Annotated in this window: 87 protein-coding genes and 2 tRNA genes (1 of these 89 cut by a window edge); 17 read left to right on the top strand and 72 right to left on the bottom strand. The window is 70.4% G+C overall.

Annotated features, from left to right (window positions below; all coding sequences use genetic code 11):
* Window positions 1-281: 281 nt before the first annotated feature.
* The 18 genes from AC59HU_RS13425 to infC form a co-directional block, all read right to left on the bottom strand.
* A complete protein-coding gene (locus AC59HU_RS13425; RefSeq protein WP_497223923.1) occupies window positions 282-890 on the bottom strand; it encodes a DNA-3-methyladenine glycosylase in 609 nt (202 codons plus the stop codon).
* Between the two features lie 49 nt (window positions 891-939).
* A complete protein-coding gene (locus AC59HU_RS13420) occupies window positions 940-1,152 on the bottom strand; it encodes a hypothetical protein (protein ID WP_497223922.1) in 213 nt (70 codons plus the stop codon).
* Window positions 1,149-2,612 carry an argininosuccinate lyase gene (argH, locus tag AC59HU_RS13415; RefSeq protein WP_497223921.1) on the bottom strand — a complete coding sequence of 488 codons (1,464 nt, stop codon included), beginning with the start codon at window positions 2,610-2,612 and terminating at the stop codon, window positions 1,149-1,151. Before argH ends, AC59HU_RS13420 begins: the two co-directional genes overlap by 4 nt.
* Entirely contained in the window at window positions 2,612-3,571 is a 960-nt protein-coding gene (argF, locus tag AC59HU_RS13410) for an ornithine carbamoyltransferase (RefSeq protein WP_497223920.1), read from the bottom strand. The genes argH and argF overlap by 1 nt, the downstream gene beginning before the upstream one ends.
* A gap of 29 nt (window positions 3,572-3,600) precedes the next feature.
* Entirely contained in the window at window positions 3,601-4,797 is a 1,197-nt protein-coding gene (locus tag AC59HU_RS13405; RefSeq protein ID WP_497223919.1) for an acetylornithine transaminase, read from the bottom strand.
* A 35-nt stretch (window positions 4,798-4,832) separates the two neighbouring features.
* Window positions 4,833-5,810 carry an acetylglutamate kinase gene (gene argB / locus AC59HU_RS13400; protein WP_497223918.1) on the bottom strand — a complete coding sequence of 326 codons (978 nt, stop codon included), beginning with the start codon at window positions 5,808-5,810 and terminating at the stop codon, window positions 4,833-4,835.
* The gene (gene argJ / locus AC59HU_RS13395) at window positions 5,810-6,970 is read right to left on the bottom strand and encodes a bifunctional glutamate N-acetyltransferase/amino-acid acetyltransferase ArgJ (RefSeq protein ID WP_497223917.1); all 1,161 of its coding nucleotides are present in this window, start codon (window positions 6,968-6,970) and stop codon (window positions 5,810-5,812) included. The genes argB and argJ overlap by 1 nt, the downstream gene beginning before the upstream one ends.
* Window positions 6,967-8,010 (bottom strand): N-acetyl-gamma-glutamyl-phosphate reductase, encoded by a 1,044-nt coding sequence (argC, locus tag AC59HU_RS13390; protein ID WP_497223916.1) that lies wholly within the window; start codon window positions 8,008-8,010, stop codon window positions 6,967-6,969. Before argC ends, argJ begins: the two co-directional genes overlap by 4 nt.
* A 27-nt stretch (window positions 8,011-8,037) precedes the next feature.
* Window positions 8,038-10,569 carry a phenylalanine--tRNA ligase subunit beta gene (gene pheT, locus AC59HU_RS13385; RefSeq protein WP_497223915.1) on the bottom strand — a complete coding sequence of 844 codons (2,532 nt, stop codon included), beginning with the start codon at window positions 10,567-10,569 and terminating at the stop codon, window positions 8,038-8,040.
* Window positions 10,570-10,571: 2 nt separating this feature from the next.
* Window positions 10,572-11,612: a phenylalanine--tRNA ligase subunit alpha gene (gene pheS / locus AC59HU_RS13380; RefSeq protein ID WP_497223914.1), complete on the bottom strand. Its 1,041-nt coding sequence runs from the start codon at window positions 11,610-11,612 to the stop codon at window positions 10,572-10,574.
* Between the two features lie 37 nt (window positions 11,613-11,649).
* Window positions 11,650-12,501, bottom strand: coding sequence for an amino acid ABC transporter permease (locus AC59HU_RS13375; protein ID WP_497223913.1), 852 nt, complete (start codon window positions 12,499-12,501; stop codon window positions 11,650-11,652).
* Window positions 12,498-13,145, bottom strand: coding sequence for an amino acid ABC transporter permease (locus AC59HU_RS13370; RefSeq protein WP_497223912.1), 648 nt, complete (start codon window positions 13,143-13,145; stop codon window positions 12,498-12,500). The genes AC59HU_RS13375 and AC59HU_RS13370 overlap by 4 nt, the downstream gene beginning before the upstream one ends.
* Before the next feature lie 127 nt (window positions 13,146-13,272).
* Window positions 13,273-14,136: a glutamate ABC transporter substrate-binding protein gene (locus AC59HU_RS13365; protein WP_497223911.1), complete on the bottom strand. Its 864-nt coding sequence runs from the start codon at window positions 14,134-14,136 to the stop codon at window positions 13,273-13,275.
* A gap of 58 nt (window positions 14,137-14,194) precedes the next feature.
* On the bottom strand, window positions 14,195-14,980 hold the full coding sequence (locus tag AC59HU_RS13360; RefSeq protein ID WP_497223910.1) for an amino acid ABC transporter ATP-binding protein: 786 nt from the start codon (window positions 14,978-14,980) through the stop codon (window positions 14,195-14,197).
* Window positions 14,981-15,056: 76 nt separating this feature from the next.
* A complete protein-coding gene (locus tag AC59HU_RS13355) occupies window positions 15,057-15,857 on the bottom strand; it encodes a TrmH family RNA methyltransferase (protein ID WP_497223909.1) in 801 nt (266 codons plus the stop codon).
* A 53-nt stretch (window positions 15,858-15,910) separates the two neighbouring features.
* A complete protein-coding gene (gene rplT, locus AC59HU_RS13350) occupies window positions 15,911-16,297 on the bottom strand; it encodes a 50S ribosomal protein L20 (RefSeq protein ID WP_066042945.1) in 387 nt (128 codons plus the stop codon).
* Window positions 16,298-16,342: 45 nt separating this feature from the next.
* Entirely contained in the window at window positions 16,343-16,537 is a 195-nt protein-coding gene (gene rpmI / locus AC59HU_RS13345) for a 50S ribosomal protein L35 (protein ID WP_066042944.1), read from the bottom strand.
* A 28-nt stretch (window positions 16,538-16,565) separates the two neighbouring features.
* Window positions 16,566-17,228, bottom strand: coding sequence for a translation initiation factor IF-3 (infC, locus tag AC59HU_RS13340; RefSeq protein WP_497223938.1), 663 nt, complete (start codon window positions 17,226-17,228; stop codon window positions 16,566-16,568).
* A 268-nt stretch (window positions 17,229-17,496) separates the two neighbouring features.
* Between infC and AC59HU_RS13335 the strand changes: the two genes are divergently transcribed.
* Window positions 17,497-17,871, top strand: a complete 375-nt coding sequence (locus tag AC59HU_RS13335; RefSeq protein WP_497223908.1) for a DUF1844 domain-containing protein — start codon at window positions 17,497-17,499, stop codon at window positions 17,869-17,871.
* A 32-nt stretch (window positions 17,872-17,903) separates the two neighbouring features.
* On the opposite strand, the gene AC59HU_RS13330 is transcribed toward AC59HU_RS13335, so the two are convergent.
* From AC59HU_RS13330 to AC59HU_RS13305, 6 genes are all read right to left on the bottom strand, one after another.
* Window positions 17,904-18,827, bottom strand: coding sequence for an SseB family protein (locus AC59HU_RS13330; protein ID WP_497223907.1), 924 nt, complete (start codon window positions 18,825-18,827; stop codon window positions 17,904-17,906).
* Window positions 18,769-19,515: a bifunctional 1-(5-phosphoribosyl)-5-((5-phosphoribosylamino)methylideneamino)imidazole-4-carboxamide isomerase/phosphoribosylanthranilate isomerase PriA gene (gene priA, locus AC59HU_RS13325; RefSeq protein WP_497223906.1), complete on the bottom strand. Its 747-nt coding sequence runs from the start codon at window positions 19,513-19,515 to the stop codon at window positions 18,769-18,771. The genes AC59HU_RS13330 and priA overlap by 59 nt, the downstream gene beginning before the upstream one ends.
* 137 nt (window positions 19,516-19,652) lie before the next feature.
* Window positions 19,653-20,294 (bottom strand): imidazole glycerol phosphate synthase subunit HisH, encoded by a 642-nt coding sequence (hisH, locus tag AC59HU_RS13320; RefSeq protein ID WP_497223905.1) that lies wholly within the window; start codon window positions 20,292-20,294, stop codon window positions 19,653-19,655.
* Window positions 20,291-20,896 (bottom strand): imidazoleglycerol-phosphate dehydratase HisB, encoded by a 606-nt coding sequence (gene hisB / locus AC59HU_RS13315; protein ID WP_497223904.1) that lies wholly within the window; start codon window positions 20,894-20,896, stop codon window positions 20,291-20,293. Before hisB ends, hisH begins: the two co-directional genes overlap by 4 nt.
* A gap of 56 nt (window positions 20,897-20,952) precedes the next feature.
* Window positions 20,953-22,044 carry a histidinol-phosphate transaminase gene (locus AC59HU_RS13310; RefSeq protein ID WP_497223903.1) on the bottom strand — a complete coding sequence of 364 codons (1,092 nt, stop codon included), beginning with the start codon at window positions 22,042-22,044 and terminating at the stop codon, window positions 20,953-20,955.
* 150 nt (window positions 22,045-22,194) lie between these two features.
* Window positions 22,195-22,584, bottom strand: coding sequence for a LysM peptidoglycan-binding domain-containing protein (locus tag AC59HU_RS13305; protein ID WP_497223902.1), 390 nt, complete (start codon window positions 22,582-22,584; stop codon window positions 22,195-22,197).
* 243 nt (window positions 22,585-22,827) lie between these two features.
* On the opposite strand from AC59HU_RS13305, the gene lexA reads away from it, so the two are divergent.
* Window positions 22,828-23,502, top strand: a complete 675-nt coding sequence (gene lexA / locus AC59HU_RS13300; protein WP_497223901.1) for a transcriptional repressor LexA — start codon at window positions 22,828-22,830, stop codon at window positions 23,500-23,502.
* Between the two features lie 79 nt (window positions 23,503-23,581).
* Here the strand turns inward: lexA and hflX are convergent, their stop codons facing one another.
* The gene (hflX, locus tag AC59HU_RS13295; RefSeq protein WP_497223900.1) at window positions 23,582-25,132 is read right to left on the bottom strand and encodes a GTPase HflX; all 1,551 of its coding nucleotides are present in this window, start codon (window positions 25,130-25,132) and stop codon (window positions 23,582-23,584) included.
* A gap of 41 nt (window positions 25,133-25,173) precedes the next feature.
* Between hflX and AC59HU_RS13290 the strand changes: the two genes are divergently transcribed.
* A complete protein-coding gene (locus tag AC59HU_RS13290; protein WP_497223899.1) occupies window positions 25,174-25,833 on the top strand; it encodes a class I SAM-dependent methyltransferase in 660 nt (219 codons plus the stop codon).
* On the opposite strand, the gene dapF is transcribed toward AC59HU_RS13290, so the two are convergent.
* From dapF to hrcA, 20 genes are all read right to left on the bottom strand, one after another.
* Window positions 25,806-26,687, bottom strand: a complete 882-nt coding sequence (dapF, locus tag AC59HU_RS13285; RefSeq protein WP_497223898.1) for a diaminopimelate epimerase — start codon at window positions 26,685-26,687, stop codon at window positions 25,806-25,808. The two genes, AC59HU_RS13290 and dapF, sit on opposite strands and share 28 nt — an antisense overlap.
* 105 nt (window positions 26,688-26,792) lie before the next feature.
* Window positions 26,793-27,689 carry a tRNA (adenosine(37)-N6)-dimethylallyltransferase MiaA gene (gene miaA, locus AC59HU_RS13280; protein WP_497223937.1) on the bottom strand — a complete coding sequence of 299 codons (897 nt, stop codon included), beginning with the start codon at window positions 27,687-27,689 and terminating at the stop codon, window positions 26,793-26,795.
* Window positions 27,690-27,765: 76 nt separating this feature from the next.
* Window positions 27,766-29,400 carry a tRNA (N6-isopentenyl adenosine(37)-C2)-methylthiotransferase MiaB gene (gene miaB / locus AC59HU_RS13275; protein WP_497223897.1) on the bottom strand — a complete coding sequence of 545 codons (1,635 nt, stop codon included), beginning with the start codon at window positions 29,398-29,400 and terminating at the stop codon, window positions 27,766-27,768.
* A 138-nt stretch (window positions 29,401-29,538) separates the two neighbouring features.
* Complete coding sequence (locus AC59HU_RS13270) at window positions 29,539-30,192, bottom strand: regulatory protein RecX (RefSeq protein WP_497223896.1); 654 nt, start codon at window positions 30,190-30,192, stop codon at window positions 29,539-29,541.
* A gap of 6 nt (window positions 30,193-30,198) precedes the next feature.
* Window positions 30,199-31,281, bottom strand: a complete 1,083-nt coding sequence (recA, locus tag AC59HU_RS13265) for a recombinase RecA (RefSeq protein ID WP_497223895.1) — start codon at window positions 31,279-31,281, stop codon at window positions 30,199-30,201.
* Between the two features lie 306 nt (window positions 31,282-31,587).
* The gene (locus tag AC59HU_RS13260; protein ID WP_497223894.1) at window positions 31,588-31,815 is read right to left on the bottom strand and encodes a DUF3046 domain-containing protein; all 228 of its coding nucleotides are present in this window, start codon (window positions 31,813-31,815) and stop codon (window positions 31,588-31,590) included.
* Between the two features lie 2 nt (window positions 31,816-31,817).
* A complete protein-coding gene (locus AC59HU_RS13255; protein WP_066042928.1) occupies window positions 31,818-32,126 on the bottom strand; it encodes a helix-turn-helix domain-containing protein in 309 nt (102 codons plus the stop codon).
* A 156-nt stretch (window positions 32,127-32,282) separates the two neighbouring features.
* Entirely contained in the window at window positions 32,283-32,789 is a 507-nt protein-coding gene (locus AC59HU_RS13250; RefSeq protein WP_497223893.1) for a CinA family protein, read from the bottom strand.
* Complete coding sequence (gene pgsA, locus AC59HU_RS13245) at window positions 32,786-33,391, bottom strand: CDP-diacylglycerol--glycerol-3-phosphate 3-phosphatidyltransferase (protein WP_497223892.1); 606 nt, start codon at window positions 33,389-33,391, stop codon at window positions 32,786-32,788. The genes AC59HU_RS13250 and pgsA overlap by 4 nt, the downstream gene beginning before the upstream one ends.
* A 3-nt stretch (window positions 33,392-33,394) precedes the next feature.
* Entirely contained in the window at window positions 33,395-36,289 is a 2,895-nt protein-coding gene (locus AC59HU_RS13240; protein ID WP_497223891.1) for an FtsK/SpoIIIE family DNA translocase, read from the bottom strand.
* 394 nt (window positions 36,290-36,683) lie between these two features.
* Window positions 36,684-38,360: a ribonuclease J gene (locus AC59HU_RS13235; protein WP_497223890.1), complete on the bottom strand. Its 1,677-nt coding sequence runs from the start codon at window positions 38,358-38,360 to the stop codon at window positions 36,684-36,686.
* Window positions 38,361-38,462: 102 nt separating this feature from the next.
* A complete protein-coding gene (gene dapA / locus AC59HU_RS13230; protein WP_497223889.1) occupies window positions 38,463-39,440 on the bottom strand; it encodes a 4-hydroxy-tetrahydrodipicolinate synthase in 978 nt (325 codons plus the stop codon).
* Between the two features lie 88 nt (window positions 39,441-39,528).
* Entirely contained in the window at window positions 39,529-40,440 is a 912-nt protein-coding gene (gene era, locus AC59HU_RS13225) for a GTPase Era (protein ID WP_497223888.1), read from the bottom strand.
* Window positions 40,437-41,756, bottom strand: a complete 1,320-nt coding sequence (locus AC59HU_RS13220; RefSeq protein ID WP_497223887.1) for a hemolysin family protein — start codon at window positions 41,754-41,756, stop codon at window positions 40,437-40,439. Before AC59HU_RS13220 ends, era begins: the two co-directional genes overlap by 4 nt.
* Entirely contained in the window at window positions 41,753-42,217 is a 465-nt protein-coding gene (ybeY, locus tag AC59HU_RS13215; RefSeq protein ID WP_497223886.1) for an rRNA maturation RNase YbeY, read from the bottom strand. Before ybeY ends, AC59HU_RS13220 begins: the two co-directional genes overlap by 4 nt.
* A gap of 10 nt (window positions 42,218-42,227) precedes the next feature.
* Window positions 42,228-43,220, bottom strand: coding sequence for a PhoH family protein (locus tag AC59HU_RS13210; protein ID WP_497223936.1), 993 nt, complete (start codon window positions 43,218-43,220; stop codon window positions 42,228-42,230).
* Window positions 43,221-43,343: 123 nt separating this feature from the next.
* Entirely contained in the window at window positions 43,344-43,688 is a 345-nt protein-coding gene (locus tag AC59HU_RS13205) for an HIT domain-containing protein (protein WP_497223885.1), read from the bottom strand.
* 66 nt (window positions 43,689-43,754) lie between these two features.
* Window positions 43,755-44,507, bottom strand: a complete 753-nt coding sequence (locus tag AC59HU_RS13200) for a 16S rRNA (uracil(1498)-N(3))-methyltransferase (RefSeq protein ID WP_497223884.1) — start codon at window positions 44,505-44,507, stop codon at window positions 43,755-43,757.
* 8 nt (window positions 44,508-44,515) lie between these two features.
* Complete coding sequence (gene dnaJ, locus AC59HU_RS13195) at window positions 44,516-45,628, bottom strand: molecular chaperone DnaJ (protein ID WP_497223883.1); 1,113 nt, start codon at window positions 45,626-45,628, stop codon at window positions 44,516-44,518.
* A gap of 87 nt (window positions 45,629-45,715) precedes the next feature.
* Entirely contained in the window at window positions 45,716-46,750 is a 1,035-nt protein-coding gene (hrcA, locus tag AC59HU_RS13190) for a heat-inducible transcriptional repressor HrcA (RefSeq protein ID WP_497223882.1), read from the bottom strand.
* A 182-nt stretch (window positions 46,751-46,932) separates the two neighbouring features.
* On the opposite strand from hrcA, the gene AC59HU_RS13185 reads away from it, so the two are divergent.
* Window positions 46,933-47,490: a DUF4870 domain-containing protein gene (locus AC59HU_RS13185; protein ID WP_497223881.1), complete on the top strand. Its 558-nt coding sequence runs from the start codon at window positions 46,933-46,935 to the stop codon at window positions 47,488-47,490.
* 62 nt (window positions 47,491-47,552) lie between these two features.
* Here AC59HU_RS13185 and hemW read toward each other — a convergent pair whose 3' ends face one another.
* Genes hemW through lepA form a run of 3 tightly spaced genes read right to left on the bottom strand, consistent with a single transcriptional unit; the run spans window position 47,553 to window position 51,295 of the window.
* A complete protein-coding gene (gene hemW / locus AC59HU_RS13180; RefSeq protein WP_497223880.1) occupies window positions 47,553-48,773 on the bottom strand; it encodes a radical SAM family heme chaperone HemW in 1,221 nt (406 codons plus the stop codon).
* A gap of 6 nt (window positions 48,774-48,779) precedes the next feature.
* The gene (locus tag AC59HU_RS13175; RefSeq protein ID WP_497223879.1) at window positions 48,780-49,442 is read right to left on the bottom strand and encodes a DUF1990 domain-containing protein; all 663 of its coding nucleotides are present in this window, start codon (window positions 49,440-49,442) and stop codon (window positions 48,780-48,782) included.
* A gap of 2 nt (window positions 49,443-49,444) precedes the next feature.
* Entirely contained in the window at window positions 49,445-51,295 is a 1,851-nt protein-coding gene (gene lepA / locus AC59HU_RS13170) for a translation elongation factor 4 (RefSeq protein WP_497223878.1), read from the bottom strand.
* Between the two features lie 79 nt (window positions 51,296-51,374).
* Here lepA and AC59HU_RS13165 point away from each other — a divergent pair, with 79 nt between their 5' ends.
* Complete coding sequence (locus AC59HU_RS13165; RefSeq protein ID WP_497223877.1) at window positions 51,375-52,265, top strand: NAD-dependent epimerase/dehydratase family protein; 891 nt, start codon at window positions 51,375-51,377, stop codon at window positions 52,263-52,265.
* A 23-nt stretch (window positions 52,266-52,288) separates the two neighbouring features.
* Here the strand turns inward: AC59HU_RS13165 and AC59HU_RS13160 are convergent, their stop codons facing one another.
* Window positions 52,289-53,299 carry a ketopantoate reductase family protein gene (locus tag AC59HU_RS13160; protein ID WP_497223876.1) on the bottom strand — a complete coding sequence of 337 codons (1,011 nt, stop codon included), beginning with the start codon at window positions 53,297-53,299 and terminating at the stop codon, window positions 52,289-52,291.
* Window positions 53,296-55,191, bottom strand: coding sequence for an aminotransferase class I/II-fold pyridoxal phosphate-dependent enzyme (locus AC59HU_RS13155; protein ID WP_497223875.1), 1,896 nt, complete (start codon window positions 55,189-55,191; stop codon window positions 53,296-53,298). Before AC59HU_RS13155 ends, AC59HU_RS13160 begins: the two co-directional genes overlap by 4 nt.
* A gap of 189 nt (window positions 55,192-55,380) precedes the next feature.
* Between AC59HU_RS13155 and rpsT the strand changes: the two genes are divergently transcribed.
* The gene (gene rpsT / locus AC59HU_RS13150; RefSeq protein WP_497223874.1) at window positions 55,381-55,641 is read left to right on the top strand and encodes a 30S ribosomal protein S20; all 261 of its coding nucleotides are present in this window, start codon (window positions 55,381-55,383) and stop codon (window positions 55,639-55,641) included.
* Window positions 55,642-55,792: 151 nt separating this feature from the next.
* Here rpsT and holA read toward each other — a convergent pair whose 3' ends face one another.
* The 4 genes from holA to leuS all read right to left on the bottom strand — a co-directional run bounded on the left by holA (window position 55,793) and on the right by leuS (window position 63,167).
* Complete coding sequence (gene holA, locus AC59HU_RS13145; RefSeq protein ID WP_497223873.1) at window positions 55,793-56,827, bottom strand: DNA polymerase III subunit delta; 1,035 nt, start codon at window positions 56,825-56,827, stop codon at window positions 55,793-55,795.
* A 119-nt stretch (window positions 56,828-56,946) separates the two neighbouring features.
* Window positions 56,947-59,310 carry a ComEC/Rec2 family competence protein gene (locus tag AC59HU_RS13140; protein WP_497223935.1) on the bottom strand — a complete coding sequence of 788 codons (2,364 nt, stop codon included), beginning with the start codon at window positions 59,308-59,310 and terminating at the stop codon, window positions 56,947-56,949.
* A gap of 164 nt (window positions 59,311-59,474) precedes the next feature.
* Window positions 59,475-60,341, bottom strand: a complete 867-nt coding sequence (locus AC59HU_RS13135; RefSeq protein WP_497223872.1) for a ComEA family DNA-binding protein — start codon at window positions 60,339-60,341, stop codon at window positions 59,475-59,477.
* Window positions 60,342-60,581: 240 nt separating this feature from the next.
* The gene (gene leuS, locus AC59HU_RS13130; protein ID WP_497223871.1) at window positions 60,582-63,167 is read right to left on the bottom strand and encodes a leucine--tRNA ligase; all 2,586 of its coding nucleotides are present in this window, start codon (window positions 63,165-63,167) and stop codon (window positions 60,582-60,584) included.
* A gap of 171 nt (window positions 63,168-63,338) precedes the next feature.
* Here leuS and AC59HU_RS13125 point away from each other — a divergent pair, with 171 nt between their 5' ends.
* Complete coding sequence (locus AC59HU_RS13125; protein ID WP_497223870.1) at window positions 63,339-64,133, top strand: aminotransferase class IV; 795 nt, start codon at window positions 63,339-63,341, stop codon at window positions 64,131-64,133.
* A gap of 59 nt (window positions 64,134-64,192) precedes the next feature.
* Here the strand turns inward: AC59HU_RS13125 and cydC are convergent, their stop codons facing one another.
* The 9 genes from cydC to AC59HU_RS13080 form a co-directional block, all read right to left on the bottom strand.
* On the bottom strand, window positions 64,193-65,905 hold the full coding sequence (cydC, locus tag AC59HU_RS13120) for a thiol reductant ABC exporter subunit CydC (RefSeq protein WP_497223869.1): 1,713 nt from the start codon (window positions 65,903-65,905) through the stop codon (window positions 64,193-64,195).
* Window positions 65,902-67,707, bottom strand: a complete 1,806-nt coding sequence (gene cydD / locus AC59HU_RS13115) for a thiol reductant ABC exporter subunit CydD (protein WP_497223868.1) — start codon at window positions 67,705-67,707, stop codon at window positions 65,902-65,904. Before cydD ends, cydC begins: the two co-directional genes overlap by 4 nt.
* A gap of 4 nt (window positions 67,708-67,711) precedes the next feature.
* Window positions 67,712-68,719 carry a cytochrome d ubiquinol oxidase subunit II gene (cydB, locus tag AC59HU_RS13110; protein WP_497223867.1) on the bottom strand — a complete coding sequence of 336 codons (1,008 nt, stop codon included), beginning with the start codon at window positions 68,717-68,719 and terminating at the stop codon, window positions 67,712-67,714.
* A 9-nt stretch (window positions 68,720-68,728) separates the two neighbouring features.
* Window positions 68,729-70,141, bottom strand: a complete 1,413-nt coding sequence (locus tag AC59HU_RS13105; protein ID WP_497223866.1) for a cytochrome ubiquinol oxidase subunit I — start codon at window positions 70,139-70,141, stop codon at window positions 68,729-68,731.
* A gap of 176 nt (window positions 70,142-70,317) precedes the next feature.
* A complete protein-coding gene (locus AC59HU_RS13100) occupies window positions 70,318-71,247 on the bottom strand; it encodes an ABC transporter substrate-binding protein (RefSeq protein ID WP_497223865.1) in 930 nt (309 codons plus the stop codon).
* A gap of 4 nt (window positions 71,248-71,251) precedes the next feature.
* Complete coding sequence (locus tag AC59HU_RS13095) at window positions 71,252-71,989, bottom strand: ABC transporter permease (protein ID WP_497223864.1); 738 nt, start codon at window positions 71,987-71,989, stop codon at window positions 71,252-71,254.
* Window positions 71,986-72,678 carry an ABC transporter permease gene (locus tag AC59HU_RS13090; RefSeq protein ID WP_497223863.1) on the bottom strand — a complete coding sequence of 231 codons (693 nt, stop codon included), beginning with the start codon at window positions 72,676-72,678 and terminating at the stop codon, window positions 71,986-71,988. Before AC59HU_RS13090 ends, AC59HU_RS13095 begins: the two co-directional genes overlap by 4 nt.
* Window positions 72,675-73,487: an ABC transporter ATP-binding protein gene (locus AC59HU_RS13085; protein WP_497223862.1), complete on the bottom strand. Its 813-nt coding sequence runs from the start codon at window positions 73,485-73,487 to the stop codon at window positions 72,675-72,677. Before AC59HU_RS13085 ends, AC59HU_RS13090 begins: the two co-directional genes overlap by 4 nt.
* A 94-nt stretch (window positions 73,488-73,581) precedes the next feature.
* Window positions 73,582-74,211 carry a TetR/AcrR family transcriptional regulator gene (locus AC59HU_RS13080; protein WP_497223861.1) on the bottom strand — a complete coding sequence of 210 codons (630 nt, stop codon included), beginning with the start codon at window positions 74,209-74,211 and terminating at the stop codon, window positions 73,582-73,584.
* Between the two features lie 107 nt (window positions 74,212-74,318).
* On the opposite strand from AC59HU_RS13080, the gene AC59HU_RS13075 reads away from it, so the two are divergent.
* Window positions 74,319-75,419, top strand: coding sequence for an App1 family protein phosphatidate phosphatase (locus AC59HU_RS13075; protein WP_497223860.1), 1,101 nt, complete (start codon window positions 74,319-74,321; stop codon window positions 75,417-75,419).
* Between the two features lie 47 nt (window positions 75,420-75,466).
* Here AC59HU_RS13075 and AC59HU_RS13070 read toward each other — a convergent pair whose 3' ends face one another.
* Window positions 75,467-76,909 (bottom strand): helix-turn-helix domain-containing protein, encoded by a 1,443-nt coding sequence (locus tag AC59HU_RS13070; protein WP_497223859.1) that lies wholly within the window; start codon window positions 76,907-76,909, stop codon window positions 75,467-75,469.
* A gap of 112 nt (window positions 76,910-77,021) precedes the next feature.
* Here AC59HU_RS13070 and AC59HU_RS13065 point away from each other — a divergent pair, with 112 nt between their 5' ends.
* The 4 genes from AC59HU_RS13065 (at window position 77,022) to AC59HU_RS13050 (ending at window position 82,438) form a co-directional block, all read left to right on the top strand.
* Window positions 77,022-78,857 carry a phosphoenolpyruvate carboxykinase (GTP) gene (locus tag AC59HU_RS13065; RefSeq protein WP_497223858.1) on the top strand — a complete coding sequence of 612 codons (1,836 nt, stop codon included), beginning with the start codon at window positions 77,022-77,024 and terminating at the stop codon, window positions 78,855-78,857.
* 262 nt (window positions 78,858-79,119) lie between these two features.
* Window positions 79,120-81,738 carry a valine--tRNA ligase gene (gene valS / locus AC59HU_RS13060; protein WP_497223857.1) on the top strand — a complete coding sequence of 873 codons (2,619 nt, stop codon included), beginning with the start codon at window positions 79,120-79,122 and terminating at the stop codon, window positions 81,736-81,738.
* Window positions 81,735-82,202: a GNAT family N-acetyltransferase gene (locus tag AC59HU_RS13055; RefSeq protein ID WP_497223856.1), complete on the top strand. Its 468-nt coding sequence runs from the start codon at window positions 81,735-81,737 to the stop codon at window positions 82,200-82,202. Before valS ends, AC59HU_RS13055 begins: the two co-directional genes overlap by 4 nt.
* On the top strand, window positions 82,199-82,438 hold the full coding sequence (locus AC59HU_RS13050) for a hypothetical protein (protein WP_497223855.1): 240 nt from the start codon (window positions 82,199-82,201) through the stop codon (window positions 82,436-82,438). The genes AC59HU_RS13055 and AC59HU_RS13050 overlap by 4 nt, the downstream gene beginning before the upstream one ends.
* A gap of 131 nt (window positions 82,439-82,569) precedes the next feature.
* Here the strand turns inward: AC59HU_RS13050 and AC59HU_RS13045 are convergent, their stop codons facing one another.
* Window positions 82,570-83,217 (bottom strand): GntR family transcriptional regulator, encoded by a 648-nt coding sequence (locus AC59HU_RS13045; protein WP_497223854.1) that lies wholly within the window; start codon window positions 83,215-83,217, stop codon window positions 82,570-82,572.
* A gap of 72 nt (window positions 83,218-83,289) precedes the next feature.
* Between AC59HU_RS13045 and AC59HU_RS13040 the strand changes: the two genes are divergently transcribed.
* Window positions 83,290-84,297 (top strand): 1-aminocyclopropane-1-carboxylate deaminase, encoded by a 1,008-nt coding sequence (locus AC59HU_RS13040; protein WP_497223853.1) that lies wholly within the window; start codon window positions 83,290-83,292, stop codon window positions 84,295-84,297.
* A 116-nt stretch (window positions 84,298-84,413) separates the two neighbouring features.
* Here the strand turns inward: AC59HU_RS13040 and pnuC are convergent, their stop codons facing one another.
* The 6 genes from pnuC to AC59HU_RS13010 all read right to left on the bottom strand — a co-directional run bounded on the left by pnuC (window position 84,414) and on the right by AC59HU_RS13010 (window position 90,215).
* On the bottom strand, window positions 84,414-85,094 hold the full coding sequence (gene pnuC / locus AC59HU_RS13035) for a nicotinamide riboside transporter PnuC (RefSeq protein WP_497223852.1): 681 nt from the start codon (window positions 85,092-85,094) through the stop codon (window positions 84,414-84,416).
* A 647-nt stretch (window positions 85,095-85,741) separates the two neighbouring features.
* Window positions 85,742-87,019: an ATP-dependent Clp protease ATP-binding subunit ClpX gene (clpX, locus tag AC59HU_RS13030; RefSeq protein ID WP_497223851.1), complete on the bottom strand. Its 1,278-nt coding sequence runs from the start codon at window positions 87,017-87,019 to the stop codon at window positions 85,742-85,744.
* Window positions 87,020-87,274: 255 nt separating this feature from the next.
* Window positions 87,275-87,940: an ATP-dependent Clp protease proteolytic subunit gene (locus tag AC59HU_RS13025; RefSeq protein WP_497223850.1), complete on the bottom strand. Its 666-nt coding sequence runs from the start codon at window positions 87,938-87,940 to the stop codon at window positions 87,275-87,277.
* A gap of 32 nt (window positions 87,941-87,972) precedes the next feature.
* Window positions 87,973-88,566, bottom strand: a complete 594-nt coding sequence (locus AC59HU_RS13020; protein WP_497223849.1) for an ATP-dependent Clp protease proteolytic subunit — start codon at window positions 88,564-88,566, stop codon at window positions 87,973-87,975.
* Between the two features lie 177 nt (window positions 88,567-88,743).
* Complete coding sequence (gene tig / locus AC59HU_RS13015; RefSeq protein WP_497223848.1) at window positions 88,744-90,099, bottom strand: trigger factor; 1,356 nt, start codon at window positions 90,097-90,099, stop codon at window positions 88,744-88,746.
* A gap of 41 nt (window positions 90,100-90,140) precedes the next feature.
* Window positions 90,141-90,215, bottom strand: a tRNA-Pro gene (locus tag AC59HU_RS13010).
* A 106-nt stretch (window positions 90,216-90,321) separates the two neighbouring features.
* Between AC59HU_RS13010 and AC59HU_RS13005 the strand changes: the two genes are divergently transcribed.
* Window positions 90,322-90,392 (top strand) — tRNA-Gly (locus AC59HU_RS13005).
* Window positions 90,393-90,489: 97 nt separating this feature from the next.
* Window positions 90,490-91,350, top strand: coding sequence for an LLM class F420-dependent oxidoreductase (locus AC59HU_RS13000; RefSeq protein WP_497223847.1), 861 nt, complete (start codon window positions 90,490-90,492; stop codon window positions 91,348-91,350).
* Window positions 91,351-91,406: 56 nt separating this feature from the next.
* Here AC59HU_RS13000 and AC59HU_RS12995 read toward each other — a convergent pair whose 3' ends face one another.
* Entirely contained in the window at window positions 91,407-92,534 is a 1,128-nt protein-coding gene (locus tag AC59HU_RS12995; protein WP_497223846.1) for a DUF4190 domain-containing protein, read from the bottom strand.
* A gap of 572 nt (window positions 92,535-93,106) precedes the next feature.
* Between AC59HU_RS12995 and AC59HU_RS12990 the strand changes: the two genes are divergently transcribed.
* Window positions 93,107-93,436 (top strand): hypothetical protein, encoded by a 330-nt coding sequence (locus tag AC59HU_RS12990; protein ID WP_497223845.1) that lies wholly within the window; start codon window positions 93,107-93,109, stop codon window positions 93,434-93,436.
* Window positions 93,437-93,438: 2 nt separating this feature from the next.
* Window positions 93,439-93,730 carry the start of a nitroreductase family protein gene (locus AC59HU_RS12985; RefSeq protein ID WP_497223844.1) on the top strand. 503 nt of this gene lie beyond the right edge of the window, so the window shows 292 of its 795 coding nt (coding positions 1-292); it begins with the start codon at window positions 93,439-93,441; the stop codon falls past the right edge of the window.

Here is a 93,730-nt window from a genome sequence, read left to right as displayed (position 1 = left end):
GTATTTGGCATTTGACATTGTGCACGCTGTTGAGTTCTCAAGGATCGGATACACCAGAACCAGACCGTTAGGCCGCCATCCTGGGCAACTTCTCTACCCTAGCATCACTGTCGAGCTGGTCGGAACGACCAAGTCAAATGATGTGTGATGCTGTGGGATTGTGTCTCCAACTTGAGGCCGGCAAGCTCTTCCGCTTTTCCGCACCTGTGGGGTGACGAGGGATTACATTACGCGGGACCCGGGGGCCTCGCAAATGGCCGTGCAGCCCGGGCGTGTCGCGCTCATCCGCGGAGCTTCGGGTGCTTCTTGTAGGGCGAGACGGTGGGCTCCCCCGCCAGGAAGAACCGCCACGCGAAGGGCTCCCGGCCCCCGTCTCCGCTCACCCCGGTGCGGAGACTCGTTCCCACGACGTCACGGGTCGGATCTCCCGACGCGGGGAGCTCGAGCGAGAACGGCGGGGCGTCCAGCGCCGCGCCGTCATCGGTCATCGCGATCCCGAGCGCCCGGACCAGACGGGCCGGTCCTTGTGCGAGGTCGCGATCCGACTTCGAGGTGGGGCGCCGGCTGCGCGCGAGCTCGAGGCCGTCGACGACCTCCCCCGCCCGGAGCAGCACGGCGGAGGCCTCCCCGGGAGGCGAGCAGACCACGTTGGCGCACACGTGCATCCCGTAGGTGAAGTACGTGTAGAGCCGGCCGGGTTCGCCGAACATCACGGCGTTGCGGTTCGTGCGACCGCGGAAGGCGTGGGACCCCGGGTCGATGCCGACACCCAGGTACGCCTCGACCTCGGTGAGGCGGACGGCGACCCGGCCCTCCGGGGAGTCGCGGGCGATCACCGAGCCGAGCAGCAGCGGCGCCGCTTCGACCGCCGAGACGGACAGATCGATCACGGCTGCGGGTTCACGAGCGCGGGTTCACGGGTTCGGGTCGCGGGCCGGGTCAGAACAGCCGCACCCCGAGCGCGAGGCTCACGACGACACCGGCGGCGAGCACCACGGCGGCGGCCGCGATCAGCAACCACACCGTGCGGCTCGACAGCGGACGCCGCCAGAACCCGGGGTCGACCGGTTCGTCACCCGAGGGACGGACGCCCGACGGCTTCGGGGACTTCGGGGACTTCGGAGCCTTCGCCGGCTCGACGGGTTCGGTCATGCTGCTCCTCCGGGAAGGGCCGAGGTCTCCGAGACGAGAGCGCGGACGCGCTCGGTCAGGTGGGCGAGCTGCTCACGGACGCGGACGCCGGCGGTGCCGCCGGAGCCATCCCGGCTCGCCACGGATCCCTCGATCGTGAGCACCGTCCGCACCTCCGGCGTCAGGTGCGGGGAGATCGTGGCGAACTGCTCGTCCGTCAGCTCGTCCAGATCGAGATCGTGGTCCTCGGCGAACTTCACCAGGGAACCCGTGATCTCGTGGGCGTCGCGGAAGGTCACATGCTGCTTGACCAGCCACTCGGCGACGTCGGTGGCCAGCGAGAAGCCCTGCGGGGCGAGCTCGGCCATCCGCTCGGTGTGGAAGGTGAGGGTGGCGACCATGCCGGTGAAGGCGGGCAGCAGCACCTCGAGGGTCTTGATCGAGTCGAAGACCGGCTCCTTGTCCTCCTGCAGATCGCGGTTGTAGGCCAGGGGCAGGCCCTTCAGGGTGGCCAGCAACCCGGCGAGATTGCCGATCAGCCGGCCCGCCTTCCCGCGAGCGAGCTCGGCGATGTCGGGATTCTTCTTCTGCGGCATGATCGACGAGCCGGTCGAGTAGGAGTCCGAGAGGGTGACGAACCCGAACTCCTTCGTGTTCCAGATGATGATCTCCTCGGCGAACCGGGAGAGGTCGATGCCGATCTGGGCCGTGATGTAGGCGAACTCGGCGACGACGTCGCGCGAGGAGGTGCCGTCGATCGAGTTCTCGACCCCGCGGGCGAAACCGAGGTCGTGCGCGACGAACTCGGCATCCAGCCCCAGGGTGTTGCCGGCGAGCGCACCCGACCCGTAGGGCGAGGCGTCGGCCCGCGCATCCCAGTCGCGGAGGCGCTCGATGTCCCGCACCAGAGGCCAGGAGTGCGCCAGGAGCTGATGGGCCAGAAGCACCGGCTGGGCGTGCTGCAGGTGCGTGCGCCCGGGCAGGATCGCGTCGAAGTGCGCGTCGGCCTGCGAGGCGATGGCGTCGATCAGGTCGACGAGCAGCCGCGTCAGCGTGGCGGCGTGGTCACGGAGCAGCATCCGCACCAGGGTCGCGATCTGGTCGTTGCGGCTCCGGCCGGCGCGCAGCTTCCCGCCGAGCTCGGGGCCGGAGAACTCGATCAGGCCGCGTTCGAGGGCGGAATGCACATCCTCATCCGACGGCTGAGGCGAGAACTCGCCCGAGTCGACGGCCTCGGCGAGCGCGTCGAGCGCCTCGAGCATGCCGTCGAGCTCGGCCGCCGTGAGGTAGCCGGCGCGGGCGAGGGCCCGGGCGTGGGTTCTTGAGCCCGCGATGTCGTACTGCGCGAGCTGCCAGTCGAAGTGCGTCGAGCGGCTGAGTTCGGCGAGCTCGGGTGCCGGCCCGCCGGAGAAGCGGCCACCCCAGAGCGCTCCGGCCTCCGCGGCCCGGTTCGAGACCTCGCCCGGCTGGTCGCCGCTCATCAGAAGCCCGCCTTCCGCGCCGGGGCCTTGGCCTCGGCGTTCTGCTCGAAGAGCCAGACCAGCAGCGCCTTCTGGGCGTGGAGTCGGTTCTCCGCCTCGTCCCAGATCACGCTCTGCGGCCCATCGATCACCTCGGCGCTGACCTCGTAGCCGCGGTCGGCGGGGAGGCAGTGCAGGAAGAGCGCATCCGGCTTCGCCCGCGCCATCATGGCCTCGTCGACCTGGAAGCCGGCGAAGGACTCGATGCGGGCGGCCTTCTCGTCCTCCTTGCCCATCGAGACCCAGGTGTCGGTGACGATGACGTCGGCGCCGGTCGCGGCCTCGGCGGGATCCTCGAGAACGACCACCGATCCCCCGGTCTCGGCCGCGCGGGCCTCGGCGTCGGCCACGACCGACGGGTTCGGCGCGTAGCCGGCGGGGCTGGCGATGCGCACGTTCATTCCCGCGGTCGCGCCGGCGAGCAGGTACGACTGCGCCATGTTGCTCGCGCCGTCGCCGAGGAAGGCGACGGTGAGCCCGGCGAGCGCACCGCGATGCTCGCGGATGGTGAGGAAGTCGGCGAGCAGCTGGCAGGGGTGGAAGTCGTCCGAGAGCGCGTTGACCACCGGCACCGTGGTGCCCGCCGCCATCTCCTCGAGCCCCGACTGCGCGTAGGTGCGCCAGACGATCGCGGCGACCTGGCGTTCGAGCACGCGCGCGGTGTCGGATGCGGTCTCCTTGCCGCCGAGCTGGCTCGACGCCGTCGAGATGATCAGCGGCACCCCGCCCAGATCGGCGATCCCGACCGCGAACGAGACCCGCGTGCGGGTGGAGGACTTGTCGAAGATGACCGCCACCGTCTGCGGGCCCTCGAGCGGACGCGCCTGGAAGCGGTCGCTCTTCAGACGCTCGGCCAGGTCGAGGATCTCGGCCTGCTCGGCAGGGGTGATGTCGTCGTCGCGGAGGAAGTGCCGGGTCATGAATCGCCTCGGGTCGGGAACGGAAAGGATCAGGATACTGCGGCGAAGGCCGCGCGGATGCGGTTGCCGAACTCGCGCACCTCGTCGTCGCCGATGATCAGGGGCGGCGCGATGCGCAGGCTCGAGTCGTTCGGGGCGTTGATGATGAGGCCCTGCTCGAGTGCCGCATCCGCGATCCGGGCCGCGACCGGCTCGGTCAGACCGACACCGACCAGGAGACCCTGGCCGCGGACCTCGGAGATCAGCGTGGTGTCGATCTCCCGGAGCATGGTGCGCAGCTGCTCCCCGCGGAGCCGTGCGTTCTCGATCAGCCCGGCCCGCTCGATCTCGCCGAGCACCGCGTTCGCGGTGGCCGTCGCGAGCGGGTTCCCGCCGAAGGTGCTGCCGTGCATCCCGCGCTGGAAGAGGTCGGAGGCCCAGCCGAAGGTGACCAGCGAGCCGATCGGGAACCCGCCGGCCATCCCCTTGGCGACGGTCACCGCATCCGGGACGATGCCGGCGTTCTGGTAGGCGAACCAGGCACCGGTGCGCCCGACGCCGGTCTGGATCTCGTCGAGCACGAGCAGCACGCCGTGCTGCTCGGTGAGCTCGCGGGCACGGGCGAGGAAGCCGGCCGGCAGGTCGAGCACACCGGCCTCGCCCTTGATCGGCTCGACGAACAGGGCGGCCACGGTGTCGTCGATCGCCGCCTCGAGCGCCTCGATCGTGGAGTCGATGTGGTGCACGCCACCGGGCATCGGCTCGAAGGGCTCGCGCATCGCGGGCTTGCCGGTGAGGGCGAGCGCGCCCATCGTGCGGCCGTGGAAGGAGTTGGTGAGCGCGAGGATCTTCGTGCGGGTCGACGAGGTGTTCAGCCGCGCGAGCTTGAACGCGGCCTCGTTGGCCTCGGCGCCGGAGTTGCAGAAGTAGGCGCGGCCGCCGTCGCCGGCGCCCGTGATCCGGGTGAGCCGCTCGGCCAGCTCGAGCTGGGGCGGCGTGGAGAAGTAGTTCGAGACGTGGGCGAGGGTCGCCGCCTGGCGCGAGACGGCCTCGACGAACACCGGATGCGCGTGACCGAGCGAATTGACCGCGATGCCGGCGAGGAAGTCGAGGTACTCCCGGCCCTCGTCGTCCCAGACGCGAGCGCCCTCGCCGCGCACCAGGCAGCGCAGGGGCATCCCCATCGTGCGCATCAGCGACCGGTCGAAGCGACCGGGCCACGGGCTGTCCGTTCCGATGCTGGACATCGGGTTCCTCCGTTTCGGGTCCCGGCGGGGCCGGGTCAGCGGGCCGGGGCCGGCACCACCTCGGTGCCGACACCGCCCTGGGTGAAGACTTCGAGCAGGATCGAGTGCGGTTCCCGCCCGTCGATGATCGCGGCCTTGGCCACTCCCCCGTCGACGGCCTCCAGGCACGCCGCCATCTTCGGGATCATCCCGGACTCCAGGCTCGGCAGCAGGTCGCGGAGCTCCTCGCTGCCGATCACCGAGACCAGGGAGTCGCGGTTCGGCCAGTCGCTGTAGAGGCCCGCGACGTCGGTCAGGATGACGAGCTTCGCCGCGTTCAGGGCGACCGCGAGAGCGGCGGCCGCGGCATCCGCGTTGACGTTGAGCACCTGGCCCGGCTCGTCGATGTCCGGCGCGATCGAGGAGACGACGGGGATGCGGCCGGCCTCCAGCTGGGCGAGCACGCCCTCGGGGTTCACGCCCACGACGTCGCCGACCTGGCCCAGGTCGACGGTCTCGCCGTCGATCTCGATCGTGCGCTTCCGGCCCTCGAACAACCCCGCGTCCTCACCCGACAGGGCGGCGGCGAGCGGGCCGTGCTCGTTGATGTGGCTGACGATGTCGCGGCTGATCTGCCCGGTGAGCACCATGCGCACCACATCCATCGCCTCGGGGCTGGTGACGCGGTAGCCGCCACGGAACTCGCTCGGGATGCCGAGACGATCGAGCATCTGCGAGATCTGCGGGCCGCCGCCGTGCACCACCACGGGGCGGATGCCGGCGTAGCGCAGGTAGACGATGTCTTCGGCGAAGGTGCGCTGCAGATCGGGATCGACCATCGCGTTGCCGCCGAACTTGATCACCATGATCTGGCCGTGGAAGCGCTTGAGCCAGGGCAGCGAGTCGATCAGGGTCTGCGCCTTGACGGGCGCCAGGGCGGCCTCGGCCGCCGAAGCCGCCGAAGCGGCCGCGGCGTCGTGCGCGCTGCTCTCGCCGTCGTTCCGGGAATGGGCGTTCTGGATCGGCTCGCTCATCAGCTGGCGTAGGCGCTGTTCTCGTGCACGTAGTCGTGCGTGAGGTCGTTGGTGAGGATCGTCGCCGCGGCGGCGCCCTCCTTGAGGTCGATCAGGATGGTCGTGGCGCGCGGTGTGAGGTCGACCCGCTCCCGCGGCTCCCCCGGCTCGCCGCTCCGGCAGACCATGACCCCGTTCATCGAGACGTCGACGGCGTACGGGTCGAAGGGGGCGTCGGTGGTGCCGATCGCCGCGAGCACCCGGCCCCAGTTCGGGTCGTTGCCGAAGATCGCGGCCTTCAGCAGGTTGCTGCGCGAGACGGCGCGGCCGACGACCACCGCGTCCTCCTCGCTCCGCGCGTTGACGACCTCGATCGCGATGTCGTGGCTCGCGCCCTCGGCATCGCCCTGCAGCTGCAGACACAGGTCGGCGCACAGGGCGGTCAACGCCTCGGCGAACTCCGCCTCGTCGGCCACGACGCCCGAGGCGCCGGAGGCCATCAGGGTGACCGTGTCGTTGGTCGACATGCAGCCGTCCGAGTCGACACGGTCGAAGGTCACCCGGGTCGCCGCGCGCAGCGTGCGGTCGAGCACCTCGGGCGGGAGGTCGGCGTCGGTCGTGATGACGACCAGCATCGTCGCGAGCCCGGGCGCGAGCATCCCGGCCCCCTTGGCCATGCCGCCGATCGACCAGCCGGCCGCCGACTCGGCGACGGCCTCCTTCGGGTGCGAGTCGGTCGTCATGATGGCGAGCGCCGCATCCGCCCCGCCGTCGGCGGAGAGCGCGGAGACGGTGACCGGTACGTGGTCGAGGATGGCGTCGCGGAAGGTCTGGTCGCCCACCCCGATCAGGCCCGTGGAGCAGACGAGCACGTCGCCCGCCGAGACCCCGAGCGACTCCGCGACCGCCTCGGCGGTGGCGTGCGTGGTCTGGAAGCCGAACGACCCGGTGAAGCAGTTGGCGCCGCCGGAGTTCAGGATGACCGCGGCGACCTGGCCGTCCCGGACGACCTGCTCGGACCAGATCACCGGGTTGGCCTTCGCCCGGTTCGAAGTGAAGACGGCCGCCGCATTGGAGCGCGGGCCGTCGTTCACCACGAGCGCGAGGTCGCGCGCGCCGGTCGACTTGAGGCCGGCCGCGACCCCCGCGGCGCGGAATCCGGCGGGACGGGTGATGCTCACGGTGCGACTCCGTTCACGGGCAGGCCGAGTGCCTCGGGCAGCCCCAGGGCGATGTTGGTCGACTGGATGGCGGCGCCCGCCGTTCCCTTCACCAGGTTGTCGAGGGCGGTGACGGTGACGACACGGTCGGCGGCCTCGTCGACCGTGAGCCCGATCAGCGCGGTGTTAGCCCCGAGGGTGTCGCTCGTGCTCGGGAACACACCCTCGGGCAGCAGCTGCACGAAGGGCTCGTCGGCGTAGGCGAGGCTCCAGGCCGACCGCACATCGGCCGCGCTGACCCCCGGCTGCAACCGGGCGGTCGAGGTGGCCAGGATGCCCCGGGCCATCGGCACGAGCACGGGCGTGAACGAGACGGTCACCGACTCACCGGGCCCGCTGAGGTTCTGGATGATCTCCGGGACGTGCCGGTGGGTGCCGCCGATGCCGTAGGCGTGCGCCGAGCCCAGGAGCTCGCTGGCGAGCAGGTCGGTGCGGAGCGTCTTGCCCGCGCCCGAGGGGCCGACCGCCAGCACCGCGGAGAGATCGGCCGGCTGCACCACACCGGCCCGGAGGCCGGGGGCGAGCGCGAGGCTCACCGCCGTGACGTTGCAGCCCGGGACGGCGATGCGGTTGACGCCGGCCAGGTGCTCCCGCTGCTTCTCACCGGAGGGCAGCACGAGCTCGGGCAGGCCGTAGGGCCACGACCCGTGATACTCGGACTTGTAGAACGTCTCCCAGGCCTCAGCGCTGGTGAGCCGGTGGTCGGCGCCGCAGTCGACGACGAGGCTGGCGTCGCCGAGCTCTTCAGCCAATGCGCCCGAGTGCCCGTGGGGCAGGGCGAGGAAGACGACGTCGTGGCCCTTCAGCACCTCGGCGGTGGTCTCCTGCAGCATCAGACCGACGTAGGAACGCAGGTGCGGGTGCAGCGCGACGAGCGGCTGACCGGCGTTCTTGTTCGCCGTCACCGTGCGCACCTCGAACTCCGGATGCGCGCTCAGCAGACGGAGCAGCTCGCCGCCCGCGTATCCGCTGGCTCCGGCGATCGCGACTGAGTAGACCATGGATCCAATCTAGCCCGTGGCTCCGGGCTACTCCCGCACGGTGGCCGAGAACAGCTCCCCGGCCCGGGCGGCGCCGGCGAGCTTGGCGTCGCTGGCCTCCGCGGCGGTGAGGGTGCGGTCGGGGGCGCGGAAGCGGAGCGCGAAGGTCAGCGACTTCGACTCCCCGGGTAGACCCGGCCCGCGGTAGTCGTCGACCAGCCGGATGCTCTCCAGCAGCTCACCGGCACCGGCCACCACGGCGGCCTCGACGTCTCCGGCGGCGACCGAGCGGTCGACGACGAGCGAGAGGTCCTGGGTCGCAGCCGGGAATCCGCTGATCGGAGCGACGTCGATCGTCGTCCCGGCCGCCGCGATCAGCGCATCCAGGTCGAGCTCGGCGACGGCGACCACGCGGGGCAGATCGAGTTCGTGCGTGAGCGCGGGGAGGAGCTCGCCGGCGAAGCCGACGCTCCGCTCGCCGTCGGGCGTGCGGATGAAGAGCTCGGCGGTGCGGCCCGGGTGCAGCGAGACGTGCCGGCCCGTGGCGACGCGCAGCTTCACGGCCAGCGCGGTCTCGAGCAGCTGCACCGTGTCGAGCACGTCGGCGACACCGGCCGGAACCGCGGGCTGGCCGGGCTGCTTGTCGATCGCGTTCCCGAGCACGAGCACCCCGACGTGCCGGGGCTGCGGCGGGATGCCCGCGTGCAGCTCGAGCAGCGCCTCGGGGCTCGGCAGGGCGGCGCCGAGCGGCAGGGAGTCCTGACCGTAGGCGCGACCCGGCTCCGGGAGGAAGACGGAACCGATCTCGAACAGCGCCAGGTCGGTGAGCCCGCGCGAGAGGTTGCGGCGCGCGATGTCGATCAGGCCGGGCACGAGCGAGGTGCGCAGCAGCGCGGCCTGCGAGTCGAGCGGGTTCGCCACGCGGATCGCGGGGACCTCCTCGCCCGTGGCGCTGCCGAAGGCCGCGTTCTGCTTCTCGGTGAGGAAGGGGTACGCGAGCACCTCGGTGAGGCCGCCCGCCGCGAGCACGTCGGCGGTGCGCCGGCGCGTCAGCTGCGAGACCGTGAGGCCGCGCCCGGGAGGAGCCACAGGCAGGATGCTCGGGATGCGGTCGTAGCCGACGATGCGGGCGACCTCCTCGGCGAGCGAGGCCTTGTCGGTCAGGTCGGGGCGCCACGACGGCGGGGTGACCACGAAGCCCGCGGCGTTCTCCTCGACCGTGCCGCCGATCTCGGCCAGCGAGGTCGAGATCTCGTCCGCGGTGAAGTCGACGCCCACGAGGCCGCCGACGTAGCCGAACGGAACCATGATCGCGCCGGCCTCGGGGTGCGCGTGGTGCTCGGAGCCCAGGTCGTCGGCGGTGCCACCGGCCAGGGACTCGAGCAGCTCGACGACGCGCGCGGCCGCGGGAGCGGCGACCTTGGGGTCGACGCCGCGCTCGAACCGGCGCGAGGCTTCGCTCGGCAGCTTGTGCCGGCGGGCGGTGCGCGCGATCGAGACCGGGTCGAAGTTGGCGGCCTCGATCAGCACGTTCTGCGTGCCGTCGCCGATCTCGGTGGAGGCTCCGCCCATGACGCCGGCGAGGCCGATGGCGCCGCGGTCGTCGGCGATCACCAGGTCTTCGAGGTCGAGGGTGCGGGTCTGGCCGTCCAGCGTCTCGAGGGTCTCGCCGGGGGCGGCGCGCCGGACGACGATGCCGCCCTGCAGCGCATCCAGGTCGTAGCCGTGGATCGGCTGGCCGAACTCGAGCATGACGTAGTTCGTGATGTCGACCACGAGCGAGATCGAGCGGATGCCGGCGAGCTTCAGTCGCGCGACGAGCCAGGACGGGCTCGGCACGGTCGGGTCGACGCCCCGCACGACCCGGGTGACGAAGACGGTGGCGCCCACGCGGCCGCGGATCGGCGCCTCGTCGTGGATCGCGACCGGGAAGCCGGTGCCGGCCACGGGGGTGACGCGGTCGGCGGGGTCGCGGAAAGCGGCTCCGGTGGAGTGGGAGTACTCGCGGGCGATGCCGCGGATGGAGAAGGCGTAGCCGCGGTCGGGCGTGACGTTGACCTCGACGGCCGCGTCGTCGAGACCGAGGAGGGCGATCGCATCCGTCCCGACCTCCGGGTCGAGGCCCAGGGTCGACAGGCGCAGGATGCCGTCGTGGTCCTCGCCGAGACCGAGCTCGCGAGCCGAGGCGATCATGCCGTCGGACACGTGGCCGTAGGTCTTGCGGGCCGCGATGGCGAAGCCGCCGGGCAGTACCGCACCGGGCAGGGTGACGACGACCTTGTCGCCGACGAAGAAGTTGCCCGCGCCGCAGACGATGCCGCGGACGTCGGCCCCGCCGTCGGCCGCGCTCTGCCCCTCGGGGGCGACGCGCACCTGGCACCAGCGGATGGTCTTGCCGTTGGACTGCGGTTCGGGCTCGAAGGAGAGCACCTCGCCGACCACGATCGGGCCGGTGAGGTCGAAGTCGTGCGACCCCTCCTCCTCGAGCCCGACCTTGACCAGGGCGGCGTGGATGTCGTCGATCGACGCCTCCGCGGGGAGGTCGACGTACTCGGCGAGCCAGCTGATCGGAACCCTCATCGTCAGACCACCATTCCGAACTGCTGGGAGAAGCGGACGTCGCCCTCCACCATGTCGCGCATGTCGTTGAGATCGTTGCGGAACTGCAGGGTGCGCTCGATACCCATGCCGAACGCGAAGCCCGAGTACTCGTCGGGGTCGATGCCCGCGGCGCGGAGCACGTTGGGATTGACCATGCCGCAGCCGCCCCACTCGACCCAACGAGCCCCGCCCTTGGCGTTGGGCTGCCACACATCCATCTCGGCGCTGGGCTCGGTGAACGGGAAGTAGTTCGGGCGCAGCCGGATCTTCGCGCCCTCGCCGAACATCTGGCGGGCGAAGTGCTCGAGCGTGCCGCGCAGGTGCGCCATCGTCAGGCCCTTGTCGATGGCGATGCCCTCGACCTGGCTGAAGACGGGCGTGTGGGTCGCGTCGAGCTCGTCGGTGCGGTAGACCCGGCCGGGAGCGATCACGTAGACCGGGAGGTCGCGCTCGAGCAGGCTGCGGATCTGCACCGGGCTGGTGTGGGTGCGGAGCACCAGGTGCGACTCGGGCGGGTCGATGAAGAAGGTGTCCTGCATCGCGCGCGCCGGGTGGTCGGCGTCGAAGTTGAGGGCGTCGAAGTTGAACCACTCGCTCTCGACCTCGGGGCCTTCGGCCACCTCCCAGCCCATGCCCACGAAGATGTCGGCGATTCGGTCCTGCAGCAGGGAGAGCGGATGGCGGGCACCCGGGCGACGGCGGGTCGGCACGGCCGTCACGTCGATCGTCTCGGACTCGAGCCTGGCCTGCTCCTCGAGCGCCACCACCTCGGTCTCGCGCGCCGCGATGGCCTGGTTGACCCGGGCACGGGCCTGCCCGACCAGCTTGCCGGCGGCGGCCTTCTGGTCGCCCGGGAGCGACTTGATGGCGGCGTTGAGCGCGGCGAGCGGGGAGTTCTCCCCGGCATGCTCGGAGCGGACGGCACGGAGCGTAGCGGAGTCGGTTGCGGTCTCGAGGGCCGCGAGCGCCGCGTCGACCGCGTCGTTCACCGCCTGCTCGGTGATGGCGATGGGTTCAGACACGAGTCACAAGTTTACGCGGTGCGCCGCGACGCCGACGCTACTCGGTCGTCGCGTCCTCCGGGTTCGGGGCCGCCCGGCCGCCGCGACGGCGCGCGATCCGCCGCGCCACGGCCGAGAGGGTGAGGTTGACGGTGAGGTAGATCACGAGCGTGATGATGAACAGGGTGATCAGGTAGCGGTTGCCGTAGAAGCTGGAGAGGTTGTTCATCGTCGTGCGGATGAGCTCGTTGTAGCCGACGATGTAGCCGAGGCTGGTGTCTTTCAGCAGCACGACGAGCTGCGCCAGGATGATCGGCAGCATCTGGCGGAACGCCTGCGGGAACTCGACCAGCATCTTGGTCTGCAACCGCGTGAGCCCGAGACTGAGCCCGGCCTCCCGCTGGCCCCGCGGCAGGGAGTTGATGCCCGCCCGGAGCGCCTCGCCGATGATGGCCCCGTTGTACAGGCCGAGCGCCAGCACCACGGCCCAGAACGCGCCGGTCGAGGCGACGAGCAGGATGAACAGCATCATCAGCAGCACGGGCATGCCGCGCAGGAATTCGAGCACGATCGTCGTCGGGACCCGCACCACGGCGCTCGGCGAGGTGCGGAGCAGGGCGAACAGCACGCCGACCACGAGCGCCATCGCGGCTCCGATGCCGGCGGCCTGCAGCGTGTTGAGCAGGCCCCGGCCGACCGCGCCCCAGAACTCGGGGTCGGTGACCGGCTTCTGCCAGCGGCTCCAGTCGAAGTAGCCGGGCAGCGTGATGCCGCCGGACTCGCGGGGCTGGCCCAGGGTGTACCCGATCCAGGCCACCCCGGCGAGGATCAGGACGATCACGATCACCGAGGCGATGCGCGACCGGCGCTTCGCCCGGGGGCCCGGGGCGTCGAACAGCACGGAGGTCATCGGGTCACCGCGAATCTCTTCTCGAGCCGCCCGGCGAGGATGCCGAGCGGGATGGTGATCAACAGGTAGAAGGTGGCGACGGCGAGGAGCACCGCGACCACGGCGTTGCCGTTCGCGTTCGCGAGTTCGCGGCCGACACCGAAGAGGTCGGCCACGAAGAAGGCGCCGGCCACGGAGGTGTTCTTGGTGAGCGCGATCATCACGTTGATCAGCGGCGGGATCACCATCCGGAACGCCTGGGGGAAGATGATCAGCCCGACGGTCTGGCCGAACCCGAGCCCGAGGCTCCGCGCGGCCTCGGCCTGGCCCACCGGTACGCCGTTGATGCCCGAGCGCAGCGCCTCGGCCACGAACGGCGAGGTGTAGGCGGTGAGCCCGATCACGGCGCACCAGAAGTAGGGCAGCTCGGAGCCGAGGTAGGGCAGGATGATCGCGCAGAAGAACAGCACCAGTGTGAGCGGCGTGTTGCGCAGCAGCTCGGTGTAGACCGCCGCGAACCCGCTGAGCGAGGGCACGGGCGAGATCCGCATGGCGGCCACGATCGTGCCGATCACGAGCGCGCCGGCTCCGGCCATGAGCAGCAGCGACACCGTCTGCAGGAAGCCCTCGATGTAGGACGGCAGATTGTCGATGACGACGTTCACCCGTGCTCCTGTCTGGTCGGTTGTCTGGTCGGTCTGATCTGGGGGGACGTGAAGGGGCCCGAGTCACCGGGCCGAGCGGGCGGGCGGGATGGCGGGACGCCCACGGCGCCCCGCCATCCCGGACCGGCTAGTAGCGGTCGACCGCCGGGGGCTCGACGAACGGCAGCACGGAGCCCGCCGTCGACTCCCAGGCCGCCTCGTAGGTGCCGTCGCCGTACGACTCCTCGAGCACGTCGTTGACGAACATGCGGAAGTCGGTTTCGTCTTTGGCCAGGCCGATGCCGTAGGGCTCCTGGGTGAAGGGCTCCCCCACCACCTTGAACTCGCCCTCGTTCTGGGCGGCGAGCCCGGCGAGGATGACGTTGTCGGTCGAGACCGCGACGACCTGACCGGTGCGCAGCGGCTCCAGGCAGTTCGTGTAGGTGTCGGTGAGCACGACCTGGGCGCCGAGCTTCTCGAGGTTGGCCGCGGGGGTCGAACCGGTGACCGAGCAGACGGGCTTGCCGACGAGGTCGTCTTCGCTCGTGATGTCGTCGTTGTCCGACAGCGTCAGGATGCTCTGGCCGGCCTGGTAGTACGGCCCGGCGAACGAGATGACCTCTTTGCGCTTGTCGTTGATCGTGTAGGTCGCGACGACCAGGTCGACCTCGCCCTGCTGGATGAAGGGCTCGCGGTTGGCCGAGACCGTCTCGACCCACTTGATCTTCTCGGGCGCGATGCCGAGCTTGGCGGCGATGATCTTGCCGATCTCGACGTCGAAGCCCTCGGGGGTGCCGTCGGGACCGACCAGGCCGAACAGCGGCTGGTCGAACTTGGTGCCGATGGTGATCTCCCCCGCGGAGGCGAGGGCCTCCATCGTGGAGCCGGCCGCGAACGTGGGCGCCGCCTCAGGCGTCACGGCCGGGCTGCCGGAGTCTCCGCCGGCGCAGCCGGCCAGGGCCACGGCGGTCACCGCGGCGAGTGCGAGAAACGATAGCTTCTTGTGCCTCATTGGTCGTACCTCTCTTGTGCTGTGCCCCGCGCAACGGCTGCGGCGGGGTTGTTCCCGCCTAGTGGGCGAGGATCTTCGAGAGGAAGTCCTTCGCTCTCGGTGACTCGGGGGCGCTGAAGAACCGGTCGGGGGTCGCTTCCTCCTCGATGCGGCCGTCGGCCATGAAGATCACCCGGTCCGCAGCCTTGCGGGCGAAGCCCATCTCATGGGTGACGACGATCATGGTCATCCCGTCGCGCGCGAGGCCGACCATGACGTCGAGCACCTCGTTGATCATCTCGGGGTCGAGGGCGCTGGTGGGCTCGTCGAGGAGGATCAGCTTCGGATCCATCGCCAGGGAGCGCGCGATCGCCACGCGCTGCTGCTGGCCGCCGGAGAGCTGCGCGGGGAGCTTCGTGGCCTGGTTCGCCACGCCGACCCGGTCCAGCAGCTCCATCGCCCGCTTCTCCGCATCCTTCCGCGAGAGCTTCCGCACCCGCATCGGCGCGAGCGTGACGTTCTCCAGCACGGTCTTGTGGGCGAAGAGATTGAACGACTGGAAGACCATCCCGACGTCGGCGCGCAGCGTCGCCAGTTCTCGCCCCTCGCTCGGCAGCTCACGACCGTCGATCGTGATCGAGCCGGAGTCGATGGTCTCGAGCCGGTTGATGGCTCGGCACAGGGTCGACTTGCCGGAACCGGACGGGCCGATCACCACGACGACCTCGCCGCGGGCGACCGAGGTCGTGATGTCGCGGAGGACGTGCAGATCGCCGAAATGCTTGTCGACGTGGTCGATGACGACGAGGGGTTCTGCTGCCCCTCCCGTGCCTCGAATGGGGGTGGCAGGCGAATCCATGAGCATTACCCAAGCACACCCGAAAGAGGGTCAGCAAGCGATCACACGGATCCGTGACTCAAATGAAACGCATTCGAAACACTCAGGAGCGGAGGGCGAACGCGCTCTCGTAGAGGCAGACCGAGGCCGCCGTGGCGAGGTTCAGCGACTCCGCCTGGCCGTAGATCGGCAGCGAGACGGCGCGGTCGACGGCGCCGAGCAGCTCGTCCGGGAGGCCCCTGGCCTCGTTGCCGAAGACCCACGCCGTGGGCGTGCCGAGCAGGCCCGCCGTGCGCACGTCGAGGAGGTCGTCGCCCTTGATGTCGGCGGCGAGGGTCTGGAGGCCGGCCTCCCGCGCCCGGGAGAGCACGTCCTCCAGGGTGGCCTCCACGGCCACCGGGAGGTGGAAGATCGAGCCGGTGGTCGAGCGCACCACCTTGGGGTTGTAGAGGTCGACCGAGCGGCCGGTGAGGATGACCGCATCCGCACCCGCCGCATCCGCCGCCCGGATGATCGTGCCCGCGTTGCCGGGGTCGCGCACCTCTTCGAGGACGGCGATCAGCGTCGGGCCGGCCGCGAAGATGTCCTTGACCGCGGTGGGGAACTGCCGGCACACTGCGACGAAGCCCTGCGGGGTCACCGTGTCGGCCATCGAGTCGAGCACCTGCTCGGTCACGAATTCGATCTCCAGCGACGCATCCGAGGCGCGCGAGGCGATCTCGGGGTGGCGCTCGAGCGCCGTGGGGGTCGCGAAGAGCTCGTCGATCAGGTGCGGCGCGAAGGTCAGCGCCTCGGAGACGGCCTGGGGGCCCTCCAAGAGAAAGAGCCCGGTCTCGGACCGGGCTCCCTTCTTGGCGAGTTTCGCCACTGCCCGAACGCGAGGTGATCGCGGATTGTCAAGCATGTGGCGCTCTCTCTGTTCTCTTGTGGGTGCTGCTTCGCTCAGGTGGCGAGGGCTTACGCCGCGGCCTTCGGGGCCGAGGTGTCGGCCGGGAGAGCCGCCTTGGCGCTCGCGACGATCGCCGCGAAGGTCGCGGGCTCGTTCACGGCGAGCTCGGCCAGGATGCGACGGTCGACCTCGATGCCCGCCAGGGCCAGACCCTGGATGAGGCGGTTGTAGGTCAGGCCGTTCGCACGCGAGGCGGCGTTGATGCGCTGGATCCACAGGCGGCGGAAGTCGCCCTTGCGCGCACGGCGGTCACGGTAGGAGTAGACGAGGGAGTGGGTGACCTGCTCCTTGGCCTTGCGGTAGAGGCGCGACCGCTGACCGCGGTAGCCCTCGGCGCGCTCGAGGATGACGCGACGCTTCTTGTGGGCGTTGACAGCCCTCTTGACTCTTGCCATTGTTCTGTATTCCTTCTACGTCTCGGTCGGCCGGTGCAGCGGTGGCTACAGGCCGAGAAGCTTCTTGGCGACCTTGGTGTCGGCCTTGGACAGCACCTGGTCCTTGTTCAGGCGAGCCTTACGCCCCGGGGCCTTGACCTCCAGGTTGTGGCGCATGCCGGCCTGCTGCTTCACGAGCTTGCCGGTACCGGTGACCTTGAATCGCTTCTTGGCACCGGAGTGCGTCTTCATCTTGGGCATAGTGGTTCTCCTTGTGTGTTCGGGCTTGTCACTCGGCCGATGCGGCCGGAGCAGCCGGCGTGGTGCCGGAGTCTTCTGGGGTCGCCGGGGCCGCGGGGGCCTCGGAACCGGTGGCGGCCTGCTCGTGCGAGCGGGCCTTGGTGGCGTCGCGCTTGGCGTTCTGCTCGGCCTTGGCCTCGGACTTGTTCTTCAACGGCCCGATGACCATGACCATGTTGCGGCCGTCGATGGTGGGGCTGGACTCGACCGTGCCGAACTCCGCCACATCCTCCGCGAAGCGCTGGAGGAGACGGACGCCCTGGTCGGGACGCGACTGCTCGCGACCGCGGAACAGGATCATCGCCTTGACCTTGTCGCCGGCCTTGAGGAAGCCCTCGGCGCGCTTGCGCTTGGTCTCGTAGTCGTGCACGTCGATCTTCAGACGGAAACGGACCTCTTTGAGGATCGTGTTGGCCTGGTTGCGACGGGCTTCTTTCGCCTTCTGCGCGGCTTCGTACTTGAACTTTCCGTAGTCCATGATCTTCGCGACCGGGGGCTTGGAGTTGGGTGCGACCTCGACGAGGTCGAGGTCTGCCTCCTGGGCAAGCCGAAGGGCGACGTCGATGCTGACGACGCCGACCTGCTCGCCGCCCGGGCCCACGAGGCGGACCTCGGGAACACGGATACGGTCGTTGGTACGGGGATCGCTGATGCGTTACTCCTTAGTTTCGTTTCTGTGACGAATGCAGGAGGAACCCCCGATGCGCGCACGCAAACCGTGCGGCACCACACCCTTGGTCTCTGTCTCTCTGTGTCGGCCGAAGGCCGAACCAGAAACACAGGGGGTGCAATCGACCCGGTAACCTGATGAAGCGGTATGCGCGGGTGGGAGATTCTCCACTTTCGTGCTGAGTCAATACAGACTCAGAGCCGCGAAGAGTCTAGCAGAGACTCGCCCGATTCAGTAAGGACCTTCTGGAATGAGTGACTCAGCCGCCTTCGACGCCGGATCCGTCGCCGAGGCGCAGGCCGAAGCGGACGCCCTGCGGGACATCGCCGAGGTTCCCGCCGTCGAGGTCATCACCACGACCGCCGTGCACCTCATGAGCGCCGCCGCGGTCAAGTGCGGGCTCTCGGACGATCCCGACATCGAGACCGATCTGGACGAGGCGCGCAAGCTGATCACCGCCCTGGCCGGACTGGTCACCGCCTCGGCGCCGTTCCTCGGCGACCAGCACGCCCGCGCCCTCCGCGACGGGCTGCGGTCGCTGCAGCTGGCGTTCCGCGAGGCGTCGTCGGTGCAGGACCCGATCGGCGAGGGCCCGGGCGAGAAGTACACCGGGCCGGTCAGCTGAGGCGGGTTCGCTTCGGCTGACGCGGTTCGGCGTCAGTCCAGTGCCGTCAGGCGCACGGCCAGGGAGTCGACCCGTCCCGCGATGACCTCGTCCGCGGCCCAGGTCTCCTGGAGGCGGCCGACGAGGGCCTGCAGGTGCGGCTGATCCAGGCCCGGCAGGAGGGCCAGCACCACGACCACCTCGGGAGCACGGAGCTGCGCCAACGCATCGCCGGCGACGACCCGGATGGCGGCGACAGCGGGTTCGGACTCGATCGACCGCTCGAACGCCTCGATCACGGCCGGGTCGTCGATGGCGGGCTGCCAGGCGGTGTCCTGGGCGAGCGCCCACACCGCGGGGCGCCGGAGCGCGAACTCGGTCGGGGATGCGGGGTCGAGCACCACGAGCTCGGTGCCCTCGGCGGCCGCGGCCAGCGCCGCCCGGCGCGCGTCGACCGGGATCGGCCGGGCCGCCGGGTTCCACGCGGCCATCGACGTGACGGAGGAGAAGACCGGGAGCACCGTGCGCCCGTCCGGGCCCGCGACCGTGACGAGGGAGAGCTCCTGGGTCTTGTCGACGCGGAGCCCCGCATCCGTCACCCCTTCGTCGCCGGCGTGGGCCACCAGGGGGACGAGGACGCGGACCGGACGGAGGGCATCCACCACCTCGGCCTGCGTCGAGGCGCCGGAGCGGAAGCGCTCGAGGGCGGCCAGCAGCGCCGGGGGCGCCGTGCCGTCGTCGGTCTCGCCGCCCGGCGGGGTCGCGTGGGCCTGGAAGTGGCGGCCCTTCCAGGGCTGCCCGGCGGAGTCGGCCGTGTTGGGGGCGCCGGTGGGGTTGGGGGCGCCGGCGGGTGTGCTGCCATCGGTCGGGTTGCGGCTGTCGACCGGGTCGCCGCCGCCCGCCGTTCCCGGGTCGTGGTCAGTCAGAAGCCACGTCCAGCGCCTCGGCGAGCGTGAAGGCGCCCGAGTAGAGAGCACGCCCGACGATCGCACCCTCGAGGCCCAGCGGCACGAGGGCACGGAGCTCGGCGATGTCGTCGAGGCTCGAGATGCCGCCCGAGGCGATCACGGGGCGCGAGGTGCGCTCCATCACCTGGCGGAGGAGCTCGACGTTCGGGCCCTTGAGCGTGCCGTCCTTCGTCACGTCGGTCACGACGTAGCGGGCGCAGCCGGCGTCCTCGAGGCGGTCGAGCACCTGCCAGAGATCGCCGCCGTCCTCGGTCCAGCCGCGGGCCGCGAGCGTGGTTCCGCGCACATCCAGCCCGACCGCGATCGCCTCGCCGTAGCGGGCGATGACATGTGCGGCCCACTCGGGGTTCTCCAGCGCCGCGGTGCCGAGGTTGATGCGCTTGGCCCCGCTGTCCAGTGCGGTCTCCAGGCTCGCGTCGTCGCGGATGCCGCCGGAGACCTCGACGTTCACACCCTTGGCCTGGCGGATGACCTTCTTGATCACGCCGAGGTTGCTGCCCCGCCCGAACGCGGCGTCGAGGTCGACGAGGTGGATCCACTCCGCACCCTGCGCGATCCAGTCGGCGGCGGCGTCGACCGGGTCGCCGTGGTGGGTCTCGGTGCCCGCCTTGCCCTGGGTGAGCCGGACGGCCTTGCCGCCGGCGACGTCGACGGCGGGCAGCAGCACCAGCCCGGGTGCCTTGTTGAACTCGCTCATGGGGTGGTTCCTCGATCGATGGGGTGCGGGGAGGGGTGCCGGGCCGGGAGCCCGATCGTGCGCCGGCGGACGCGGCGGCGGGGCCGATGCGACCCCCGCCGATCGTAGCGACTGCCGTGCGCCACGTCGAAACGAGGTCAGCGCAGCGACGCGATCCAGTTCGAGAGCATCCGGATGCCGGCGTCGCCGGACTTCTCGGGGTGGAACTGCGTCGCCGACAGCGGGCCGTTCTCGACCGCGGCGATGAACCGCGAGCCGTGGCGCGCCCAGGTGACCGCGGGGGGCTTCAGGCGCGGGTGCGGATCGAGCTCCCAGTTCTGGGCGGCGTAGGAGTGCACGAAGTAGAAGCGTTCGTCGCGGATGCCGTCGAAGAGCACCGAGTCCTCGGGCGCCTCCACGGTGTTCCAGCCCATGTGCGGCACCACCTCGGCCTCGAGGAGGTCGACCGTGCCGGGCCACTCGCCGAGGCCCTCGGTCTCGACACCGCGCTCGATCCCGTCGGAGAACATGACCTGCATGCCTACGCAGATGCCGAGCACCGGGCGGCCGCCGGCGAGACGGCGCTCGATCAGCTCGCCGCCGCGGACCGTGTTCAACTGGTCCATGACCGCGCTGAACGCTCCGACGCCCGGCACCAGGAGGCCGTCGGCCTCCATCACGGCGTCGCGCCGCGCGGTGACCTCGACCTCGGCTCCGGCCCGCTCGAGGGCCTTCGCCGCCGAGTGGATGTTGCCGCTGCCGTAGTCGAGCACGACGACGCGGGTGGCGCGGTCGGTCACAGCGCGCCCTTCGTCGAGGGGATGCCCGCGACGAGCGGGTCGTAGGCCTTGGCCTGGCGGAAGGCGCGCGCGAAGGCCTTGAACTCGGCCTCGGCGATGTGGTGGGGGTCGCGCCCGCCGAGCACGGTGACGTGCACGGTGAGGCCGGCGTTGAAGGCGATCGCCTCGAAGACGTGACGCACCATCGACCCGGTGAAGTGACCGCCGATGAGGTGGTACTCGAAACCGGCGGGCTCGCCGGAGTGCACGAGGAAGGGCCGGCCGGAGATGTCGACGACGGCCTGCACGAGGGCCTCGTCGAGGGGCACGAGCGCGTCGCCGAACCGCGAGATGCCCGCCTTGTCGCCAAGCGCCTGCCGGATCGCCTGCCCGAGCACGATCCCGATGTCTTCGACGGTGTGGTGCACGTCGATCTCGATGTCGCCCTTGGCGCGCACCGTCAGATCGGTCAGCGAGTGCTTGGCGAAGGCCGTGAGCAGGTGGTCGTAGAACGGCACGGAGGTCTCGATGTCGGAGACGCCGGTGCCGTCGAGGTCGAGCGAGAGCTCGATGCTCGACTCGCTCGTCTCCCGCTGGAGGCGGGCGGTGCGGGGTGCGGTCATGAGGCAATCCTACCGAGGGGTGGTGGGGCCGGGGCTCGTCTGGGGGCCGGGGCGACTCAGGCGGTGAGCTCCCGCATCGCCTCGAGGAAGGCCGTGGTCTCGGCGGCCGTGCCCGCGCTCACCCGAAGGTGGCCCGGGATGCCGAGGTTGCGGATGATGATGCCGCGGTCGAGCAGCGCCTGCCAGAGCGCCTCGGTGTCGGACACCCCGCCGAAGAGCACGAAGTTGGCCTCGCTCGGCCAGGGCGAGTAGCCCAGCTCGCTCAAGCCGTCGATCATGCGATCGCGCTGCGCCTTGATGTCGTCGACCATCGCGAGCATCTCGGGCGCGTGGTCGAGGGCGGCGACCGCCGCGGCCTGGGTGAGCGCGGAGAGGTGGTACGGCAGGCGGACCAGGCGCAGCGCATCCGTCACCGCCGGGTCGGCCGCGAGATAGCCCAGGCGGGCACCGGCGAAGGCGAAGGCCTTGCTCATGGTGCGCGAGACGATCAGTCTCGGGCGCCCCTCGAGCAGCGAGAGCGCCGTCGGCTGCCCGCTCGGGGTGAACTCGGCGTAGGCCTCGTCGACCACGACGATCCCGTCGAAGGCGTCGTAGGCCGCGACGATCGTGTCGAGGCCGAGCGGCGTACCGGTCGGGTTGTTCGGGGAGCAGAAGAACACGATGTCGGGCTCGGTCTGCTCGACCCAGCGAACCGCGGTCTCGGGTGAGATCAGGAAGTCGTCGTCCCGCTCCCCCGCGATCCACTCGGTGCCGGTCGCCCGGGCGATGATCGAGTGCATCGAGTAGGTGGGCGGAAAGCCCAGGACCGATCGACCAGGGCCGCCGAAGGCCATCATGATCTGCTGGAGCACCTCGTTCGAGCCGTTTGCGGCCCAGATGTTCGCGGCCGTGAGCGCGGCGCCCGGCTCGATGCTGTCGAGGTAGGCCGCCAGCGATTCGCGCAGGGCGGTGAACTCACGGTCGGGGTAGCGGTTGACGGTGAGGAGCTCCCGGGCGATCGACTTGATGATGTCGCGCGCGACGTCTTCGGGGATCGGGTGGGTGTTCTCGTTGACGTTCAGCTCGACCGGGAGGTGCAGGTGCGGCGCACCGTAGGGCTCGAGGCCGCGGAGGTCGTCTCGGATGGGCAGGTCGTCGAGAGAAGTCACCCGTGGATTCTACCGAGGCGCGGGATGGCGGACCCTCGGGCCCGCATCGGCGGCTGGATACCAGCCGGCGAGACACCGGCCGTCAAGACGTCAATCGACGAGACGCCAGCAGGCGAGAGGCCAGTCGGCGAGACGACCGCCGGCGAGACGTCAGTCGGCGAGGTCGGCCGGGATGGCGATGCGCTGGCCGGGCTGGACCGAGGAGGTCTCGAGCTGGTTGAGCGAGCGGATCTCGGCGATCACGTCGCGCGGGTCGCCCTGCGGATCGATCGCCTCGGCGATGCTCCACAGGCTCTGCCCGGCCTGCACCGTCACGTAGGAGAAGTCGACACCGCTGGTAGCACCGGTCGCGACGGCGGACCCGCCACCGCCGACCATCGCCATCACCCCGAGGACGGCGACCACGGGCAGAGCGACGAGCGTGGCGAGCACGGCACGGCCGCGGCGCGTGATGCGGAGGCGCGCTCGGGGGGCCTCGGGGGCCGTCGGGACGGACGGCGTGCGGCTGGTGGTGCTCAAGGTCGCTGCTGCGATGCTCATGATTCCTCCTGAAGGTTCGCACCGGTGCTCGGCCGGGAGCACCGGTGCGAAGTCATGTTCCGAATATATCTTCGAGTAATTGCCTCGTCAAGTCGAAAACTCGGGAAATCGTCGCGACACACTCGAACATACGTGTGTTTGCGAGCACTTCTCGGATACAGTTTCGATCGACGGTGAAACTCAATCACCAGCCACCGACATCGGCGGTGGAGCAGTCGGTACGAGCAGTGAAAGCGGGTAGACGTGGCGAACGACTCGGGGCGCACGAGGCGCCGCAAGAGCCTCAGCGACAAGCAGCTGGCCATCCTCGACGTGATCCAGCGCTCGGTGCTCTCCCGCGGCTACCCGCCGAGCATGCGCGAGATCGGCGACGCCGTCGGGCTCGCCTCGCTCTCCAGCGTCACCCACCAGCTCAACCAGCTCGAACTGAGCGGCTATCTGCGCCGCGACCCCAACCGGCCCCGCGCGATGGAGGTGCTGATCGACGTCCCCTCGCTGGAGGATGCGCCGTCGCCGGATGCCGATTCCGCACCGCCCGTGGGCGACGCCACCCTGGTGCCACTGGTCGGCCGCATCGCCGCGGGCATCCCGATCACGGCGGAGCAGCAGGTCGACGAGGTGTTCCCCCTCCCCCGTCAGCTGGTCGGCAACGGCGACCTCTTCATGCTGAAGGTCGTCGGCGAATCGATGATCGACGCGGCGATCTGCGACGGCGACTGGGTGGTCATCCGGCAGCAGAACACGGCCGAGAACGGCGACATCGTCGCGGCCATGCTCGACGAGGAGGCGACCGTGAAGGTCTTCCGCCAGCGCGACGGCCACACCTGGCTGCTCCCCCGCAACTCCAACTTCGAGCCCATCCTGGGCGACTACGCGACCGTGCTCGGCAAGGTCGTGGCGGTGCTGCGGGCGGTCTGAGACCGCCGAGCGCAACGAGAACGGCCCATCGAGCCGGCGAGAGCCGAGCAGATGGGCCGTTTTCGTCGATCCGGTTCGATCAGCGACCGACCGCGAACTCCACCAGACGCTCCTCGAACTCCGGGTTCACCAGGGCACGCACGTGGGTGCCCGACTCCTCGTACTCCGTGCTGAGCACCGTGTTCTTCTCGTGCAACAGGGTCACGAGGTCACCGCGCTCGTACGGGACGAGCAGGTCGACCTCGACGCTGGGCTTCGGGATCATGCCGTCGATGCGCGCGAGCAGCTCCGGGATGCCCTCGCCGGTGCGCGCGGAGACGAAGATCGCCGTGGGCTCGAGCCCGCGGAGCACGAGGCGGTCGTCGTCCGACACCAGGTCGCTCTTGTTGAAGACCACGATCTCGGGGACGTCCCGCGCGCCGGCCTCGCCGATCACGTCGCGGACGGTCGTGATCTGCGCCGCCGGGTCGGGATGCGAGCCGTCGACGACGTGCACCAGCACGTCGGAATCGGCGACCTCCTCCAGCGTCGAGCGGAAGGCCTCGACCAGCTGGTGCGGCAGTGCGCTCACGAACCCGACGGTGTCGGCGAGCGTGTACGGGCGGCCGTCGGCGGTCTCGTTCTTCCGCACCGTCGCATCCAGCGTCGCGAACAGCGAGTTCTCCACGAGCACACCGGCACCGGTGATGCGGTTCAGCAGCGACGACTTGCCGGCGTTGGTGTAGCCGGCGATCGCGACGCTCGGCACGGCGTTGCGCTTGCGGTTCGCCCGCTTCGCCTCGCGTGCCGGCTTCATCTCCTTGATCTGCTTGCGCAGCTTCGCCATCCGGGTGTGGATGCGACGTCGATCGAGCTCGATCTTCGTCTCACCGGGACCACGCGATCCCATTCCGGCGCCCGCGCCACCCACCTGGCCACCGGCCTGGCGGGACATCGAGTCACCCCAGCCGCGAAGCCGCGGCAGCAGGTACTCCAGCTGCGCGAGCTCGACCTGCGCCTTGCCCTCGCGGCTCTTGGCGTGCTGGCTGAAGATGTCGAGGATCACGGCGGTGCGGTCGATCACCTTCACCTTCACCACGTCTTCCAGCGCACGACGCTGGCTCGGGGCGAGCTCGGTGTCGGCGATCACGGTGTCGGCGCCGAGCGACGCGACGATGCCGCGCAGCTCCTCGGCCTTGCCCTTGCCGAAGTAGGTGCTGGGGTCGGGATGCGGGCGACGCTGCAGCAGGCCGTCGAGCACGACCGCACCGGCCGTCTCGGCCAGGGCGGCGAGTTCGCGCAGCGAGTTCTCGGCGTCACCCAGCGTGCCCTGCGAGTACACGCCGATGATCACGACGTTCTCCAGGCGCAGCTGCCGGTACTCGACCTCGGTGACGTCTTCGAGCTCGGTCGAGAGCCCGGCGACACGACGGAGCGACTGCCGGTCCTCCCGGTCGAACTGGTCGCCGTCATAGCCGGTCTGGGCGTGGTCGGCTGACTGGGTGGTGGTCTCCGGGCGCTGGAGCGCCTGCGCGGCGCCCTGCTCGAACAGCGAGTAGCCGGTCGAACGCTTCTCCGCGCTCGCCAGTACACGGGCGACGACGTCGTCGCTCTCGGATCGGATGTCTTCGGGCGTCTTACGGTCTGACATTGCAGTCAAGACTAGTCTCCTTGTTTGCTAGATTCCCTCTTATGGATGGCGAGCACTACTTCACGGCGCAACCGGCCGGGGAGCTCTCTCTCCGCGAGATCACGGTCGACCTCGCGGGCTCGCCCCGCCGACTCACGACCGCGTCGGGCATCTTCAGTCCCGACCGCATCGATCCCGGTACCCAGGTCCTCCTCGCGAACGTGCCGGCCGCTCCGCCCGGTGGGAATCTGCTCGATCTCGGGTGCGGCTGGGGACCGATCGCTCTGACACTCGCCCTCGAATCACCGCACTCGACGGTGTGGGCGGTGGACGTCAACGAACGTGCTCTGGATCTGGTGCGTCGGAATGCTCACATTTTAGGCCTCGATAACGTCAACGCCTGTCGACCCGAAGATGTTCCCGAGGGGCTCGGATTCCGCACCATCTGGTCGAACCCGCCCATCCGGGTGGGCAAGAACGAGCTGCACACGATGCTCGAGCGGTGGCTGCCGCGGCTCGACCCGCAGTCGGACGCCTGGCTCGTCGTGCAGAAGAACCTCGGGTCGGATTCGCTGCAGCGGTGGATCGAGGGCGCGTTCGCCGAGCTCTCGATCAGCCGGGCGAGCACGAACAAGGGCTACCGGGTGCTGCGGGTGCATCGACGCGCCCGCAGCGGGGCCGGTGCGGCCGCCGATCAGCCCAGCGCGAGCTCGCCCTCGTAGACCAGCTCGGCCGGGCCGGAGAGGGCGACGTGCTCGCCGTCCTCCGTGGGGAACATCCGCACGCCGACCACGCCGCCGGGCACCGTGACGCTCCAGTGGTTGGGGGCTCCGGTGCCGGCCCAGTACCGGGTCGCCAGGGCCGCCGCGACGGCGCCCGTGCCGCAGGAGAGCGTCTCGCCGCTCCCGCGCTCGTGGACGCGCATCCGGATGTGGCCGACCGCGTCGCGAACGAGCGGCTCGGCGGGGACGACGAACTCGACGTTCGCGCCGTCGACCGGGGCCGGTTCGAGGTGCGGGATGTAGGCGAGGTCGGCGGAGTCGAGCTCGTCGTCGTCGGCCAGGGCGACGACCACGTGCGGGTTGCCGACGTTGATGCCGAGGCCGGGGCGGGCGACCTGGAGGTTCTTGGCGCGGACGAGGGGCTCGCCGCCGTCGAGCCGCCACCGGCCCATGTCGACCTGGAAGCCGAGCTTGTTCAGCTGCACGTCGCGCACGCCGGCGCGCGTGCCGATCGGCAGCGTCTCGCCGGGATTGAGCGCGACGAAGCCGTTCTCGATCAGGTAGCGGGCGTAGACCCGGATGCCGTTGCCGCACATCTCGGAGACCGAGCCGTCGGCGTTGTGGTAATCCATGAACCACTCGGCCCCCTCGTCCTCGGCGAGGGCGGCGGCCCCGGCCTCGAGGTTCGCGGAGCGGACGGCGCGGATGACCCCGTCGGCTCCGACACCGAAGTGGCGGTCGCAGATGGCGGCGATCTGGGCGGGGCTGAGGTCGATCTCGCCGTCGGGGTCGGAGAAGAGCACGAAGTCGTTGCCGGTGCCCTGACCCTTGGTGAAATGCAACTCGGCTGCCATGGCTCAAGTCTAGGGCGGGGCGGAGGGGTGGGGGTCGGGCCGGGGAGTCGAGGGGTCGGGGCCGGTGGTCGGGGCCGACTGCTGGGGTCGGGGTGAAGATCGGGGTCAGGGTAAGACGAGCGTCGCCAGGGGGTCGGTTGCGCGCGGATCGATGTCCACGGCGGCGTAGCGGCGGAACCAGCTGACCTGACGGCGCGCGTACCGGCGGGTCAGGGCCTGCGCCTCGGCGATCGCCTCCTCCTCGGTCACTTCGCCATCGAGCTGCGCGAGCGCCTGGGCATAGCCGATCGCCCGGGCCGCCGTGGTGCTCTCGCGAAGGCCCTGCGGCACCAGGGCGGCGACCTCGTCGACCAGCCCGTCGCGCCACATCCGCCGCACCCGCTCGTCGAGCCGGGGCACGAGCTCGTCGCGGGGCAGCCCGAGCCGGAGGACGGTGGTCGTGCGCCACAGGACCGGCTCCTCCGGCAGCGTTCCGCTCAGGGGCTCGCCGGTGAGCTCGGTCACCTCGAGTGCGCGCACGAGGCGTCGCCCGTTGAACTGGCCGATGGAGGCTGCGGCGGCCGGGTCGACCGCCTTCAGCCGGTCGTAGAGCGCCCGGGCGCCGGTCTGCTTGAGCTCGGTCTCGAGCCGCGCGCGAACGGCCTCGTCGCGCGCCGGGAATCGGAAGTCGAACAGCACGGAGGAGACGTAGAGACCCGAGCCGCCGACCAGGACGGGGACCGCGCCACGCGCCAGGATGCCGTCGATCGCGGCACGCGCCTCGCGCTGGTAGGCGGCGACCGAGGCCTCGTCGGTGACGTCGAGCACGTCGAGCAGGTGGTGCGGGATGCTGCGCCGCTCCGCCGGCGCGAGCTTCGCGGTGCCGATGTCCATCCCGCGGTAGAGCTGCATCGCGTCGGCGTTGACGACCTCGACCGCGCGACCGCTCGCGGCCAGCCTGTCGGCGATGGCGAGCGAGAGGTCGGACTTCCCGGTGCCCGTGGCGCCGACCACGGCGATCACCTCGGCCGAGGCCGGTCGAGGGTGCGACGACGCGGAGGCGGAGACAGGGGCGGAGGCGGGGTCGCCGGGAACCACGTCAGGAACGCAGGTCGTCGGTGGGGCTGTAGATCGGGATCGTCGCCACGCGCGCGCCGTCTGACGGCGGGCCCACCCGGAGCGACGGGAAGCCGAGCGAGACGCGCCCGGGCGCGCCCGTGGCGCCGCTCGCACCTGCACCAGCACCCGCACCGGCCGGGGTCGGCACGGCGCACGACTCGGACTGCGCACGATCCCAGGCGTCGCCCGCACGGGTCGCCCGCACCGCGAGCGGCATGCCGTCGCTGTCGGCGATCAGGTGGAACGGCGCGGCCTGCGTGATCGTGACCGAGACCACGTCACCGGGCCGGGGACGTGCCGATCCCTCGGGAAGCTCGAAGTGGACCAGCCGGCTGTCTTCGGCACGGCCGCTGAGCCGGCGGGTCTCCGTGTCTTTCCGCCCCTCGCCGTTCGCGACCACGAGGTCGACCCGACGGCCGATCAGGGCTCGGTTCTCCTCGAGCGAGATGCGCTCCTGCAGGGCGACCAGGCGCTCGTAGCGCTCCTGGACGATCTCGTGCGGCACCTGGTCGGGCAGCGTCGCCGCCGGGGTGCCGGGCCGGATGGAGTACTGGAACGTGAAGGCCGACGCGAACCGCGCCTGCTCCACGACGCGGAGCGTCTCGAGGAAGTCCTCCTCCGTCTCGCCCGGGAAACCGACGATGATGTCGGTCGTGATCGCCGCGTTCGGGATCTTCGCCCGCACCCGGTCGAGGATGCCGAGGAACCTCTCCGAGCGGTAGGAGCGGCGCATCGCCCGGAGGATGCGATCGGACCCCGACTGCAACGGCATGTGCAGCTGCGGCATGACGGACGGCGTCTCGGCCATGGCGTCGATGACGTCGTCGGTGAAGGCCGCCGGGTGGGGGCTGGTGAAGCGGATGCGCTCGAGCCCCGAGATGGTGCCGGCGGCACGGAGCAGCTTTCCGAACGCAAGCCGGTCACCGAACTCGACACCGTAGGAGTTGACGTTCTGGCCCAGCAGCGTGACCTCGATCGCCCCGTCGTCGACGAGCGACTGGATCTCGCCCAGGATCTCGCCCGGCCGGCGGTCTTTCTCCCTGCCCCGCAGCGACGGCACGATGCAGAAGGTGCAGGTGTTGTTGCAGCCGACCGAGATCGAGACCCAGCCGCTGTAGGTCGAGTCGCGCTTGGTCGGCAGCGTGGAGGGGAAGGTCTCGAGCGACTCGAGGATCTCGATCTCGGCGGCCTCGTTGTGCCGCGCCCGCTCAAGCAGGCTCGGCAGCGCCCCCATGTTGTGCGTGCCGAACACGACGTCGACCCAGGGAGCCTTGTCGAGGATGACGTTCTTGTCCTTCTGCGCGAGGCAGCCGCCGACCGCGATCTGCATCCCCTCATGGCGGCGCTTGACCGACGCGAGGTGGCCGAGGTTGCCGTAGAGCTTGTTGTCGGCGTTCTCGCGCACCGCGCAGGTGTTGATGACCACCACGTCGGGCTCGGCACCGTCGGCGGGCACGTAACCGGCCGCCTCGAGCGAGCCGCTGAGCCGCTCGGAGTCGTGCACGTTCATCTGGCACCCGAAGGTGCGCACCTCATAGGTGCGGGCCCGGCCCGAGACATCCCGGGAGGCGTCGGACGCCTGGATGACCGTCGGGGCTTCGCTGACTGTGCTCATGGTGCGTCCATTCTACGAACCGTCATCCTGCGTCGAGGACAGCCCGCCCGACAGACGACCTGGGCGCGGTGACGCGGCCGGATGCCGAGGGCAGGTGACTCAGCTGACCGCTCGCCTCAGCTCGCCGCCCGCTCCAGCTCAGCGGAAGCGCGGGCCGCCGGACGACCGACGCCCGGCCATGGCCCGGCGGGTCGCCTCGCGCACGACGCCCGACCCGAAGCCGCGGCGGGTGAGGAAGCCCATCAGCCGACGCTCCACCGTCGTGTCGTCGTAGGACGACAGCTGCCCGACGCGCTTCACCGCGGCCTCGAGCGCGAGGTCGAACTCGTGGTCGTCATCCAGCTGCTCGAGCGCGCCGGTCACGATCTCGTTCGGGATCTTCCGCGCATTCAGCTCTCGGGCGATCGCGCCTCGGCTCTTGTGGTTGCGGTCGCTCAGCCGCTCGACCAGCGTGTCGGCCAGCGCCACGTCGTTCAGGTAGCCGAGCTCTTCGTACCGCGCGACCAGAGTCTCGGCCTCGTCGGCCGATGCCCCCTGGGCCACCAGGAGCTCGTGGGTCTCGCCCTTCGAGAGCTGACGACGCCCGAGCGCTCTGACCACCGTGTCGCTCACGCGCTCGAGCCGCTCTTCGTCGCTGAGCTGCTCCTCCACCGGGAGGGCCAGCACCTCGGCGCTCGGCTCGTCGGACTCCGCCCGGGCCAGTGCGGCCCGAGCGGCTTCAGCACCGGCCCCGGTGGACGGGTGCCGCGAACGACCCCGCCGCACCGAGTCCAGACTGATGATGTCGTTCATGCGCTGTTAGGCGCCCTTCTTCGAGGCGATCTTGGGAGCGATGGGCTCGACGTTGCCGCCGGCGGCCGCGGAGGCCGCAGCCGCCGCACCGGCCTCGCCGATGCCGAGCTTCGCCAGGATCTTGTTCTCGATCTCGAGGGCGATGTCGGGGTTCTCGGTCAGGAAGCGACGCGAGTTCTCCTTGCCCTGCCCGAGCTGGTCGCCGTCGTAGGTGTACCAGGCACCGGACTTGCGCACGATCTCGTGCTCGACACCGAAGTCGATCAGGCTGCCCTCGCGGGAGATGCCGATGCCGTAGAGGATGTCGAACTCGGCCTGCTTGAACGGCGGCGCCATCTTGTTCTTGACGACCTTGACTCGGGTGCGGTTACCGACCGCCTCGGTGCCCTCTTTCAGGGTCTCGATGCGGCGGATGTCGAGTCGAACGGAGGCGTAGAACTTCAACGCCTTTCCACCGGCCGTGGTCTCGGGGCTGCCGAAGAACACACCGATCTTCTCGCGCAGCTGGTTGATGAAGATCATGGTCGTGTTGGTCTGGTTCAGACCACCCGTGAGCTTACGGAGCGCCTGGGACATCAGACGCGCCTGGAGACCCACGTGGGAGTCGCCCATCTCGCCCTCGATCTCCGCGCGCGGCACCAGGGCCGCGACCGAGTCGATCACGATGAGGTCGATGGAGCCGGAGCGGACCAGCATGTCCGCGATCTCGAGCGCCTGCTCACCCGTGTCGGGCTGCGACACGAGGAGCGAGTCGATGTCGACGCCGAGCTTCTTGGCGTACTCGGGGTCGAGGGCATGCTCCGCGTCGATGAACGCCGCGATGCCGCCGGCGCGCTGCGCGTTGGCGATGGCGTGCAGGGTGAGCGTCGTCTTACCCGAGGACTCCGGACCGTAGATCTCGACGATGCGCCCGCGGGGAAGACCTCCGATGCCGAGCGCGACATCCAGCGCGATCGAGCCGGTGGGCACGACCTCGACGGGCGCACGGTCGTCGCTGCCGAGGCGCATGACGGAACCCTTGCCGAACTGGCGGTCGATCTGGGCGAGTGCGGTTTCCAGTGCTTTTTCGCGATTTGCGTCTGACGGCATCTCGATCTCCTTCAATCAGGTGCGGCCTCGCGGCTCGCGATGGTGTGCCCACAGGCTGTCGTGTGCGTCCGATCTTCTGGCCGGCAACGACAGGGCGTTTCGGAATGGTCGAACAAGAACCACGGTAGAGACGACCCCCGACATCCACTCGGGCACCGCATCATCTGTGGAGAACCCGTTCGATTCTTCCGTTGTGCAGGAGCCTACTCAGATCCGAAGGTATGTTCGACATCCGCGCGGCGTGTCGACGGCAATCCGGCCGTGGGAATGCGAGAAGCCCCCGGACGGATCCAGGGGCTTCTCGGTTCAGCTTCGGGGTTGGGCGGGAAGACCCGCTCCGTGTCGGCGTGCCGGCGAGACATCCGCCGCCCGGCAGACCGCGAGCCACACCTCTCGCGGGGGGATGCCGGATCTCAGGGCCTGCTCGGCCGTGAGGTCGCCCAGATCGACGAGCACCAGATCATTGGTCACGACCTGGCCGTAGGCGACTCCGAACTCATCGGAGACGGCTTGCCGGAATTGGCTCAGCCGCACGCTCAGCGAGCGACGAGGTCGACGTCGAAGTCGGCCACGAACTCGTCGGGCACCGTGTCGGGGATCGGGTCGATGCCCTCGACCACGGCCAGGCGGTCGCCCACCTCACGCATGATCACCGAGATCGGCGTGTCGAGCGCTTCGGCGACCGACGCGAGGATCTCGCTCGAAGCCTCTTTCTGGCCCCGCTCGACCTCGCTCAGGTAGCCGAGCGCGACGCTCGCCTTGCTTGCCACTTGACGAAGGGTACGGCCCTTCTGCAGGCGGAAGTCCCGAAGCACGTCGCCGATTTCCTGACGAACTAGAATCATTGGACCCTCCTTGCGTTCCGTCACAGTCTTTTTGAGTGGCACATGAACCGTTCTACACCACTGGTTCGTAGCAGAGACTCTAAACGACGGGGACTGGACATAACTTGTGAATGACACGAGATGTAACGTGATCGAAACGCGTGGCATTCCCGACCGTCAGGCCGCGACCAGCTCGGCCAGCGCCTCGAGCGCCCGGCGCACGACCTCGGCCCTGACGGCCTCCCGATCGCCCGGCAGCTCGAGGGCGACGCTCCGCACCTCGTCGTCGATGGCGATGCCGACGAACGCGGTCCCCGGCGCCTGACCGTCCTGCGGACCCGGCCCGGCGACCCCGGTCGTGGCGATGCCGATCCGCGCCGGCTCCCCGCGCACCGAGAGCACTCCCCGCACTCCCCCGGCCATCTGCACGGCGACATCCGGATGCACGGGGCCGTGCGCCGCGAGGACGCCCGCATCCACCCCCAGCACCGTGTGCTTGAGCTCGGTGTCGTAGGCCACGACTCCGCCGCGGAGGACCGCGGAGGCACCGGGCACGGCGACCAGCGCCGCGGTGAGCAGACCACCGGTCAACGACTCGGCGACGGCGATCGTGCCGTGGCTGACGGTGAGGGCTTCGACGATCCGGCGGGCCAGCGCATCCGTCGTCTCGTCGCCGCGGCTCACGAGGCCGCAGGCCGGCGGTTCAGCCTCCAGGCCTGCACGAGGTAGTCGATGCCGGTGACGACGGTGAGGATGAGCGCCAGCGCCATGAAGACGCCGTTGACCCAGTTGACCCAGTCGCCGAGGAGCATCGGGAACGGCAGGAGGGCGAGGGAGATCGCGATCGACTGCACCAAGGTCTTGAGCTTTCCGCCGCGGGAGGCCGGGATGACCCGGTCGGACAGCTGCACGAACCGCCAGACGGTGATGCCGACCTCGCGGATCAGGATGAGCGCCGTGACCCACCAGGGCAGCTCGCCGAGGATGGACAGGCCGACCAGCGCGGCGCCGGTCAGCACCTTGTCGGCGATCGGGTCGAGCAGCTTGCCGAGATCGGTGACCAGGTTGCGGCTGCGGGCGATGTGCCCGTCGATGCCGTCGGTCGCGATGGCCAGGATGAACAGGACCGCGGCCGCCCAGCGGAGCCAGCCGTCGTCGCCGCCGTCGACCAGCAGCATCACGAAGAACAGCGGGGCCAACAGGATCCGGATGACCGTGATCGCGTTGGGCAGGTTCCAGTTGCTCGGCTTCGAGACCGCGCCGTCCGTGCGATCGGTGCTGCTCACGCGTTACTCCCTGCCGGTCAGACCCCAGGCGTCTTCGTCTGAATCGCCCTCCACCTCAGGGTACTGCGCGAGGAAGGCTTCGGGCGTCGACGGGTGGCCGGACGATGGGTAGGCGGCAGCGGAGTGCTCCCCGGGGACCTGCCCGGCCTGCGACGGCGTCGAGGATGCCGCCGGGGCCGGCGCGGAGGACGGCCCGGAGTCGCCACGGAGCATCGCCAGCACCTCGGGCAGCTGCTCGGCGGTCACCAGCACGTCGCGCGCCTTGGAACCCTCGGAGGGGCCGACGATCTCGCGCGACTCCAGCAGGTCCATCAGGCGACCCGCCTTGGCGAAGCCGACCTTGAGCTTGCGCTGGAGCATGGAGGTCGACCCGAACTGGGTGTTGACCACCAGCTCGGCGGCCTGCAGCAGCACCTCGAGGTCGTCGCCGATGTCCGAGTCGATGTTCTTCTTCTCGGCGGTGACGGCGACGTCGTCGCGGTATTCGGGCCGGGCCTGCCGGGTGACGTGCTCGACGACCTTGGCGATCTCGGGCTCGCTCACCCAGGCGCCCTGCACCCGGATCGACTTCGACGACCCCATCGGCAGGAAGAGCGCGTCGCCCTGACCGATCAGCTTGTCGGCGCCGGGCTGGTCGAGGATGACGCGCGAGTCGGTGACGCTGGTCACCGCGAACGCGAGTCGCGAGGGCACGTTGGCCTTGATCAGGCCCGTGACCACGTCGACCGAGGGGCGCTGGGTCGCGAGCACCAGGTGGATGCCGGAGGCGCGGGCCAGCTGCGTGATGCGGACGATCGAGTCCTCCACGTCGCGCGGCGCCACCATCATGAGGTCGGCGAGCTCGTCGACCACCACGAGGAGGTACGGATACGGCTTCAGCACGCGCTGGGAGGCCGGCGGGAGCTGGATCTCGTCGTTGATGACGGCGCGGTTGAAGTCGTCGATGTGACGGAAGCCGAAGCTCTCGAGATCGTCGTACCGCATGTCCATCTCCTTCACCACCCACGACAGCGCCTCGGCCGCCTTCTTGGGGTTGGTGATGATGGGGGTGATCAGGTGGGGCACGCCCTGGTAGGCCGTGAGCTCGACGCGCTTGGGGTCGATCAGCACCATCCGCACCTCGCTGGGCTTCGCGCGCATGAGCACGCTCGTGACCATCGAGTTGATGAAGCTGGACTTGCCCGACCCGGTCGAACCGGCGACCAGGAGGTGGGGCATCTTCGCGAGGTTGGCGAGCACGAACTTGCCCTCGACGTCTTTGCCGACACCGATGGTCATCGGGTGCGGGTCGTTCATCGCCTTCTGCGAGCGGAGGACGTCGCCGAGCGACACGGTCTCGCGGTCGGTGTTCGGGATCTCGATGCCGATCGCGCTGCGGCCGGGGATGGGCGACAGGATGCGGACCTCGTTGGAGGCCACCGCGTAGGCGAGGTTCTTCGACAGCGCGGTGACGCGCTCGACCTTGACGCCCGGGCCCAGCTCGATCTCGTAGCGGGTGACGGTCGGGCCGCGGGAGAAGCCGGTGACGGTGGCGTCGACCGAGAACTGGCTCAGCACGTCGGTGATCGCCCGGACGATGTCGTCGTTCACCGCGGAGCGGGCCTTCGACGGCTCGCCCACGGAGAGGTTGGCGACCGACGGGAGGCGGTAGTTCGCCGGCTCGGAGGCCGGGGCGGGCTCGGCCATGCCGGAGATCTCGCCCGTGCCCGAGAGGTCGAGGGGCTCGTCGGGGATGGGGGTCGCGAAGGCGGGCAGCGCCTCGGTGCCGTCGTCGTCGAGCAGCCCGGTGGTCTGTCGGCGGCCGGGCAGCACTTCGCCGGTGACGCGCTTGATCGCCTGCTCGGCGGCCTCCATGTCGTGGAGCAGGGATGCGCCGAAGTTCTCGGTGGACTCGATCTCGGCGGCGTTGTCGAAGGGGGCGTCGGCCGCAGGCGTGCGGTCTTCGAGGCGGGGAGCCATCGGCGGGGTGTCGAACTCGGGGTCGACCTCGCGCTGGCTGGTGTTGCGGCGCCACCAGGGCAGCGCATCCGGAGTCTCGTCATCGACGTCGTCGAGACCGTCGAGGGGGGTCTGACCGCCGTCTTTGGCCTTGGCGCCCTTGCGACCGGACGCGGCCGGCGTCGCGGCGGCGGAGGCGGCCTCGGTCTCGGTCTCGTCCGGGGCGCCGAAGAGGTAGGCGTAGAGCTCGCGGAACCGGCGGCCGAGCCGGTTCGGCGGGGTCTTGGTGATGATGAACAGTGAGAGCACGACGAAGAAGATCATCACGATCGAGGCGCCGATCGGCGTGATCAGGGCGATCAGCGGGGCCGCGACGATCCAGCCCAGGATGCCGCCGGCCACAGCGAGGCCGTTGACCCCGTTCGCGGGGTCGGGTGCCGAGCCGAAGACGTGGCAGAGGCCCGAGACCGAGACCAGGAAGATCGCCAGGCCGATGCCGATCCGCCCGTTGTCGTGGACGGAGCTCGGATGCCGGAACAGCCAGACGGCGAGCAGCAGCAGGATGACGGGGAGCGCGTAGGAGACACGGCCGAACAGGCCGCCGAAGGTGTAGGCGTTGATGTTCGCGGCCACCGCGTTGGAGGCCAGGAACCACTCGACCACCGCGCCGACCACGGCGAGCAGGAAGAACAGGAACGGGAGGCCGTCGCGGCGCTCCTCTTTCGCGAGCTGCTCGGGGCCGAACGCCCGGGCGGCCCCGCCGACGACGTGGGCGAGCCCCAGCCAGGCGCGCGAGAGGACGCCGGGACCCTCGTGCTCGGTGACCGCCGGGTACTTGACGGTCTTCTGGGCCGCGGTGCGGGAGTTCGTGCCGCCACGCTTGGCCGGGGTCGATCGCGCCGGGGTGGACCGCGCCGGAGTCGCCCGCGATCGGGGCGTGGACTTGCTACTCGTGGCCATGCAAACACGCTATCCGGAGCCGCGGACGTTGGGGGTGTGCCGCGCCGTCTTGCTGCCGGGGCGGGCGTGCTGCGCCGTCTTGCTGCCGGGATGGACGTGCTGCGCGCGCCCATCCCGGGTCGCGCCGGTCCCCGCCCGGCGCGACGCGACATGTTCGGGTGAGGTCGCTATCGCGGCCTCGCCCTCACCCTGTGTCGTCGAGAAAGGCCCGCAGCATTCCACCACCCAAGAACTCTTGGGACGGAGATGAAAGCTGCGGGCCTTTGTCGATGACCCAGGGTGAGCGCGTCGCCGCGAAGCACGACCGAAGGCCGCGCTTCGCGACGGCACGCGAACATGTCGCCCGCGCCGGGCAGGGACCGGCGTGGCCAACGGCCGCCTCTGGTGATCGAAGCTACGCCTCGATCACCAAGGGCACGATCATGGGCCGACGCCGGTAGGACGTGTTCACCCAGCGACCGACCGTGCGACGCACGACCTGCTGCAGGGCGTAGGGCTCGCGGGTGCCGTTCTGGGCGGCCTCGGCGAGGGCGGCGCTGATCTTGGGCTTGACCGCGTCGAAGACCTTGTCGTCCTCCGCGAAGCCCTTGGCGTGGATCTCGGGGCCCACGACGATCTTGCCGGTCTGGGCCTCGACCACGACGATGATCGAGATGAAGCCCTCCTCACCGAGGATGCGGCGATCCTTGAGGTCGGCATCCGTGATCTCGCCCACGGTCGAGCCGTCGACGTAGACGTAGCCGAGGTCGTACTGCCCGACGATCTTCGCCTCGCCGGCGCGGAGGTCGATGACCGTGCCATCCTCGGCGATGAAGGTGTGGTCGGCCGGCACGCCGGTCTCGATCGCCAGCTTCTGGTTGGCGACCAGGTGGCGGTACTCGCCGTGCACGGGGAGCACGTTCTTCGGCTTCAGGATGTTGTAGACGTAGAGCAGCTCGCCGGCGGCCGCGTGGCCGGAGACGTGCACCTTCGCGTTGCCCTTGTGCACGACGTTGGCGCCGAGCTTGGTCAGACCGTTGATCACGCGGTAGACCGCGTTCTCGTTGCCGGGGATGAGGCTGGAGGCGAGGATCACGGTGTCTCCCGGGCCGACCTCGATCTGGTGCTCGAGGTTCGCCATCCGCGACAGCACGGCCATCGGCTCGCCCTGCGAGCCGGTGGACATGTAGACGATCTTGTCGTCCGGGATGTCGCCGGCCTTCTTGAAGTCGACGAGCACGCCGTCCGGCACCTTCAGGTAGCCGAGGTCGGCGGCGATGCCCATGTTGCGCACCATCGAGCGGCCCAGGAGCGCGACCCGGCGACCGTTCGCGGCCGCCGCATCCAGAACCTGCTGCACGCGGTGCACGTGGCTGGAGAAGCTCGCGACCACGACCCGGCGGGGCGCGCGGGCGATGACCGACTCGAGCACCGGGCCGATCTCCTTCTCGAGCGCGGTGAAGCCGGGGACGTCGGCGTTGGTCGAGTCGACCAGGAACAGGTCGACGCCGGCCTCGCCGAGCCGCGCGAAGGCGCGGAGGTCGGTGAGCCGGTCGTCGAGCGGCAGCTGATCCATCTTGAAGTCGCCGGTGTGCAGCACGACGCCCGCGGGGGTCTTGATCGCGACGGCCAGCGCATCCGGGATCGAGTGGTTCACGGCGACGAACTCGCACTCGAAGGGGCCGAGGTTCTCGACCTGGCCCTCGGTGACGTCGAAGGTGTACGGCTTGATGCGGTGCTCTTTGAGCTTCGCCTCGACCAGGGCGAGGGTGAGCGCCGAGCCGATCAGCGGGATGTCGCCGCGCAGACGCAGCAGGTAGGGCACGGCGCCGATGTGGTCCTCGTGGCCGTGCGTGAGCACGATGCCGACGATGTCCTGCAGCCGGTCGCGGACGACCGAGAAGTCCGGCAGGATCAGGTCGACCCCGGGCTGGTTCTCCTCGGGGAAGAGCACGCCGCAGTCGACGACGAGCAGCTTGCCCTCGTACTCGAACACGGTCATGTTGCGGCCGATCTCGCCGAGACCGCCGACCGGGGTGATGCGGAGCGTGCCGTCTTCAAGAGCCGGCGGGTCGAAAATGGGGCTGTTCATGGGCCCTCCTCATTCAGATGATTCGTGGTGCTGTGCGCGGCGTCGTGCTCGCGCTGTGGCTTGTGGGGCTCCCGTCGGGCCGGCCGGTCGCCCGCTGAGTGATCAGCGGGTGGTGCCGGCGACCTTCGGGAGGGCGCCGCCCGCGGCCGCGTTGCGGTCGGGGCGGAAGTTGCGGAGGTCGAGACCGTCGATGCCGGTCACGAGGTCGATCTCGTTCTCGATCTGGGCGGCCTCCCACTCCTCGGGGCCGACCAGGGGCAGCCGCACGCGGGGGCTGCCGATACGGCCGAGGCCGTGGAGGATGTACTTCGCCGCCACCGTGCCGGGCACGTGGGTCATGACGGCGCGGACCAGCGGCTCGAGCGAGCGGTGGGCCGCGGTCGCGGTCGCGAGGTCGCCCGCGTTCACCGCGTCGACGATCGTGCGGTACGAACCGGGGGCGATGTTGGCCGTGACCCCGATGAGGCCGGTGGCACCGATCGCCATGTGCGGCAGCACGTTCGCGTCGTCACCCGAGAAGTAGAGCAGGTCGGTCTGGTTGAGCACCCGGCTGACCTCGCTGAAGTCGCCCTTGGCGTCTTTGACCGCGAGGATGTTCGGGTGCTTCGCGAGGCGGAGGATCGTGTCGTACTTGATCGGCACGCCCGTGCGACCCGGGATGTCGTAGAGGATGACCGGCAGCGCCGTCGCGTCCGCGATCATCCGGAAGTGGGTGAGGATGCCCGCCTGGGTGGGCTTGTTGTAGTACGGCGTGACGACGAGGTTGCCGTCGGCGCCGGCCTTCTCGCTCTGGCGCGCGAGCTGCATGGCGTGGGCGGTCTCGTTCGAACCGCCGCCCGTGATGATCTTCGCCCGGCCCGCGGCGACGGACTTGCCCACCTCGACCAGCCGGAGCTTCTCCGGGTCGGTGAGGGTGGAGGTCTCGCCGGTGGTGCCGCTGACGACGATGCCATCGGCGCCGTGGGTGATCAGATCGTCGATCAGCGTCTCGACACCGGGCCAGTCGACCTCGCCGTCGGCGGTGAAGGGTGTGACCATGGCGACCAGGACCTGGCCGAACGGGTTCGAAGCGGTAGACACGACTACAGGCTATCGGTTCTGGGATGTGCGGTTCTCGGAAGCCTGGTCCGACCCCGCCGGTCTCCTCGGGAACCGGTCGGGGAATCGGTCAGAAACCGAGCCGCCCGAGGAGCTTGGGATCGCGCTGCCAGTCTTTCGCCACCTTGACCCGGATGTTCAGGTAGACCTGGCGGCCGAGCAGCGGCTCGATCTGCGCCCGGGCCCGCGACCCGACCTCGCCGAGCCGGGAGCCCTTCGGCCCGATGATGATGCCCTTCTGGCTGTCGCGCTCGACGAAGAGGTTCGCGTAGATCTCGACCAGGTCGCGGTCCTCCCGCTCGGTCATGTCGTCGATCGTCACCGCGATCGAGTGCGGCAGCTCATCGCGCACGCCCTCGAGCGCGGCCTCGCGGATGAGCTCCGAGATGCGCGACTCGAGGCCCTCGTCGGTGTACTGGTCGTCGGGGTAGAGGCGCTCCGACTTCGGCAGCAGGCGGATGAGCTCGCTGATCAGCACGTCGAGCTGGATGCGGCTGGTCGCCGACACGGGGATCACCGTCTCCCAGTCGCGCAGCTCGGACACCGCGAGCAGCTGCTCGCCGACCTGCTGCTTCGACGCCGAGTCGATCTTCGTGACGATCGCGATCTTCTTCGCGCCCGGGTACTGGTCGAGCTGGTCGTTGATGTAGCGATCGCCCGGGCCCAGCTTCTCGTTCGCCGGCAGGCAGAAGCCGATCACGTCGACGTCGCCGAGCGTGGACTGCACGAGGGAGTTCAGCCGCTCGCCGAGGAGCGTGCGCGGGCGGTGCATGCCCGGGGTGTCGACGACGATCACCTGGCCGTTCGGCTCGTGCACGATCCCGCGAATGGTCTGCCGGGTCGTCTGCGGCTTCGAGCTGGTGATCGCCACCTTCTCGCCGACGAGCGCGTTGGTCAGCGTGGACTTGCCGACGTTCGGCCGGCCCACGAAGGTCACGAAACCGGCGCGGAAGTCGTCCGGGTCGAGGTCGGTGTCGGTCATGCCTTCTCCTTGGTGCCGATGATCTTGAGAGAACCGGTGTCGCTCGACTCGAGCAGAGCATCCGGATCACGCCGCACGAGCACGGTGACGACGCGCCTGCGCCGCCCGTCGACCCGGTCGGCGGTGAGTTCGAGGCCCGAGACCCGGGCGACGGAACCCTCGACCGGCAGGCGGCCGAGGGACTTCGAGAGCAGACCGCCGACCGAGTCGACGTCGTCGTCGTCGAGCTCGAGGTCGAACAGCTCGCCGAGCTCGTCGACCGGCAGCCGGGCGCTCACCCGATAGGCGCCGTCGCCCTGCGGCTCGACCTCGACGACGTCGCGGTCGTACTCGTCCGAGATGTCGCCGACGAGCTCTTCGATGAGGTCTTCGAGGGTGACGAGCCCGGCGATGCCGCCGTACTCGTCGACGACCATCGCGAGATGGTTCGACTCGAGCTGCATCTGGCGCAGCGTGTCGTCGACCTTCTTGGACTCCGGGATGAACAGCGGCGTGCGGGCGAGGGCGCTCACCGGCATCGTGTCGAGTGTCGCCGGCCGCTCGTAGCTCAGCCGGGCCGCGTCTCGCAGGTAGAGCACGCCCGAGATCTCGTCGACGTTGTCGTCGACCACGATCGGGATGCGCGAGACGCCCTTGCTGAGGAAGAGCCCGAGCCCGTGCCCCACGGTCTCGTCGTCGCCGATCGTCACCATGTCGGTGCGCGGGATCATCACCTCGCGGACGACGGTGTCGTTGAACTCGAGGATCGAGTGGATCAGCTCGCGGTCGTCCTCTTCGAGCACGTCGAGCTCGGTGGCCTCGTCGACCATGCTGAGCAGCTGCTCCTCGGAGGAGAACGCGCCCGATCGCGGCCGGCCGGGCGTCACCCGGTTGCCGATCGCGACCAGGATGTTCGCCACCGGACCCAGCACGACCCGCACCAGGTGCACCGCGACCGCGCTGTACCGGAGCACCGCCCGGGCGTGCACCCGGCCGACGCTGCGAGGGCTCGAACCGACGAGCACGAAGCTCGCCGCCGTCATGACGACGGCGGAGACGAGCAACGCGATCCAGAGCTCGCCGATCCAGGAGGCGAAGGTGATCGTGACGAGCACCGCCGCGGTGGTCTCGAAGACGACGCGCGCGAAGTTCGCGGCGTTCAGGTGCGCACCGAGGTCGTGCGCGATGGCCCGCAGCGACTTCTTCGCCCTCGCGTGCTCGGCGAGCTCGAGGATGTCGCTGCGCGACAACGAGACCATCGCCGAGTCGACGGCCGCGAACAGGCCGCCGAGGGCCACCAGCACGACCGCCACGAGGAGGAAGAGGACGAAGGTCATCTGCGGCGGCGCTCGTCCATCGCGAAGCCCACCAGGATGTCGCGCTGCAGACCGAACATCTCGCGCTCCTCCTCGGGCTCGGCGTGGTCGAAGCCGAGCAGGTGCAGGATGCCGTGGGTGGTCAGCAGCAGCAGCTCCTCCAGCGTGGAGTGACCCGCGGTCTGCGCCTGGGCCTCGGCCACCTGCGGGCAGAGCACGACGTCGCCGAGGAGACCGGCCGGGGTCGGCGCGTCCTCCGTGCCGGGGCGCAGCTCGTCCATCGGGAAGCTCAGCACGTCGGTCGGGCCCGGCTCGTCCATCCACTGCACGTGCAGCTGCTCCATGGCGGCCTCGTCGACCAGCACGATCGCGAGCTCCGCATCCGGATGCACGTGCAGTTGGTCGAGCGCATAGCTCGCCAGTCGCAGCAGCGCCGTCTCGTCCACAGGAATGGACGACTCGTTATTAACCTCGATGCTCACGCGGCCATCCTCATCGCTTGTTCGTGTTGTAGCGCCGGTCGCGGTCGCTCGTTCGGTCGCCCCGGTAGCCCGGGTTCTGGTTCTGGGCCATCTGCACCTGGTCGTACTTGGTGTAGGCGTCGACGATCAGGCCCACCAGGGTGTGCCTGACGACGTCGGCGCTGGTCAGCGTGGCGAAGTGGATGTCGTCGATCCGGTCGAGGATGCGCGACACGACCTGCAGACCGCTCGTGCCCGTCGGCAGGTCGACCTGCGTGATGTCGCCGGTGACCACCATCTTCGAGCCGAAGCCCAGCCGGGTGAGGAACATCTTCATCTGCTCGGGGGTGGTGTTCTGCGCCTCGTCGAGCACGATGAACGAGTTGTTGAGCGTGCGGCCGCGCATGTAGGCCAGCGGTGCGACCTCGATCGTGCCGGCCGCGAGCAGCTTGGGCACGATCTCCGGATCCATCATCTCGTTGAGCGCGTCGTAGAGCGGCCGGAGGTAGGGGTCGATCTTGTCGGTGAGGGTGCCGGGAAGGTAGCCCAGCCGCTCCCCCGCCTCGACCGCCGGACGGGTCAGGATGATCCGCTCGACCTCCTTGCGCTGGAGGGCCTGCACGGCCTTCGCCATGGCGAGATAGGTCTTGCCGGTACCGGCCGGGCCGATGCCGAAGACGATCGTGTTCTCGTCGATCGCGTCGACGTAGTCTTTCTGGCCGAGCGTCTTGGGCCGCACGCTCTTGCCGCGGGCGGTCACGATCGCCTGGCTGAGGAGCTCGGCGGGGCTGGTGCTGCGGTCGCCCTCGAGGATGCGGGCGGAGGTGGCGACCTCGGTCTGGGTGAGGTCGCGGCCGTCGCGCACCATCAGCAGCAGTTCTTCGACCAGACGCCGCGCCGCGTCGACCTGGTCGGCGTCGCCGGAGAGGGTGATGTCGTTGCCGCGGACGTGCACGGTGACGAGCGGGAACTGCTTCTCGACCGTGGTGAGCAGTCGGTCCTGCGGACCGAGCAGGCGCACCATCTCGATGCCGTCGATGTGCAGTCGCGCCTCGCCGTCGCCCTGCGGTGCGGACGGGCCGACCGAGCGGGAGGCCCCGTTCGACGGGGTGGACAGGGGGGAGGTGGGTTCAGAGGATGCCAAGTGCTATTCCTTCAGACCGCCCGCGAGCACGTGGGCGTGCACGTGGAAGACGGTCTGCCCGGAGTTGCCTCCGGTGTTGAAGATGAGGCGGAAGTCTCCGTCAGCGAGCTCCTCGGCGAGGGACTTCGCTGTGGCGACGATCTCCGCGAGGAGTTCGGGGTCGCCCGCGGCCAGTTCGACCACGTCGCGGTACTGCTCGGTCTTCGGAACGATCAGTACGTGCACCGGCGCCTTCGGAGCGACGTCTTCGAACGCGATCAGGCGGTCGTTCTCGCGCAGGATGGTCGCCGGGATCTCGCGCGCGACGATCCTGCTGAAGATCGAGGGCGCCGGGGATTCGTGAGACATGCTTCCATCCTACTTTTCACGACCGACGTTCGAAGGGGGTGGACGCCCCCGGATGCACCGGGTTCGCTACCAGCGTTCGAGCGCCACGTTGAGCACGGCCAGGGCGGCCGGCCCCGCCGTCGACGTGCGCAGCACCTCCGGGCCGAGGCGGACGGTCTCGGCGCCGGCCTCGGTGAGCAGGTCGAGCTCCCGCGGCGAGATGCCGCCCTCCGGCCCGACCACGAGCACGATCGGCCGCGAGTCGTCGCCGGTGGCGCCCGCCACGTCGACCTCGGTGAGGCGAGTGGTGGCGGTCGGCTCGAGCACGAGCATCCGGACACCGGTGACGCGCCGGGCCAGCTCCTCGGTCGAGGCGAGGTCGCCGACGACCGGCACGAAAGGGCGGATGGACTGCTTCGCCGCCTCGCGCACGATGCTCCGCCAGCGCTCGACGCCCTTCTGCTCCTTGGGCCCGGCCCAGCGCGAGATCGAGCGCTCGGCCTGCCACGGCACGACCGCGCCGACCCCGAGCTCGGTCGCGGCCTGGACGGCGCGCTCGTCGCGATCCCCCTTCGCCAGGGCCTGCACCAGCGTGATCATGGGCGCGGGCTCGGGATGCATGTCGACCGCGTCGACCACGATCTCGAGCTCGCGGGCCTCGGCCTTGACCACGATGCCGCGCACGACCAGGCCGCGACCGTCGCCGATCGCGGTGTGCTCGCCCACGCGCATCCGGTTCACCGTCGCCGCGTGGCGGGCCTCGTCGCCGTCGAGGGCGACCACCTCGCCGACGCCGTGCGGGACGAGCGCCAGGTCGTCGCGGAGGAAGAGGGAGCTCATCGGTGGCCTCAGACGTTGAGGAAGCGGTCGCGGAGCTTGGCGAACAGGCCCTGCTGGAACTGGCCGAGCGAGGGCGCCGGGTACTTGTGCGCCCCGGCGAGCTGCTTCATCAGCTCCTTCTGCTTGTGGTCGAGCTTGGTGGGCGTGACCACCTGGATGCCGACCCGCAGGTCGCCGCGACCGCCGCCGCGGAGGTGCGTGATGCCGCGGCCCTTGACCGTGAGCACCTCGGCGCTCTGGATGCCGGGCTTGAGCTCGAGCTCGATGTCGCCGTCGAGCGCCTTGATCGAGGTGGTGGTGCCGAGCACCGCATCCCACATCTGCACCTCGAGGGTGCAGAGCAGGTCGTCCTCGTTGCGGGAGAAGACGTCGTGGTGGCGCACCTTCATCTCGAGGTAGACGTCGCCCTGCGGGCCGCCGGCCGGGCCGACCTCGCCCTGACCGGGCAGCTGGAGACGCAGGCCGGTGTCGACGCCCGCGGGGATGTCGACCGGGATGGTGCGGCGCGCACGCACGCGACCCTGACCCTGGCACGTGGGGCACGGGTTCGGGATGACCGTGCCGTAGCCGCGGCAGGTGCCGCAGGGGGCGCTGGTCACGACGTTGCCGAGCAGCGAGCGCACGGTGCGCTGGATCGAGCCGGTGCCGTGGCAGATGTCGCAGGTCACGGGAGAGGTGCCGGGCTGGCAGCAGGAGCCGTTGCAGGTCTCGCAGAGCACCGCGGTGTCGACCTCGAGGTCGCGGTGCGCCCCGAAGATGACCTCGCCGAGGTCGACCTCGACGCGGAGCAACGCGTCCTGGCCCCGCTCGGCGCGCGACTTCGGGCCGCGCTGGCCGCCGCCCTGCCCGCCGAAGAAGGTCTCGAAGATGTCGCCGAAGCCGCCGAAGCCGCCGCCGGCGCCGCCGCCGAAGCCCTGCTGGGGGCCTCGGTCGTAGTCGCGGCGCTGGCCGGGATCGCTCAGCACGTCGTAGGCGTGGGTGACCTGCTTGAACTTCTCCTGCGCATCCGGACTCGGGTTGACGTCGGGGTGCAGCTCGCGCGCGAGTCGCCGGTAGGCCTTCTTGATCTCCTCGGGGGTCGCCTCGCGGGAGACGCCGAGCACGTCGTAATGGTCAGCCACGCTGGGCTTCTCCTTCGTTTCGAGTTCGTTCGATCGTTCGTGGGGTCGGGTGGTCGGGGTGATCGGGTGGGGTCGTCGGCCTCGGCCTCAGACCGCGCCGCCCGACTCGCCCAGGGAGCGGGAGAGGTACCGCGCGACGGCGCGGACCGCGGAGATGTTGCTGGAGTAGTCCATCCGGGTGGGGCCGAGCACGCCCAGCCGGGAGACGGCGCTGCCGACGCCGGTGTAGCCGCTGGCGAGGATGGAGGTCTCGCCGAGCCCGAAGGACTCGTTCTCGCGGCCGATCGAGACGGTGACGCCGCGCTGGTCGGCCTCCATCTCGCTGAACAGGCGGAGGAGCACGACCTGCTCCTCGACCGCTTCGAGCACCGGCAGGATGCTGCCGTGGAAGTCGTCCTCCGTGCGCACGAGGTTCGCGGCTCCTGCGATCAGGAGCTTCTCCTGGCGGTTCGCCGACACCTGCTCGTGCAGGGTCGCCGCCACCGCGGCCGCCACCGGGGCCGATTCGGCCGGGAAGCGGGCGGCGACGCCGTCGAGCGCGTCGGCCGCCTCGAGGAGGCCGAGCCCCGAGACCGCCTCGTTGAAGCGGAGGCGGAGGTCGCCGATCAGGCGGTCGTCGAGGTCGGCGGGCACGTCGACCACCCGCTGCTCGACGTGGCCGTTGTCGGTGATGATGACGGTCAGGAGCTTCCGCGGCGCGAGCGCGACCAGTTCGACGTGACGGACCTTGGCCTGCGAGCGCAGCGGGTACTGCACCAGGGCCACCTGGCGGGTGAGCTGCGACAGCAGCCGCACCGTGCGGGCCAGGACGTCGTCGACGTCGACCGAGGAGCCCAGGAAGGTCTCGATCGCGTGGCGCTGCGCCGAGGAGAGCGGCCGGAGGTCGGAGAGGTGGTCGACGAACAGGCGGTAGCCCTTGTCGGTCGGCACGCGGCCCGAGGAGGTGTGGGGGGCCGTGATCAGCTCCTCCTCCTCCAGCAGCGCCATGTCGTTGCGGATGGTGGCCGCCGAGACGCCGAACGAGTGACGCTCGGCGATGCTTTTGGAGCCGACGGGCTCGCGGGAGGCGACGTAGTCCTGCACGATCACCCTCAACACTTCCAGACTGCGGTCCGACACCATCAGACACACCTCCTTCCGAGCCGAAGCCCGCGCATTGGCACTCGCGCAGCTTGAGTGCTAATCATAACGCGCATCCGGGCCGACCGGTTCCGAACACCCTGGGCGCGGATCATTGCCGCCCGGGGACCCTGGCGCTATCCTGCCACCTGTAAGAACGCCCAACGTCTGAAAGGCGCGAGACAATGACCGACCCCAACGCAACACCGCCGTACGACCCGGCCTCCGGGCAGCCGACGCCGCCGCAGCAGGGGCAGCCGACTCCGCCTCCGGGATATCAGGCTCCCCCGCCCGGTTACCAGGCGCCGCCGTCGGGTTACCAGCAGCCCGGCTACCAGCAGCCCGGGTACCAGCAGCCGCAGGCCGGCTACCAGCCCACGGCCGGAGCGGCACCGCTCACCCAGGCCGAAGACAAGCAGTGGGCCATGTGGTCGCACATCGGCGGCGTGCTGTTCATCCTGCCGCCGCTGATCATCTGGCTGGTCTTCAAAGACCGCGGCCCCCTGACCAACCAGGAGGGCAAGGAGTCCACGAACTTCCAGATCACGATGGCCATCGTCTGGGTGGCCTACTCGATCGTCAACGTGATCCTGCAGTTCATCCCGATCGTCGGCTTCATCATCGGCACGCTGCTCTGGCTGGCGCTGCTGGCCGTGCAGATCGTGTTCCCGATCATCGGTGGCGTGAAGGTCAACGGCGGCGGCACCTACCGCTACCCGTTCAACTTCCGCTTCATCAAGTAACGCAACGGCTCCGGGGCGGCGATCGAGGATCTCCTCGGTCGCCGCTTCGTCGTCTCCGGCCGTCAGGTCAGGCGACGCACGACCGTGTCGGCCAGGAGCCGGCCGCGCAGGGTGAGGTCGAGGGTGCCGCGCACCGCGGCGGGGCCGTCGACGAGTCCCTCGGCGATCAGGCCGGCCACCTCGCGCCGCGCCTCGGGGGCGAGCGAGCGGATGCGCAGCCGGTCGCGCACCCGGCTCTCCAGCAGGATGCGCTCGAGCTCGCGCGTGCCGTCGTCGATGGTCTCGCGGCCGGCGGCGGGCGACTCTCCTGCGGCGATCCGCTGGGCGTAGGCCGCGGGGTGCTTCACGTTCCACCAGCGGGTGTCGCCGACGTAGCTGTGCGAGCCCGGACCGATGCCCCACCAGTCGTTGCCGACCCAGTAGCCGAGGTTGTGCCGGGAGCGCGTCGAGGCATCCTTCGACCAGTTGCTGACCTCGTACCAGTCGTACCCCGCACCGCCGAGGGTGCGGTCGGCCAGCTCGTACATGTCGGCCTGCAGGTCGTCCGAGGGCGCGGCGACCACACCGGAGCGGATCTGGCGGGCGAGCTTCGTGCCCTCCTCCACGATCAGCGCGTAGGCGGAGATGTGGTCGGGGTCGTTCGCCACGGCCGCGTCGAGCGACCGCTTCCAGTCGTCGAGGGTCTCCCCCGGGGTGCCGTAGATCAGGTCGAGGCTGACCTGGAGCCCCGCGTCCTTCGCCCAGCCGACCACATCCGGGATGCGGGCCGGGTCGTGGGTGCGCTCGAGCGTCGCGAGCACGCTCGGCACGGCCGACTGCATCCCGAAGCTCACGCGGGTGAAACCGGCCTCGGCCAGCGTCGTCAGGTACTCGGCGTCGACGGAGTCGGGGTTGGCCTCGGTGGTGATCTCCGCATCCGGAGCGAACCCCCACTCCTCGCGCGCCGCACCGAGCATGGCCGTGAGCTGCACCGCGGGCAGGAGCGTGGGCGTGCCGCCGCCGAAGAAGACGGTCGACAGCGGCCGCGGCGGAACGCCGGAGGCGCCGAGCACCTCGCCGGCGAAGCGCATCTCGGCGACCGCCTGCGAGGCGTAGTCGGACTGCTTCACGCCGCGCAGCTCGGTGGCCGTGTAGGTGTTGAAGTCGCAGTAGCCGCAGCGCACCCGGCAGAACGGGACGTGCACGTAGAGGCTGAGATCACGCTCGGCCGAGCGCAGGGCACCGTCAACCGGAAGGAGGCCGTCGGCCGGAGCCGGATCGCCGAGTGGCAGGACGGAGGGCACGGCCTCCTACGCCCCCATCGCCGGCATCAGCGAACGCAGGTACTTCTTGGTCGCGCGGGCCTGGAAGAGGCGCAGCACGGGCAGGCCGAGGGCGTAGTACCAGGTGCTCGGGCGCGAGAAGGCGCGGATGACGATCCAGACCGAGTCGTCGGAGAGGTGCTCGACCAGGAAGAGCTCCTCGCCGGACTCCGGATGCCCGGGCAGCGTGCCGTAGGCGAAGCCCAGTCGCCCCGGCTCGTTCACCAGGTAGACGACCCGCACGGGCGCCTTGACGGGGATGCCGAAGGCGCGCACGGTGAGCACCGCGGTGGTGCCCGGGGAGACCAGGGGCGTGCCGTCTTCTCCATAGGCCTGCTCGGGGTCGGCCGACCGGGGCGCGACGGGGATGCCCGCCTGGTCGTAGACCAGCCCGGCGTAGTCGGTCTCGGTCGGGGCCGGGAGCGTGATCTCGCCCACGGCGATGCCGGAGCCGCGCTGCACGCCCCAGGCCATCAGCTTCGCCGACGCGGTCTCGAAACGGGCGGCGCCGCTGCCGAGCCGCGCACGACGCTCCATCGGGTGGAAGCCCTTCGGCGGGTAGTAGAGGAGGTCGGCGGCTTGCGTCGCCCCGACGGCCGCGTAGCTGAGCGGAGCCTCGGCGGGCGAGGTCTTCGCGAGGGTGGAGGCCACGGCTACTTCTTGTCCTTCTTCTCCGTGTCACCGGAGAGGGCGGCGATGAAGGCCTCCTGGGGCACCTCGACGCGGCCGACCATCTTCATCCGCTTCTTGCCCTCCTTCTGCTTCTCGAGCAGCTTGCGCTTGCGGGTGATGTCACCGCCGTAGCACTTGGCGAGCACGTCCTTCCGCATCGCGCGGATCGACTCGCGGGCGATGATCCGGGCGCCGATGGCGGCCTGGATCGGCACCTCGAACTGCTGGCGCGGGATCAGCTCGCGCAGGCGGCCGGTCATCAGCACGCCGTAGGCGTAGGCCTTGTCGCGATGCACGATCGCGCTGAAGGCGTCGACCTGCTCGCCCTGGAGCAGGATGTCGACCTTCACCAGGTCGGCCTCCTGCTCGCCCGCGGGCTCGTAGTCGAGGCTCGCGTAGCCGGCGGTCTTCGACTTGAGGTTGTCGAAGAAGTCGAAGACGATCTCGCCGAGCGGCATGGTGTACTTGATCTCGACCCGGTCTTCACCCAGGTAGTCCATGCCCTGGAGGGTGCCGCGGCGGCTCTGGCAGAGCTCCATGATCGTGCCGACGTAGTCCTTCGGCGCCAGGATGGCCGCGTTCACGACCGGCTCCTTGACGTTGGCGATCTTGCCGCCGGGGAACTCGCTCGGGTTCGTGACAGTGACCGTCTTCTTGTCTTCGGTGGTCACCTCGTAGATCACGCTCGGGGCGGTCGCGATCAGGTCGAGGTTGAACTCGCGCTCGAGCCGCTCGGTGATGATCTCGAGGTGCAGGAGGCCGAGGAAGCCGCAGCGGAAGCCGAAGCCCAGCGCGACCGAGGTCTCGGGCTCGTACACCAGGGCGGCATCGCTGAGCTTCAGCTTGTCGAGCGCCTCGCGCAGCACCGGGTAGTCGCTGCCGTCGATCGGGTAGAGGCCCGAGAACACCATCGGCAGCGGCTCGGTGTACCCCGGCAGGGCCACGGTCGCGGGCTTCGCCGCCGTCGTGACCGTGTCGCCGACCTTGGACTGCCGCACGTCTTTCACGCCCGTGATCAGGTAGCCGACCTCGCCGACGCCGAGGCCCTTCGACGGGGTCGGCTCCGGGCTCGACACCCCGATCTCGAGGATCTCGTGGGTGGCGCGGGTCGACATCATCTGGATGCGCTCGCGCGGGCTCAGGTGCCCGTCGATCATGCGGACGTAGGTGACCACGCCGCGGTAGGCGTCGTAGACCGAGTCGAAGATCATCGCGCGGGCCGCCGCATCCGGATCGCCCACCGGGGCCGGGATGCGCTCGACCACCCGGTCGAGCAGGTCTTCGACGCCGAGACCGGTCTTGCCGGAGACGCGGAGCACGTCGTCGGGGTCGCCGCCGATCAGGCTCGCGAGCTCCTTCGCGTACTTCTCGGGGTCGGCCGCGGGCAGGTCGATCTTGTTCAGCACCGGGATGATCGTGAGGTCGTTCTCGAGCGCCAGGTACAGGTTCGCGAGGGTCTGCGCCTCGATGCCCTGCGCCGCGTCGACCAGCAGGATCGCGCCCTCGCAGGCCGCCAGACTGCGGCTGACCTCGTAGGAGAAGTCGACGTGGCCGGGGGTGTCGATCATGTTGAGCGCGAAGGTGTCGTCACCGAGCGCCCAGGGCATGCGCACGGCCTGGCTCTTGATCGTGATGCCGCGCTCGCGCTCGATGTCCATGCGGTCGAGGTACTGGGCGCGCATGTCACGGTCGCTGACGACGCCGGTGATCCCGAGCATCCGGTCGGCCAGCGTCGACTTGCCGTGGTCGATGTGGGCGATGATGCAGAAGTTGCGGATGAACGCGGGGTCGGTCGAAGCAGGCTGGAGGGCCTTCTTGGCTAGGGGGCTCACGCATTCCTCTGGAGTCGATCGGACGTCCTATTCTGCCATGCACTGGAATGCGGGCGCTCCGAACCGGTTGAATCGACGTATGGCTATTCTCCTCACCGGTGCGACCGGTTTCATCGGATCCGCTGTCCTCCGTCAACTCCGCGCCCAGGGCCGCGACGTCGTCGCCCTCGTGCGCACCGAAGAAAAGGCCGACGAGGTGAGGGCGCAGGGCGCCACCGCCGTGCTCGGCACGCTCACCGATCGTGAGCTCATCACCTCGCTGGCGCTGGACAGCGACGGCGTCATCCACCTCGCCAGCCCCGGCGACGAGTCGAGCGCCCCGACCGACGACAGCTTCGTCGCGGCGGTGTTCGCCGGCCTGGAGGGCAGCGACAAGCCCTACGTGCACACCGGCGGGATCTGGGTCTTCGGATCCGGCGCCGACCTGACCGAGCGCACCCCGTTCGACCCGCCCGCCCTCACCTCCTGGCGCCTGCCGGTCGAGGCGCGGGTGCGGAGCGCCTCGGGCGTCAAGACGACAATCATCGCCCCCGGGATCGTGTTCGGGCACGGCGGCGGCATCCCGAACGCGGTCTCGGGCGCGGCCCGCGTCGACACCCCGGAGGGGCAGGCGCTCGAGCTCATCGGTTCGGGCGACCAGCACTGGACCACGGTGTTCGTCGACGACCTGGCCGAGCTCTACCTCCTCGCCTTCGACCTGGCCCCGGCCGGCTCGTACTACATCGGCGCCAGCGGGCAGAACCCGACCGTGCGCGAGCTCGGCGAGGCGGCCTCGGCCGCGGCGGGGCTCGACGGGCGCGTCGCACCGACCTCGGTCGAGCAGGTGCACGAGCGCCTCGGCGAGGGCTTCGGCGACGCGCTGCTGCTGGACCAGCAGGCCACGGGCGCGGCGGCTCGGATCGACCTCGGCTGGGAGCCGAACGGGCCGAGCCTGGTCGACGAGCTGCGCAGCGGATCGTACGCGGGCTGAGGACTGGTCTGCCGGCGCTCGCGTCAGCGGGCGTCGAGCAGGCGGGACAGCTGCCGCACCACGACCGACGGCGGGATGAAGGCGCCCTCGCGCTCCACCCGGTGCACCAGGCCGACCAGAGCGGCGTTCAGGGGCGCGAGCACCTTGACGCGGGCAGCCGCCTCCACGACGGCGCCGTTCAGGTAGTCGATCTCGGTCAGCTGACCGCGGCGGATGCTCTGCAGGGTCGACCCCGGGTTCGGGGTCGACCCCATCCGCTTCGCCATCGCCCGCGGCAGCAGCCGGGCGAGCCGCGGCGGCGCCCACTCGAAGGCGAGGAGCAGCCCGTCGCTGAGGCCGAGCAGCGGCTCGAACCGCACGCCGGAGGCCCGGGCCACCATGACCGCCTCGCGCATGCTCGCGGTGAGCACTCGCCGAAGGCGGGGGTCGGCGATCGACTCCTGCACCGAGAGCCCGGTGATCGCCGGGAGGGCGTTGATCTGGTTGACGATCAGCTTGGTCCACTGCGCGCCGGTGAAGTTGGCGGTGGTCTCGGTGGGCATGAACGAGGCGAAGGTCTCGAGCGCGGTCGCGAAGGCGTCCTGCGGGGTGCCGACGAGACGGCCGAGGTAGGTCGTCGCGGCGGTGGTGATCTCGACCCGGCCGGGCGAGAGGTACGAGGCGGCGTAGAGGGCGAGGGCGCCGATGACGGGGGTGCCCGGCAGCCGGGCCGCGGCCGCCTCCGCACCGCCGAGGCCGTTCTGCACGACCACGAGCGGCACGCCGTCGAGGAACGCGGCGTTCTCGTCGATCGCGGCATCCGCATCCTGAGCCTTCACCGCGAGCACCGCGAGCTCGGGCTTCTCGTCGAGCCGAGCGGATGCACGGGGCCGGGCCAGGTGGTCGCCCCACTGGCCGGTCAGGTGCAGCCCGGTGTCGCGAAGGGCGTCGAGCTGGGCGCCGCGGGCGGTGACGGCGACCTCGTGGCCCGCCCGGTCGGCGAGGGCGGCGACGGTGCCGCCGATCGCGCCGGTGCCGATGACGGCGATCCTCATGGGCGCGGGCCTCGGGTCGGGGCGGCGCCGTTCGGCTCTCGGTCCAGGCCGGGCCCGAGGGTGGGGTCGACGGTGGGCTCGAGGGTGGGGCCGAGGTCGAGACCGTAGGCGCGGGTGGGCTCGATGCCGGGCGGGTTCTCGCGATCGGGCATGCGGGCGAAGCCGAGCGACTCGTACAGGCGGTGCGCCACGATCATCTCGGTGCCGCTGTTCATCACGACACGGTGAGCACCGCGGCGGCGCGCCTCGGCGAGCACGAACTCGGTGAGCAGCCGGCCGACGCCGCGACCCCGCGCCGCCGGATCGACGGCGAGCAGCCGGAACTCGAGCTCGCCCTCGCGGGCCAGACTCGTCAGCGCCCCGCCGTCGCGCGGCAGCGTCACCGAGCCCAGGAGGTGACCGCTCGCCTCGTCGACGGCGACCCACACCTCGGCCGTCGTGGCGTGCTCGGCGACGGCGGCGACCTGCTCGCCGTAGGGGCCCTCGATGTCGAAGTCGTGTGCGTACGCCCCGTAGCGCTGGCGCGACACGGCCTCGTACTCGTCGGGGCGGATGAGCCGGACGGTGATGTCGGCGGGGAGGCGGTGCGCGGGGGTGGAGGCCGGCGCAGCGGCCGCGGGCGGGGCTGCGTCGGCAAGCGGGGTGACGCCGGCGTGCGAGGCGGCGTCGGCGTGCGGGGCGGCGTCGGCGTGCGACGCGGCGACGGCAGGCGGGGCGGCGACGGCAGCGGGCGGGGCGGCGTCGGCGGGCGGGGCCGGGAGTCGGCGGATGCCCTCGAGCAGGTCGTCGAGGCCCGCGGCGACGCAGAGTCTGATCCAGCCCTCCCCCATCCGCCCGAAGGCGCTGCCCGGAGCCACGGCGACCCGCTGCTCGAGCAGGAACCGCTCCGCCCACTCGGCGACATCGCCCCCACTGGCGTGCGAGACGTCGACCCAGAGGTAGAAGGCGCCGGTCGGTTCGAGGTAGCGGATGCCGCGCTCCCGCAGCGCGGCCGTCGCGTGCGCGAGGTTGTCGCGGTAGTGGTCGGCCGCCGCCGTCACGTGCTCCTGCGAGCCGCCGAGCGCCGCGACGACCGCGCGCTGGGCGGGCGTGTTGACGCAGCTGATCATCGCCTCCTGTGCCGATCGCATCAGCGGGGCGAATCCGGGCGGCGTGAGCAGCCAGCCCACCCGGGCGCCGGTCAGGGCGTAGGTCTTGGATGCCGAGAAGACCGTGAGCACCCGGTCGGCCGTCGCGGGGTCGAGCCCCGCGATGCTCAGGTGGGGCGCGCCGTAGCTGAACCGCTCGTAGACCTCGTCGCTCAGGATCCACAGGTCGTGCTCGACCGCGAAGGCGAGGAGGGCTCGGAGCGTCGCCTCGCCGAACACCGCGCCGAGCGGGTTGGAGGGCGAGTTGACGATGAGCACGCGGGTGCGGTCGGTGATCAGGCGCTCGAGCTCGGCGAGGTCGGGCTCGAAGGCGTTCTCGGGGCGCAGCGGGTAGGGCACGGGGGTCGCCGCGACCAGGTGGGCGTTCATCGTGAAGGTCGTGTAGCCCGGGTCGGGGACGAGCACCTCGTCGCCCGGGTCGAGCAGCAGCGACATCGCCAGGTAGAGCGCCTGCGTCGCACCGTTCGTGACCCAGACGCGCTCGGTGTCGGTCTGGATGCCGTTGCGCTCGGCGACCGTGCGGACGATCGCCTCACGGAGCTCGGGGATGCCGCCGTTGGGCGTGTAATCGGTGTCGTCCGCCTCCCAGGCGGCCGCTCCCCGGGCCAGCACCGCCGCATCCACGCTCACGTCGGGCTCGCCGACGACGAGGTAGATCACGTCGTCGACCGAGTGCGCGAGTTCGAAGATACGGCGGATCCCCGAGGGCGGAACGGAGTCGGTGTGGGCGGCGAGACGTGGCATAGGCTTCTACGGTACCTCCTGGGTATGACGGCCGGATTGTCCAGTCCGCCGAGAACTGGTAATGTTGCCTGTTGGCTTACGCATCCACGCGATTTCCGTCGGGTGCGAACAGCGAGTGGCTTCATCTGCGGCTCGGCCGCAGCAGAGCATCGCACCGCACTCATCCGAACAGATACAGAGGTTATTTCCGTGGCAAACATCAAGTCGCAGATCAAGCGCATCGGCACCAACAAGAAGGCTCAGGAGCGCAACAAGGCCGTCAAGAGCGAGCTCAAGACCGCCATCCGCGCCACCCGCGAGGCCGTCGTCGCCGGCGACAAGACCAAGGCGGAGACGTCGCTGGTCCTGGCCGGCAAGAAGCTCGACAAGGCCGTCTCCAAGGGCGTCATCCACAAGAACCAGGCGGCGAACCGCAAGTCGGCCATCGCCAAGCAGGTCTCGGCGCTCTAAGCGCTTCGGCGGCTCCGTGCCGCTCAGTACGACCCAGGGCTCCGCTTCGGCGGGGCCCTTCGTCGTTGCCGGGGGCGGTTCGTGCGGCGTTCGATCGCGGGCTTGCAGCGGTGAGTGGGTTGTGGCGGTCGGAGGAGCGTGGCGGTCGCGGTCAGAGGGTGCCGCGGGAGGAGATGACGCCGATCATTCGCTCGAGGGCGTAGACGGGGTCGCGCCCGGCACCCTTCACGCTCTCGTCGGTCTCGGCGAGGATCTGGATGCTCCGACCCAGCCCCTCCCCCGTCCACCCCGAGAGATCGCGCCGCGCGCGGTCGACCTGCCAGGGCGCCATCCCGAGCTGGCCGGCGAGCTGGCCCGAGGCACCACGGGTGCCCATCACCTTGGCCATCGTGCGGAGCTTCATCGCGAAGGCCGCGACGATCGGCACCGGATCCGCTCCCGAGGCGAGCGCGTGGCGCAGCAGGCCGAGCGAGTCGCCGTAGTTGCCCGCGATGGCCGAGTCGGCCACCGCGAAGGCGTTCGTCTCGACCCGGCCGGCGTAGTAGCGCTCGACCGTGACCTCGGTGATCTCGTCGCTCGAGTCGGAGATCAGCTGGGCGACCGCGGCCGAGAGCTCGGCCAGGTCGTCCGAGAACGCGGAGACGAGGGCGCGGACCGCGCCCGGTGAGACCCGTTTGCCGGAGGCCCGGAACTCGGCCGAGGCGAAGTCGTACTTGTCGGCATCCCGTTTCAGCTCGGCGCAGACGACCTCGACGGCGACCCCGGCGGCCGCACGCACCGCCTCGAGGAGCTTCTTGCCCCGCACGCCGCCGCCGTGGCGCAGCACGAGGTAGACGTCGTCGGCCGGGTAGGCGAGGTAGGAGATCGCATCCTCGATGAACGCGTCGGTGCACTTCTCGACGCCGCTGACCCGGATCAGGCGCGGCTCGCCGAACAGGGACGGGCTCGCGAGCGAGAGCAGCTCACCCGGGGCGTACGACGACGCCTCGATGTCGGTGATCTCCAGACTCGGATCCTCGGCCTTCAGCAGGTCGCGGAGCTGACGGATCGCCCGCTCGGCGAGGAAGGTCTCGGGGCCGGTGACCAGCACGACCGGGGCGGGACGCACCTCGTTCCAGCCGAGCTGGGGGATGGCGATCTTGGCGCTCGACTTCGTCGCCGCCTTGCCTCCACGTGCAACCGCCACGGCACCTCCTCAGCCTCGACGAGTCTACCGTCCACCCCCGTCACCGACCCCCGGCGCACCATCCGCGGGCACCATGGCGGTACAGCGCTCGGCCGGTCCTGGCCCGCCCTCCCGACGGGTCAGGGCGGGGCCCGGGAGGACCAGAGTTCGAGGTGGGCGGCGGTGCCGGAGACGGTGGTGAGGCCGCCGAGGTCGGTGCGGAACGGGCGGGTGCCGGCACGGCCCAGGATGCCGAGGAGCCGGTCGGTCGGGTGGCCGTAGGTGTTGCCGGCGCCGACCGAGATGATGCCGACCATCGCGTGCACGTCGAGGTACAGCTGCTCGCTCTGATCGGCACTGCCGTGGTGCGCGACCTTGACCACGTCGACCCGGCCGATGCGGTTCGCAGACCTCACGGCCTGCTGGGCCTGCTCCCCCAGGTCGCCGAGGAAGAGCATCCGGAGCGGGCCGGCGAACAGCAGTGTCACGCTGGCGTCGTTTCCCCGGAGTGGCGTCGACGGGCGTGGCCAGAGCACGTCGTACCGGTAGTCGCCGAGCTGGCCCGACTGGCCGCGCGCCGCGAGCGCGATGTCGGCGCCCCCGTCGCGCAGGCGAGCGAGCATCCGCTCGTCGGCTGGACCGTCCGGCGGGCCGACCAGGGCACGGTCGACCCGCCCGAGCACGGCATCGAGGCCGCCCACGTGGTCACGGTCGTAATGGGTCAGCACGAGGAGGTCGATCGTCGGGACAGCCAGCTGGTCGAGGCACGCGGTGAGGGGTTCCGGATCGGGGCCGACGTCGACGAGCGCCGTCACCCCGTGACTGCGCACGAGCACCGCGTCGCCCTGGCCGATGTCGCAGGCGGCCAGCTGCCAGTCGGGCGGCACGGCCCTCGCATGGGCGATCAGCCCGCCCCCGGTCGTCGCCGCGAGGAACAGTGCGCTGACGAGCGCCACGGCACCGGATGCGCGGGAGAGCAGTGGATGCGCGCGACGCCCGAGCAGCGCGAGCAGGGCCAGCGCGGTGAGCACCACGGTGGCCGCCGCGGCGAGGGCGCCGTCGGGCAGCGGCACCGAGGCGCCGGGGGCCGCGGCGAAGAACCGCGCGACCGCGCCGATCCAGGCGGAGGGGGCCCAGGGCAGCCAGATCAGGGCCGCCGCGAGCCCGGGCAGCGGGACGGCGAGCAGGCAGACGACGAGTCCGAGGATGCTCACCAGGGCCGCGGCGGGCTCGGTCAGCAGGTTGGCCGGGACGGTATACGGCGTGAGCTGGGGCGAGAGGAGGAACAGGACGGGCTGGCAGGCGAGCTGCGCGGCCACCGGGACGGCGAGCGCGAGGGCGAGCCAGCGCGGGAGGACACGTTCGGCGACCCGGGCGAGTGGACGGGTGAGCAGCAGCAGTCCGCCGGTCGCGAGCACCGAGAGCGCGAAGCCGGCGCTGCGGGCGAGCCAGGGGTCGAGCGCCAGGAGCACGACGACCGAGAGGCACAGCGGCGGGATGCCGGCGGCCGGGCGCCCGAGGGCCAGGGCGACGAGCACGATGACCGCCATCGTCGAGGCGCGCAGCACGCTGGGCTCGGGCGTGACGACCGCGACGAAGAGGGCCAGCACGACGATGGAGACGATGACCCGCGAGCGGCGGCCGAGGCCGAGCGCGCCGCCGACGAGCATGACGCAGGCGACGATCACCGCGCAGTTCGCGCCGGAGACCGCGGTGAGGTGGGTGAGGCCGCTGACGATCATGGCGTCCTTCAGGTCGTCCGTGATCTGGGAGTCGTCGCCGATCGCGAGGCCGGTGAGGAGGTGTGCTCCGTCACCCGGCAGCGGTGCGGCGGCGGCCCGGAAGGCCGAGCGGACGGTGTCGGCCCAGGCGAGGTACCAGGGGGCGGCCGCGGTGACCTCGGCCCGTCCGCGGCCGAAGAACAGGAACTCGGTGGACTCACCGGGCGGCTTGGCCAGGAGCGACCCGGTGAGGGTGAGGGTCGCGCCGATGCCGAGGGCCGCGGGATCGTCGACCGTGGCGAAGACGAGCACGGGAGCGCGGGCGGTCGTCGTGGCGTGGCTCGCGCTGAACGCCACGAGCTCCCCCGCCACCTTCACCCGCTGGGGCTCCGCCGTCGTGCTGGAGCCCGCCGGTGAGGCGGGGCCCGAGGGCACAGCTTCCGACGACGCGAAGAACCCGGTCGATGCCTGGGAGGGCGTGCCTGTGATAACAATCTCGGCCGTCCCCGATCGCGGACCCTCGGATGCCAGCCCCGGTGGATGCCGCAGATGCCCCATCCCGAAGCACGCGGTGCTGACGAGCGCCACGGCGGCGACAGCCAGCCCCATCGTCGGCAGCACCCGTGGGGATCCGCGCAGGCGGAGCAGCGCGAGGAGGATGGCAGCCGCGGTGACCCACGCTGCCGCGGCGGTCCAGCCGGCGGCGAGCGGCGCACCGGTGAGCACGTATCCGACCGCCCACGCGGCGACCGCCGGCACGCCCAGTCGCAGGTCAGTCCCCATCACGCACCGGCACGGTGGAATTGCAGACCCGCCGCCGTGGAATGCGTGATCCGACGCGGCGTGCGACGGAGGCCGGCGACGGCGCGGCGGGCGAAGGCGCAGCAGGCGACGGCGCGGCAGACGACAGCGGCAGCGCGGCAGGCAGAGGCGGAGGCATGTCGGGGTCAGACCGTGACCAGGGGGCGGAGGGACTCTAGGGTCTTGTCGCCGATTCCGGGGATCTGGAGGAGGTCGTCGACGGAGGTGAAGGGGCCGTTGTCGGTGCGCCAGGTGATGATGCGGGCGGCCATGGCCGGACCGATGCGCGGCAGACCGTCGAGATCGAGCTCGGTCGCCGCGTTCAGGTTGATCACGGGCGGTGCGCCTCCCGACGCCCCCGCGCCCGAACCCGCGGAGCCACCGGCGGAGGACGAGCCCGGGCCACCGGCACCCGCGCCCGAAGCGGCACCCGCCCCGGCCACTGGCGGTGGCGGCACCTCGCCGATCGCCAGGATGCGGAGCTGCTCCCCGTCGACCAGCACCCGCGCGAGGTTCACGGACGCCTGGTCGGCCGTCCCGGCGAGACCCCCGGCCGCCGCGACGGCGTCGATCACCCGGGACGCCTCGGGGAGCTCGTACACCCCGGGCGACGCGACGGCGCCGAGGACGTGCACCAGGATCGTCGCGGACGTGCCGCCCGCATCCGCTGCCCCGCCCGCGCCCGACGCAGCACCGGAGCCGGCGCCCCCACCGCCCGAGCGCGAACCGGCACCCGCACTGCCACCGCCACCGGACGACGGGTCGGGGGCGGCCGTTCCGGAGGCAGCCGACGAGCCATCGGACGAGAGTGGTGACCCTGAGTGACCCACACCCGGAGCAGCCGTGGCCGCCCCGCCGAAGACCGTCGTCGACCCGACGGGCGAGAACGCCGTGACGAGCACCGAGCACACCAGCGCGACCACGACGAGCACCACGGCGGCACCGATCCCCACGCGCACCCGCACCGACGGTCCGACCGCATCCGTCACCGAAGGCGATTCCGGAGACGCCACCGCTATCGTTGCCGCTGCATGCTCCCGCTCAGAGTCCGCATCGGTGCCGGCAGCGGCCGCAGTTGGCAGCGAGGCGCCCGCGGCGCGCACGGCGCCCGCAGCGCCGGCAGCACCCGCAGCGCCTGCGCCACCACCGTCACCGAGCCCACCGACCCCACCACGCCGCGCCACATCCATGCGCCCACGCTAGAGACCGCGCACCCACCGCCACCCCACAGACCGAGATCTGTGGAGAACCCGCTACGAAGCGGGCTTTGTGACGAAGTTGATCAGCCGGGGCGCCCGCGCCACGACGGTCACGATCTCGCGCGACGCGATCGAGCGCACGACCGACGGCAGCGCACGCGCCTCCGCCTCCAGCGCCGCACCGTCGATCTTCGGCGACACCTCGATGCGGTCGCGCACCTTGCCGTCGACCTGCACGACGGCCGTCACGGTCTCCTCGGTGAGCAGCGACGGGTCGGCGCCGCGCCAGCCGTAGTTGGCGATGGAGGGCTCGTAGCCCAGCCGCGCCCACATGTCCTCGGCCGTGTACGGCGCGAACAGCGACAGCCCGAGCGCGATCGTCTCGACCGCCTCGCGCACCGCCGGGTCGCCACCGCCGGGGCCCGAGTCGATGGCCTTGCGGGCCGCGTTCACGAGCTCCATCAGGCGCGCCACGACGACGTTGAACTTGAAGGCCTCGATCAGCCCGGGCGCCTCGGCGAGGAAGCGGTGGGTGACCCGGCGCAGCGCCCGGTCGCCGTCGCGCCAGTTGACCGAGGGCGGCGAGGTGACGTCGCCGACGAGCCGCCAGGCCCGGGCGAGGAACTTCGCCGAGCCGGCGGGCGACACGTCGTTCCAGTCGATGTCGTCCTCCGGCGGGCCGGCGAACGCCATCGTCAGGCGCACCGCATCCACACCGTGCTCCTCGAGCTGGTCCGACAGGCGCACCAGGTTGCCCTTGGACTTCGACATCGCCGAGCCGTCCATCAGCACCATGCCCTGGTTCAGCAGCGCGCTGAACGGCTCGGTGAAGCCGACGTAGCCGAGGTCGAACAGCACCTTCGTGATGAAGCGGGCGTACAGCAGGTGCAGGATCGCGTGCGTGACACCGCCGACGTACTGGTCGACCGGAGCCCACTTGTCGACCTCACGCGGGTCGAAGGCCTTGGTCTCGTCGTTCGGCGACAGGAAGCGCAGGAAGTACCACGAGCTGTCGACGAAGGTGTCCATCGTGTCCGGGTCGCGGAGCGCGGGCGAGCCGTCGACCGGGTTCGGCACGTTCACCCAATCGGCGGCCGCGCCCAGCGGCGAGGTGCCCTTCGGGGTCAGGTTCAGCCCCTCGGTCGGCGGCAGCAGCACCGGCAGCTGGTCCTCCGGCACCGAGTACTCCTGGCCGTCTTCGCCGTGGATGATCGGGATGGGCGTGCCCCAGTAGCGCTGCCGCGAGATGAGCCAGTCGCGCAGGCGGTAGTTCTTCGCCGGGCGCCCGGTGCCCGCGGCCTCCAGCGTCTCGATGATCTTGCGGATCGCGTTCGACTTGCTCAGCCCGTCGAGCGGACCGGAGTTGATCAGCCGGCCCTCACCGGGCAGGGCGATGCCGGTGGTCGCCGGATCCAGGTCCGGGATCTCGGGCAGGTCGTCGAGGTCGATGACCGGGATGGCCCCGGTGACGGGCGCGAGCGTGTCGACGACCATCTTGACCGGCAGACCGAAGGCGCGCGCGAAGTCGAGGTCGCGCTGGTCGTGCGCGGGCACGGCCATGACCGCGCCGTGGCCGTAGTCGGCCAGCACGTAGTCGGCCGCCCAGATCGGCAGGCGCTCGCCGTTGACCGGGTTGATCGCGTAGCGCTCGAGGAAGATGCCGGTCTTCGGCCGGTCGGTGGCCTGGCGCTCGGTCTCGGACGACTTCTGCACGTCGGCGAGGTACGCCGAGAACCGCGTCCGCACCTCCTCCGACGGCGACCCCGCCGCGAGCTCGATCGCGAGGTCCGAATCGGGGGCGACGACCATGAAGGTCGCGCCGTAGAGCGTGTCGGGGCGGGTGGTGAACACGGTGACCGGCTCGTCACGGCCCTCGATGGCGAAGTCGACGTCGGCGCCGATCGAACGGCCGATCCAGTTGCGCTGCATCGCGATGACCTTGGCCGGCCAGGTGCCCTCGAGCTGCTTGAGGTCGTCGAGCAGCCGGTCGGCGTAGTCGGTGATGCGGAAGTACCACTGCGTCAGCTTCTTCTTCACGACCACGGCGCCGGAGCGCTCGGAGGTGCCGTCGGGCAGCACCTGCTCGTTCGCGAGGACCGTCTGGTCCACCGGGTCCCAGTTGACCCAGCTGGCCTTGCGGTACGCCAGGCCCTTCTCGTACATCTTCAGGAACAGCCACTGGTTCCACTTGTAGTACTCGGGGTCGGAGGTGTGCAGCACCCGGTCCCAGTCGAAGGAGCCGGCGTACTTCTTGAAGCTCGACTCCTGCTGCGCGATGTTGTCGTAGGTCCACTGCCGCGGGTCGAGGCCGCGCTTGATGGCGGCGTTCTCGGCGGGCAGGCCGAACGAGTCCCAGCCGATCGGGTGCAGCACGTTGAAGCCCTGCTGGCGCCAGTAGCGCGCGACCACGTCGCCGAGCGCGTAGGCCTCGGCGTGGCCCATGTGCAGATCGCCCGAGGGGTAGGGGAACATGTCGAGCACGTACTTGCGGGGGCGCTTGTCGCCGTCGAGGTCGGTGCGGAAGGGCTTCAGCTCCTCCCAGACCGGCTGCCACTTCTCCTGGAGGGCACGGAAGTCGTAGCGCTCGGCGCCGTCCTCTCCCGGCGTGGCGGAAGCAGGGGATGTGTTCTCGGTGGCCACGTGACTCTCATTCGTTGCAGGCACAGGCGAACCACGGCTCGGGATTTCGGGAAGGAGTGGTCCGCTCGGGATGGGGTGCGCAAGGCGCACCACCTGTCAACAGTACTAAAGTCCGGGGTGTTCCCGGGCTGTACTACCGTGGGAGCCCAGCCGAGAAGGAAGGGTGACCGGATGGCCGACGCCCCCGCGACCTTCACCTGGACCGGTGGCGCCCTCCTCGAGCGCGACCTGATCCCGCACGAGGCCCTCGAGGTCGCCGACTCCTGGTTCGTCTCGCCCTCCGGCCGCGCCCGGGCGCTCGACGCCCACCGCGAGCGCTTCCTCGACTCCGTGGCCGAGCGGGTGCCGGGCGCAACCGCCCTCGACCCCGAGGGGTTCTGGGGCGCCTCGATCGGCCGGCTCCGCTCCTTCCGCGACGCCGCCCTCTTCCCGCGCGTCGAGCTGGCGCGCTTCCCGGGCGGCGGTCTCGAGCTGCGGCTCCGGGTGAGGGTGGCGCCCCGGATGCGCGACACGGCCGTGCTCAGCACCCACCGCGGCGCCGACCCGCGCCGGGTGCCCCGCGTGAAGGGCCCCGACCTCGAGACGCTGATCGACCTGCGGGCCGCGGCCCAGGAGAACGGCGCCGACGAGGTGGTGCTGCTGGAGGACGGACGGGTCGTGGACGGCTCGAGCTCGGCCCTGCTCTGGTGGCGCGGCGAGACCCTGGTCGCACCGGCCGGCGACCTCGCGCGGGTCGCCAGTGTGACGGCTCGGAGCATCCGGTTGATCGCCACCGCGACCGGGACCCGGGTGGTCGAGGAGCGCGCGCGGCCCGCGGATCTCGCGGGCTGCGAGGTGTGGATCGTCAGCGCCCTGCGCGGGATCGCCCTCGTCGACACCTGGATCGACGGGCCGGAGCTGCTCGTGCGACCCGAGCGCGTCGCGACCTGGCGCAAGCGGCTCGCGGCGCTCAGCCGCCCGCTCTGAGCCGCGCCGGCCGGCCCGGAGCGCCGCCCTGAGCCGCGCCGGCCGACCCGGCGCGCCGGTCAGCGACCCGCGGTGAGCGTCACCGTCGAGGTGACGAGCTCCGCCGGCACCGGGGTGTGCGAGATGAGCAGCACCGCGCGGTCCTCGCCCGTGGCGGCCGCGAGGAGGTCGGCCAGCAGCGCGTCCGCCCGATCCGGGTCGACGTTGGCGGTTGGCTCGTCGAGCACCAGCACCGGGAAGCCGGCGAGGAGTGCCCGCGCCAGGGCGATCCGCTGGGCCTGACCGCCGGAGACGAGGGCGCCGCGCTCGCCGACGCGGGCCGCCAGCCCGCCGCGCTCGCGCATCCATTCGCCGAGGCCGACACGGTCGAGCACGGCCTCGAGCTCGTCGTCGTCGGCCGACTCCTTGGCGAAGAGCAGGTTCTGCCGCAGGTCGTCGTCGAACAGGTAGGGGCGCTGTTCGCACAAACCGACGACCGAGCGCACGGCATCGGCCGGGTACTCGCGCACGTCGACGCCGTTCAGCTCGTACCGGCCGCCGTGCTCGAGGAAGCGCACCAGCGCGTGCGCCAGCGTCGTCTTGCCGGCACCGCTCGCCCCCCGCACCAGCACGCGGTCGCCCGGGCCGAGATCGAGCGAGACTGGGGCGAGGGCGGGCGGCTCGTGCTCCCCGCCGGGCCACCGCGCGGTCATCCCTCGGACCGTGAGCCGCACCGGCTCGCCCCGGGCGGGCGCGGGCCTGACGGCGGCCGGGCCGTCGACGGGGATCTCGGCCGGCACGACGTCGGGCACCACGGCGGCGATGCGGTCGGCGCTCGCGGCCACCTGCCGCCAGGCGCCCCAGGCGAGAGGCACCATCGCGAACACCTCGAACACCGCCATCGGCACGAGCGCGACCAGCGCGAGCACCGGGCCGTCGAAGCCGCCACCGCCGAGCCCGCTGCCACCGAGCCCGCCGCCGTCCGCCATCCCGGTCTGCAACTGCGGGATGCCTGCGGCCAGGATGCCGAGCGTGACCGCCCCCGACACCAGGGTGACCAGCGCCGTCGTCAGCGCACCGCCGAGCGAGCGTCGAACGGATGCGCGGGTGAGCGCGCGGTCGGCCTCCGCGAGGCGCTCCCGGGCCGCCCCGTCGGCACCGTAGGCGACCAGCACGTCGAGCGACCCGAGGTAGTCGGCCAGGTCGGCCTGGTAGCGCCCGCGGAGCCCGGCGAGCTCGCGCTCGGCGGCCCCGGAGACCCGCGAGTTCAGCACCGTGCCGAGCACCGCGGCGATCACCAGACCGAGGCCCAGGATCAGGCCGGCCGCCGGGAGCAGGACGGAGACGACGACCACGACGGCGAGCGCCGTGAGCCCCGAGATCAGGAGCGGCTGGACGACGCGGAGCGGGAGGTTCTGCTGCTCGTCGACGTCGGCGACCAGGCGGGTGAGCAGGTCACCGCGACGGTTCCCGCCCAAGCCGTCCGGGGCGACCGGGACGAGCCGCTCGTAGACGCCGACCCGGAGCTCGGGCAGCGTCGCGAACGCCGCGTCGTGCCCGGCGAGCCGTTCGAGGTAGCGGAACGCCGCGCGCCCGAGCGCGAAGGCCCGCACCCCCACCATCGCGGCCGAGAGGTACAGGATGGGCGGCTGCTCCGCAGCGCGGGTGATCAGCCAGGCCGCCGTCGCGAGCAGCCCCACGGCGCACAGCGCGCTGACCAGGCCGAGCAGCACGCCCGGGAGGAAGCGCCGGAGCGAGGGCTGGGCGAGCCGGAGCACCTCGCGGCGGTTCACGTGAGGCTCCGCTCGGCCGCGAGCCGGGCGGCACCGGCCTCGACCAGCGTGCCTGGGTCGGCCTCGGTCGCCCCGACCGCGATTCGGGCGGCAACCGACTCGACCTGAACGCCGCCGAGCGCGAGCACCCGGTCGGCCGCGGCGATCACCGCGCGCCGGTGGCTGACCACCAGCACCGCCCGATCCTCGGCCGCGAGCGCGCGGAGGCCGGCGACGAAGGTCTCCTCGGCAACGGCGTCCAGGGCCGAGGTGGGCTCGTCGAAGACGACCACCGAGCAGTCGAGCCGGCGGGCCCGGTAGACCGCTCGGGCGCTCGAGACGCGCTGCGCCTGGCCGCCAGAGAGACCTCCCCCGCTCGGGTCGACGACGGTCTCGAGCGCGATGTCCGCCCCGCCGACCAGGTCGAGGGCGGCGCGGGCGAGCGCCGTGTCCGGCGCGGAGTCGCCGAGCGTGACGTTGTCGGCGACCGGCCCCGCGACCAGCGTGGCCCGCTGCCCCGCCCAGGCCAGCCACGGCTGCGGTCCGCCATCCGTCACCGGCGCACCGTCGACCACGACCATGCCCTCGTGCGGCACGAAGCCCAGCAGGGCGCCGAGGAGCGAGGACTTGCCGCTGCCGCTCGGGCCGGTGAGGGCCGTGACCGCCCCGGCCGGCACCTCGGCCGAGAACCGGTCGAGCGCCACGGTCTCGCCGTACCGCACCGAGAGCTCCTCGATCCGCAGGCCGAGGCGGGCGGGCCGCGCACCGGGCGCGGTCGTCGGCGCCCCGAGCCGAGCCCCCACGCCCGCAGCCCCCGTGGCCCCGACAGCACCAGCGCCCGCAGCACCAGCAGTCCCCGCCCCCGCAGCCCCCGCAGCCCCGATGATCGCGAACACCTCCTCCGCCGCCGCGATCCCGTCGGCCGCCGCGTGGAACTGCGCCCCCACGTTCCGGATCGGCAGGAAGGCCTCCGGCGCGAGCAGCAGCACGAACAGCCCCACCCCGAGCCCGAGGCTCCCGTCGATCAGTCGCACGCCGATCGAGACCGCGACGAGCGCCACCGACAGGCTCGCCGCGAGCTCGAGGGCGAAGCCGCTGAGGAACGAGATCCGCAGCACCCGCATCGTCTCGCCGCGGTACTCCTCGGTCACGCGCCGGATGCGGGTGGTCTGCCGGTGCTGACGCCCGAAGACCGTCAGCGTCGACAGCCCGCCAACCACGTCGAGGAAGGCGACGCCGAGCCGGGTGAGCTTCTCCCACTGCTTCTGCTGCACGCTCTGCGTCGCCCAGCCGATCAGGATCATGAAGACCGGGATGAGCGGCAGGGTCAGCACCACGGTGAGCCCGGAGATCCAGTCCTCCGACCAGATCACCACCACGACCAGCGGCGTGGCCACCGCTGTCAGCACCAGCTGCGGCAGGTAGCGGGCGAAGTAGGTGTCGAGCGCGTCGAGCCCTGGCCCGGTCGTCACCCCGACCGCGGTCGAGTTGCGCGAGGCCAGCCAGCCCGGGCCGAGCCGCGTGACGGCGTCGAGCACCCGGGTGCGCAGCTGGCTCTTCACCACCGCGGCCCCGCGGAGCGCGCTCGCCTCCGAGGCCCAGGCGAGCAGGAACCGCAGCGCGATCACGAGGGCCAGCGCGGCCACCGGCACGGCGAGCGCCGCGAGCGGCTCCCCCGCGATCCCCCGCACGATCAACTGGGTCACCAGGTACGCGAAGGCCACGGTCGCCGCCGTCTGCAGCACCGCGACCGCTCCGCCGACGAGGAAGAACGACCTCGCCGCTCTGGCGTACCGCAGGAGCCTCGGATCGACTGGTCGCACGGTTCTAGTGTGCGCTCTCGACCGGGATCTGCGCGCGGCCGACCCGCTTGCGGAAGACCCAGTAGGTCCAGGCCTGGTAGCCGACGATCAGCGGAACGAAGGCCAGCGCCACCCAGCTCATGATCTGCAGCGTGTAGGCCGAGGAGGACGCGTTCTCGATCGTGAGGCTGTTGGCGGCATCGTTCGAGGCGGGCATCACATCCGGGAACAGCGCGGCGAACAGACTCACGACGGCCACCGCGATCGTCACCGCCATCAGTGCGAACGCCCGCCCCTCCCAGCCCCGGAGGTTGGCCACGAAGGAGGCGATCAGCGTCACCGCGGCGACGGCCGACAGGATGCCCGAGAGCGGCGTTCCGTAGGCGAGCGTGGTCCAGCCCAGGAAGACCGCGGCGACGACGATCGTCACGGCTCCCGCCCGCACGGCGAGCCGACGTGCCCGCTGCCGGATCTCCCCCTCGGTCTTCAGCGACACGAACACGACGCCGTGGGTGAAGAACAGCAGCAGCGTCGTGAGGCCGCCGAGGAGCGCGTACGGGTTCAGCAGCCCGAAGAAGCCGCCGATATAGTCGTGGTTCGCATCCAGGGGCACACCGCGCACGATGTTGGCGAAGGCGACCCCCCAGAGGAAGGCGGGCACGACCGACCCGATCACGATCATCCGGTCGAAGCGCTTCTTCCAGGCCGCCTCGGGCCGCTGGTGGCGGTACTCGAACGAGACCCCGCGGAGGATGAGGGCGAGCAGGATGAGCAGGAGCGGCAGGTAGAACCCGCTGAACAGGGTGGCGTACCACTCCGGGAAGGCGGCGAACAGGGCGGCGCCGGCGACGATGACCCAGGTCTCGTTGAGATCCCAGACCGGACCGATCGTGTTGATCAGCACGCGACGGTCGGTGTCGTCGCGGCCGAGGAAGGGCAGCGACATCCCGACGCCGAAGTCGAAGCCGTCGAGCACGAAGTAGCCGACGAAGAAGAAGCCGACGATAGCGAACCACAGGACTGTGAGATCCATCATGTCCTCCTAGTAGACCGTCGCCGCGTGCCGGAGCTCGCCGGATTCCGGGTCGGGCTCGGGCGGCTCGTCCGGCCCCTTCTGGATGGCCTTCTTGATCAGCCGGAACTCGACCACGGCGAGCGAGCCGTAGATCACGGTGAAGGCGACCAGCGAGATCAGCACGTCCAGGCCCGTGATGCCCGGCGAGACCGCGTCGGAGGTCTTCAGCAGGCTGAACACGATCCACGGCTGCCGACCCATCTCGGTGAAGATCCAGCCCACGATCATCGCGCCGAGCGAGAGCGGGAAGGCCCAGATCGCGACCCGCCAGAGCCAGCGCCAGCGGGGCTGGCGCCCGCGCCGGGTGATCCACAGCCCCACGACGGCGATCAGCACGTGCGCCATGCCGAGGCCGATCATCCAGCGGAAGGCCCAGTAGGTGACCCAGATGGTCGGGGTGTAGTCGCCGGGACCGTACAGCTGCGTGTACTGCGCCTGGAGGTCGTTGATGCCCTCGACCGTGCCGTCGAAGGTGTGGGTCGACAGGAACGACAGCAGGTACGGGATGCGGATGGAGAAGAGTTCGTGCACGCCGTCGGGTGTGCCCAGCGTGAAGATCGAGAACGAGGCGTCCGCGCCGGTGGAGGTCGTGTACATCGCCTCCGCCGCGGCCATCTTCATCGGCTGCGTCTCCACCATCGCCAGGCCCAGCTGGTCGCCGCTCAGCACGGTGAGCGCACCGGCGATCACCATCATCCACAGGCCGAACTTCAGCGCCGGACGCATGGTCTCCAGGTGCTGGTTGCGGTAGAGGTGCCAGGCGGCCGCGGCGATGATGAGCCCGGCGGTGACCATGAAGCAGGCGAAGACCGTGTGCGGGAAGGCCGCGAGCGCGACCTTGTTCGTCAGGAGCGCCCAGATGTCGGTGAGCTCGGCGCGACCCTTGGCCTCGTTGATCTCGTAGCCGACGGGGTTCTGCATGAACGAGTTGGCGGCGATGATGAAGTAGGCCGAGAGCGTGCTGCCGATCGCGGTGGCCCAGATGGTCAGCAGGTGGATCTTCTTCGGCAGCCTGTCCCAGCCGAAGATCCAGAGGCCGATGAACGTCGCCTCGAGGAAGAACGCGAGCAGGCCCTCGAGCGCGAGCGGTGCCCCGAAGACGTCGCCGACGAAGCGGGAGTAGTCCGACCAGTTCATGCCGAACTGGAACTCCTGCACGATCCCGGTCACCACGCCCATAGCGAAGTTGATCAGGAAGATCTTGCCGAAGAACCGGGTCAGCTGGAGGTACTTGGTCTTGTCCGTGCGCACCCAGGCGGTCTGGAAGATCGCCACCGTGGTCGCGAGCCCGATCGTCAGGGGCACGAACAGGAAGTGGTAGATGGTCGTGAGACCGAACTGCCACCGCGACAGCAGGAGTGGATCGAGAAGCTCGTTCATGACACCTACAGTCTACGAACCCCTGTATACAAGCCAGGCCTAAAGTCCCGCCGCACCGCATGATTGAACGGATGTGCAGCACGCATCCCGGGACATCAGCGTGTATACAACCCCATACACGAAAAAGGCCCCGCCCCGCAGATCGCGCGGGACGGGGCCTTCGGAGGCTCAGGTCGTCAGAAGAGCTTGACCTTGGCGAGCCAGTCGGAGGCGATCTTGTCGGCCGACTCCTGGTCGTTGACGCTCTGCGAGTTCAGCTCGACGAGATCGGCGGCGGTGAGCGCCGCGCTGACCTTGTTGATGACGTCGGAGACCTCGGGGGTCGCCGCATCCGAGTTGATCAGCGGGACGACGTTGGAGGCGAGGAAGAGGCCCTTCGGGTCTTCCAGCGTCACCAGGTTGTTGGTGCTGATGTTCGGGTCAGCCGAGTAGATGTTGACCAGCTGGACCGTGTCGTCCTTCAGCGCCTGGATCGTCAGCGGTCCGCCCGAGTCCTCGATCGGGGTGAAGCCCACGGTCACGCCGTAGGTCGAGAGCAGACCCTGGGGGCCGTACGGGCGGGTCTGCAGCTCGGAGTTGCCGCCGAGGGTGATCGGCGTCGTGACCTTGGAGAGGTCTTCGAGGCTGGTGACCTTGTTGGCGTCGGAGAACTCCTTGGTGACGTTGTAGGAGTCCTGGTCGGTGGCCGGCGACTGGTCGAGCACCTCGAGGCCCTCGGGCAGCGCGCCCTTGAGGGCCGCGTAGACGTCGTCGCTGGTCTTGGCCGTGGTCTCGGGGTCGTAGTACTGCAGCAGGTTGCCGGAGTACTCCGGGAACAGCTGCACCTCGCCGCTCTCCAGGGCGGGCAGGTAGGCGTCGCGCTGGCCGATGTTGAACTGGCGGGTGACGCTCACACCGTTCGCCTCGAGGGCCTGAGCGTAGATCTCCGCGATGATCTCGTTGGAGTAGTAGGCCTGCGAGCCGATGACGATGGCCGAACCGTCGCCGCTGGACGAACTGGACGAGGTGTCGAGCGGATTGCTTGACGAGCACCCTGCCAGTGCCACCGTCGCACTGACCGCGACTAGCCCTGCGACGAGCCGGCCTTTCTTGATTGCTGTGAACATGTGATCATTTCCCTTCGTGGATGGGGATTCCCATCACCGGCTGCGGACGGGATGACCGCGGCCGGAGGTCTTTGGCTTCCTTCGCGACGACTCCGCGTGGAACGACCAACCGCTGCACGAGGGCGAAGATTCCCTCGAGAGCGAGCGCGAGGGCCGTCACGAGGATGGATGCGCCGAGTGTCTCGGCGTAGTTGCGCGTGCTGGTGCCCTCAAAGATGAAGACGCCGAGCGCGCCGCCGGAGATGTACCCGGCGAGCGTCGCGGTCGCGACGACCTGCAGCACGCCGGAGCGGATGCCGCCGATCAGGAGCGGGAGCCCGAGCGGCACCTCGACCCGCGTGACGACCTGCCACTCGGTCATCCCCACGGCCCGGGCCGCGTCGATCGTCTTGCGGTCCACCGCTTCGAATCCGGAGTAAGCGCCGGCCAGGATCGGGGGGATGGCGAGGATCACGAAGGTGATCAGCGGCGCCTTGAACCCGATCCCGAGCCCGAGGCCGATCAGGATCAGCACGCCGAGGCTCGGCAGGGCGCGGAGGCCCCCGGAGAGCGAGACGGCGATGTCACGGCCCCGGCCGGTGTGGCCCACCAGGTAGCCGAGCGGGATGGCGATCACCGCGCCGATCGCGACCGCGCCGAAGGTGTAGGCGAGCTGCTCGAGCAGTCGCGCGATCCAGCCCTGGGGGCCGCCGGCGTTCGCCGGGTCGAAGATCCAGCCGAAGCCCTCCACGACGAAGTTCACGAGACACCCCCCACCAGCAGCGCGGCGTTGCGGCGGGCCGCGCGCGAGCTCGTCCGATCGCTCCGGTTCCAGGGCAGGATCAACCGCCCGAGGAGCACCAGCACGAGGTCGAAGACCACGGCGACCAGAAGCGTCGCCACGATGCCGGTGATCACCTCGGCGGGGATGTTGCGCTGGAAGCCGTTGATGAAGAGGTAGCCGAGGCTGGTCACCCCGATCACCGAGCCGATCGTGGCCAGGCTCACGGTGCTCGCCGAGACCACCCGGAGGCCGGCGAGGAGTACCGGGCCGGAGAGGGGGAGCTCGACCCGCCAGAACCGCTGCCAGGCCGAGTAGCCCATGGCCGAGGCGGCCTGCAGGATGTCGTCGTCGACCGAGGCCAGGCCGTCGGCCGAGGAGCGCACCATCAGCGCGATCGCGTAGATCGTGAGGCCCACCACGACGTTCGCCGAGGAGAGCTGGTTGGTGCCGAGGATCAACGGCATGAAGATGAACAGCGGCAGCGAGGGGATCGTGTAGAGCAGTCCGAGCACCAGGAGGATGACGCCCCGCGAGATGCGGAAGCGGTTCGCCACCCAGCCCAGCGGGATGGAGAGCAGGAAGCCGATCACGATCGGGGGCACGGCCAGCCCGACGTGAGCGACGATCAGCTCCCAGACCAGATCGAGATTCGATCCGAGCCACTTCATGGCCGGAGCACCCCGGTCGGCGTCCCGTTCTCGTCGACCACCACGTCTGTGCCGTCGACGCGCTCGATCCGGAGCACGCGCTTGCCCTTGTCGGCGCCGACGAACGAGGCGACGAAGTCGTCGGCCGGGTTCGCGAGGATCTCGGCCGGCGTCCCGACCTGGGCGATGTGGCCGCCCTTCTGCAGGATGACGACCTGGTGGCCCAGCAGGAAGGCCTCGTCGATGTCGTGGGTGACGAAGACGACGGTCTTGCCCAGGCCGTCCTGCAGGCGGATCGTCTCCTGCTGCAGCTCGGCGCGCACGATCGGGTCGACGGCGCCGAAGGGCTCGTCCATCAGCAGGATGTTCGGGTCGGCCGCGAGCCCGCGGGCGACTCCCACGCGCTGCTGCTGGCCGCCGGAGAGCTGGCGCGGGTACTTGTCGGCGAGCGAGCGGTCAAGGCCCACCGTGTCCAGCAGCTCGAGCGCGTGCTCCCGCGCCTCCTTCTTCGGCACGCCGTTCAGGATCGGCACGGTCGCGACGTTGTCGACGACCTTGCGGTGGGGCAGCAGACCGGAGTTCTGCATCACGTAGCCGATCCGGCGGCGGAGCTTCACCGGCGCGAGCGTCGAGGTGTCCTCGCCGTCGATCAGGATGCTGCCCGAGGTCGGGTCGATCATCCGGTTGATCATCCGCAGCAGCGTCGTCTTGCCGCAGCCGGAGGAACCGACCAGCACGGTCGTCTTGCGCGGCGGGATCACGAGGTCGAAGGACTTGACCGCGACCGTCCCGTCCGGGAACTGCTTCGTCACCGAGCGGAACTCGATCATCAGATGCCCTCACGTCGTGGGACCGCGGGCTACGATCCTTCGGACAAGCCAAACATCATCGGCCGAAAACGCAAACCCCGGGGGTCAACGATCGTCACAAATACGCGGTGACGACCGCGCGACAGGCGCTGATCGCATCCTCGTCGCCGTTGGGATCGATGATGAACGCGCGCACCAGCAGGGCGTCGACCATGGTCAGCGCGATGTCGAGGCGGTCGGCGAGGGTGCCGTCGTCGGCGACGCCCAGCTCGGCCGAGAAGATCGCGGCGAGCGGGCCGGCGACCCGGGCGGAGGCGGCGGTGCCGCCGTCGACCTCGGGGAGGGCGATCTGGTCAGAGAGCCGGATGGAGGTGAACCCCGGCTCGGTGCGGTGCATCTGCACGGCGGCGTCGATCAGGCAGGAGAACGCGGCGTCCATCGTGGTCGGCTTCGTGCTCTCGAGCAGGTCGACGCTGGCCCGGAGGAAGCGCTCGAAGCCGCGGAGGCTCATCGCGCCGAGCACGGCGATGCGGTCGGGGAAGTAGCGGTAGACGGTGCCGATCGAGGCACCGGCGCGCTCCGCGACCATCGCCGTCGTGAGGCGCTCGATGCCGACCTCGGCGACGACCGCCGACGCAGCGTCCAGCAGGGCTCCGATCCGTTCGCTGCTCCGAGCCTGGACGGGCTCGTTGCGCACCTTCCCGGTCGACGTGAGCGCACCGCTGATGAGGTCGTTGAATGACACCAAGCCCGTCCCTTTCCCGAATCCCGACACCCAAGTCTAGTTCGGACTGCCTGTCAGCCGGGTGAGGCTCTCGTCCGGTTCCGCCCCGGCCGTGACAGACTGGAGCCGTGCCAACAGATCCCGCCGCGGCACCCCGGCTGCACCGTGCCGCACGAATCGACGACGCGATCCACGACTTCCGGGAGAAGTGGGCCAGGCGTCGCGGTCAACAGGCGACGGTCATCCCGTACACCGGGTACGGCTCCACCTCGCAGATCCGGGTGCTCGGCCGCGTGCTGCTGACCAAGCAGCCCAAGCCCGGTTCCCGGGCGGCCCGCAAGCAGCGCCGACGCGAGGAGCGCGTGCGCGGCTGGCGCAGCTTCACGAGCGTGCCGGTCGGCGACGTCGAGGTGACGATCGAGGTCGAGGGCAGCGTGCGCACCGTACTCGCCGACCGCGGCGGAGTCGTCGACGCCTCGGTCGACGTCGAGCTCGACCCCGGCTGGCACACGATCACGATGTCGGCGGAGGACTCCGAACCCGTCGAGGCCCCCGTCTTCGTCGTCGCCCCCGAGGCGCGCTTCGGCGTGGTCTGCGACATCGACGACACCGTCATGGTCACCGCGCTCCCCCGCCCCTTCCTCGCGTTCTGGAACACCTTCGTGCTCGACGTGCACGCGCGCACACCGACGCCGGGCATGGCCGTCTTCCTCGAACGGATGACCTCGGTCGACCCGGGCACGCCCGTCATCTACCTCTCCACCGGCGCCTGGAACGTGGCGCCCACGCTCACCCGCTTCCTCTCGCGCAACCTCTACCCGAGCGGGCCCATCCTGCTGACCGACTGGGGTCCGACCCACGACCGGTTCTTCCGCAACGGTCGCGAGCACAAGGAGAAGAACCTGCGCCGGCTCGCGCAGGAGTTCCCGGACATCCACTGGCTGCTGATCGGCGACGACGGGCAGCACGACGAGGAGATCTACCGGGAGTTCGCGCTCGAACGCCCCGACAGCGTCGCCGCGATCGCGATCCGTCAGCTCTCCACCAGCGAGGCGGTGCTGGCCGGCGGCCGGTCGAAGGTCGACCCGAATGCGCCGGTCGAGCGGGCGCCCCGGGTCTACGCGCCCGACGGCGCCGGCCTGTTCGAGAAGCTCAAGAACGCCGCGAAGGACCGCGGGTGGATGCTCGACCACACCGACCCGAAGGATCCGAGCGACCCGCTCGCCTAGAGCGACCCGCATGCCGGCTCACGGGGCGCTTCGGGCCTCCCGCTCGCCTAGAGCGACCCGCTGTGGGCTTCGAGGAACTGGTACACCTCGTTCTCGTCGACCCCGGGGAACTTGCCCGAGGGCAGCGGCGACAGGATGTGGGCGTGCAGTTTCGCGCTCGGCCAGGCCGCGTCCGACCACTTCTCCGCCAGATCCGAGGCGGGCTTCCGGCAGCACGAGGCATCCGGGCAGGTGGACTGCACCCGGCCCTGGGTGTCCCGCCCGCGGAACCACTTGGCCTCGGAGAACGGCACGCCGAAGGTGATCGAGAACTCCCCCGCGTCGGTCTTGCCGGTCTGGGTCGCGCACCAGAAGGTGCCGGCCGGGGTGTCGGTGTACTGGTAGAACTCGGTCGTGCGGTTCGTGCGGCCGAGAGCGCCGCGGGCCGCCCACTTGCGGCAGACCAGCTGACCCTCGACGGCCCCGGTGACGTCGGCGGGCAGGGGCAGACCGTCGTTCTCGTAGGCCTTGTAGATCGCGCCGTCCTCCCCCACCCGCAGGAAGTGCACGCGCATGTCCAGGTGCGAGGTCGCGAGGTTCGTCATCCGCAGCGCCGCGGCCTCGTGGGTGACCCCGAAGGCGTCACGGAAGTCCTCGACCGAGAGGTCCTTCCGCTCCTTCGCCGCGCGCAGGAAGGCCACCGAGGGCGTCATCGGCATGAGACAGGCGGCGGCGAAGTAGTTGATCTCGAGCCGCTGCTGCAGGAACTCGGCGTAGCTGGCCGGCGGGGTGTGGCCGAGCAGCCGGTGCGCCATGGCCTGCAGCGCCATCGAGCGCAGCCCGTGCCCGCCCGGGATGGAGGCGGGCGGCAGGTAGATCCGCCCGTTCTCCAGATCGGTCACCGACCGGGCCGAGTGGGGCAGGTTGTCGACGTAGATCAGGTCGAACCCGAGGCTCTCGGCCAGGAGCGAGACGCTCCGGTGGGTGAGGGCACCGGTGGTGTGACCGACGGTGGCGAGCGTCTCCTCGGCGAGCGCCTCCAGCTCCGGCAGGTGGTTGTTCTCCGCGCGCATCGCCAGGCGGTTCTCGGTGTTCGCCCGGCGCGCCTCCTCCGGGGTGGCGATCGACTGCGTGGCCCGGCGCAGCAGCTCGCGGTGCAGGCCCACCAGGGATTCGAGGGTCTCCAGCGGCAGGGTGCGGCTGGCCGGCACGACCGGCAGCCCCAGGGAGCCGTACAGGGGCGACGCCTGCGCCCGCGCGAGTTCGATCTCGAGCGCGGTGCGTGCATCCGGAGCCTCGTCGCTCAGCAGGTCGTTCATCGGCACGCCCAGTTCGACGGCGAGCGCCTGCAGCAGCGACAGCTTCGGCTCGCGCCGCCCGTTCTCGATCAGGGAGAGCTGACTGCCGACGACCCCGACCTTCGCGCCGAGCTGATCGAGGGTGAGCCCCTGCTGCTTGCGATGGTGCCGGATGCGGCGACCGAGGGTGATCAGGTCCGTGGAGTCCGTCACTTTTTCCTCCTGTAAAGAATGGCTGATCTTTCCGGCAGAATACTCGAATTCGGCCGGATTGCTTGCGCATAGTGGAAGAAACCTCCCCCACTTGACGAGAACGGGTTCGCTGATGAGCATCCTCACCACACCGACCATGACCGACGTCGCCGGCCCCAGCAGGAATGCCGACGTCAACGACTGGGTGCGCGACATCGCCCGACTGACCAAGCCCGACCAGATCGTCTGGTGCGACGGCAGCACCCGCGAGTGGGACGAGCTGACGAAGATGATGGTGGCCCAGGGCACGCTCATCCGGCTGAACCCCGAGTGGCGGCCCAACAGCTTCCTCGCCCGCAGCGACCCGGCCGACGTCGCGCGGGTCGAGGACCGCACCTTCATCTGCTCCGAGCGGCAAGCGGATGCGGGCCCCACGAACAACTGGCGCAGCCCCTTCGCGATGCGCGAAGAGCTCGACACCCTCTTCGCCGGCAGCATGCGCGGGCGCACGATGTACGTCGTGCCGTTCTCGATGGGGCCCCTGGGCGGCCCGATCTCGCAGCTCGGCGTGCAGATCACCGACTCCCCCTACGTCGTCGTCAGCATGCAGCTGATGACCCGGATGGGCGCGGCCGCCCTCGACCTGATCGGCCCGGAGACGCCGTGGGTGCCCGCCGTGCACTCCGTCGGCGCCCCGCTCGTCGACGACGCCGGCGTGCGCCACGACGACGTCGCCTGGCCGCACAACCCGACGAAGTACATCTCGCACTTCCCCGAGACCCGCGAGATCTGGTCGTTCGGCTCGGGCTACGGCGGAAACGCCCTGCTGGGCAAGAAGTGCTTCGCGCTGCGGATCGCCTCCGTCATGGCGCGCGACGAGGGCTGGCTGGCCGAGCACATGCTGATCATCAAGCTCACCTCGCCGGCCGGCACGGTCTCCCACCTGGCCGCCGCCTTCCCCTCGGCCTGCGGCAAGACCAACCTGGCGATGCTCAACCCCTCCATCCCCGGCTGGAAGGTCGAGACGATCGGCGACGACATCGCCTGGATGCGGCCCGGCCCCGACGGCCGACTGCGTGCGATCAACCCCGAACGCGGATTCTTCGGCGTCGCGCCCGGCACCGGGATCACGACCAACCCGACCGCGGTCGACACCGTGTGGGGCAACTCCATCTTCACCAACGTCGCCCTGCGCGACGACGGCGACATCTGGTGGGAGGGGCTCACGCCGACTCCGCCGGCGCACCTCGTCGACTGGCGTGGAGAGGACTGGACGCCGGACTCGCCGACGCCCGCCGCGCATCCGAACTCGCGCTTCACCGTGACGGCCGACCAGTGTCCGTCGATCGCGTCGGACTGGGACTCGCCCGACGGCGTGGTGATCGACGCCATCCTCTTCGGCGGCCGGCGCCCCTCCACGGTGCCCCTGGTCTCCGAGGCCCGCGACTGGGCGCACGGCGTGTTCATGGGCGCGACGATGGCCTCCGAGACGACCGCGGCCGCCGAGGGCGCCGTCGGCCGGCTGCGGCACGACCCGTTCGCGATGCTGCCGTTCTGCGGCTACGACATCGCCGACTACTTCGCCCACTGGCTCGAAATCGGTGAGACGCTCGGTGCGGATGCGCCGCCGGTGTTCTCGGTGAACTGGTTCCGCAAGGATGCCGACGGCCGGTTCATCTGGCCCGGGTTCTCGGAGAACTCGCGCGTGCTCGAGTGGATCGTGCGACGCCTGGAGGGCTCGGTCGAGGTCGTCGACACCCCGATCGGCAAGCTGCCCCGGGTGCGCGACTTCAACGTCGAGGGTCTCGATCTCACCTACGAGGACCTGCAGTCGATCCTCTCGGTCGACCGTGCCGCCTGGGCCCGCGAGGCCGACGAGATCGACGCCTACTTCACCGAACTCGGCGCCGACCGCATCCCCGAGCCGCTGACGCGCGAGCTCCGCACCCTCCGGGCGAGCATGAAGTAGAAGGGGTCGCAGAGTCGGCCCACAGCATTCGGTACGGGATCGATTGCAGCGGGCCGTACTCGATGACCCAGCGTGAGGCCGTCGCCGCGCAAGCGACGACAGCCGAACATGTCGCGCGGCGCCGGGCGGGGACCGGCGACGCCCGGGACAGCCGCGCGCAGCACGGCCGTCCCGGTAGACACAGCCGTCCCGGTAAACTAGACGCGACAGTGAGGCACCTCTCCACCTGACACGGTGCCGTCTATATCGCCAGGAGGCCGCCATGTCCGCACGCATGCCCGAGAAGCCCGCCCTCGAGGGCCTCGAATCGAAGTGGGACGAGCGCTGGCGAGACCAGGGCACCTATCTCTTCCGCCGCGAGGGCGCCACCCGGGAGTGCGTCTACTCGATCGACACCCCGCCGCCGACGGCCTCCGGTTCGCTGCACATCGGTCACGTGTTCTCCTACACGCACACCGACGTGATCGCCCGCTACCAGCGGATGCGGGGCAAGCGCGTCTTCTACCCGATCGGCTGGGACGACAACGGTCTGCCTACGGAGCGCCGCGTGCAGAACTACTACGGCGTGCGCTGCGACCCCTCGCTGCCCTACGACGAGTCGTTCACCCCGCCCTTCGAGGGCGGCGACAACAAGTCGTCCAAGGCGGCCGACCAGATCCCGATCTCGCGCCGCAACTTCATCGAGCTCTGCGAGATCCTCACCGTGGAGGACGAGAAGCAGTTCGAGTCGCTCTGGCGCGACCTCGGCCTCTCGGTCGACTGGAGCCAGACCTACCGCACCATCTCGCGCGAGTCGCAGTCCGCCTCGCAGCTCGCCTTCCTCCGCAACGTCGAGCGCGGCGAGGCCTACCAGGCGATGGCCCCCACGCTCTGGGACGTGACCTTCCGCACCGCGGTCGCCCAGGCCGAGCTGGAGGACAAGGAGCAGCCGGGCGCCTACCACCGCCTCGAGTTCCACCGCCCCGACGGCGAGGGCGTGTTCATCGAGACCACCCGGCCCGAGCTGCTGCCGGCCTGTGTGGCCCTGGTCGCGCATCCGGACGACGAGCGCTACCAGGCCCTGTTCGGCACCACGGTGACCACCCCGCTGTTCGGCGTCGAGGTGCCGGTGCTCGCCCACCACCTCGCCCAGGCCGACAAGGGCTCGGGCATCGCGATGATCTGCACCTTCGGCGACCTGACCGACGTGATCTGGTGGCGCGACCTCGACCTGCCCAACCGCGCGATCATCGGCTTCGACGGCCGCGTCGTGAGCGAGCCGCCGGCGGCGATCACCTCCGAGGCCGGGCGGGAGGCCTACGGCCAGCTGGCCGGCAAGACCGTGTTCTCGGCCAAGCAGGCCGTCGTCGAGCTGCTGCGCGCGTCGGGCGAGCTGATCGGCGAGCCCAAGCCGATCACCCACCCGGTCAAGTTCTTCGAGAAGGGCGACCGGCCGCTCGAGATCGTCTCGACCCGCCAGTGGTACATCCGCAACGGCGCCCGCGACGACGCGCTCCGCGCCCGCCTGCTCGAGCTCGGCGCCGAGCTCGACTGGCACCCCGAGTTCATGAAGGTGCGGTACGACAACTGGGTCGGCGGCCTCACCGGCGACTGGCTCGTCTCGCGCCAGCGCTTCTTCGGCGTGCCCCTGCCGGTCTGGTACCCACTCGACGGCGACGGCAACCCGGTCTTCGACGAGCCGATCGTCGCGACCCGCGACATCCTGCCCGTCGACCCCTCGTCGGATGCGGCGCCCGGCTACTCCGAGGAGCAGCGCGGCGTGCCCGGCGGCTTCCAGGGCGAGGTCGACGTGATGGACACCTGGGCCACCTCCTCCCTCACCCCGCAGCTGGCCGGCGGCTGGATGCGCGACGACGAGCTGTGGGGAATGGTCTTCCCCTACGACCTGCGCCCGCAGGGCCAGGACATCATCCGCACCTGGCTGTTCTCGACGATGCTGCGCTCCACCCTGGAGACCGACCAGTCGCCCTGGGCGCACGCCGCGCTCTCGGGCTTCATCGTCGACCCGGACCGCAAGAAGATGTCGAAGTCGAAGGGCAACGTCGTCACGCCCGCCGACATCCTGAAGGCCCACGGATCGGATGCGGTGCGCTACTGGGCCGCCTCGTCGCGGCTGGGCACGGATGCGGCCTTCGACGAGAAGAACCCGACGCAGATCAAGATCGGGCGGCGGCTGGCCATCAAGATCCTGAACGCGGCGAAGTTCGTCTACGGCTTCGAACTGCCCTCGGGCCACTCGGAGATCGTCGACCCGATCGACCTCTCGATGCTCACCGAGCTCGACGAGGTCGTGCGGGCCGCCACCGCGTCGCTGGCGAAGTACGACCACGCCCGCGCGCTCGAGCTCACCGAGACCTTCTTCTGGACCTTCTGCGACGACTACCTCGAGCTGGTGAAGGAGCGCGCGTACCGCGACTCCTCCGACGCCGCGGGCAAGGCCTCGGCCGTGCTCGCACTGCAGACCGCGATCGACGTGCTGCTGCGCCTGTTCGCGCCGTACCTGCCGTTCGCGACCGAGGAGGTCTGGTCGTGGACCCACGAGGGCTCGGTGCACAACGCCGCTTGGCCCGAGTCGGTCGAGAGCTCGCTGCCCGAGGGCGTGACCGCCGCTCTGCCGACGCACGCCCCGCTGCTGTCGCTGGCCTCCCGCGCACTCGTGGGCATCCGCCGCGCCAAGACCGACGCCAAGGCCTCGCAGAAGACCGCGGTCGCCTCGGCGACCATCGCAGGCCCGTCCGAGGAGACCGCGCTGCTCGAGCTCGCGGCGGCGGATCTCAAGGCCGTCGGGCGGATCGAGTCGCTCGGCTTCGCCTCGGCGGAGGAGCTGGTGGTCAGCGATATAGTTCTGGCACCCGACGAGAAGACGGAGGGTGCAGTATGAGCCAGGAGGCGACGATGCCGATCGAGGTCAGACCCGTGTCGACGGGAGAGTTCTTCCCCTGGCACGCCGTGTACTCGGGCTACGGCGAGTTCTACGAGAAGCCGTTGCAGGACGAGAAGGCCGTGCTCGTCTGGAGCTGGATCATCGACGACACCAACGAGGTCGAGTGCCTGGTGGCGGTCGACGACTCGGGCGAGGTCGTCGGGCTCGCGCACTACCGCGAGTTCGCCCGACCGCTCGACGGCAGCCGGGGCATCTACCTCGACGACCTGTTCGTGCTGCCGGAGCGCCGCCGCGAGGGCATCGCCCGGGCGCTGCTGGACGGTGTCGCCGACGTCGGCCGGAGCCGCGGGGCGAGCATCGTGCGCTGGATCACGGCGAAGGACAACAAAGACGCCCGCGCGCTCTACGACGACGTCGCCGAGAAGACCCCGTGGGTCACCTACGATCGGGCTCTGCGGTGATCCAGCTGGGAACCCGCTGGCTCGTCGGCGACGAGCCGCCGTCGCGACTGCCGCAGGTCGTGATCGACGCGATCTACGAGGTCGAGGGCGAGCTCGCCGAGCAGGGCGTCAACGCCTCCGACTGGAGTTGGACCCTGACCTGGCTCGAGGGCAAGCCCGTGGCCGAGCTCGACGACGAGACCGTGATCGAGTACGACGCCGACGAAGACGCGGCGGTCGTCACCCCGGGCGCCTGACCCCAGGTCCCTGACCCACCCCCACCCCACCCCACCCCACTCCCCACTTCGTCGAGAAGTCACATTTACGTCCAAAACGCGCCGTTTGGACGTAAAGGTGACTTCTCGATGGGGCGAACGAGGGGTGGGCGTCACTCCGCGAGGGTGAGCGCCATCCAGTTCGCGCGCACCAGGTCGGCGGCCCGATCGGCCGCGCCTGCCCGGGCCGCCTCGATGATCGCGCCGTGCTGGCGCACCGAGTCGCGCCCGTCGAGCGACGAGAAGCGGATGCGCTCGATCCGGCGGAGCACGCTGGTCGCCCCTTCGAGCACCTCGGCGATCATCGCGTTCCCGCTCGCCGCCACGAACACGTCGTGGAACCGGTCGTCGGCCTGGAGGGCACGGTCGACGTCGTGGGCCTGGAGCGCGGCGCGGAAGTCGTCGTTCGCGGCCTCCAGCGCATCCAGATCGGCGTCGCCCAGCTGAGGCACGGCGAGCCGCGCCGCCAGCTCGTGGAGCGCGGCGGCCACCTGCTGGGCGTTGCGCACGGCATCGCCGTCGGCGGGGGCCACCGTGGTCGCCCGGCCCGGCTTGGCGACGACGAGACCTGACCGCTCGAGACGCAGCAGCGCCTCGCGGATCGGCGTGCGGCTCACCCCGAGCCAGGTCTCGAGCTCGGGGTCGCGGAGCCGCTCCCCCGGGGCGAGGGTGCCGTCGACGATCGCGTCGCGGAGGGTCTGGTAGACCTCGTCGCGCAACAGGGTGCGCGAGCGGACGGAGCGGGCGGATGGAACGGGCATGTCGGAAGTCTAGACCGAGGTGCGATATATTGCATACGACATCACATGCCCCTGCTCTCGCGAAGGATCCCCATGCCGATCTCCGACTTCCCCCGGTACCCGCTCACCTTCGGGCCCAGCCCCGTGCATCCGCTCACCCGGCTCAGCCAGCACCTGGGCGGCGCCCAGGTCTGGGCCAAGCGGGAGGACGTGTCGAGCGGGCTGGCGTTCGGGGGCAACAAGATCCGCAAGCTCGAGTACCTGGTGCCGGATGCGCTGGCCCAGGGTGCGGACACGCTCGTCTCGATCGGCGGCTACCAGTCGAACCACACCCGGCAGGTCGCTGCGGTGGCCGCGAAGCTCGGGCTCAAGGCCCGGCTGGTGCAGGAGAACTGGGTCGACTGGCCCGACCCGCTGAGCGACCGGGTCGGCAACATCCAGCTCTCGCGGATGATGGGGGCGACGGTCACGCTCGACTCCGCCGGGTTCGACATCGGCATCCGCTCGAGCTGGCAGCAGGCGATCGACGACGTCGTCGAGTCCGGCGGCAAGCCGTACGCGATCCCGGCCGGGGCGTCCGAGCACCACCTCGGCGGGCTCGGGTTCGCCAACTGGGCCGACGAGGTCGAGCAGCAGGAGCGCGAACTGGGCGTGTTCTTCGACACGATCGTTGTCTGCACGGTGACCGGATCGACGCACGCGGGCATGATCGCCGGTTTCGCGGGGCAGGAGCGCCCGCGACGCGTGATCGGCATCGACGCTTCGGCCACGCTCGAGAAGACCCGCGACCAGGTGGCCCGGATCGCCCGGCACACCGCCGACCTGATCGGTCTCGGCCGCGACCTGCGCGACGACGAGATCGAGGTGCTCGAGGGCTGGGCCGGGGATCTGTACGGGATTCCGGTCGACTCGACCATGGAGGCCATCCGGCTCGGGGCCGAGCTCGAGGCGATGATCACCGACCCCGTGTACGAGGGCAAGTCTCTGGCAGGCCTGATCGATCTGGTGAAGTCGCGCGAGATCCCGGCGACCTCGACGGTGCTCTACGCGCACCTCGGGGGGCAGCTGGCGCTGAATGCGTACAGCGGTCTTTTCCGGTAGCCCCGGCTCCGCCGCCGGGCGCCATCCGCCTGTCGCCTGGCACCCATCGCCCGTCGCCCGTCGCGGACGCAGCTCGTGGGCGCCGCCCACTGTCGCCGACCCGTCAGTCGTTGTCGCTAAACCGGCGTGGTAGCGGCGACGAGTGACGGGTCGAGGGCGGCCAGGCGGCGCTGGCGGCGCCAGACGAAGAATCCGACCAGGGTGAAGACGCCGTAGACGGCGTACATGATGCCCGAGGCGTAGTAGCCGGCGGAGAAGAGCAACGGCACCCCGACCACGTCGACGGCGACCCAGAGCAGCCAGAACTCGACCCAGCCGCGGGCCATGCCGTAGGTGGCGAGCAGGGAGCCCATGAAGATCCAGGCGTCGCTCCAAACGGGCTCGAAGGAGCCGAGCGCGCGGAAGATCGGGGTCAGCACGGCGGTGCCGGCGATCAGGGCGATGATGAGTCCGATGCGGGCGCGGGTGGATGCCCAGCGCGGCTCGACCGGGGCCGTCGAACGACCGGTCGGGTGGGCCCAGCGGTACCAGCCGTAGATCGAGACGACGATGAACATCACCTGGCGACCGGCTTGGCCCAGGAGGTCGACCGGGTTGGGGGTGCCGAAGACGGCGCCGAGGAACACGGTGAAGAGCAGGGCGTTGCCCACGATGCCGACGGGCCAGGCCCAGATGCGGCGGCGGAGCGCGCCCAGCGCGCTGGCGAGGCCGAACAGGTTGCCGACGACTTCGCGCCAGAGGATCGTCTGATCTCCGATGTGCAGCTGTGCGTCGAACAACCACTCGATGACGTTCACGTTGCCGTCTGCCTTCCTGCCCGCCAGAGCCCATCCCCCACGCCGCACCCCTCACAACACCCCCGCCCCCCAAAACGTTCCCACCCCACCCATCCCGCGTGCTTGGAGGGTGGGCGGGCGCCGGCATTCGTCGCAGGTGGCGGTATCGGCGGCGATGATGATGGCCGGGGTGGTGGCCGGGGTGGCGGTGGCTGACGGTGATCGTGGTCGTGGTGGTCGTGGTTGTGGTGGTCGTGGTTGCGGTGGTGTCGCGGGCAGCGGTGATGGTGATTGCTGCAGGCGGCCCGTTGCTGCAGCGGGACGATCTCGGTTTCAGTCCGGACGCTGTCGGTGGCGGTCAGACATGTCGCGGCGGGAATCACGGCGATGGATGGTGATGGCGACAGCGACGAAATGGCCGCAATGGCGCCAACGGCGGCACTACGACAAGACGATGGCACCACCCCGTGTGGCACACGAGCGCAACAGGCCCTACTCGACGACCCAAGGTAACGGCGCGGCCGCGAGGCCCGACCGCAGGCCGGGCGTCGCGACCGCACCGGCACATGTCGCCCGCGCCGCAGAGGCGGCGGCGCGGTCAGTGAGAACATCCCGCGGCACAAGCCAGCTCCTCGGCGCCCCAGAAGCCAGGGCGCAGAGGATCAGCCTTACGCCGACTTCTCCTCGCGCCGCGCCTTCCGCGGCACGATCGTGGGCGCCGCGTTCTCGAGCACGGCCTCACGCGTCACGATGACCCGGGCGACCTCGTCGGTGGACGGCACCTCGAACATGATCGGGCCGAGCACCTCCTCCATGATCGCGCGGAGCCCACGGGCACCGGTCTGCCGCAGCACGGCCAGGTCGGCGATCGCCTCGAGCGCGTCGAGCTGGAACTCGAGCTCCACCCCGTCGAGCTCGAACATGCGCTGGTACTGGCGCACGAGCGCGTTGCGCGGCTCGGTCAGGATCTGCATCAGCGCCGACTGGTCGAGCGGAGTCACCGTGGTGACCACGGGAAGCCGGCCGATGAACTCGGGGATCAGGCCGAACTTGTGCAGGTCTTCCGGCAGCACCTCGCCGAACAGGTTGGCGTCGGCCTTCTTGCTGTAGAGCGGCGAGTTGAAGCCGATGCCGCGCTTGCCGGCACGCTGGGAGATGATCTCCTCCAGGCCCGCGAAGGCGCCCGCCACGATGAACAGCACGTTCGTCGTGTCGATCTGGATGAACTCCTGGTGCGGGTGCTTGCGACCGCCCTGCGGCGGAACCGAGGCGACCGTGCCCTCGAGGATCTTCAGCAGCGCCTGCTGCACGCCCTCGCCCGAGACATCGCGGGTGATCGACGGGTTCTCCGCCTTGCGGGCGATCTTGTCGACCTCGTCGATGTAGATGATGCCGGTCTCGGCCCGCTTGACGTCGTAGTCGGCGGCCTGGATCAGCTTCAGGAGGATGTTCTCGACGTCTTCACCGACGTAGCCGGCCTCGGTGAGCGCCGTCGCGTCGGCGACCGCGAAGGGCACGTTGAGCCGCTTCGCGAGGGTCTGGGCGAGGTAGGTCTTGCCGCATCCGGTCGGACCGATCAGGAGGATGTTGCTCTTCGCGATCTCGACCTCGGAGGCCTGGGCCTCGGCCGAGACGATGGCGCTGCGGGCTCGGGTGCGCTTGTAGTGGTTGTAGACGGCGACCGAGAGGGCGCGCTTGGCCGCATCCTGCCCGATCACGTACTCCTCGAGGAAGGAGTAGATCTCTTTCGGCTTCGGAAGCTCGAACTCGCCGGCCGCTTCTTCGCTGGCCTCGGACAGGCGCTCTTCGATGATCTCGTTGCACAGCTCGACGCATTCGTCGCAGATGTACACGCCGGGACCGGCGATGAGCTGCTGAACCTGCTTCTGGCTCTTTCCGCAGAACGAGCATTTGAGCAGGTCGGCGCTCTCCCCTATGCGTGCCATACCCAGCCTCCTAATCGCTGTGTTCCGACGAGCCTAACCCGAACCCCCGACACACATCGACAGCGACGCCGGATTCCGGTAGGGAGCGCAGCACATCTCCGATCAATCGAGGAGGTGGCGCAGGTATCGACCCGGCGCATCCAGGAACCCCCGCCAGTGCGCCACGAGCTCGAGGTCGCCTCGCGCCGGCGAGGCGCCGGCGCGAGCGAAGGGGCCCGCCGCGGAATGCGACGGGCCCCTTCGAGATGGCACTGCTCAGCTGACGAGCGCCGGCACGTTCTTGCGCGACGAGAGCACCTGGTCGATGAGGCCGTACTCGAGGGCCTCCTCGGCGGAGAGGATCTTGTCGCGGTCGATGTCCTTGTTGACCTGCTCGAGCGTGCGGTTGGAGTGGTGCGAGAGGGTGCCCTCGAGCCACTCGCGCATGCGCAGGATCTCACGGGCCTGGATCTCGATGTCCGAGGCCTGGCCGCCGCCGCCACCGGTGGCCGGCTGGTGGATCAGGATGCGCGCGTTCGGCAGCGCGAGGCGCTTGCCGGGCGTGCCGGCCGCGAGCAGCACGGCCGCGGCGGATGCCGCCTGGCCGAGGCACACGGTCTGGATCTGCGGGCGCACGTACTGCATCGTGTCGTAGATCGCCGTCATCGCGGTGAACGAGCCACCGGGAGAGTTGATGTACATCTCGATGTCGCGATCCGGGTCCTGGGACTCGAGCACGAGCAGCTGGGCCATCACGTCGTCGGCCGAGGCGTCGTCGATCTGCACGCCGAGGAAGATGATGCGGTCCTCGAAGAGCTTCGCGTAAGGGTCCTGGCGCTTGAAGCCGTACGCCGTCCGCTCCTCGAAGGAGGGGAGGATGTAGCGGTCGCTCGGCATGGTGCCGTTACCGTAGGCACTCGCACCGAAGGTGGGGGTTTGCATGATTCTGTTCCCTGTTCTCTAGAGATCCGGTGCTAGTTGTCTGCTTCGATGGTGCCGCCGCCGCCGACGACGTCGGTGGCGAACTCACGCACGTGGTCGACGAAGCCGTACTCCAGAGCCTCCTGGGCGGTGAACCAGCGGTCGCGGTCGCCGTCCTCGTTGACCTGCTCGACCGTCTTGCCGGTCTGGGCGGCGGTGATCTCGGCGAGCGTGTTCTTCATCCCGAGGATGAGCTGGGCCTGGGTCTGGATGTCCGACGAGGTTCCGCCGAAGCCACCGTGCGGCTGGTGCAGGAGCACGCGGGCGTTGGGCGTGATGTAGCGCTTGCCCTTGGTGCCGCTGGTGAGGAGGAACTGGCCCATCGACGCGGCCATTCCGATGCCCACGGTCACGATGTCGTTCGGAACGAACTTCATGGTGTCGTAGATCGCCATGCCGGCGGTGATCGAACCACCGGGCGAGTTGATGTAGAGGTAGATGTCACGCTCGGGGTCTTCGGCTGCGAGCAGAAGGATCTTGGCGCAGATCTCGTTCGCGTTGTCGTCGCGAACCTCGGACCCGAGCCAGATGATGCGGTCTTTCAGCAGCCGGTCGAAGACGCTGGATGGGAGAGCCGTTTCGGCCATGTGTGTCGCTCCAATTCACTTGCAGTGGTTTGAATCTACTGGGTGGAACGCGGCGGGGAACCCGTGTTCGCCGTCGGCAGATCATCCGCGACGCGACCGGACGACGAAGGGCCCGCATCCGGAATTCGGATGCGGGCCCTTCGGAGGGTGTCGCGATCGTGCCGCGACCTGACGCGGCTAGTGCGAGTGGCCCTCGTGGTCGTGACCGGCGTGGTCGTCGGCCGGAGCGTTCAGCAGGTTGTCGGCGTCCGAGTCGTCGGCGAGGACGGTGAACTCGGAGATGTCGACGGCCTTGCCGTTGGTGTCGACGACCTTGGCCTTCGACAGGATGATCGCGAGCGCCTTGTTGCGGGCGACCTCGGCGACCATCGCGGGGATCTGGTTCGACTCGGAGAGGATCTTGACGAACTCGTTCGGCTCCATGCCGTACTGGGCGGCGGACTGCACCAGGTACTGGGTGAGCTCGTCCTGGCTGACCTTGACCTCCTCGCGGTCGACGACCGCGTCGAGCAGGATCTGGGTCTTGAACGTGTTCTCGCTCGAGGTGGTGACCTCGGCGCGGTGCTCGTCGTCCTCCAGACGGTTCTCGCTCTCGAGGTGACGGTGCACCTCGTCTTCGATGAGCGCCGGGGGAACCGGGATCTCCACCTTCTCGAGCAGCGACTCGACGATCTTGGTGCGGGCCTCAGAGGCCTGGCCGAACGCCTTCTGCTTCTCGACCTGCTCCTTGAGCGAGTTCTTCAGCTCGTCGAGGGTGTCGAACTCGCTGGCGATCTGGGCGAAGTCGTCGTCGGCCTCGGGCAGCTCGCGCTCCTTGACGGAGTTGAGCGTGACCGTGACCAGCGCGTCGCGACCGGCGTAGTCGCCGCCGAGCAGCGGGGCCTCGAAGGTCGTGGTCTCGCCGGCGGTCAGGGTGTCGAGGGCCTCGTCGATGCCCTCGAGCAGCTCGCCCGAGCCGATCTCGTACGAGATGCCGGAGGCCGAGTCGACCTCGACGTCGTCGACGGTGGCGACCAGGTCGAGCTGGGCGAAGTCGCCCTTCGCGGCGGGACGGTCGACCGTGACGAGCGTGCCGAAGCGGCTGCGGAGACGCTCGAGCTCCTCGTCGACGTCGCCGTCTTCGACGACGGCGGGCTCGACGGTGACCTCGTAGCCCTCGTAGTCGGGCAGGTCGATCTCGGGACGCACGTCGACCTCGATCGCGAGCTCGAGGTCGCCGGAGAAGTCCTCGGCCTTGGGCCACTCGACGATGTCGGCCTGCGGGCGGCCGAGCGGGCGGAGGTCGTTCTCGGTGACCGCGTCGCGGTAGAAGCGGTCGAGGCCCTCGTTGACGGCGTGCTCGAGCACGGCCTCCTTGCCGACGCGCTGGTTGATGATGGGCGGCGGCACCTTGCCCTTGCGGAAGCCGGGGATGTTCACCTGCTCCGCGATGTGGGTGTACGCGTGATCGATGCTGGGCTTCAGCTCGTCGGGGGTGACGAAGATGGCGATCTTCACACGCGTGGGGCTGAGCTTTTCGACCGTGGTCTTCACGTTGGGTCTCTCCTGTGGTTTCGAGGTGGTTCAGATCCGTGTCGGGGCGACAGGATTCGAACCTGCGACCTCCCGCTCCCAAAGCGGGCGCTCTAGCCAAGCTGAGCTACGCCCCGGCGGCGAAATGGCCTCCGCAAGCCTACCGCACCCGGGATGCGCGTCACACAGCGCGTTCGAAGCTGTACTACGATGTTCGGGTGCCCGGGGGTGAGCCTCCGGCGCGGGGATGTAGCTCAATGGTAGAGCCTCAGTCTTCCAAACTGATCACGCGGGTTCGATTCCCGTCATCCCCTCTCGCCTCGTCAGTTGCGGTGCTCCGGCCCCCTCAGTTGCGTCGCATTGGACCGCATCGCGCATCCTCCATCCGGCCCATCGGGCTAAGGTTCGAGCATGGAGCTCGGGATGCATCTGGCCTTTCTCAGTTACGAGGGCGGAACGGCGGCCCTCGCACCCACCCTCGCCGCCACGGCGCGCGCCGCGGAGGATGCCGGTGTCGCCCGGCTCACGGTGATGGACCACGTCTGGCAGATCGGTGGCTTCGGGCCTCCTGACGAGCCGATGCTCGAGGCGTACACCGCCCTCGGCTTCCTCGCCGCACACACCTCGCGGGTGCTGCTGCACACGCTCGTCACGGGTGTCGTGTACCGGGCGCCCGGCCTGCTGGCGAAGCAGATCTCGACTCTGGATGCGCTCAGCGGCGGCCGCGCCGGTCTCGGGATCGGAGCTGCCTGGAACGAGGAGGAATCGCTCGGACTCGGCCTCGACTTCCCTCCGATCGCCGAGCGCTTCGAACGGCTCGAGGAGGCGCTCCAGATCTGCCTGCAGATGTGGAGCGACGTCGAGGGCCCCTACGAGGGCCGGCACTACCAGCTCGCCCGCACCCTGAACTCGCCGCAGAACCTCAGCCGACCGCGTCCGTACATCCTGATCGGCGGCGGGGGCGAGAAGAAGACACTCCGACTCGTCGCCCGGTACGCGGATGCCTGCAACCTCGCGATCGGCGACGACACCCCCCACAAGTTCGACGTGCTCGAGCGGCACTGCGACGACGTGGGCCGGGACTTCGCCACGGTCGAGAAGACGGCGAGCACCCGGCTGACCCCGGAGACCCGCCGGGACGAACTGCTCGCGACCCTCGACAGGGCGCGGGAGTTGGGGTTCAGCGTGGTCTACGTGACACCGACGTACACCGATCCGCTCGCGGCGGTCGACCTGATCGCGTCGGTCGTCGACGAGGTCGCGACGTCCTGAGCAAGCCCGCCTCGAGCGGGCGGCGTCGTGAGCCGGCCGCGCAGCGCCGCGCCGGGTCAGCCGGTGAAGCGGGCCGGGAGGTAGGCCGGTGAAGGGGCGATCTCGTAGACGACGTCGGCCGCATCCGGAACCGAGTAGCCCTCGACCCAGGTGACCGTGCTGCCTGGCTCGATCGGGTCGCTCGGGCGCAGGCCGTTCATCTGCTTCAGCACGTCGACGATCGTCGTGCCCTCGGCGTCTCCCGAGCGCACCGACACCTCGGGCTGCGGCGTGAAGGCCGCCGCACTGCCGTTGTAGACCGTGACGGAGACCGAGACGTTCTGCGCCTGGTCGGCCCCCAGCGCATCGGACGACGGTTCGAACGCGACCGGCTCGCTGACCGAGATCTGCAGGCCGTCGTCGTAGGTGACGGTCTGCGCGTAGAGCGCGGGCACGAGAGCCCCGGCGTCGGCCCCGGCTCCGGCGTCGGGCGGGCTGGCCGGCGCGGTCGCCGCGCCTCCCGCACCCGGGCGATCCGCCGTGATGCCCCCGGGCAGGACGGCCAGGATGCCCACGGTGGTCACGACCGAGACCGCGAGGGCCGCGACGAGGGCGATCCCGGCGACGATCACTCCCCCGGCCGCTGGTCCGCGACCACGACGACGGCCGAGGGCGACGATGCCGAGCACGAGCCCGGCGATCGCGACCGGGACGGCGACGTAGCTCGCGATCGGCACGAAGGCGATCAGGAGCGCGACGATGCCGAGCACCAGCGCGAGCACCGCGCCGGCGCCGGCGCGGCTTCGGCCCGGAGCCCGGCCTGCGCCCGTGCCCATGCCCATGCTCGCGCTCGTGCCCGTGGGCGCCGGTGGTCGGGGCGCGCGGGGCGGGCGGGATGCACGGGGCTGCTTGGGGGCGCGCGGCGGCTTGCCGACGGTCGCGGCTCGCTGGGCACCGGCTCGCTCGCTCGCCGCGAAATCGTCCGCCGCTGCGTCGCCGTCGGGCTGATCGCCGACGCGGGCTGCGGGTGCGGCGGTAGCCGGCGTCGACGTCGACGCGGAAGAGGCGACCGGCGCGGAGGTCGCCGTGGGGAACGGGACCGGCGAGGAGGGGCGCTGAGCGCGGTCGGCGTCGACGGGGCCGGCCGGAGCGGGTGAATCAGACGAGCGATCGCCGAAGCCGGGGATCGCGGGGAGGGTCGACATGGGCGAGAACGAACCGGCCGGACGCGAAGCGGACTCGGGCGAGGTGGACGCGAGATCGTCGTCCGGCTCGGTCGGCTCCGACAGTTCCGCCGGCGCGGCGACCCCCGTGGGCAGCGGTGGTGGGGGTGGGGGCGGCGGGAAGCTGCTCTTCGCGCGGCGACGGGAGACGGCAGGCCCCCGGAGGCCGGCGGGCCGATGGGTTCCGGCGGCGGGGGAACCGGGCGTCGGGGCCTGACGTGCGCCGGCAGCGCCTGGTGTACCGAGCGTGCCGGCCGCGCCGGGTGCACCGGCCGGGCCAGTCGACGCCGGCGTCGCGGGCGGCGCCGGCGGCTGATCCGCGGTCGGGACGGGCGGAAGCGGGAGCGGCGGGACGGCAGCCCGGTCGGGCGTCTGCTCGGGATCCGGCTCACGGTTCGTCATCGTGATCAGTCTGGCATCGGAGGGCGACCTCCGCTCGCCGCCCGGCCGCGCATCCATTCGCCGGAACGGGCGCAGCGGTGGTCACGACGGGAGAGGCGCGCAGGGACAGGGGCGGCGGTTGCGGGCTCAGAGCCGACGCGTAGTCTGGCGCCATGACCGCGCAGCCGCTGTTCGTCGCCGCCACCGCGAGCTACCTGGCCAACTGCGCGCTCGGCGCCTCGGTGGCGACGGGGCTCGTCGACACCCGCCGTTTCCGCTGGGTGCACCACGCCCTCTACATCTCCACCTGCGTGCTCGCCGGCGCTGCCGCGAGCTCCCTCCTCTGGGCACCCCGAAAGGGAGCTGCCCTCGCCCTCCTGCCGGCCGCCGTGCCGCTCGCCGCCATCCCCTCCGTCAGCACCCACTCGCGCGACCACGTGCGGGTCGCCCTCGCGGCGGCGCCGTTCTTCCTCGCGAGCCTGGCGCTGTCCAGAAAGAGCTAGTCATGGAGTTCCTCGACGTCGTCCGCCGCCGCAAGACCACGAACGGCCCCTTCCGCCCCGATCCGGTGAGCCGCGACCACCAACGGCTCCTGATGGAGCTCGCCGGCCGCGCCCCCTCGCAGCTGAACAGCCAGCCCTGGCGATTCGTGATCATCGAGAACCGCGACACCATCGAGCAGATCGCGGCGATCAGCGGCGAGAGCATGACCGAGGCGATGTCGAACGGCACCTTCTTCGAGCGCTACAAGCCCTACTTCCGGTTCAGCGCCGACGAGATGGCCGAGAAGCGCAGCG

The organism is Herbiconiux sp. 320_LB (assembly GCF_059691755.1).
The sequence above is the reverse complement of the archived record's forward strand: the minus strand, read 5'-3'. Positions and strand labels throughout refer to the sequence as shown.

Excerpts from the sequence above, each read along its gene's own strand:
- AC59HU_RS13420 (WP_497223922.1), bottom strand. The coding sequence starts at position 1,152 with ATGACCGAACCCGTCGAGCCGGCGAAGGCTCCGAAGTCCCCGAAGTCC.
- argH (WP_497223921.1), bottom strand. The coding sequence starts at position 2,612 with ATGAGCGGCGACCAGCCGGGCGAGGTCTCGAACCGGGCCGCGGAGGCC.
- argF (WP_497223920.1), bottom strand. The coding sequence starts at position 3,571 with ATGACCCGGCACTTCCTCCGCGACGACGACATCACCCCTGCCGAGCAG.
- AC59HU_RS13405 (WP_497223919.1), bottom strand. The coding sequence starts at position 4,797 with ATGTCCAGCATCGGAACGGACAGCCCGTGGCCCGGTCGCTTCGACCGG.
- argB (WP_497223918.1), bottom strand. The coding sequence starts at position 5,810 with ATGAGCGAGCCGATCCAGAACGCCCATTCCCGGAACGACGGCGAGAGC.
- argC (WP_497223916.1), bottom strand. The coding sequence starts at position 8,010 with ATGGTCTACTCAGTCGCGATCGCCGGAGCCAGCGGATACGCGGGCGGC.
- pheT (WP_497223915.1), bottom strand. The coding sequence starts at position 10,569 with ATGAGGGTTCCGATCAGCTGGCTCGCCGAGTACGTCGACCTCCCCGCG.
- AC59HU_RS13375 (WP_497223913.1), bottom strand. The coding sequence starts at position 12,501 with ATGACCTCCGTGCTGTTCGACGCCCCGGGCCCCCGGGCGAAGCGCCGG.
- AC59HU_RS13365 (WP_497223911.1), bottom strand. The coding sequence starts at position 14,136 with ATGAGGCACAAGAAGCTATCGTTTCTCGCACTCGCCGCGGTGACCGCC.
- AC59HU_RS13360 (WP_497223910.1), bottom strand. The coding sequence starts at position 14,980 with ATGCTCATGGATTCGCCTGCCACCCCCATTCGAGGCACGGGAGGGGCA.
- AC59HU_RS13355 (WP_497223909.1), bottom strand. The coding sequence starts at position 15,857 with ATGCTTGACAATCCGCGATCACCTCGCGTTCGGGCAGTGGCGAAACTC.
- rplT (WP_066042945.1), bottom strand. The coding sequence starts at position 16,297 with ATGGCAAGAGTCAAGAGGGCTGTCAACGCCCACAAGAAGCGTCGCGTC.
- rpmI (WP_066042944.1), bottom strand. The coding sequence starts at position 16,537 with ATGCCCAAGATGAAGACGCACTCCGGTGCCAAGAAGCGATTCAAGGTC.
- AC59HU_RS13335 (WP_497223908.1), top strand. The coding sequence starts at position 17,497 with ATGAGTGACTCAGCCGCCTTCGACGCCGGATCCGTCGCCGAGGCGCAG.
- priA (WP_497223906.1), bottom strand. The coding sequence starts at position 19,515 with ATGAGCGAGTTCAACAAGGCACCCGGGCTGGTGCTGCTGCCCGCCGTC.
- hisB (WP_497223904.1), bottom strand. The coding sequence starts at position 20,896 with ATGACCGCACCCCGCACCGCCCGCCTCCAGCGGGAGACGAGCGAGTCG.
- AC59HU_RS13305 (WP_497223902.1), bottom strand. The coding sequence starts at position 22,584 with ATGAGCATCGCAGCAGCGACCTTGAGCACCACCAGCCGCACGCCGTCC.
- hflX (WP_497223900.1), bottom strand. The coding sequence starts at position 25,132 with ATGTCAGACCGTAAGACGCCCGAAGACATCCGATCCGAGAGCGACGAC.
- AC59HU_RS13290 (WP_497223899.1), top strand. The coding sequence starts at position 25,174 with ATGGATGGCGAGCACTACTTCACGGCGCAACCGGCCGGGGAGCTCTCT.
- dapF (WP_497223898.1), bottom strand. The coding sequence starts at position 26,687 with ATGGCAGCCGAGTTGCATTTCACCAAGGGTCAGGGCACCGGCAACGAC.
- miaB (WP_497223897.1), bottom strand. The coding sequence starts at position 29,400 with ATGAGCACAGTCAGCGAAGCCCCGACGGTCATCCAGGCGTCCGACGCC.
- AC59HU_RS13270 (WP_497223896.1), bottom strand. The coding sequence starts at position 30,192 with ATGAACGACATCATCAGTCTGGACTCGGTGCGGCGGGGTCGTTCGCGG.
- recA (WP_497223895.1), bottom strand. The coding sequence starts at position 31,281 with ATGCCGTCAGACGCAAATCGCGAAAAAGCACTGGAAACCGCACTCGCC.
- AC59HU_RS13255 (WP_066042928.1), bottom strand. The coding sequence starts at position 32,126 with ATGATTCTAGTTCGTCAGGAAATCGGCGACGTGCTTCGGGACTTCCGC.
- AC59HU_RS13240 (WP_497223891.1), bottom strand. The coding sequence starts at position 36,289 with ATGGCCACGAGTAGCAAGTCCACGCCCCGATCGCGGGCGACTCCGGCG.
- AC59HU_RS13235 (WP_497223890.1), bottom strand. The coding sequence starts at position 38,360 with ATGAACAGCCCCATTTTCGACCCGCCGGCTCTTGAAGACGGCACGCTC.
- era (WP_497223888.1), bottom strand. The coding sequence starts at position 40,440 with ATGACCGACACCGACCTCGACCCGGACGACTTCCGCGCCGGTTTCGTG.
- AC59HU_RS13220 (WP_497223887.1), bottom strand. The coding sequence starts at position 41,756 with ATGACCTTCGTCCTCTTCCTCCTCGTGGCGGTCGTGCTGGTGGCCCTC.
- AC59HU_RS13210 (WP_497223936.1), bottom strand. The coding sequence starts at position 43,220 with ATGGTGCGCCTGCTCGGTCCGCAGGACCGACTGCTCACCACGGTCGAG.
- AC59HU_RS13205 (WP_497223885.1), bottom strand. The coding sequence starts at position 43,688 with ATGTCTCACGAATCCCCGGCGCCCTCGATCTTCAGCAGGATCGTCGCG.
- AC59HU_RS13200 (WP_497223884.1), bottom strand. The coding sequence starts at position 44,507 with ATGAGCTCCCTCTTCCTCCGCGACGACCTGGCGCTCGTCCCGCACGGC.
- hrcA (WP_497223882.1), bottom strand. The coding sequence starts at position 46,750 with ATGGTGTCGGACCGCAGTCTGGAAGTGTTGAGGGTGATCGTGCAGGAC.
- AC59HU_RS13185 (WP_497223881.1), top strand. The coding sequence starts at position 46,933 with ATGACCGACCCCAACGCAACACCGCCGTACGACCCGGCCTCCGGGCAG.
- AC59HU_RS13165 (WP_497223877.1), top strand. The coding sequence starts at position 51,375 with ATGGCTATTCTCCTCACCGGTGCGACCGGTTTCATCGGATCCGCTGTC.
- AC59HU_RS13160 (WP_497223876.1), bottom strand. The coding sequence starts at position 53,299 with ATGAGGATCGCCGTCATCGGCACCGGCGCGATCGGCGGCACCGTCGCC.
- AC59HU_RS13155 (WP_497223875.1), bottom strand. The coding sequence starts at position 55,191 with ATGCCACGTCTCGCCGCCCACACCGACTCCGTTCCGCCCTCGGGGATC.
- AC59HU_RS13140 (WP_497223935.1), bottom strand. The coding sequence starts at position 59,310 with ATGGGGACTGACCTGCGACTGGGCGTGCCGGCGGTCGCCGCGTGGGCG.
- AC59HU_RS13125 (WP_497223870.1), top strand. The coding sequence starts at position 63,339 with ATGGCCGACGCCCCCGCGACCTTCACCTGGACCGGTGGCGCCCTCCTC.
- cydB (WP_497223867.1), bottom strand. The coding sequence starts at position 68,719 with ATGGATCTCACAGTCCTGTGGTTCGCTATCGTCGGCTTCTTCTTCGTC.
- AC59HU_RS13105 (WP_497223866.1), bottom strand. The coding sequence starts at position 70,141 with ATGAACGAGCTTCTCGATCCACTCCTGCTGTCGCGGTGGCAGTTCGGT.
- AC59HU_RS13100 (WP_497223865.1), bottom strand. The coding sequence starts at position 71,247 with ATGTTCACAGCAATCAAGAAAGGCCGGCTCGTCGCAGGGCTAGTCGCG.
- AC59HU_RS13090 (WP_497223863.1), bottom strand. The coding sequence starts at position 72,678 with ATGAAGTGGCTCGGATCGAATCTCGATCTGGTCTGGGAGCTGATCGTC.
- AC59HU_RS13085 (WP_497223862.1), bottom strand. The coding sequence starts at position 73,487 with ATGATCGAGTTCCGCTCGGTGACGAAGCAGTTCCCGGACGGGACGGTC.
- AC59HU_RS13065 (WP_497223858.1), top strand. The coding sequence starts at position 77,022 with ATGAGCATCCTCACCACACCGACCATGACCGACGTCGCCGGCCCCAGC.
- valS (WP_497223857.1), top strand. The coding sequence starts at position 79,120 with ATGTCCGCACGCATGCCCGAGAAGCCCGCCCTCGAGGGCCTCGAATCG.
- AC59HU_RS13055 (WP_497223856.1), top strand. The coding sequence starts at position 81,735 with ATGAGCCAGGAGGCGACGATGCCGATCGAGGTCAGACCCGTGTCGACG.
- AC59HU_RS13045 (WP_497223854.1), bottom strand. The coding sequence starts at position 83,217 with ATGCCCGTTCCATCCGCCCGCTCCGTCCGCTCGCGCACCCTGTTGCGC.
- AC59HU_RS13040 (WP_497223853.1), top strand. The coding sequence starts at position 83,290 with ATGCCGATCTCCGACTTCCCCCGGTACCCGCTCACCTTCGGGCCCAGC.
- clpX (WP_497223851.1), bottom strand. The coding sequence starts at position 87,019 with ATGGCACGCATAGGGGAGAGCGCCGACCTGCTCAAATGCTCGTTCTGC.
- AC59HU_RS13025 (WP_497223850.1), bottom strand. The coding sequence starts at position 87,940 with ATGCAAACCCCCACCTTCGGTGCGAGTGCCTACGGTAACGGCACCATG.
- AC59HU_RS13020 (WP_497223849.1), bottom strand. The coding sequence starts at position 88,566 with ATGGCCGAAACGGCTCTCCCATCCAGCGTCTTCGACCGGCTGCTGAAA.
- AC59HU_RS13000 (WP_497223847.1), top strand. The coding sequence starts at position 90,490 with ATGGAGCTCGGGATGCATCTGGCCTTTCTCAGTTACGAGGGCGGAACG.
- AC59HU_RS12995 (WP_497223846.1), bottom strand. The coding sequence starts at position 92,534 with ATGTCGACCCTCCCCGCGATCCCCGGCTTCGGCGATCGCTCGTCTGAT.
- AC59HU_RS12990 (WP_497223845.1), top strand. The coding sequence starts at position 93,107 with ATGACCGCGCAGCCGCTGTTCGTCGCCGCCACCGCGAGCTACCTGGCC.